Annotated in this window: 92 protein-coding genes, 2 tRNA genes and 1 pseudogene (1 of these 95 running past the window's edge); 49 read left to right on the plus strand and 46 right to left on the minus strand. The window is 37.1% G+C overall.

The genetic code is table 11. The annotated features are described in order from the left end of the window. Positions 1 to 212 (plus strand): transposase (locus BM084_RS08790; RefSeq protein WP_143083636.1); only part of this gene is annotated, 212 nt, incomplete at its 5' end. A gap of 175 nt (positions 213 to 387) precedes the next feature. On the opposite strand, the gene BM084_RS08795 is transcribed toward BM084_RS08790, so the two are convergent. From BM084_RS08795 to BM084_RS08810, 4 genes are all read right to left on the minus strand, one after another. Then, complete coding sequence (locus BM084_RS08795) at positions 388 to 918, minus strand: ferritin (protein ID WP_075327864.1); 531 nt, start codon at positions 916 to 918, stop codon at positions 388 to 390. A gap of 165 nt (positions 919 to 1,083) precedes the next feature. Then, the gene (locus BM084_RS08800) at positions 1,084 to 1,398 is read right to left on the minus strand and encodes a hypothetical protein (RefSeq protein ID WP_075325113.1); all 315 of its coding nucleotides are present in this window, start codon (positions 1,396 to 1,398) and stop codon (positions 1,084 to 1,086) included. Positions 1,399 to 1,443: 45 nt separating this feature from the next. Next, positions 1,444 to 1,914 (minus strand): Lrp/AsnC ligand binding domain-containing protein, encoded by a 471-nt coding sequence (locus BM084_RS08805; protein WP_075325112.1) that lies wholly within the window; start codon positions 1,912 to 1,914, stop codon positions 1,444 to 1,446. A 51-nt stretch (positions 1,915 to 1,965) separates the two neighbouring features. After that, a complete protein-coding gene (locus BM084_RS08810) occupies positions 1,966 to 3,339 on the minus strand; it encodes a saccharopine dehydrogenase family protein (RefSeq protein WP_093304359.1) in 1,374 nt (457 codons plus the stop codon). Positions 3,340 to 3,407: 68 nt separating this feature from the next. Here BM084_RS08810 and BM084_RS08815 point away from each other — a divergent pair, with 68 nt between their 5' ends. Further along, complete coding sequence (locus tag BM084_RS08815) at positions 3,408 to 3,797, plus strand: DUF423 domain-containing protein (RefSeq protein WP_075325110.1); 390 nt, start codon at positions 3,408 to 3,410, stop codon at positions 3,795 to 3,797. A gap of 75 nt (positions 3,798 to 3,872) precedes the next feature. Then, complete coding sequence (gene pckA, locus BM084_RS08820) at positions 3,873 to 5,474, plus strand: phosphoenolpyruvate carboxykinase (ATP) (RefSeq protein WP_093304362.1); 1,602 nt, start codon at positions 3,873 to 3,875, stop codon at positions 5,472 to 5,474. Between the two features lie 128 nt (positions 5,475 to 5,602). Here pckA and BM084_RS08825 read toward each other — a convergent pair whose 3' ends face one another. Both BM084_RS08825 and BM084_RS08830 read right to left on the minus strand, forming a co-directional pair. Then, complete coding sequence (locus BM084_RS08825; protein WP_075325108.1) at positions 5,603 to 6,349, minus strand: uroporphyrinogen-III synthase; 747 nt, start codon at positions 6,347 to 6,349, stop codon at positions 5,603 to 5,605. A 28-nt stretch (positions 6,350 to 6,377) separates the two neighbouring features. After that, positions 6,378 to 7,037, minus strand: coding sequence for a DUF4271 domain-containing protein (locus BM084_RS08830; protein ID WP_317040658.1), 660 nt, complete (start codon positions 7,035 to 7,037; stop codon positions 6,378 to 6,380). Between the two features lie 104 nt (positions 7,038 to 7,141). On the opposite strand from BM084_RS08830, the gene BM084_RS08835 reads away from it, so the two are divergent. The 3 genes from BM084_RS08835 to BM084_RS08845 are packed head-to-tail and all read left to right on the plus strand — an operon-like array spanning position 7,142 to position 9,745. Then, positions 7,142 to 7,876, plus strand: a complete 735-nt coding sequence (locus BM084_RS08835; RefSeq protein WP_075325106.1) for a polyprenol monophosphomannose synthase — start codon at positions 7,142 to 7,144, stop codon at positions 7,874 to 7,876. Then, entirely contained in the window at positions 7,873 to 9,216 is a 1,344-nt protein-coding gene (locus BM084_RS08840; protein WP_075325105.1) for a dihydroorotase, read from the plus strand. The genes BM084_RS08835 and BM084_RS08840 overlap by 4 nt, the downstream gene beginning before the upstream one ends. Position 9,217: 1 nt before the next feature. Next, positions 9,218 to 9,745 (plus strand): DUF4296 domain-containing protein, encoded by a 528-nt coding sequence (locus BM084_RS08845; RefSeq protein ID WP_075325104.1) that lies wholly within the window; start codon positions 9,218 to 9,220, stop codon positions 9,743 to 9,745. On the opposite strand, the gene BM084_RS08850 is transcribed toward BM084_RS08845, so the two are convergent. Further along, entirely contained in the window at positions 9,742 to 10,755 is a 1,014-nt protein-coding gene (locus tag BM084_RS08850) for an NAD-dependent epimerase/dehydratase family protein (RefSeq protein ID WP_075325103.1), read from the minus strand. The two genes, BM084_RS08845 and BM084_RS08850, sit on opposite strands and share 4 nt — an antisense overlap. 175 nt (positions 10,756 to 10,930) lie before the next feature. Here BM084_RS08850 and tyrS point away from each other — a divergent pair, with 175 nt between their 5' ends. Continuing rightward, complete coding sequence (gene tyrS, locus BM084_RS08855; RefSeq protein ID WP_075325102.1) at positions 10,931 to 12,226, plus strand: tyrosine--tRNA ligase; 1,296 nt, start codon at positions 10,931 to 10,933, stop codon at positions 12,224 to 12,226. 239 nt (positions 12,227 to 12,465) lie between these two features. Here tyrS and BM084_RS08860 read toward each other — a convergent pair whose 3' ends face one another. From BM084_RS08860 to BM084_RS08875, 4 genes are all read right to left on the minus strand, one after another. After that, on the minus strand, positions 12,466 to 13,443 hold the full coding sequence (locus BM084_RS08860; protein ID WP_075325101.1) for a LuxE/PaaK family acyltransferase: 978 nt from the start codon (positions 13,441 to 13,443) through the stop codon (positions 12,466 to 12,468). 60 nt (positions 13,444 to 13,503) lie between these two features. Then, positions 13,504 to 13,848, minus strand: a complete 345-nt coding sequence (locus tag BM084_RS08865; RefSeq protein WP_075325100.1) for a T9SS type A sorting domain-containing protein — start codon at positions 13,846 to 13,848, stop codon at positions 13,504 to 13,506. A gap of 155 nt (positions 13,849 to 14,003) precedes the next feature. Then, a complete protein-coding gene (locus BM084_RS08870; RefSeq protein ID WP_093304367.1) occupies positions 14,004 to 15,974 on the minus strand; it encodes a hypothetical protein in 1,971 nt (656 codons plus the stop codon). A 41-nt stretch (positions 15,975 to 16,015) separates the two neighbouring features. Continuing rightward, the gene (locus tag BM084_RS08875; RefSeq protein WP_093304372.1) at positions 16,016 to 18,814 is read right to left on the minus strand and encodes a TonB-dependent receptor; all 2,799 of its coding nucleotides are present in this window, start codon (positions 18,812 to 18,814) and stop codon (positions 16,016 to 16,018) included. Between the two features lie 176 nt (positions 18,815 to 18,990). On the opposite strand from BM084_RS08875, the gene BM084_RS08880 reads away from it, so the two are divergent. Beyond that, positions 18,991 to 19,674 carry a response regulator transcription factor gene (locus tag BM084_RS08880; protein WP_075325097.1) on the plus strand — a complete coding sequence of 228 codons (684 nt, stop codon included), beginning with the start codon at positions 18,991 to 18,993 and terminating at the stop codon, positions 19,672 to 19,674. After that, a complete protein-coding gene (locus tag BM084_RS08885; RefSeq protein WP_075325096.1) occupies positions 19,674 to 20,744 on the plus strand; it encodes a sensor histidine kinase in 1,071 nt (356 codons plus the stop codon). The genes BM084_RS08880 and BM084_RS08885 overlap by 1 nt, the downstream gene beginning before the upstream one ends. Here BM084_RS08885 and BM084_RS08890 read toward each other — a convergent pair. Then, complete coding sequence (locus tag BM084_RS08890; RefSeq protein WP_093304376.1) at positions 20,691 to 21,749, minus strand: glycosyltransferase; 1,059 nt, start codon at positions 21,747 to 21,749, stop codon at positions 20,691 to 20,693. The two genes, BM084_RS08885 and BM084_RS08890, sit on opposite strands and share 54 nt — an antisense overlap. A gap of 68 nt (positions 21,750 to 21,817) precedes the next feature. Here BM084_RS08890 and trmB point away from each other — a divergent pair, with 68 nt between their 5' ends. From trmB to BM084_RS08925, 7 genes are all read left to right on the plus strand, one after another. Next, positions 21,818 to 22,492, plus strand: a complete 675-nt coding sequence (gene trmB / locus BM084_RS08895) for a tRNA (guanosine(46)-N7)-methyltransferase TrmB (RefSeq protein WP_075325094.1) — start codon at positions 21,818 to 21,820, stop codon at positions 22,490 to 22,492. Between the two features lie 6 nt (positions 22,493 to 22,498). After that, entirely contained in the window at positions 22,499 to 23,122 is a 624-nt protein-coding gene (locus BM084_RS08900) for a LysE family translocator (protein ID WP_079735149.1), read from the plus strand. A 2-nt stretch (positions 23,123 to 23,124) separates the two neighbouring features. After that, positions 23,125 to 23,454, plus strand: a complete 330-nt coding sequence (locus tag BM084_RS08905) for an MGMT family protein (RefSeq protein ID WP_093304378.1) — start codon at positions 23,125 to 23,127, stop codon at positions 23,452 to 23,454. Positions 23,455 to 23,652: 198 nt separating this feature from the next. After that, complete coding sequence (locus BM084_RS08910) at positions 23,653 to 24,786, plus strand: Mrp/NBP35 family ATP-binding protein (protein ID WP_075325091.1); 1,134 nt, start codon at positions 23,653 to 23,655, stop codon at positions 24,784 to 24,786. Further along, positions 24,787 to 25,029 (plus strand): NifU family protein, encoded by a 243-nt coding sequence (locus tag BM084_RS08915; protein WP_075325090.1) that lies wholly within the window; start codon positions 24,787 to 24,789, stop codon positions 25,027 to 25,029. Positions 25,030 to 25,061: 32 nt separating this feature from the next. Beyond that, positions 25,062 to 26,123, plus strand: coding sequence for an NAD(P)/FAD-dependent oxidoreductase (locus BM084_RS08920; protein ID WP_075325089.1), 1,062 nt, complete (start codon positions 25,062 to 25,064; stop codon positions 26,121 to 26,123). Between the two features lie 129 nt (positions 26,124 to 26,252). Then, positions 26,253 to 26,588 carry a 2Fe-2S iron-sulfur cluster-binding protein gene (locus BM084_RS08925; RefSeq protein WP_075325088.1) on the plus strand — a complete coding sequence of 112 codons (336 nt, stop codon included), beginning with the start codon at positions 26,253 to 26,255 and terminating at the stop codon, positions 26,586 to 26,588. A gap of 161 nt (positions 26,589 to 26,749) precedes the next feature. On the opposite strand, the gene BM084_RS08930 is transcribed toward BM084_RS08925, so the two are convergent. Next, a complete protein-coding gene (locus BM084_RS08930) occupies positions 26,750 to 27,559 on the minus strand; it encodes a DUF3050 domain-containing protein (protein WP_093304381.1) in 810 nt (269 codons plus the stop codon). A gap of 99 nt (positions 27,560 to 27,658) precedes the next feature. Here BM084_RS08930 and BM084_RS08935 point away from each other — a divergent pair, with 99 nt between their 5' ends. Then, positions 27,659 to 27,838, plus strand: coding sequence for a hypothetical protein (locus BM084_RS08935; RefSeq protein WP_075325086.1), 180 nt, complete (start codon positions 27,659 to 27,661; stop codon positions 27,836 to 27,838). Positions 27,839 to 27,972: 134 nt separating this feature from the next. Here the strand turns inward: BM084_RS08935 and BM084_RS08940 are convergent, their stop codons facing one another. The 6 genes from BM084_RS08940 to rplM form a co-directional block, all read right to left on the minus strand. Continuing rightward, positions 27,973 to 29,151, minus strand: a complete 1,179-nt coding sequence (locus BM084_RS08940; protein ID WP_075325085.1) for an acyl-CoA dehydrogenase family protein — start codon at positions 29,149 to 29,151, stop codon at positions 27,973 to 27,975. Positions 29,152 to 29,207: 56 nt separating this feature from the next. Then, on the minus strand, positions 29,208 to 29,930 hold the full coding sequence (locus tag BM084_RS08945; protein WP_093304384.1) for a tRNA1(Val) (adenine(37)-N6)-methyltransferase: 723 nt from the start codon (positions 29,928 to 29,930) through the stop codon (positions 29,208 to 29,210). An 88-nt stretch (positions 29,931 to 30,018) separates the two neighbouring features. Beyond that, entirely contained in the window at positions 30,019 to 30,846 is an 828-nt protein-coding gene (gene tsf, locus BM084_RS08950) for a translation elongation factor Ts (protein ID WP_075325083.1), read from the minus strand. Positions 30,847 to 30,935: 89 nt separating this feature from the next. Beyond that, the gene (rpsB, locus tag BM084_RS08955) at positions 30,936 to 31,829 is read right to left on the minus strand and encodes a 30S ribosomal protein S2 (RefSeq protein ID WP_093304386.1); all 894 of its coding nucleotides are present in this window, start codon (positions 31,827 to 31,829) and stop codon (positions 30,936 to 30,938) included. 168 nt (positions 31,830 to 31,997) lie between these two features. Beyond that, positions 31,998 to 32,384 carry a 30S ribosomal protein S9 gene (gene rpsI, locus BM084_RS08960; protein ID WP_075325081.1) on the minus strand — a complete coding sequence of 129 codons (387 nt, stop codon included), beginning with the start codon at positions 32,382 to 32,384 and terminating at the stop codon, positions 31,998 to 32,000. Further along, positions 32,384 to 32,839: a 50S ribosomal protein L13 gene (gene rplM / locus BM084_RS08965; protein ID WP_093304389.1), complete on the minus strand. Its 456-nt coding sequence runs from the start codon at positions 32,837 to 32,839 to the stop codon at positions 32,384 to 32,386. Before rplM ends, rpsI begins: the two co-directional genes overlap by 1 nt. Before the next feature lie 340 nt (positions 32,840 to 33,179). On the opposite strand from rplM, the gene BM084_RS08970 reads away from it, so the two are divergent. After that, positions 33,180 to 33,773: a DUF5004 domain-containing protein gene (locus tag BM084_RS08970; protein WP_143083637.1), complete on the plus strand. Its 594-nt coding sequence runs from the start codon at positions 33,180 to 33,182 to the stop codon at positions 33,771 to 33,773. Between the two features lie 117 nt (positions 33,774 to 33,890). Here BM084_RS08970 and polA read toward each other — a convergent pair whose 3' ends face one another. Beyond that, positions 33,891 to 36,722, minus strand: coding sequence for a DNA polymerase I (gene polA, locus BM084_RS08975; protein ID WP_093304391.1), 2,832 nt, complete (start codon positions 36,720 to 36,722; stop codon positions 33,891 to 33,893). Between the two features lie 269 nt (positions 36,723 to 36,991). Here polA and BM084_RS08980 point away from each other — a divergent pair, with 269 nt between their 5' ends. Next, complete coding sequence (locus BM084_RS08980; RefSeq protein ID WP_075325077.1) at positions 36,992 to 38,218, plus strand: metallophosphoesterase; 1,227 nt, start codon at positions 36,992 to 36,994, stop codon at positions 38,216 to 38,218. Between the two features lie 107 nt (positions 38,219 to 38,325). After that, positions 38,326 to 38,622 carry a thioredoxin family protein gene (locus BM084_RS08985; RefSeq protein WP_075325076.1) on the plus strand — a complete coding sequence of 99 codons (297 nt, stop codon included), beginning with the start codon at positions 38,326 to 38,328 and terminating at the stop codon, positions 38,620 to 38,622. Here BM084_RS08985 and BM084_RS08990 read toward each other — a convergent pair. Both BM084_RS08990 and BM084_RS08995 read right to left on the minus strand, forming a co-directional pair. Beyond that, positions 38,619 to 39,332 (minus strand): polysaccharide deacetylase family protein, encoded by a 714-nt coding sequence (locus tag BM084_RS08990; RefSeq protein WP_075325075.1) that lies wholly within the window; start codon positions 39,330 to 39,332, stop codon positions 38,619 to 38,621. The genes BM084_RS08985 and BM084_RS08990 overlap by 4 nt on opposite strands. A gap of 126 nt (positions 39,333 to 39,458) precedes the next feature. Continuing rightward, positions 39,459 to 42,761 carry a DUF2723 domain-containing protein gene (locus BM084_RS08995; RefSeq protein ID WP_093304394.1) on the minus strand — a complete coding sequence of 1,101 codons (3,303 nt, stop codon included), beginning with the start codon at positions 42,759 to 42,761 and terminating at the stop codon, positions 39,459 to 39,461. A 326-nt stretch (positions 42,762 to 43,087) separates the two neighbouring features. On the opposite strand from BM084_RS08995, the gene BM084_RS09000 reads away from it, so the two are divergent. Further along, positions 43,088 to 43,160, plus strand: a tRNA-Gln gene (locus tag BM084_RS09000). A gap of 115 nt (positions 43,161 to 43,275) precedes the next feature. On the opposite strand, the gene BM084_RS09005 is transcribed toward BM084_RS09000, so the two are convergent. After that, complete coding sequence (locus BM084_RS09005; RefSeq protein ID WP_075325073.1) at positions 43,276 to 44,034, minus strand: DUF481 domain-containing protein; 759 nt, start codon at positions 44,032 to 44,034, stop codon at positions 43,276 to 43,278. 156 nt (positions 44,035 to 44,190) lie between these two features. Here BM084_RS09005 and BM084_RS09010 point away from each other — a divergent pair, with 156 nt between their 5' ends. The 4 genes from BM084_RS09010 (at position 44,191) to BM084_RS09025 (ending at position 48,147) form a co-directional block, all read left to right on the plus strand. Then, a complete protein-coding gene (locus tag BM084_RS09010) occupies positions 44,191 to 45,423 on the plus strand; it encodes a PAS domain-containing sensor histidine kinase (RefSeq protein ID WP_093304396.1) in 1,233 nt (410 codons plus the stop codon). A 40-nt stretch (positions 45,424 to 45,463) separates the two neighbouring features. Further along, positions 45,464 to 46,495, plus strand: coding sequence for a response regulator (locus tag BM084_RS09015; protein WP_075325071.1), 1,032 nt, complete (start codon positions 45,464 to 45,466; stop codon positions 46,493 to 46,495). An 84-nt stretch (positions 46,496 to 46,579) separates the two neighbouring features. Continuing rightward, positions 46,580 to 47,326 (plus strand): universal stress protein, encoded by a 747-nt coding sequence (locus BM084_RS09020; RefSeq protein ID WP_093304398.1) that lies wholly within the window; start codon positions 46,580 to 46,582, stop codon positions 47,324 to 47,326. A gap of 191 nt (positions 47,327 to 47,517) precedes the next feature. Continuing rightward, on the plus strand, positions 47,518 to 48,147 hold the full coding sequence (locus tag BM084_RS09025) for a carbonic anhydrase (protein WP_093304400.1): 630 nt from the start codon (positions 47,518 to 47,520) through the stop codon (positions 48,145 to 48,147). 241 nt (positions 48,148 to 48,388) lie between these two features. Here BM084_RS09025 and BM084_RS09030 read toward each other — a convergent pair whose 3' ends face one another. The 7 genes from BM084_RS09030 to BM084_RS09060 form a co-directional block, all read right to left on the minus strand. Further along, positions 48,389 to 48,781 carry a group III truncated hemoglobin gene (locus BM084_RS09030; protein WP_075325068.1) on the minus strand — a complete coding sequence of 131 codons (393 nt, stop codon included), beginning with the start codon at positions 48,779 to 48,781 and terminating at the stop codon, positions 48,389 to 48,391. 9 nt (positions 48,782 to 48,790) lie between these two features. Beyond that, positions 48,791 to 49,072 (minus strand): hypothetical protein, encoded by a 282-nt coding sequence (locus BM084_RS09035; protein ID WP_075325067.1) that lies wholly within the window; start codon positions 49,070 to 49,072, stop codon positions 48,791 to 48,793. Between the two features lie 131 nt (positions 49,073 to 49,203). Next, positions 49,204 to 50,481 carry an acetyl-CoA hydrolase/transferase family protein gene (locus BM084_RS09040; RefSeq protein ID WP_093304404.1) on the minus strand — a complete coding sequence of 426 codons (1,278 nt, stop codon included), beginning with the start codon at positions 50,479 to 50,481 and terminating at the stop codon, positions 49,204 to 49,206. A gap of 1 nt (position 50,482) precedes the next feature. Further along, positions 50,483 to 51,061: a YceI family protein gene (locus tag BM084_RS09045; protein WP_093304407.1), complete on the minus strand. Its 579-nt coding sequence runs from the start codon at positions 51,059 to 51,061 to the stop codon at positions 50,483 to 50,485. A 128-nt stretch (positions 51,062 to 51,189) separates the two neighbouring features. Continuing rightward, a complete protein-coding gene (locus BM084_RS09050; RefSeq protein WP_075325064.1) occupies positions 51,190 to 52,449 on the minus strand; it encodes a hypothetical protein in 1,260 nt (419 codons plus the stop codon). A gap of 25 nt (positions 52,450 to 52,474) precedes the next feature. Further along, on the minus strand, positions 52,475 to 53,062 hold the full coding sequence (locus tag BM084_RS09055) for a YceI family protein (RefSeq protein ID WP_075325063.1): 588 nt from the start codon (positions 53,060 to 53,062) through the stop codon (positions 52,475 to 52,477). 256 nt (positions 53,063 to 53,318) lie between these two features. Next, the gene (locus BM084_RS09060; RefSeq protein ID WP_075325062.1) at positions 53,319 to 54,197 is read right to left on the minus strand and encodes a cell division protein FtsX; all 879 of its coding nucleotides are present in this window, start codon (positions 54,195 to 54,197) and stop codon (positions 53,319 to 53,321) included. Between the two features lie 347 nt (positions 54,198 to 54,544). Between BM084_RS09060 and BM084_RS09065 the strand changes: the two genes are divergently transcribed. Beyond that, entirely contained in the window at positions 54,545 to 55,489 is a 945-nt protein-coding gene (locus BM084_RS09065; protein ID WP_317040657.1) for a ketopantoate reductase family protein, read from the plus strand. Here the strand turns inward: BM084_RS09065 and BM084_RS09070 are convergent. From BM084_RS09070 to BM084_RS09085, 4 genes are all read right to left on the minus strand, one after another. Continuing rightward, positions 55,486 to 57,900, minus strand: coding sequence for a glycoside hydrolase family 31 protein (locus BM084_RS09070; protein ID WP_093304414.1), 2,415 nt, complete (start codon positions 57,898 to 57,900; stop codon positions 55,486 to 55,488). The genes BM084_RS09065 and BM084_RS09070 overlap by 4 nt on opposite strands. A gap of 112 nt (positions 57,901 to 58,012) precedes the next feature. Next, complete coding sequence (gene glgB / locus BM084_RS09075) at positions 58,013 to 59,923, minus strand: 1,4-alpha-glucan branching protein GlgB (RefSeq protein ID WP_093304416.1); 1,911 nt, start codon at positions 59,921 to 59,923, stop codon at positions 58,013 to 58,015. Position 59,924: 1 nt separating this feature from the next. After that, on the minus strand, positions 59,925 to 61,193 hold the full coding sequence (locus tag BM084_RS09080) for a glucose-1-phosphate adenylyltransferase (protein ID WP_075325058.1): 1,269 nt from the start codon (positions 61,191 to 61,193) through the stop codon (positions 59,925 to 59,927). Between the two features lie 2 nt (positions 61,194 to 61,195). Beyond that, positions 61,196 to 62,605, minus strand: coding sequence for a glycogen synthase (locus BM084_RS09085; protein WP_075325057.1), 1,410 nt, complete (start codon positions 62,603 to 62,605; stop codon positions 61,196 to 61,198). 312 nt (positions 62,606 to 62,917) lie between these two features. Between BM084_RS09085 and leuS the strand changes: the two genes are divergently transcribed. Next, a complete protein-coding gene (gene leuS, locus BM084_RS09090; RefSeq protein ID WP_075325056.1) occupies positions 62,918 to 65,776 on the plus strand; it encodes a leucine--tRNA ligase in 2,859 nt (952 codons plus the stop codon). A gap of 211 nt (positions 65,777 to 65,987) precedes the next feature. Here the strand turns inward: leuS and rimM are convergent, their stop codons facing one another. Together rimM and BM084_RS09100 are read right to left on the minus strand one after the other, a co-directional pair. Continuing rightward, positions 65,988 to 66,515 (minus strand): ribosome maturation factor RimM, encoded by a 528-nt coding sequence (rimM, locus tag BM084_RS09095; protein WP_075325055.1) that lies wholly within the window; start codon positions 66,513 to 66,515, stop codon positions 65,988 to 65,990. A gap of 14 nt (positions 66,516 to 66,529) precedes the next feature. Next, positions 66,530 to 67,108, minus strand: coding sequence for a 30S ribosomal protein S16 (locus tag BM084_RS09100; RefSeq protein WP_075325054.1), 579 nt, complete (start codon positions 67,106 to 67,108; stop codon positions 66,530 to 66,532). 264 nt (positions 67,109 to 67,372) lie between these two features. Here BM084_RS09100 and BM084_RS09105 point away from each other — a divergent pair, with 264 nt between their 5' ends. The 7 genes from BM084_RS09105 to BM084_RS09135 all read left to right on the plus strand — a co-directional run bounded on the left by BM084_RS09105 (position 67,373) and on the right by BM084_RS09135 (position 76,247). Further along, positions 67,373 to 67,819: a ferritin-like domain-containing protein gene (locus tag BM084_RS09105; protein ID WP_075325053.1), complete on the plus strand. Its 447-nt coding sequence runs from the start codon at positions 67,373 to 67,375 to the stop codon at positions 67,817 to 67,819. 24 nt (positions 67,820 to 67,843) lie between these two features. Further along, on the plus strand, positions 67,844 to 68,293 hold the full coding sequence (locus BM084_RS09110) for a ferritin-like domain-containing protein (protein WP_075325052.1): 450 nt from the start codon (positions 67,844 to 67,846) through the stop codon (positions 68,291 to 68,293). Positions 68,294 to 68,528: 235 nt separating this feature from the next. Next, a complete protein-coding gene (gene dnaE, locus BM084_RS09115; protein WP_093304419.1) occupies positions 68,529 to 72,920 on the plus strand; it encodes a DNA polymerase III subunit alpha in 4,392 nt (1,463 codons plus the stop codon). A 316-nt stretch (positions 72,921 to 73,236) separates the two neighbouring features. After that, complete coding sequence (trxA, locus tag BM084_RS09120; RefSeq protein WP_075325050.1) at positions 73,237 to 73,554, plus strand: thioredoxin; 318 nt, start codon at positions 73,237 to 73,239, stop codon at positions 73,552 to 73,554. Positions 73,555 to 73,656: 102 nt separating this feature from the next. Beyond that, a complete protein-coding gene (locus BM084_RS09125; RefSeq protein ID WP_093304422.1) occupies positions 73,657 to 74,589 on the plus strand; it encodes a DUF58 domain-containing protein in 933 nt (310 codons plus the stop codon). 86 nt (positions 74,590 to 74,675) lie between these two features. Then, positions 74,676 to 74,749: transfer RNA gene (locus tag BM084_RS09130), tRNA-Asp, on the plus strand. A gap of 454 nt (positions 74,750 to 75,203) precedes the next feature. After that, a complete protein-coding gene (locus tag BM084_RS09135) occupies positions 75,204 to 76,247 on the plus strand; it encodes a site-specific integrase (protein ID WP_245764362.1) in 1,044 nt (347 codons plus the stop codon). Positions 76,248 to 76,336: 89 nt separating this feature from the next. Here BM084_RS09135 and BM084_RS09140 read toward each other — a convergent pair whose 3' ends face one another. After that, a complete protein-coding gene (locus tag BM084_RS09140) occupies positions 76,337 to 77,098 on the minus strand; it encodes a VIT1/CCC1 transporter family protein (RefSeq protein WP_093304424.1) in 762 nt (253 codons plus the stop codon). A 227-nt stretch (positions 77,099 to 77,325) separates the two neighbouring features. Here BM084_RS09140 and BM084_RS09145 point away from each other — a divergent pair, with 227 nt between their 5' ends. From BM084_RS09145 to BM084_RS09155, 3 genes are all read left to right on the plus strand, one after another. Further along, the gene (locus BM084_RS09145) at positions 77,326 to 77,727 is read left to right on the plus strand and encodes a hypothetical protein (protein WP_093304427.1); all 402 of its coding nucleotides are present in this window, start codon (positions 77,326 to 77,328) and stop codon (positions 77,725 to 77,727) included. A gap of 68 nt (positions 77,728 to 77,795) precedes the next feature. Next, the gene (locus BM084_RS09150; protein ID WP_093304430.1) at positions 77,796 to 82,130 is read left to right on the plus strand and encodes a CusA/CzcA family heavy metal efflux RND transporter; all 4,335 of its coding nucleotides are present in this window, start codon (positions 77,796 to 77,798) and stop codon (positions 82,128 to 82,130) included. Continuing rightward, complete coding sequence (locus BM084_RS09155) at positions 82,127 to 83,257, plus strand: efflux RND transporter periplasmic adaptor subunit (RefSeq protein WP_093304432.1); 1,131 nt, start codon at positions 82,127 to 82,129, stop codon at positions 83,255 to 83,257. The genes BM084_RS09150 and BM084_RS09155 overlap by 4 nt, the downstream gene beginning before the upstream one ends. A gap of 378 nt (positions 83,258 to 83,635) precedes the next feature. Here the strand turns inward: BM084_RS09155 and BM084_RS09160 are convergent. Beyond that, a pseudogene (locus BM084_RS09160) lies at positions 83,636 to 84,125 on the minus strand (BfmA/BtgA family mobilization protein). 753 nt (positions 84,126 to 84,878) lie between these two features. Between BM084_RS09160 and BM084_RS09165 the strand changes: the two are divergent. Next, a complete protein-coding gene (locus BM084_RS09165; protein WP_093304436.1) occupies positions 84,879 to 85,640 on the plus strand; it encodes a DeoR/GlpR family DNA-binding transcription regulator in 762 nt (253 codons plus the stop codon). A 107-nt stretch (positions 85,641 to 85,747) separates the two neighbouring features. On the opposite strand, the gene BM084_RS09170 is transcribed toward BM084_RS09165, so the two are convergent. Further along, positions 85,748 to 86,950 carry a porin gene (locus BM084_RS09170; RefSeq protein ID WP_093304439.1) on the minus strand — a complete coding sequence of 401 codons (1,203 nt, stop codon included), beginning with the start codon at positions 86,948 to 86,950 and terminating at the stop codon, positions 85,748 to 85,750. Positions 86,951 to 87,492: 542 nt separating this feature from the next. On the opposite strand from BM084_RS09170, the gene BM084_RS09175 reads away from it, so the two are divergent. The 4 genes from BM084_RS09175 to BM084_RS09190 all read left to right on the plus strand — a co-directional run bounded on the left by BM084_RS09175 (position 87,493) and on the right by BM084_RS09190 (position 95,161). Next, a complete protein-coding gene (locus BM084_RS09175) occupies positions 87,493 to 90,765 on the plus strand; it encodes a SusC/RagA family TonB-linked outer membrane protein (RefSeq protein ID WP_177195683.1) in 3,273 nt (1,090 codons plus the stop codon). Between the two features lie 53 nt (positions 90,766 to 90,818). After that, a complete protein-coding gene (locus BM084_RS09180; RefSeq protein ID WP_177195684.1) occupies positions 90,819 to 92,576 on the plus strand; it encodes a RagB/SusD family nutrient uptake outer membrane protein in 1,758 nt (585 codons plus the stop codon). A 121-nt stretch (positions 92,577 to 92,697) separates the two neighbouring features. After that, on the plus strand, positions 92,698 to 94,095 hold the full coding sequence (locus tag BM084_RS09185) for a sulfatase family protein (RefSeq protein WP_198036132.1): 1,398 nt from the start codon (positions 92,698 to 92,700) through the stop codon (positions 94,093 to 94,095). 136 nt (positions 94,096 to 94,231) lie between these two features. After that, a complete protein-coding gene (locus tag BM084_RS09190) occupies positions 94,232 to 95,161 on the plus strand; it encodes a glycerophosphodiester phosphodiesterase family protein (protein ID WP_075325039.1) in 930 nt (309 codons plus the stop codon). 115 nt (positions 95,162 to 95,276) lie between these two features. Here the strand turns inward: BM084_RS09190 and BM084_RS09195 are convergent, their stop codons facing one another. The 5 genes from BM084_RS09195 to BM084_RS09215 form a co-directional block, all read right to left on the minus strand. Then, the gene (locus tag BM084_RS09195) at positions 95,277 to 95,951 is read right to left on the minus strand and encodes a GDSL-type esterase/lipase family protein (protein WP_075325038.1); all 675 of its coding nucleotides are present in this window, start codon (positions 95,949 to 95,951) and stop codon (positions 95,277 to 95,279) included. Between the two features lie 119 nt (positions 95,952 to 96,070). Then, entirely contained in the window at positions 96,071 to 97,708 is a 1,638-nt protein-coding gene (gene pafA / locus BM084_RS09200; RefSeq protein ID WP_093304443.1) for an alkaline phosphatase PafA, read from the minus strand. Positions 97,709 to 97,742: 34 nt separating this feature from the next. Beyond that, a complete protein-coding gene (locus BM084_RS09205) occupies positions 97,743 to 98,477 on the minus strand; it encodes an MIP/aquaporin family protein (RefSeq protein ID WP_075325036.1) in 735 nt (244 codons plus the stop codon). Positions 98,478 to 98,483: 6 nt separating this feature from the next. Then, on the minus strand, positions 98,484 to 99,974 hold the full coding sequence (gene glpK, locus BM084_RS09210) for a glycerol kinase GlpK (RefSeq protein ID WP_093304445.1): 1,491 nt from the start codon (positions 99,972 to 99,974) through the stop codon (positions 98,484 to 98,486). Positions 99,975 to 99,976: 2 nt separating this feature from the next. Next, the gene (locus tag BM084_RS09215; protein ID WP_075325034.1) at positions 99,977 to 101,620 is read right to left on the minus strand and encodes a glycerol-3-phosphate dehydrogenase/oxidase; all 1,644 of its coding nucleotides are present in this window, start codon (positions 101,618 to 101,620) and stop codon (positions 99,977 to 99,979) included. A gap of 364 nt (positions 101,621 to 101,984) precedes the next feature. On the opposite strand from BM084_RS09215, the gene BM084_RS09220 reads away from it, so the two are divergent. The 7 genes from BM084_RS09220 (at position 101,985) to BM084_RS09250 (ending at position 114,089) form a co-directional block, all read left to right on the plus strand. Further along, a complete protein-coding gene (locus BM084_RS09220) occupies positions 101,985 to 103,562 on the plus strand; it encodes a calcineurin-like phosphoesterase C-terminal domain-containing protein (RefSeq protein WP_093304447.1) in 1,578 nt (525 codons plus the stop codon). A gap of 230 nt (positions 103,563 to 103,792) precedes the next feature. Further along, on the plus strand, positions 103,793 to 106,036 hold the full coding sequence (locus BM084_RS09225; protein WP_093304449.1) for a LamG domain-containing protein: 2,244 nt from the start codon (positions 103,793 to 103,795) through the stop codon (positions 106,034 to 106,036). Between the two features lie 100 nt (positions 106,037 to 106,136). Then, complete coding sequence (locus BM084_RS09230; protein ID WP_093304451.1) at positions 106,137 to 107,483, plus strand: Gfo/Idh/MocA family protein; 1,347 nt, start codon at positions 106,137 to 106,139, stop codon at positions 107,481 to 107,483. A gap of 17 nt (positions 107,484 to 107,500) precedes the next feature. Then, entirely contained in the window at positions 107,501 to 108,262 is a 762-nt protein-coding gene (locus BM084_RS09235) for a 3-keto-disaccharide hydrolase (protein ID WP_093304453.1), read from the plus strand. A 272-nt stretch (positions 108,263 to 108,534) separates the two neighbouring features. Beyond that, positions 108,535 to 111,573, plus strand: coding sequence for a SusC/RagA family TonB-linked outer membrane protein (locus BM084_RS09240; protein WP_075325029.1), 3,039 nt, complete (start codon positions 108,535 to 108,537; stop codon positions 111,571 to 111,573). A gap of 6 nt (positions 111,574 to 111,579) precedes the next feature. Next, on the plus strand, positions 111,580 to 113,229 hold the full coding sequence (locus tag BM084_RS09245; protein ID WP_093304455.1) for a RagB/SusD family nutrient uptake outer membrane protein: 1,650 nt from the start codon (positions 111,580 to 111,582) through the stop codon (positions 113,227 to 113,229). Positions 113,230 to 113,240: 11 nt separating this feature from the next. Further along, positions 113,241 to 114,089, plus strand: coding sequence for an endonuclease/exonuclease/phosphatase family protein (locus BM084_RS09250; protein WP_177195685.1), 849 nt, complete (start codon positions 113,241 to 113,243; stop codon positions 114,087 to 114,089). 500 nt (positions 114,090 to 114,589) lie between these two features. Here the strand turns inward: BM084_RS09250 and BM084_RS09255 are convergent, their stop codons facing one another. Both BM084_RS09255 and BM084_RS09260 read right to left on the minus strand, forming a co-directional pair. Continuing rightward, entirely contained in the window at positions 114,590 to 115,291 is a 702-nt protein-coding gene (locus BM084_RS09255) for a response regulator transcription factor (RefSeq protein ID WP_075325027.1), read from the minus strand. Continuing rightward, positions 115,281 to 115,343, minus strand: the end of a protein-coding gene (locus BM084_RS09260) for a sensor histidine kinase (protein WP_093304459.1). 1,206 nt of this gene lie beyond the right edge of the window; 63 of the gene's 1,269 nt are visible here — the last part of the coding sequence; its start codon lies off the right edge, out of view; the stop codon is at positions 115,281 to 115,283. Before BM084_RS09260 ends, BM084_RS09255 begins: the two co-directional genes overlap by 11 nt.

Raw genomic sequence — 115,343 nt, forward strand, 5'->3', positions numbered from 1 at the left:
TCCGTCTCAAGGAAAAAGCCAGGAACCTACTATTAAGTGAAGCGGGAATAGCACATCGTAAACGTCGGTGCTGGGATGTGGAAGCCGTCTTTGGGAATATCAAGCAAAATATGGGCTTCAAGCGATTTATGCTTCGGGGAATGGAGAAAGTAACTACTGAAATAGGGTTAATTGCTATGGCGCACAACTTAAGAAAATTCAGTATAGCATAGCAAGGGGGCGCTGCTTTGCCTTTTTTTATCATTAAGAATATCTACAAAAGAAGAAGCACTTCTCTCACAAAAACTTTTATCAATAAAAAAGGCCATCTAAATACTTTTTAGACGGCCTCTTTTAATTTAATGATCTGAAATAAATTCAGAATGATGCATATTTTCTTATAAAAATCTATTCTGCACGTTTGTCTCTAATTTGCGGGATGCGCTCATCTAATAATTTAAGACCCAGGCCTTCGGTGCCCATAAGATCAAATAACTCTAGCGCACGGCGCATTGTTTGCTCTTCTTCCATTTGCTCTGCTATAAACCACTGTAGAAAATACTCGGTAGTATAATCGTTTAATTTTCGGCATTTACCTACAATATTGTGAATTGCTTTGGTAATAGCAATTTCCTGGTCTAAAGCAGTTTCAAAGATTTCTTCCAAAGATTTAAAATCGTGATTTACACCACTAACTTCTGGAGAATACGCGGTACCACCATTATCGTTAATAAATCTAAAGATCTTCATCATATGCTCTCTTTCTTCTGCAGCTTGCTCGTAAAAGAAATCGGCACTATAAGAAAGGGCATTGTGATCGCACCAGGAAGCCATAGCTAAATAAGCTGATGATGAATGTGCTTCTTTTTCAATTTGTTTATTTAAAAGATCCATGACATCTACATGGATACTTAAATTTTGTCTTACTAAATCTTTCATTTTCTTTGTATTTTTAATGCTATTTACTTCACCAGATTTGTGCTTAACCATTTTTTTGCGACCAGCATTGTGCCGGTTTATTAGTCATTTTCTATAAAATTAGCCAAATAGGCGGTAAGAACCTAATTAGGAATAGAATTTAGAAATAGTCTAAAGTGAAATAGATTAAACTGAATTGGTAAGCAGGGAATTAAGTTCAAGCATAGCAAAAGAACCGGTAATAAATTCTTTAAGATCTATACATTCTAAAGTATTAAAAACAAAGAAGTGTTGCCTATTGCATAGCATAAGCATTTCCAAACCGTGCGGGTTTTGCCCATTAAAATGAGAATCCAGGTCAATTTCTTTAACTTGCTGTCTAAACGCTAAAAACTGGCAAAAACCAAGCTGAATGGTTTTATGCGGAAATTCAATAAAAAAGCATCGCTGCTTATCACATTGATAAGAAGTAAAGAATTGAGACTGGTGTAATACTTTCATACTGCAGCCAAAATTAATTCTTATTTAGAATAAATCCAAAGAATATTAAATTTTGATTTGCCTTTTTATTTGTTGATTTAACGAAATAAAGGTTTCGGTTCTTGAAACCCCTTCTATAGCCTGAATATCTTTGTTGAGTACATTCATTAAATGCTCGTTATCTCTACATAATATTTTGATGAAAATAGACCAATTCCCGGTGGTGTAATGGCATTCAATTACTTCAGGAATTCGGCTTAGCTGTTTTACAGCCTGCGGGTTACTAACTGCTTTATCTAAGTAAACCCCTACAAAGGCCATAGTTTTATAGCCCAACTTGCGGGGGTTTATCATAAGTTTAGAGCCTTCAATTAAACCTGCTTTTTCCAATTTGCGTAAACGCTGGTGAACTGCTGCACCGGTAATCCCGATATTCCTGGCGATTTCTAAAATAGATTTTTTGGCATCTTCCATTAAGAAATTCAGGATGGTTTTATCTATACCATCTATAACAACAGTCTCGTTTACAACTTTCATTTGGGAGGTTTATTGGTTAAAGAGCTAAAGTAGCAAATTGAATTCAAAAATTTAATTTCCTACTTCTCCAAAAGGGTTATAACCCAAATATTCGGTCTCTTTTTCTTTAAAAACAATATCGTGTTTCTCTAATTCTTTTAGAATGGGTTCATAAACTTCTTTTTTAATAGGAAGCTGAACGCCGGGTGTGGTTATTTCGCCCTTTAAGATTTTTAAAGTAGCTATGGCTACAGGAAGCCCCACGGTTTTTGCCATTGCAGTTTCAGTTTGGTCTTTCCCAATGTGCACCATAGTTGAATCTATCTGTTTTTTCTTGCCTTTTAATTCGTAACCAAATTTATGGTACATTACAATCATATCCTTATCGTCTGGGGCCAGGCTCCATTTATCCATTAAGATTTTCTGTAGGGCTTGGGCAGGCGTAGCTTCTTTAATTCCAATTTTTTTGTCTTTATTGAATAAATCCAGGTCCAACAGTTTTTCCCACATAAGATCGTCCTGATCTATTTTTAAATTATGCCGAAGTTTAAGTTCTACAGTATCTGTAGGGGAATAAGGGAGAAAGGAATTCACAAAATCACGATAGCTCATATTTTCTGAATCTTTCATTTTAAAACTATCATCGGTCATTCCAAGTTGCACAAACATATTCCACGCACGGCTGAAGCCAACCCGCCTAATGGTACCGCGGTAAAGTGTAAGTACATCTTCCAGGCCATAAATGCTCATATAGTCTAGCGAATTTCTATTGGCATAACCTTCAAATTTGCCGTAACCTTCAATGTGGAGGAACTCGGTTCTTCTAAATAAACGGTGATAAGGAATGTATTTATATTTTCCTTCCTGTATAAACTCGGCCACGCCGCCCTGCCCGGCAACCACTACATTTCTTGGGTTCCAGGTAAATTTATAATTCCAGAGATTGGTGTCGCTTTCAGGAGCTACAAGGCCGCCTGTAAAAGATTCAAATAAAAGTATTTTTCCGCCTTTATCACCAATACGATCTATAACCTGCATTGCACTCATATGATCAATACCGGGATCTACCCCAATTTCATTCATAAATATGAGTCCGTTTTCCTTTACTTCTTCATCTAAAGCTTTCATTTCTTTGCTTATGTAAGAGGCGGTCACCATATTCTTTTTGAACTTTACGCAAGCTTTGGCAACTTCTATATGAAATCTCGCCGGCAGCATGGAAATCACGATATCGGCACTTTTAACTGCATTCTCCCTGCTTTCAGCATTAAAAACATCTAAATGAAAAGCTTCGCAATGCTTTTTATTCTTGCAGGCTTTTTTAGCATTCTCAAGATCAATATCTCCAATTCTTAAAAAGAGATCTTCGGTCCCGGCTTTGGACAAAAGATGGTCGATTAGGACAGAAGTAGATTTTCCTGCCCCGATTATTAAAATGTTGTTCATAAAATAAATTAGTTTTGTGTAGTGGTTTACGAATGTATTAAATCTTTAACTCATAAAAAATAACCTAAATGAATAGGAAATTTTTAATAACCGGGGCGATTTTTGGACTTTTAGCAGTAATAATTGGTGCTTTTGGTGCACATGGTTTAAAACCATTATTAGATATCGCCGCAAGGGAATCTTTTGAAACCGGGGTTAAATATCAAATGTATCATGGTTTGTTACTTCTTTTTATTGGAGGTTTTAAAATGCCCTCATTTCGTTTTCAAAAACCAATCTTTTATCTGCTCCTATTTGGCGTAATTTGCTTTTCTGGATCTATATATTTACTCGCCACCAATAATTTAACAACTATAGATTTTACGGCAATTGCATTAGTGACCCCGCTGGGAGGTACGCTATTAATAGCCGCGTGGATTTTTTTACTGGTGGAATTCATAAAATTTAAGTCTAAATAATTTAAGAAAGTTTAGCAGTTTATGTGTATAAGATTTATAATTTTGTACCCATAACAAACCACACACTTTAAATTTATGCTTGCACACACCCAAACTACGAAAACGATTTCGTTAGAAAACTACGGGATCAGAAATGCAACGGTACACTACCAGTTATCTCCTGAAGAACTTCATTACGATACTTTAGAACATGGTCTTGGTACCGAAACAAATTCGGGCGCCCTGGCTATTAACACGGGAGCTTATACCGGGAGATCGCCAAAAGATCGTTTTATTGTAAAAGATGAAATTACCCGCGACAAAGTTTGGTGGGGAGATATCAATATTCCTTTTGATGCTGCCAAATTCGACAAACTTTATGATAAGGTTGCCAATTACCTTTCTGATAAGGAAATTTACGCTCGCGATGCCTATGCCTGCGCCGAAGAAAAATACCGCTTAAATATTAGGGTGGTAAATGAGTATCCCTGGTCTAATATGTTTGCCTATAATATGTTTTTAAGGCCGGAAGAAAAGGAACTCGAAAGCTTTAAGGAAGAATGGCTAATTCTTAACGCTCCCGGTTTTAAGGCAAATCCTGAAGTAGATGGAACGCGCCAGGAGAATTTTGCTATTCTTAATTTCAGAAAAAAAATTGCTTTAATTGGTGGAACCGGCTACACAGGGGAGATTAAAAAAGGAATATTTTCAGCCTTAAATTTTATACTTCCGGTAGATAAAAATACGCTTCCAATGCATTGCTCTGCTAATGTTGGTGAAGATGGTGATACCGCCATATTTTTTGGACTTTCGGGAACGGGAAAAACCACTTTATCTGCAGATCCTGACAGAAAACTAATTGGTGATGATGAACACGGTTGGACCAAAGAAAATACAATTTTTAATTTTGAAGGGGGCTGCTACGCTAAGGTGATAAACCTTACCGAAGAAAATGAACCAGATATTTACCGAGCCATCAAGCCGGGAGCTATTTTGGAAAATGTAATCTTGGACGAGGACGGGAATGTAGATTTTTCTGATACCAGCATAACTCAAAATACAAGAGTTAGTTATCCTATTCATCATATAGATAATATTCAGGTGCCATCGGTAGGTGAAAATCCCAAGAATATATTCTTTTTAACCGCCGATGCTTTTGGGGTTTTGCCCCCAATAAGTAAACTTACGCCTGGCCAGGCGGCTTATCATTTTATAAGCGGTTATACGGCAAAAGTTGCGGGTACCGAAGCTGGAATAGATGAACCTGTACCAAGTTTTTCAGCCTGTTTTGGTGCGCCTTTTATGCCTTTGCACCCTACAAAATATGCCGAAATGTTAAGCGCTAAAATGAAAGAAGCCGGAGTAAATGTTTGGTTAATTAATACTGGATGGACCGGTGGGCCATATGGTACCGGAAACCGAATGAAATTAAAATATACCCGGGCTATGATTAGCGCTGCGCTAAATGGCGAATTAAAAGATGCGGAATTTAGTACGCATAATATGTTCGGGCTACAGATGCCATTAAATTGTCCTAACGTGCCTGCAGAAGTTTTAAATCCCAGAAATACCTGGAAAGATACTGCAGCTTATGATAAAAAAGCAGGAGAACTGGCAAATTCCTTTAAAAAGAACTTTGAAAAGTTTGAAGCATATGCTAATGATGAAATTATGGCCGGCGGGCCAACTTCATCCTAGCATTGTTTTTAATTAGTTAATTGATTCAAAAAAATCCGGTGTAAAGTGCACCGGATTTTTTATTTAAAAAAATATAAATGGAAGGTAATCTTAACTCACTAGAGTGAGGTTTAAAATTCTTCTATATGTTATTTCTTATTTGCTTCTGCAATATATTTTTGCAACGCCATGGTCATAGATGGGGTATCTGGAGTTGGCGCTTTTATATTAACGGTTAGCCCGTGTTCTTTTGCGGCCTTTATGGTTGTATTTCCAAATACTGCAATTTTTGTTTCTTTCTGCTCAAAGTCTGGGAAATTTTCAAATAAAGATTTGATTCCGCTTGGGCTAAAAAATACCAGGATATCATAGGTTACATCGCGTAGGTTAGAAAGGTCACTTACCACGGTTTTGTAAAATGTAGCTTGTTTCCATTCTACGCCCAGTTTGTTTAGCGTTTTTGGAACATCTGGCTTCAGCATATCTGAAGATGGAAGTAAAAACTTCTCGTTCTTATATTTCTTAATAAGCGGAGAAAGATCGGCAAAAGTTCTTTTCCCAACATAAATTTTCCGCTTGCGGTAAACCACATATTTTTGTAAATAATAAGCTACAGCTTCACTCAAACAAAAGTATTTTAGGGTGTCTGGCACCTTAAAACGCAATTCTTCGGCAATTCTAAAAAAATGATCAACAGCATTACGGCTGGTAAGAATAATTGCAGAATATTTGGTAAGATCTACTTTTTGCTGGCGTACTTCTTTAGAAGAGACACCTTCTACGTGAATAAAAGGGATGAAATCAATTTTTACTTTTTGTTTTTCCTCAAGCTCAAAATAAGGAGAGTTCTCTACTTTAGGTTCGGGCTGGGAAACTAAAATTGTTTTCACTTTCATATATCAATACTTTTATTTGGTCCTTTGTTTAAATTGTAATTAGCTTGTACAAAATAATATAGGGGGCAATTTCGAGAGCGCAAAGGTACAAAATAAAATAAAACCAATTGCCAGTAATCAGGTTTTGATTTTCCCGGTAAATCAATAACAGGCTAAAAAAATTGCTTAGGACTAAAATACCCAATAAAGTATATAGGGCAAAAGCGGTAGGAGTAAAGGTATAGACGAATATTAAGCTAGGAATTAATAATATAAGTCCTATAAAATTGCGGTAGCTTATTTTTTGATAGAGATAAGAGTCTATTTGCGGGTCTAAATTAAAAACGTTGCCCACTATTTTTTCCAGCCCAAATTTTAATAGAACAAAACTACCATAAGCAGTAGCAATACGTATAAAAACAAAAGCCGGGTTTAAAGTTGTATCCTTCCAAAAGAAACTGAAAAACAGATAGAAAAGCAGGGAAAAAGAGATGAGGTGAACAAAGAAAAGCAAAATGTTAAAAGGATGAAAAGCTTTGTTCTTCTTTCCTCTAAACATCATAAATTTGTTAGAGGAAAGCAGTGAAAGAAAATCCTCAAAACGTTGTGGATATGCTGTTCTTACAATAGCCAGTAATAGAAACGCACCCATTAGCGTGAGGGTGATCCAGTCTAGTGAAACAATATGTCTTTCTATGGCTTCCAGGATTAAAACTTTTTTTGCAAATGTATAATTATTTTGAGGTTAAAACTTGAAGGTGATGCCGGGAAACGAAGATTTAAAATGCATACATTTGTGCAAAAATTGATAAGATGGTAAAGGGGATAGTCATTATACCCACCTTTAATGAAATTGAAAACATTGAGCGACTGGTTAGAAACGTGTTTTCTCAACCTACACAATTTCATATTTTGGTGGTAGATGATAATTCTCCCGATGGCACTGCAACCCTGGTAAGAACCCTGCAAGCCGAATTTCATGATAGTCTTTTTCTTGAAGAAAGAGTAGGGAAATTAGGTTTGGGAACGGCTTACATTCACGGTTTTAAATGGGCGCTGCAAAGGGATTACGAGTATGTTTTTGAGATGGATGCCGATTTTTCTCATAATCCTAACGATCTTATAAGATTATACAATACCTGCAAAAGGAATAATGCCGATGTTGCCATAGGTTCCCGATATAAAACCGGGGTAAATGTAATTAACTGGCCTATGAGCAGGGTTTTATTATCCTGGCTGGCATCTAAATATGTAAGATTTATTACCGGAATGGATATTCACGATACCACCGCCGGTTTTGTTTGTTATAAAAGAAAAGTGCTGGAGACAATAGATTTGGATAGCATACAATTTGTTGGCTATGCCTTCCAGATAGAAATGAAGTTTAAAGCATATTTGCTGAACTATAATTTAGAAGAAGTTCCCGTAATCTTTACAGATAGAACACGAGGAACTTCAAAAATGAGTGGCTCCATAATTTCTGAAGCCATTTTTGGGGTAATAATAATGAAGATTAAAAGTCTTTTTAAGCAGATTAAATTGAAATGAAGAAAGTCTTAATCAAGAACGCGAAGATTGTAAACGAGGGTAAAATTAAAGAAGCCGATGTTTTTATTGAAGGTGGAATAATTGTGGAAATTGCCGAAAGCATTAGCGCCAAATCCCCAGATGTACAAATCTTTGATGCCGAAGGAACCCATTTGTTGCCTGGTGTAATAGACGATCAGGTGCATTTTAGGGAGCCGGGGCTTACCCATAAAGAAAACATAGAAATGGGATCTCGCGCGGCTGTGGCTGGCGGAATTACTTCATTTATAGAAATGCCCAACACGCTTCCGCAAACTACCACCATAGAAGAATTAGAAAAGAAGTTTGAATTGGCTGCAGCAAAATCTTATGCCAATTATTCTTTTATGTTTGGCGGTACTAACGATAACCTGGAAGAAATTCTAAAAGTAGATCCTAAAACCACAGCAGCTTTAAAACTGTTTTTAGGTTCTTCTACCGGAAATATGCTGGTAGACGACGAAAAAACATTAGAGCAAATTTTCTCAAAATCTCCATTGTTAATCGCTGTGCATTGTGAAGACGAAGAAACCATTAAAAAGAATCTTGAGGAATGTATAGATCGCTATGGCGATGATATTCCAATTGAATTGCATCCACAAATTAGGAGCGAAGAGGCTTGCTATAAGTCTTCATCCAAAGCGGTAGCTTTGGCCAAAAAAACCGGGGCGAGATTACACGTTTTTCACGTTTCTACAGCAAAGGAGCTAAGTTTATTCAGCAATAAAAAGAAACTTAAAGACAAAAAAATTACGGCCGAGGTTTGTATACATCACCTGTGGTTCAATGATTCTGATTATAAGAAAAAAGGAACTTTGATTAAATGGAATCCTGCGGTTAAAACTAAAAAGGATCAGGAGGCTTTAATGAAAGCTTTAAACGATGATCTTTTGGATGTGGTAGCTACAGACCATGCTCCGCATACTAAAGAAGAAAAGAAAAATGTATATACCAAGGCACCCAGTGGTGGCCCGTTGGTACAACATTCGCTTGCTGCAATGTTACAGTTCTACCATCAGGAGAAAATTTCTTTAGAAAAGATTGTAGAAAAAATGTGTCATAATCCGGCTATTTTGTTTGAGATAAAAGATCGCGGATTTATTAGAGAGGGTTACAAAGCCGATTTGGTGCTGGTAGATCTAAATGCGCCGTGGGCTGTACAGCCAGATAATATTCAGTATAAATGTGGCTGGTCTCCTTTTGAGGGGGTAACTTTTAAATCTAGGGTTACACATACTTTTGTGAACGGTAATTTGGTGTATAAGAATTTTAAACATCAGCCTTTTGCGAATGTGGCAGAGCGTTTGCAGTTTGACAGATAATATGTGTAAAAAATTCTTCTTCCTGTTTTTTATAGGTGCGGCATTTGCTGCCTGCCAGAATATTGATGAATCTGAAAGGCCAGAAAATCTTATTCCTGAAGATAAAATGATAGATATAATTGCCGAAGTTTCCATAATGCAATCGGCCAGGAATTTTAATAAGCGTATGTTCGAAAATACCGGGATTAGAGGCCAGGAATATATCTTCGAGAAATACGATATAGATAGCGTTCAGTTTAAGCGTAGCAACGATTATTATGCCGATAACTTTGAAATTTATCAGCGCATCTACGATAGTGTAAAGAATCGTTTTGAAAAATTAAAAATTGAGCTAGATACACTGCAAAAGCAAGAACAACGAATTAAAGATTCTATTGCAAAAATAAGACGTGATTCACTGGGAGTGGAAAAAGATTCTTTAAACCCTGATAAGGAAATTGAAGAAATTTCTGATTCCTTAGTTAAAAAAAAAGATTCGCTTAGCATGAGCGTTATAGACAGTTTGCCTCCACCAAGATCGCGAGACTAAGATTTGTCCTGTTTGTAGAATTTAGCTGTTTCTGCAATTACATTTTTTATTGGGGTGAATTCAAAACCCAGGCTTTCTTTAATTTTTTTGGTTGAATATTTTGAATGTTGGAAAAGGGTTCTTACCGTATTTTTGGTAATTTGTCTTTTTGCGCCAAAAAATCCCCCAATTTTCTGAAAAAACCAACCTACCCAAAGCATCCATTTTTTGAGCGCTTTTTTAGGTGCAGTTCTATTCAATTCAATTGCAGTTTGCTCAAAAACAGATTTAAAACTTATATTTTTAGAAACCAGGATATAAGCTTCATTTTTTATTTCAGCTTCCATTAGCTGTTGCATTACATTTACTACATCTTTTACCCCCACAAAACCGGCTATTTTGGGAAAATGATAGTTCATTCCTTTATCAATTTTAGAAAAAATTTGACCCGTGCCTTCTTTCCAAAAGCCTGGTCCTATAATAATTCCGGGTTTTACTATTACCGTTGGTACGCCTTCTTGCGAGCCTCTCCAGGTTTCGATTTCGGCACCGTATTTAGAAATTGCATAATCGCTATGGTCTTCTTCGGGGTTCCACATAGCGCGCTCGTTAATCTCTTTGTTGTTTAAACTTCTGCCAAGTGCAGCAACACTGCTAACATAGCACAGTTTTTCAATTTTAAAAGCAACACAAAGGTTTACGATGTTTGCAGTGCCTTCAATATTTATTTTTCGCAGCTTTTTATCATCTGCGGGATCAAAGGAAACAAGCGCAGCACAGTGGTAAACGTATTTTATATTTTCAAACGCTTTATTTAGTTGAGGTACGTTGGTGATATCTGCTTCAAACCATTCAATTTGTTGGAATAAGCTTTTGGCTTCTTCAGTAGAAGTATAATAGTTGAAAACGTGCTCAACCGCTGCGAGGTCGCTATTTTTTCGGTGAAGAGCCCTAACTTTTTTTCCGGCTTTTAATAAATTCAGCAATAAATGTGAACCTACAAGTCCGGTGCCGCCTGTAACTAAAATCATGTGGTAAATATACCAAAACCACTTAGGAAAAATAAGAGTTTATGGTATCTTTACTCGATAGTTGAGATTTAATCTCCAAAATTTTCCAAAAAATCTAAATATTATTTCGTAAAACGGGTTCGGTGACTTGCTCCGAGCTTATTTACTATTATTTTTGAGCAAAATTATTTGAATTATGAATAAGAACTTTGTAGAAGAACTTACCTGGAGAGGTATGGTGCATGATGTCATGCCTGGAACCGAAGACCATTTAAAAGAAGGAATGCGTGCTGCTTATGTGGGCATAGACCCAACGGCCGATTCCCTGCATATAGGCCATCTTGTGAGCGTGATGATGCTTAGACATTTTCAGCTTTGCGGGCATAAACCTTTTGCTTTAGTGGGTGGTGCTACAGGAATGATTGGTGATCCATCAGGGAAATCTGCAGAACGAAATTTGCTTGACGAAAAAACCTTACGGCACAACCAGCAGGCTATAAAAAACCAGCTTTCTAAATTTCTTGAATTTGGAAAAGAAGAGGAAAATGCTGCCGAAATGGTAAATAATTACGACTGGATGAAAAATTTCAGTTTTCTGGAATTTATTCGTGATGTGGGGAAGCATATTACGGTAAATTATATGATGGCCAAAGATTCGGTTAAAAAGCGCTTATCTTCTGATGCTGCCGAGGGAATGTCTTTTACCGAATTTACTTACCAGTTGGTTCAGGGTTACGATTTTCTGCATTTATTCAGGGAAAAAGATTGTACGCTGCAAATGGGCGGTAGCGACCAGTGGGGAAATATCACGACCGGTACCGAGATGATTCGCCGTATTGGAAATGGAAAAGGCTACGCTTTAACCTGCCCGCTAATTACAAAGGCTGATGGGACTAAATTTGGGAAAACCGAAGGCGGAAATGTTTGGTTAGATCCAAACCGTACTTCTCCTTATAAATTCTACCAATATTGGTTAAACACCAGTGATGTTGATGCTGAAAAATATATCAAGATCTTTACATTGTTAAGTAAAGCCGAAATAGATAAAATTGTTGACGAGCATAAAGAAGCGCCTCATAAACGTGTGCTTCAGAAAACTTTAGCCGAAGAAATTACGGTAATGGTTCATTCTCGAGAAGATTTTGAGAACGCGGTAAAAGCTTCTGAAGTCCTTTTTGGAAAAAGTACCGCAGCCGATTTAAAATCTTTAAATGAAGCTACATTTTTAGATGTATTTGAAGGCGTACCACAAGCTGAAGTAGCTAAAGCCGAAATAGAAGAAGGCCTGGATATGATCGCGGCTTTATCGGCAAAAACTAATTTTCTGCAATCAAATGGTGAAGCCAGAAGGGCTCTTAAAGAAAATTCAGTTTCTGTAAATAAGGAGAAAGTAAAGGAAGATTATACCATCACTCCGCAAGACCTTATTAATGATAAATATGTAATTATTAATAAAGGAAAGAAGAATACCTATATTATAAGGGCAATTTAAGCTGCTGGTTGGTTTAATAAAATACAAAGCCCCACAAACAGGACGTTTATGGGGCTTGCAACTAACTAACCAATCTAATATGAAAAAATTTCACTTAGCCTGTAAGACTTATTTTAATCATAATTCATCTTACATTTAATAAGACGAGAAAACTGCTTAAAATTTACATGCTTTAATAAACTTTAACTATAAAGCACTGATCTTTAAGTTTTTATTGGCGAATGTTGATAGCAGAAAGCTTATAGAATTAGAAGGTTGCATCCCCGAATATCACTATTATCAAATCTTCCAAGAATTTCAGTTTGATCTTTCTGGATTTTTCTGCCTAAATCCTGGGTAGCAATAAATGAACAAGAGTTAAAATTAGCCAGGTCTATTACATTGATTCCGCCTGTTTTATGCGCTGGGAGATAGCTTAGCGCATCTTCGGCATCACGAATAAGAATCTTCATCCAGGGTGGAGTATCAAAAATTCCGTCTCCCTTTGAATAGGCTTGCGAAAGTAACTCGGTCATTCCGTATTCACTATGAATCTTTTCTACTCCAAAACCTTGAGAAAGAATTTGATGCAGTTCTGCTCTAATCATTTCTTTACGCCGGCCTTTCATCCCACCGGTTTCCATAATAGTAGTGTTCTTTAAGTTGAAATCGTAATTTTCAACTAAATCGAGTAGGGCGAAAGATACGCCTAGAAGAAGAATATTTTTTCCGCTTTTGTCTAGTGCTGAAAGTTTCTTTTGAAGGTTCTCAAGTTCGTCCAGGTAAAATCCGCTTTCAGGATATTTGCTTCGTTCTATAAGGCTATCGGCCATATAGATTAGCGAAGAGCCCCGGCGTTCTAAATAAGAAGGTAAAAGCGCTAAAACTACCATTTCTTCGGGTTTCCCGTAGAAAAGTTCAAAAGCTTTTAAAAAACTTTGCTCGTAAACCTTTAAATTGGTTACGTAATGTTTACTGGTGGTTAAACCGGTAGTGCCGCTACTGGTGAAAATTATTTCTTCTAAGGCTAAACCAGAAATTACCTTTTTCTTTTTGAAAAATTCTATAGGTAGAAATGGAATCTGTTCAAGAGCTTGAACATTTTTGGGATTCCGATTTAATAACTCGCAAAACTCCCGGTAAACCTTAGTATGCTGATATTGATAAGAAAATACTTCAAGAGTAATTTCATTAAAATCTTTCTGATTAGAAATATTAAAAATTCTTTCAGATAACATTCTCGTGGTTAAATTTAGAGAGGCGAAGTTAAGAATTCTAGGAAATGCGTGAAGTTTGCATTATCGCACCACTAATTTTCTGGTGGCAGAGGCTTCTTCTTCCTTGATTTTTAGAATATAAATTCCTGCACTAAGTGAAGAAACGTCAAGTTCTTTTCCTCTTAATTTGGTGCGTTGTACAGGTTTACCCAAAACATTGTAAATCTGGATTTCCTTTTCTTTATTTTGGGAAGTACTAATATAAACTTTCCCGTTAGTAACCGGGTTAGGGTATATAGATAGGCCCTCTATGGGAATTTCGGTTTTATTCCCCGAGCTGGTAGTATCCTGCGCATTCACTGCATTTGGCGCAGAGAATGTGAGGAAAATAGCTAATATGAAAGTATAGAAGTAGTATTGCTTCATTCTTTAATATCGAGGTTTATACAAAACTACAATAAAATTTCAAAAACGATGCCAGAATTATTGTGTATTTAATCATAATGTTATATTAAAAAAGGCTGCCCTTATCGGCAGCCTTTTCTTTGGCTAATACATAATTATTTAATAATGAGAATGCACTATTCTACCCAGCTAAACATTGCTACATCTACCGTAGCATCGGTTTCGTAAGTATCTTCCAGGGTAGCAGTTTCTCCTTCAGTCTGAATTCCAGAAAGATCTGTTCTGGTTTCTTCAGCAATATCAATAGCAGTTTCGTACCCAGAAAGTGAAAGTCCTGTGATTGTAGCGCCAGATTGTGCCTTAAATTGTAAAGCTACTCCACCGGTTTCTGAAACCGCAGTGAAGTTTTCAACTGTAGGGTTTCCATTTACACCGTCAGCTTCAATCGCAGTAGAAAAGTTTTCTATGGTATGGTAAACATAAGTGTTTGTTACGGCACCATTCCAACCTTCTGTCCAGTCTACAGCATCATCTTCGTTATTTTCCAAATAAAGGTTAGTTGCAGAAACCGATCCTCCAAAGAATTCAACTCCGTCGTCAGAACCATTTAAGATAGCAATGTTTTCGATATTGGTTTCAGAACCAACTGCGTAAAGGGAAAGCCCGTTGTATTGGGATTCTGAATTTATTTGCGCTCCCGCATCTGCAAGTATAAGATACTCGATAGAACCTGAATTGTCTTCAGGATCGTCACCACCGTAGATAATACCGCCAACTTCTGCAGTTGCATCAATACCGGCTGTAGTTTCTGCATTACCTGCAATTACAAGTCCGCCCCAGCTTCCAGGTGCCCCAGAAGTAGAAGACATAACTACAGGTTTTTCTTCAGTTCCCTGGATGTCTATCATTGCTCCCTTTTGAACAACTAGATAAATGCTAGTTCCATCGTCATTATCATCACTTCTTGCAGTAATTTTAGTTCCTGCAGGAATAGTTAAGGTCGCACCTTCCTCTACTGAAACCACACCGTTAATGATGTATTCTGAATTTCCATCTAATGAGAAATCTTCATCTATAGTTCCGGGTAGAACAGAAACTCTACCACGGTTGTCTACCCAATCAAACATCGCGGGGTCTACGGTTTGAGCTTCAGAATAATCCAAATCCAATTCTGCGGTAGCACCGTTTAACTGTATTCCGGAAAGGTCGGTTCTTGTTTCTTCAGCGATATCTAAAGCGGTATCGTATCCAGAAAGTGATAGACCAGTAATAGTTGCCCCCGATTGTGCTTTAAATTGTAAGGCAACACCACCGGTAGAAGAAACTGCGGTGAAGTTCTCGATAGTAGGATTTCCATCTACACCATCTGCCTCAATTGCAGTAGAGAAGTTTTCAATACTGTGTAGTACGTAAGTATTTGTAATGGTACCGTTCCATCCCTCTGTCCAGTCTACAGCATCATCTTCGTTATTTTCTAAATAAAGATTAGTAGCAGTAACTGAACCTCCAAAGAATTCAATTCCATCATCAGAACCATTTAAGATCGCAATATTTTCTATAGTTGTTTCAGATCCTACTGCGTAAAGAGAGATCCCGTTGTATTGTGATTCTGAATTAATTTGCGCACCGGCATCAGAAAGTACAAGGTATTCTATTGAACCCGAATTGTCTTCAGAATTGCTTCCACCATAGATAATACCCCCAACTTCTGCAGTAGCATCAACACCAGCAGTGCTTTCAGCATCACCGGCAATTACGAGTCCGCCCCAGCTTCCTCGTTCACCGTTAGAAGACCTCATAACTACCGGAGCCGAAGATGTACCCTGAATGTCTATCATCCCTCCTTTTTGTACTACGATATACACTCCTGTCGCGTCTTCATCTGTATCAGCAACAATCTCGGTTCCAGCGGGAATTGTTAATGTCGCTCCCGATTCTACTGAGTAAACACCGGTAAGATTGTAAATTTCACTCGCGTCTAACACGCGGTCATCTTCAAGGTTGCCGTTAAGTTCTGTGCCTTCAGGGGTTGGGGTTGGATCGTCGCCATCCAGTCTTTCAAAATCATCGTCAGAGCTACACCCTGAAATTGCCAGCCCTAGAGCAAGGGCCAAGGTTGGTAAAAACCGGTTTTTAAAATTTTTCATAATTTAAGTTTTAATAAAAATAGAATGGTTAATATTTATGGTTAAAATGAATAGTTGATTCCTAAGCTCAAAATTGCCCCTCTTGTATAGGACCTTACGGTTTGGGTGGTTTCTATACCCGTAGAGCTGGGTCTAATATCCTGCACTCTTTCTATTTCAGGATTTAGAAGGTTTTGCCCACGTAACTGGAAATCCCAGTGATCACCAAGACTTTTACTTACTATAAGGTCTAATGTTACAAAGCCTTTTTCTATAATCTCGTCGTTATAAAATACATCTCCTTCGTTTTGGGCTTCTGGTGCTCCAAGCGCATAAATTTTATCTGAAGCATAATTTCCGACTATAGAAGCTCTAAATGGATCGTCTGATTCTGTAGAGAAATTAAGTGAGCCATTAAAGATCCAGTCTGAGGCGCCCTGCAAACCTATTTCACTTTTATTATTGTATCTGAAAGTTCTAATGAAGCTTTCACCATCAAAAACCTCTCTAAGGTCTTGTTGGTGCCACATTCTTGAAGCATTGAACGCGATTTCTAGGTCTAAACCTTCGGGACTTTCGTTATCGATTAGCTCCAGCCTCGTTTCAAGTTCCAAACCGTAAATGTTTGCTTCTTCCCCAGCATTGAAATAAGAGAATACACCCGCTGCACCTCTATCCTGTACTTTGTTGATAGGATCTTCAATATTTTTATAGAATCCGGTTAAAGAAATTAACTGACCTGATGTTGGGAAAAATTCATATTTTAGGTCGAAGTTCAGGTTATTGGAGGCTGCCAAATCTGGATTACCACGGGTAACTTGCCCGGTTTGAGAAACATATTCAAAAGGTGCAATTTCTTTAAATTCCGGAAGGGTAATGGTTTTGCTGGCTGATAACCTAATGTTGGAATTCTCGGTTGGTGAATATTTAAAATTCAAACTAGGATAAACATTGTTGTAAGATTGATTGGAAAACTGTGGCCGGTTTGCGGGATAGTTATTTACCCTGAAATCTACATTAAGTTCGTCTTTTTGGAATCTGGCACCAAGGTTAAGGTTCCAGTTGTTTTTACCATAGTTAAAGCTTACAAATCCACCATAAGACTGTAATTCGGCCTGGTAAAAATCGGGCGTAAGCTCGTTAATTTTAAGGTTTCCACTTCTAAAATTATCTATGGTAAAAACGCTGGAAAGATTATCTAATGAGGTTGGGTTATAGGTATTGGTAGGCCGCTCTATAACTCCGTAAAATCGCGAAACAAAATCTCTTTGTTTGTTACGGTAATTTCCGCCAAAGTCTACGAATATGCTTTTGGTTTCTGCATCATCTTCCGGTTTGCTAAAAGTAATTTTATCTTCTACAAAAGCATTAATTTCATTATCCTCAATCTTTTGGGACGACTTTCTTTGCTGATAACCACCCATTCTTCCCAACTGAATAAAATTTTCGCCGTCGTAATTTACTTCGTTTCTAATACGGTTTGGTTCATCGGCATTAACAAGATTATATCCTACGCCCCAATTCAATTCATTTTTTTCTGAAAAATTATGGATTCCGTGGAATTGATTTATCCATAACCTTGTTTGTTTGATATTCTGATCGCGTACAAACTGGTTCAATCCCTCCGCAGGGCCGGTTTCTTCAAACACAACTCCTTCACCATTTCTGCCGCTTTCGTAAACTTCATCGGTAAGTTTATTTATAAAGAGGCTGGTTGCTTTTATTTCGTGATTATCAGAAACTTCATAGATAGCATTCAGCATCCCGGTAGTATTATCGGTTTGAGTGAAATTCTCTACATCGGTAAAATAATCGTAACGGTTGTTGTTTCTGTATTCGGTAAACTCCCCTTCACGATATTCAAATTTACTGGATTGAGACGCTGTTAAAAGTACTTTTAGATCTTCGCCAAATTTCTTTCCGGCGGTTAAAGCATACCTTCTGTTTACAGGGGCATTTGCAGTTTGAGGGTCCCAGGGCTGGTTGTATAAAGTATATTGAATGGGAATATTTTGCTGATGAAATCCGAAATAAGCGTTGTCCTGATTCGGACTAACCTTAAAGTCTGAAAATTGTCCTACTGCATTGGTATTTACCCCAACTCTAATTCCAAAATCAAGTTCCTTGCTTCCTGCAAGTTCGCGTGATTCTATATTTATATTCCCGGAAGCCTGGTCGGCCGAGTAAGAAGGTGAATACGTCTTGCTTATTCCCACACTCTTAATAACACGGGTTGGAAAAAGACCCAGATCTATGTTTTTACGCTCCACATCGTCTGATGGAATAGGCAAACCGTTTAGTGTAGAATATAGATAACGATCTCCCAATCCCCTCACAAAAATATCTCCCGAAGCTTCACTACTGGTAACCCCAGATATCTTTGTGGTGGCAGTGCCGGCATCAGTAACCCCAATTTTGGCTAATTCCTGGGCACCAATACTTTCCTTAATTTGAATTGCACTTTTTTGTTCTAAAAGTAAAGCAACTTCAGAATCCTGTCTTGAAACCGTAGAAATAACAACTTCGTCTAAAGCTGCTGCACTGGCTCCAAGACCGGTGTTTACTTCGGTAACTTTTCCTGCTACTACTTCAACATTTGGAATTTGCAATGTTTCGTAGCCTATAAAGCTAAATTCTACTGTATAGGTTCCGGGTTCAATATTTTTTAGGGAGTATAGCCCGTCAAAATTTGAAGTGGTTCCTTTGTTTGTTTCTTTAATGATTACATTCGCAAAAGGAAGAGGTTGTCCCTCCACTTCATTGTCAGATAATTTTCCGGCAATACTACCGGTTGTATCATTTTGCGCTTGCATAGCTACACTTAAAATAAGTAAGCTCAGGATAGATAAATACTTCTTCATTACTATGTTTAGTTCTCTGGCGCAAATTAACGGCAGCATTGTAAAGCCTCTGTTAAGCTGAAATTATGTGTTTATGATTATAATGTTAGCTTAAGGTTACCAAAGGAGTAGAGCTTACGTAAGTTCAAATTTATGGTTACTTTTACCTCACATTATACCAAATCAACTAAACCAAAATGAAAAAAAAGGACATTAAAATCTTACTGGTAGACGATGAACCGGATATCCTGGAAATAGTGGGATATAACCTTTCAGCCGAAGGATACCAGGTAATTACTACAGATAATGGCGCTGATGCTGTAAAACTTGCCAAAAAGAAGAAACCGCAGCTTATTATCCTTGATGTAATGATGCCTGAAATGGATGGGATTGAAGCTTGTGCACAAATTAGAAAGCTGCCAGAGCTGGAAGAAACCATTATTACTTTTCTTACCGCACGGGGCGAAGATTATTCTCAAATGGCCGGTTTTGATGCGGGAGCCGATGATTATATTACTAAACCAATTAAACCTAAAGTGCTGGTGAGTAAAGTGAAAGCTTTGCTTAGAAGATTTAAAGATGATACCGCATCTTCTAATGTGGTGAAAATTAAAGATCTTATTATTAATCGCGATGAGTATAAAGTGATTAAAAGCGGCGAAGAAATTATTTTACCAAGAAAAGAATTCGAATTACTTTCTTTATTAGCATCAAAACCGGGGAAAGTTTTTAAAAGGGAAGATATTTTAGATAAGGTTTGGGGTGCCGAAGTTATTGTTGGCGGGCGAACCATAGATGTTCATATTAGAAAACTTAGGGAGAAAATTGGAGACGAATGTTTTAAAACCGTAAAAGGTGTAGGCTACAAGTTTGTTGTTTAATGGCAAAAAAGTTTAAACGCTCATATAAATTCGCAATAAAGACTTCACTTTATATCACACTTGTTTTGAGTGTGGTGTTGGCAGGTTTTGCATATTTTACCAGCGGATTTATTCCCGGGCCCTTTTTTGCTTTTATTTTTATAACCTATTTGGTATGCTTTTTTATAATTCAGTATAGAGTAGAACATTTTATATATAAAAGAATTAAAAAGATCTACGATAATGTTTCCCTTTTAGATTCTACCACTCTAAAACCCAGCCAGGTTACTACAGATATGGCTACGCTTACCCGCGAAGTTGAAAAATTTACCAAAGATAAAAAGCTGGAGATAGATACTCTTAAAGTTCGTGAAGCCTATAGGAAAGAATTTATGGGAAATGTTTCGCATGAGCTTAAAACACCACTTTTTACCGTTCAGGGATATATTCTTACGCTGCTTGATGGCGCAATGAAAGATAAAGCGGTGCGAAAAAAATACCTGCAACGTGCCAGCAAAGGTGTTGAACGCCTTATTTATATAGTGCGCGATTTAGATATGATCACCAAACTGGAGGCCGGGGACCTACATTTAGAAGAGGAAGATTTTAATATTGTGGAACTTGTGCAGGGCTCATTTGATCTTTTGGAAATGAAAGCAGCCAAAAAGAACATCACCCTAACTTTTGATATTGATTACGACGAACCTATTTGGGTAAATGCCGATAGGGATAGAATTCAGCAGGTCCTTACCAATTTAATCGTGAATTCTATTAAATACGGAAAGGAAGATGGTACTACTGAAGTTAGCATAGAAAACCTTATCAAGAATAAAGTGATTGTTCGTGTAACCGATAATGGTGAAGGAATAGAAAAAGAAAATCTACCGCGTGTTTTTGAACGTTTTTATCGTGTAGATAAAAGCGGCTCCAGGAAGGAAGGTGGCTCTGGCTTAGGACTTTCTATCGTAAAGCATATTATTGAAGCGCACGATGAAAAAATTTATGTAGAGAGTGTTTTTGGGGTAGGTAGTGAATTTTCATTCACGCTGGAAAAGAGCAAAAATATCCCCGAAATTACTTCTGAAATTTAGGTTGCTAAAGCCTGAAAAATCTCTTAAATCCTCAAGTTTTGAAATTTCAAATTTCTCTTGTTTGCAAAAAGGAGCTATTCCTAACTTCATAAAACGTTCAGCTAAATATTCCTGTTCGTACTGGCCGGGAGTGGGAATAAAGAATGCTTTTTTCTCCAGTTTAGCCAAATCCATTATACTGGTATAACCAGGCCTGCATATAATAATTTCACTACTTAGAATTACTTCTTCCAGTTCTTTAAAAGTTAGATAGTTTATAATTTCCAGGCTTTTGTTTAAAGAAGTAATACTTTCCCCGCCTATTATCCCTCTTATAAAAACAATTTTTTTATCTGAATTTTGGAAGGTCACAAGTAATTTTTCTTCCAACATTGTTCGCTGAGGTTCTGGACCAGATAAAACTACTGCGAAGTCATATCTTTTTTGTCCTCGGAATTTATTAAATCGGCTCAGTGGACCAATGTATTTTACGTTTTCGGGCATTTCTTTTAAATGCCCCATTATTCCGCTTAAATTTTTACTGCCGGGAGTATCGGGAATCCAGCATTCATCAAATTTTGAAATATATTTTTGATGTAATTTACTGCTTAAATAAGTAGTATTTCCACTTAGCACATTTAACTGGTGTGTGATAAAAACCGAAGTGATTTTTTTATGCCGGCATCCAAATCGGTTATCAGAGATTATTCCGTTTAAATTATATTCATCAACAAATTCTTTTATCGCTTTTTTTTCAAGTCTTATAGCACGTAGAATACCTGGAGTTTCAGTAAATAATTTCCATTTAAAAGAACTCGCAGATTTGCTATAGGAAATATTATAGGAGGGAAGTTCCAGGCATTTAATATCTGGGAATTCTTTCTGTAATAACTGTAACGCCACTCCATCTGAAGCGATAAAAACTTCAAAATTATGATTCAGTAATTCATTGATAATAGAAATAGAACGTGTAGCATGACCAAGCCCCCAGTTTAAAACAGCCACTAAAATTCTTTTCTTCTGCATATATCAAATATAATATTAAGTGCCTGTGCGCTATTTTCTTTAATTTTACCAAAATATTAAATTAAGGCGTGGGAAGTAAGAATAAATTAAGACGATTCAGGGAGAATGAAACATTTGAAAATGTGATACAACCCTCTCGGGAAGAGCTGGAGAAAGATCAATTCAGTTTAAAAGGAAAATGGAATAAAGATTTTTTTAAAAATGATAACCCTATAGTACTGGAATTAGGCTGCGGAAAAGGAGAATATACCATTGGCCTTTCTAAGCAGGATGCTACAAAGAATTTTATAGGAATAGATATAAAAGGCGCCAGGTTTTGGAGAGGTGCAAAAACTGCTATAGAAGAAAATCTGGAAAACGTAGCTTTTTTAAGAGCTCAAATTGAATTAATAGATCGCGTTTTTGCCGAAAATGAAGTAGATGAGATCTGGATCACTTTTCCCGATCCTCAAATTAAATACAAGCGTACCAAGCATCGCTTAACAAATGCTGAATTCCTTCAGAAGTATAATCATATTTTAAAACCTGAAGGTCTGGTGAATCTTAAAACCGACAGCGAATTTATGCACGGTTACACGCTTGGCTTGCTTCACGGTGAAGGTCACGAAATTCTATATGCGCATCACGATATTTATGAAAATGAATATTCGCCCAAAGCGGTTAGGGAAATTCAAACTTTCTACGAAAAACAGTATCTTGACCAGGGAAAACCTATAACTTACATTCAGTTTAGGATAAAATAAGTCTCTTTGGAGGAAACAAAACTTTTTCTAATTACTTATTTCGCGGCCTTGCTTGGGGTGATTCCTCCCGGTTTGGTGAATATGACCGTGGCTAAAACCTGTGTTGAAAAAGGAAAGAAAAATGGGCTTTATGTTGCGTTGGGTGCCACAATTGTAGTAATTATTCAGGCAACAGTGGCCGTGTTACTCGCTAAATATATATTCGGAAATGAATTTGTTCAGAATATTTTATTACGTGCCGGCCTGGTAATATTTATTCTCCTTGCTGTTTACTTTTTTATTCAGGCAAAGAAACGGGGCGGCATAGAACATAAATCCCGCAAAGCAAATTCCAACAGTATTTTTAAAGGAATGCTCGTGGCGGCCCTAAATATTTTTCCCGTTCCGTATTTTGTGGCTATTGCAGGAGCCCTTCATATTGGCGTTGGGGCCACTTACGATTGGTCCCGAATTATAGCCTTTATTCTGGCTGCATCCATGGGAAGTTTTACAACACTATATGTTTACGTACTTTCCTTTATTAGAATTGAAAAACAGGCTGAAGCATTTTCAAAATACTCCAATTATTTTATGACCGCCCTAATGCTTATTTTGGTAATTGTAACACTTTTAAGAATTTATTACTCTTAGGTTTGGAAGAAAAGAACTTTTTTGAAAGGGTTTATGAAGTAGTGAGACAAATTCCAAAAGGGAAAGTGACTTCTTACGGCGCTATAGCAAAAAGCGTAGGTGCCGCAAAAAGTGCAAGAATGGTTGGGTATGCAATGAATTCGGCTAAAGATCTGGACGATGTGCCGGCGCACCGGGTGGTAAATAGAAACGGACTCCTTACCGGCAAAAGTCATTTTGGAGATCATAGCGCGATGCAGCAAATGCTAACTTCTGAAGGGGTTACGGTAAAAGATAATAAAGTTCAGGATTTTAAAAAGCACTTTTGGGATCCTCAGGAAGATTTGAGATAAATTTTTCTTCTGAAGTTTTACTATAATGGGGCTTTATTATTCCATAGATCAATTATGGGTAAATACTTCGTTTTCTTAGCTTTTCCCCCTATATTTGCGTTTAGAATGAATCTATATAAGCTGATGAGATTTTAGATAAAACTCGCTATTTCAGCTTAAAATTGTCCTGATATTTTTGGGATTATAAATATCTTTTAAATGAAGTTAGACAGAAAAGAAATATTAAAATCGCTGGAAACTATTTCTGTAGCCGGAGAAGGCAAAAATATGGTAGAAAGCGGGGCTGTTCAAAATGTAATGACTTTCGGTGATGAGGTGGTTGTAGACCTGGTTTTACAAACTCCTGCCTTGCATATTAAAAAGCGGGCAGAAGTGGATGTGATGAAAGCAATTCACGAACATGTAGAACAAAAAGCCAAAGTTAAAGTAAATATTAAAATAGAGTCTACCTCTAAAAAACCAGAAATAAAAGGGAAAGCAATTCCCGGGATTTCTAATATTATAGCCGTGGCTTCAGGAAAAGGAGGCGTAGGTAAATCTACAGTAACCGCTAACCTTGCGGTAACTTTATCAAAGATGGGCTTTAAAGTAGGAATTTTAGATGCCGATATTTATGGGCCGTCTATCCCTATGATGTTTGATGTAGAAGCTTCAAGACCACTTTCAGTAAATGTAGATGGGAAATCTAAAATGAAACCTGTAGAAAACTACGGGGTGAAAATTCTTTCTATCGGGTTCTTTACCCAACCAAATCAGGCAGTTATTTGGCGTGGACCAATGGCTTCTAAAGCTTTAAATCAAATGATTTTTGATGCGGCCTGGGGCGAGTTAGATTTTCTTTTAGTAGATCTACCACCGGGAACGGGAGATATTCATCTTTCAATTATGCAGTCTCTTCCTGTAACAGGATCTGTGATTGTAAGTACTCCACAAAACGTGGCTTTAGCCGATGCTAAAAAAGGAGTAGCGATGTTCCGTCAGGAAAGTATAAATGTGCCGGTACTGGGAATAATAGAGAATATGGCGTATTTTACTCCAGAAGAACTTCCTGAAAATAAATATTATATCTTCGGAAGAGAAGGTGCTAAAAACCTCGCAAAAGATATTGAAGCGCCATTTTTAGGCGAAATTCCGCTGGTACAAAGCTTAAGAGAATCTGGTGATATTGGCCGTCCTGCTGCTATGCAGGAGTCAACACCCCTGGAAGAAGCTTTTGAAGAAATTACCCGTGGGATGGTTCAGGAAACAGTGAATAGAAACCAAAGTCTGCCTCCAACTGAAGCGATTAAGATCACTACAATGGCAGGATGCAGTGCAGTTAATAAAAAATAGATGACGAGCGAAGAAGTTAAATTAAATGTAGAAAAGGCCCTGGCTGAAATCAGACCTTTTTTGGAGAGTGACGGGGGCAATATTTCCCTTATCGCTATTGAGAACGATCGCCTGGTTAAGGTTCGTCTGGAAGGCGCATGTGTAGATTGCACAGTAAACCAGATGACGCTAAAATCTGGGGTAGAAATGACTATTAAAAAATATGTTCCACAAATAGAAAGTGTGATCAATATTCAAAGGTAAGCACCTGGCTTACTATCAAATTTACCAGTAGAATGATTAAAACCGATATACTTATAATTGGCGCAGGGCCAACGGGCCTTTTTGCGGTTTTTGAAGCAGGATTATTAAAACTAAAATGTCATTTAATAGATGCACTGCCGCAACCTGGCGGGCAATGTTCCGAAATTTATCCTAAAAAACCTATCTATGATATCCCGGGCTTCCCCGAAGTATTGGCAGGAGACCTGGTAACTAATCTAATGGAGCAAATAAAGCCTTTTGAACCGGGTTTTACTCTGGGAGAAAGAGCTCAAACCATAGATAAACAGGAAGATGGTAGCTTTATAGTTACCACTAATAAAGGAACAAAACACCACGCCCCGGTGGTAGTAATTGCCGGTGGTCTTGGAAGTTTTGAACCAAGAAAACCACCTATTGCCAATATCACCGATTTTGAAGATAAAGGCGTAGCTTATATAATTCGGGAACCAGAAGATTATCGCGATAAAAAAGTAGTAATTGCCGGTGGGGGTGATTCAGCATTAGATTGGGCTATTTATTTAGCCGATGTTGCTTCAGAAGTTTCACTGGTACACCGAAGAAATGATTTTCGTGGAGCGTTAGATTCAGTAGAAAAAGTAGAAGAGCTTTCAAAAATTGGAAAGATAAATCTTATTACCAATGCTGAGGTTACCGATCTTAAAGGAGAGGAAGAACTGGATAGTGTAGTGATTACTCACAAGGATTCCGCAAGAGAAAAAGAAATTAAAGAAACCGATTATTTTATACCATTATTTGGGCTTTCGCCTAAATTAGGGCCTATTGCAGATTGGGGTCTGGAGATAGAGAAAAATGCGATTAAAGTTGATAATGCTTACGATTATCAAACAAATATTCCCGGGGTTTATGCCATTGGAGATGTGAATACATATCCAGGCAAATTAAAGCTGATTCTTTGTGGTTTCCACGAAGCAGCGATTATGTGTCAGAGCGCTTATCAACGCATTTTCCCAGACAAGAAATATGTGATGAAATATACTACCGTAAGTGGCGTAAGCGGATTTGACGGCAGTAAGAAAGAAGCAAAAAAAGAAGTTGTAAAAAGTATAAATTAAAACAGAAAAATTCAGTTGTAGTGTCGTCAACCTGTCCCGAAGTGGCGGGATGGTTTCAGGTTCTAAGAGCTTAGATTCTGAAACGAGTTCAGAATGACGTCCATCTTGAATATTCTTTTATTAGAAGATATGTCTGATATTAAAATAACCATTATAGACAGGGAAGGCGAAGCCCACGTGGTAGACGCTCCAACAGATATGAATATGAACCTTATGGAAGTGGTTCGCTCTTACGAACTTGCTGCCGAAGGAACCATTGGTATTTGTGGCGGTATGGCAATGTGTGCTTCCTGCCAGTGTTATATTCTCAATTTTGAGCATATGCTGCCCGAACAAAGTATTGAAGAGGAAGACATGCTGGATCAGGCATTTTTTGTGGAAGACAATAGTCGTTTAAGCTGCCAAATTCCCATTACTGAAGAATTAGATGGGCTGGAAGTAAAGCTTGCTCCTGAAGCACCTTAATTCTTCTATCGAGTAGATAGTGATCACCATTCTGAATTCATTTCAGGATCTAGGTGGTGAAATCTTTTGAGCTTCTAGCTCAGGATAGGGGATTAGAAATATTAAATAAACCTCAAAGGTTATCAAAACCTTTGAGGTTTATTTTTACAGAAAAAATCTCTTTAAATCGTTTGCAGGTTTTTAGAATCTATATTTTCTGAAATCTCTTCTTCAATGCCTTTCCAAAGCTCTAACCGGGCATCAAGCGCTTCTTCAGCGGTAATTTTTACTTCTTCCCATTTCTCCTCATCATTTCCACAGAGTTCTGCTACCATTTTAAAGGCCATAGGCCCGTGCTCATCCCCGTCTAATTCTATATGACGATCAAAATAATACTTAAATAGACTTAAATCTTCTTTTGGGAAATTCTGTTGCACATTTTCTATAATAGAAGTGAACATGCCGGGAATAAGTCCTTCGCGTCCAAAGGTGAAGGCTGCAGCTATTTTATGCGGTTTTTCTTCTGAAATTACTTCAAAGGTATTTTTTAGAAATATCTTAATATTAAGCGGGAGTTTTGTGGCTGCAATAAGTAAAAAAATATCGGTGCCGTGGGTCACCTGGAGCAAAAAATCTTTTATCCTGCCAGTATCGGCGCCACTTTTTTCCATCGCGTCAAGATACATCTCAAAATGGCTTTGATGATCGCCAAAATAATTGACATCGGTTTCTTCAGCAAGTACTATTGCATTGATTAAATAACGAGTTTCAGGATTGCCTACAGGCACCCAGGGATTGGTGGTTTTGGTAAGTTTTTCCTGTAAAGCGGTTAGCAAAGACATAAAATCCCAAACAGCAAAAACGTGATGCTCCATAAAGATTTGAAGATGCTCTGGAGTGGTTATTTTTCGATATAAGGAATGATCTAAAAGTTGATTTATTTTAGGCTCTAGCGCTTTATTTATCTCTTTTATCCTATTTTTTTCTCCCATTTTGCAAAAATAAGATTCTCTTTAGGATTTATAAAATTTAAACATTCATTTAAAACTGAATTAACGCTCAATTTCAGCTTTTTAAAGTATATTCAAAATATGGCGAAACAGTTTTTAAATTCATATAATGTCATCGTTTTTTATTCAAAAAAATCAAAAGATTATTTGAAAATAGACGGTGTGGTGGCTAAAAATCCCAAACCACTTAAAAAAGAATGCTGTGAAAAATATAAAAAGGGCAAACGTTGTAAACGCTGCCCTTGTTTTGATTTGTTGTAGTTGAAGTGAAACGTCCCTCTGAACTTTTTTCAGTACGTCATCCTGAACTTGTTTCAGGATATAAAATGTTTAGAATTTTAATAGGCCCTCTTGCTGAAATGAATTCAGCTTGAAGATTTTATGTATTTGTCTATTTACTGAAAAGCCGGAATCCCGGTAATATCCATTCCCGTAATTAATAGGTGAATATCGTGTGTGCCTTCATAAGTAATTACACTTTCCAGATTCATCATATGGCGCATAATACTATACTCGCCGGTAATTCCCATTCCGCCTAAAACCTGCCTTGCTTCCCGGGCTATTTTTATGGCCATTTCTACATTATTTCTTTTCGCCATAGAGATCTGAGCCGAAGTTGCTTTTCCTTCGTTTTTAAGAACACCCAGTCTCCACGCCATAAGCTGCGCTTTGGTGATCTCGGTGATCATTTCTGCTAATTTTTTCTGCTGAAGTTGAGTGCCGGCAATTGGTTTATCAAACTGCACGCGCTCTTTTGCATAACGCAAAGCGGTATCATAGCAATCCATTGCTGCACCAATGGCGCCCCAGGCAATTCCGTAGCGGGCAGAATCAAGGCAACCTAAAGGAGCGCCAAGTCCGCTTTTATTAGGCATTAGGTTTTCTTTTGGAACTTTTACATTGTCAAAAATAAGTTCGCCGGTGGCGCTGGCGCGAAGTGACCATTTGTTATGTGTTTCTGGAGTAGAAAAACCTTCCATTCCGCGCTCCACGATAAGTCCGTGGATTCGTCCATTTTCATCTTTTGCCCAAACAATGGCTACATCGGCAAAAGGTGCATTAGAGATCCACATTTTAGCGCCATTCAATAAATAATGATCGCCTTTATCTTTAAAGTTGGTAGTCATCCCACCGGGATTAGAACCGTGGTCTGGCTCGGTAAGCCCAAAACATCCCATAAATTCTCCCGAGGCTAATTTTGGTAAATATTTTTTGCGTTGTTCTTCGGTGCCGTACTTATAAATAGGGAACATTACCAGGGAACTTTGAACAGATGCGGTAGAACGCACGCCACTGTCGCCTCGCTCAATCTCCTGCATAATGAGTCCGTAGGAGATTTGATCCAGACCAGCGCCACCGTATTCTTCCGGAATATATGGGCCAAAAGCTCCAATTTCAGCTAAGCCGCTAATTATAGATTTAGGGAATTCTGCTTTTTGAGCAGCGTCTTCAATTATTGGGGAGACCTCGCGTTTCACCCATTCTCTGGCGGCATCGCGAACTATTTTATGTTCATCGGTAAGCAGCTCGTCAATATTGTAATAATCTGGAGCCTGGAAGTTATCTGTTTTCATTTGTGTGGTGTTTTACACAAATGTAACCAAGCTTTTGAAAGCAAACAATTTTAAGATTATAATTTAAGATAGAAGTCTTTTACAAGATTTTTGTAAGCTTCTGTATAATTATGTCGTGAAATTTCAATGATAAGTTCATTCTCTTGCAGGTCAATTTCTTTAAAGCTAAAACTCAATAAACTTCTTTTTATTGCTGATGTTTCATTGCCGCGTACCCTGGTGATTTTCTTCGGAAAAAGACCAAATTCACTGGCCAGGGCTAAAAAATATTTTTCTTCTTTATGTGGAATAATTGTATTGAACTCCCCTTCTGGATGAAGCAATTTTGACACGCCTTCTACTAATTCTGAAAAAGGCAGGGCTTCAGCAAAACGTGCCTTATTTCTACTTGCGTTTTCTGAAGTATAATCTTCCGCATAAAATGGCGGATTGGAAATTATGAGTTCATATTTCTCTTCATCCTGCATTTCTTCTACAAATTCATCAAAAGCCGCGTGATAACAAAATAGCCTGTCTCCCCAATTGCTTTGTTCAAAATTGTCTACAGCTTGTTCGTAAGCATCTTCGTCAATTTCTAAAGCATCAATAAGAAGGGCAGGGGAGCGCTGTGCGAGCATTAATGCAATTAAACCTGTTCCTGTGCCAATATCCAGAATGCTGTCTGGTTGGTGTTCCAGGGAAGCCCAGGCGCCGAGTAAAACGCCGTCGGTGCCAATTTTCATGGCGCAGCGATCTTGTTCTATCTTGAATTCTTTAAACTGAAATGCTTTTTCTGACATTTGGTAAAATTAAAAAAACCGCTTCAGATTAGTGAAGCGGTTTTTGATTTATTAGGATTTCCGCCTGCGCGGAAATGATAAATTTTAATTACTCTCCTAAAGCAACTCTTTCGAAACCTACAACAGTAAGATCTGAATCTACAGATTTTACGTAGTCTGCAACGCTTTGTTTTCCGTCTTTAATAAAAGCCTGGTTAACCAAAGTGTTGTCTTTAAAGTAACGCTGAATTTTTCCTTTTGCTATTTTATCTAGCATATCTTCAGGTTTTCCTTCCTGGCGAAGTGTATCTTTAGCGATCTCTACTTCTTTGTCTATGGTTTCCTGGTCTACACCTTCTTCGTTAAGTGCGATTGGGTTCATAGCGGCAGCTTGCATAGAAACGTTTTTTGCAGCTTCCTCAGCTCCTTCAGTTTGTTTTGAAAGACCAGTAATTACTGCAATTTTGTTCCCTGCGTGAATATAAGAACCTACGAAAGGAGCTTCTAAAGTTTTAAAAGCACCAATTTCTATTTTTTCACCAATTACACCTGTTTGCTCAGTTAATTTATCTTCAACTGAAATCCCGTTGTAATCTGCTTTTAGTAATTCTTCTTTAGAAGAAACTGTTAAGGCGATATCTGCGAAGCTGTTGGCCATTTTTACGAAATCATCGTTTTTAGCAACAAAGTCGGTCTCACAGTTAAGAGAGATAATAACACCTTTAGTGTTATCGTTGTTTACTTTAGCGATTGCAGCTCCTTCAGCTGATTCTCTATCGGCTCTTTTAGCAGCAACTTTCTGACCTTTTTTACGAAGTACTTCAATAGCTTTATCAAAATCACCATCTGCTTCAACAAGTGCCTTTTTGCAATCCATCATACCGGCACCGGTAGATTTTCTTAATTTGTTTACTTCTGCGGCGGTTATCTTAGCCATAGTATTGTGTTTTATTTAAAAAAGTCGCTTAGAGACCAACTGTTAGGAAAGAAACTAAACGACTTTTTTGGATGTTATAAAATGTTGTTTTATTCTTCTTCGTTAGATGAAGCTTTGTCTAAGGTTTCTTTCTTAGACTCAAGTTTTACATCTTTCTTGGCTTCTTGCATTGCCTTTTTATCTTCGGCATCTTTAGAAGGAGCTTCAGCTTCTGGTTGCTTTACAGTAGCCTTTGGTGCTTTTGGCTCTTTTTCTTCATTTTCTGCTTTCTCTTTTTTAGAATCTTTAGAAGCTTTTCTTTCAGAAAGGCCTTCTACAATAGAATCTGCAACATAAGAAACCACTTTGTTGATAGACTTTGAAGCATCGTCATTAGATGGGATTACGTACTCAACCTCACGAGGATCTGAGTTTGTATCTACCATAGCGAAAATTGGAATGTTTAATTTTTGAGCTTCTTTAATAGCAATGTGTTCACGAGTAATATCAACTACAAAAAGCGCTCCTGGAAGTCTGCTCATATCAGAAATAGAACCAAGGTTCTTTTCTAATTTAGCTCTTAAACGATCTACCTGAAGACGTTCTTTTTTAGAAAGTGTATTAAAGGTACCATCTTTCTTCATTCTATCAATAGATGCCATTTTCTTAACAGCTCTACGAATAGTTACAAAGTTGGTAAGCATACCACCGGGCCAACGCTCGGTAATGTATGGCATGTTTGCTTTTTCAGCTTGTTCGGCTACTATTTCTTTAGCCTGTTTCTTGGTAGCTACGAAAAGTATTTTTCTACCGCTGGCTGCAATTTTTGCAAGGGCATCACCTGCCTCCTGCATTTTAGCAGCACTCTTATATAAGTTGATGATGTGAATCCCATTACGCTCCATATAGATATATGGGGCCATATTTGGGTTCCATCTTCTTGTAAGGTGTCCAAAATGTACACCTGCATCAAGTAATTCTTTTACTTCTACTTTGTTTGCCATTTTTGTAATAGTTTACTTTCTGTTGAAGATAGCAACACGTAAGTGGCTGTTTATTATAAACACGGCCTTACCTGTTTAGATGCTAAACTAACTCCCAATAGCATTTGGGATAACAACAAAATTCTTTTTAATATTAAATGAACTTTGGAATATAGATTCCAATAAAAATTAACGTTTAGAGAACTGAAATTTCTTACGAGCTTTCTTCTGTCCAAACTTCTTACGCTCTACCATTCTTGGGTCTCTGGTCATTAAACCTTCTGGTTTTAACACCGCTCTGTTCTCTGCATCCAGTTCTACCATTGCTCTTGCAAGTGCAAGACGAATAGCTTCTGCCTGTCCTGTAATTCCACCACCGTAAACATTAGCAATAATGTCGAAGTTATCGTCATTACCGGTAAGGTTAAGGGCCTGGTTTACTTTGTAAAGTAAAGGACCTGTGGTAAAGTAGTCTTTAAGGTCTTTTTTGTTTACGCTAAATTTTCCGCTTCCTTCAGAAACGTAAACACGCGCAACCGCCGTTTTTCTACGGCCAATTTTGTGAATAACCTCCATTACTTAAGATCGTTTAAGTTAATAGTTTTAGGTTTTTGTGCAGTATGATCGTGATCTGTTCCTGCGTAAACCTTTAAATTTCTAAATAGGTTTGCTCCAAGTTTGTTCTTTGGTAACATTCCTTTTACTGATTTTTCGATAATTCTCTCTGGATTTTTCTCGAATAATTCAGCGGCTGTTAGACTTTTTTGTCCACCCGGGTAGCCGGTGTGACGAATGTATTCTTTCGAATCCCATTTCTTACCGGTTAAGTTGATCTTTTCTGCGTTGGTAACAATTACGTTATCACCACAATCAACGTGCGGGGTGAAGTTAGGTTTGTGCTTACCTCTTAGTAGCTTGGCTACTTTAGATGATAGGCGGCCCAACGTCTGTCCTTCAGCATCCACGTGTACCCATTCTTTGGTCACGGTAGCCTTGTTGGCTGATACTGTTTTGTAGCTTAATGTGTCCACACTAATTAAATTTACTTATTATTAAACATTCCATTCCCATTCCCAGCATGATTCATGTCGGGAAATCGGGGTGCAAATGTACAATTATAAATTCATATAGCAAATCCGAAATTAATTAATTTATTTTGAGGAAGATAGCTGTACCTCAGAATTTTAAGATTGCGCTTTTTTATAAAGTTTTTGTAGCTATATGAGGCTATTACAGCATTACTCCTACATTTTTCATCTAATCTGAATCGTTAAAAAGCACATAATGAACGTTAAACGGTAATATTTATGTTAATAAAGTCATAAATATCTCCTAATGCACCTTATATTTGTAGCCCCAAATTTATTTGCTATGAAAAACCTATTTATGTTTAGAAACCTTTACGCAGTGTTCGGGTTGGTGCTTGTTTTAGCTTCTTGTGAGCCAAACCAGGATCACGTAGCCGAAACTGAAATTACCGCAACTAATGCAATGGCAACTATTACTCCTGAAGATCTTGAAGGAGAATGGAAACTTTCTGCAATGAATACCGATACCGCTGTAGATCTTAACAACGATCAAGTATTTAATTCTAATATTTTGTTGGAAACCGATTGTTTCCAGGATATGGGGGTTATATTTTATGCCGGTGGTGATATGACCACTACTAACTCCAGGCTTGATTTTAGAGCCGGGGTAAATAATAATGATTTTGAATGTCTTTCTGGCAGAACAGATACCGGGCTCTGGGATGTTGAAAATGAAAACGACCAGGAAAGGTTAGTGATTACTATGACTATTAATGGAGAAACCTATACTCATAAACGTATATTAGAAAGAACCACAAATACCTTTGCATTTGAAGTAAACAAATTAGAATCTCAACAATATTTAAACGGTAGCCCAGATGGGACCGATGCCGAGAATGTAGATGTATTATCTTTAGAATACACTAGAGTGAATTAGGAACCTAACCTATAAATTTTAGTGTTAGATAGAAAAACCTCGCAGCTTTGGTTGCGAGGTTTTTTGTTTTACTAAAGATTGCTTCAGTCGTGCCTCCATCGCAATGACGGAGAAATTCTAATGTGCTTCCAGCCAGTTATTGCCTTCTCCTAATTCTACGTCTAAAGGAACATCCAGTTTGTAGGCGTTTTCCATTTCAAACTGAATCATTTTCTTTACTTCTTCAATTTCATCTTTATGAGCATCAAAAACCAATTCATCATGTACCTGGAGTAACATTTTGGTTTTAAATTTTCCTTCTGTGAGTTTTCGGTAAATATTAATCATTGCCAGTTTTATAATATCTGCTGCGCTACCTTGTATTGGTGCATTTACCGCATTTCGTTCTGCAGCGCCACGCACTACCGCATTTTGTGAATTGATATCTTTTAAATAACGCCTTCTACCTAAAATGGTTTGAACATAACCGTTCTCCCTGGCAAAAGCTATCTGGTCTGCAATGTATCCGGTTAATTTGGGATAGGTTTTGTAATAGGTGTCAATAAGTTCTTTTGCTTCGGCACGAGATAAATTGGTCTGATTGCTTAAGCCGAAGGCTGAAACGCCATAAATAATTCCAAAATTTACAGTTTTAGCGTTGCTTCTTTGCTCACGGGTTACTTCATCTATATTTACGTTAAAAACCTGGGCGGCGGTAGAAGCGTGAATATCTTTACCTTCCTTGAAAGCTTTGATCATATTATCTTCTTCGCTAAGCGCCGCAATAATTCGCAATTCAATTTGAGAATAATCGGCAGCCAGCAGAATATGATTTTCGTCTCGCGGAACAAAAGCTTTTCTCACCTGGCGACCACGCTCGGTCCTTATCGGTATATTTTGAAGGTTAGGATTGTTGGAGCTCAATCTTCCCGTAGCTGCAATAGTTTGCACATAATCGGTATGAATTCTGCCGGTAGCTTTTTGTACCTGGTTTGGTAATGAATCTACATAGGTATTTTGGAGTTTTACCAGCGCACGATACATTAAAACATCCTCTACGATCTTATGTTCTTTAACTAAAACCGAGAGCACATCTTCGCTGGTTGAATATTGGCCTGTTTTGGTCTTTTTGGGTTTTTTAACCAACTCCATTTTTTCAAAAAGAATAAGCCCTAATTGTTTTGGAGAGCTTATTTTAAATTCTTCCCCGGCTTCTTTATAAATGCTTTGCTCCAAATCTTTAATGTCGCTATCCAGTGCGTCAGAAAGGGATTTTAGGAAATTCTCGTCTAATTTTATGCCTTCCAATTCCATTGCGGCAAGCACTCTAACTAGCGGAATTTCAATTTCATCAAAAAGCTTTCGGGTTTCTGCTTCTTTTAATTCCTGTTCAAAGAATTTTTTAAGCTGAAGGGTAACATCGGCATCTTCTACACCATATTCGGTTTGTTCTTCAACCGGAACATCCCGCATCGACTTCTGATTCTTTCCTTTTTTTCCTATTAATTCTGAAATAGGTTGCGGGGTATAATTAAGGTAAGTTTCGGCAAGTACATCCATATTATGACGCATATCTGGATTGATCAAATAATGCGCGATCATAGTATCGAAAAGTTTTCCTTTTATTTCAATATTATATTTTGCTAAAACCTTGATGTCATATTTTAGGTTTTGACCAATTTTTTCAATTTTTTCGTCTTCAAAGAATGGTCTTAATTCTTCAATAAGTTCCTGGGCTTTTTCTCGTTCTTCGGGAAAAGGCAGGTAAAAACCTTTACCGGGTTCCCAGGAAAACGCAATACCTACCAGCTCTGCTTCCAGCGCATTTAAACTTGTGGTTTCAGTATCTAAGCAAACGCTTGTTTGCTTCATTAAATTTTGAAGGAATAATTTTCTGGACAATTCAGTCTTTAAACTTTGGTAGACGTGAGCCGTATCTTTTAAAGATTTTCTTCCGCCAGAACTGGCTTCAATTTTTTCTGAATTATCACCTCCAAACAAAGAAAACTGGCCTTCGCCTGCAGTTTTGGAAACTTTTTTAGCTGAAGGAGAATTTGTGACCTGGGTTTGTGGTTGATCTTCTTCGCCACTAAATAATTTTATAAATTGATCTCTTAACCTTCTGAATTCAAGTTCTTCAAAGATCTCCTGCACTTTTTCGGCATCAGGTTGCGAAAGTTCGTAATCTTCAGCGTGAAATTTAACATCACAATCGGTAAGAATAGCTGCAAGTTTTTTAGAAAGAATTCCCTGCTCGGCATGACTTTCTACTTTCTCCTTCATCTTACCTTTCAACTGGTCAGTATTAGCCAGTAATTCTTCCATACTTCCAAATTGCTTCAGGAACTTTTTAGCGGTTTTTTCACCAACTCCGGGAAGTCCGGGTATATTATCTACCGCGTCGCCCATCATTCCAAGAAAATCTATCACTTGCTCCGGCCGTTCAACCCCAAATTTCTTCTGTACTTCGGGAATGCCCCAAATTTCTATTCCGTTACCCATTCTTGCCGGGCGGTACATAAAAATATTTTCGCTCACCAATTGAGCAAAATCCTTATCTGGAGTTACCATAAAAACCTGGTAGTTTTCTTTCTCGGCTTGTAGGGCGAGGGTGCCAATAATATCATCGGCCTCACAACCGGGAAGCACTACCACCGGGATGTGCATCGCATTTAAAATATCCTGGATAATTGGAATAGCTTCTTTTATTGGTTCTGGCGTAGCATCGCGGTTTGCTTTATATTCAGCAAACATTTCGGTTCTAACCTGGCTGCCTTCTTTGTCAAAACAAACGGCTAGATGATCTGGCTTTTCCCGTCTAATAACATCAAAAAGGGAATTCATAAAACCCATAATTGCTGATGTATCAAAGCCTTTAGAATTAATCCTGGGGTTTTTTATAAAAGCGTAGTAACCACGGAAAATAAGCGCGTAAGCGTCCAGTAAGAATAAGCGTTTTTGAGCAGACATATATTTTGGAATATTGTTTTTCTAAATATCCCAAAACTACAAAGATATTATCATACTGGCTTTAGTGGGTCTTAAAAACTTGAGGTAACCTGCTAACTATTATTTTGCAATTAGTGGTATAGTCAAATTTTATGCTATATGACATTTACGGCACTATTTAGGATAAAAATTTGTCGGGTTATTATAACTAAAACAGGCGTTAAAATAAACCCAAACGAAATTTATAAAGTAATGATTAAAAGTATATTCGCAAAAATTTAAGAGTACTCATGCGCTGGATTATATTAATAGTTTTTTTCCTTTTAATAGAGATTTATGCCTACCAGGTTTTAAAAACACTTACCCGTAATTACTGGGTGATAATTTTATATTTTGTTATTACCGCTGCGGTTTTGGGTAATTTCCTATACCAATGGCTTACGCCAGTAGAAGGTAGTGTCCTCACCGGGGCACGGGGTTATGCCTTTGGGTTTCTACTTTCAGTATTGCTTTTTAAACTTATTCTCACCCTCATTATGTTTGGGGAAGATATTTACAGAATGGGTATCGCAGGATATGAAAAATTATCTTCTTCTAAAGGAAATTTTGCTCTCCCTTCACGTAGAAAATTTTTGAGCCAGTTAGCTATGGGACTTGCTGCCATTCCTTTGGCCTCGGTTTTATATGGAATGTACCAGGGGAAATATAATTTTAGAGTTTTGCGTTATACATTATACTTTGAAGATCTACCCGATGCTTTTGATGGTTACCGATTAAGCCAAATTAGCGATGTTCACAGTGGTAGTTTTGATAACAAAAACAAGATTAAATACGGGGTAGACCTTCTAAACGAGCAAGAAAGTGATATGGTTGTTTTTACCGGGGATCTTGTTAATAACGAAGCTTCAGAAATGGAGCCCTGGAAAGAAATGTTCAGTCAAATAAAAGCGAAAGATGGGGTGTATTCTATCCTGGGAAATCACGATTATGGAGATTATAAAAACTGGAATTCTTCTGAAGAAAAGAAACAAAACCTAGATACTTTGAAGGAAACCCATGCTGAAATGGGTTGGCAACTTTTACTGAATGAGCATAAAATAATTGAGAGAAACGGTGAAAAAATCGCTTTAATAGGTGTAGAAAACTGGGGCGCCGGCGGATTTAAAAAAGAAGGAGATCTAGATAGGGCTGGGGAAGGACTAAGCGAGAAAGATTTCAAAGTTTTATTGAGTCACGATCCTTCTTACTGGCAGGAAAAGATAAAGAAAGATCCTAAACATTATCATTTGACGCTTAGTGGTCACACCCACGGAATGCAGTTTGGTATTGAAATTCCAGGATGGTTTAGATGGAGCCCGGTGCAATATCGTTATCAAAACTGGGCTGGAATATATGAAGAATTTGGCCGTTATATTAACGTAAACCGCGGATTTGGCTATTTGGCTTTTCCCGGGCGCGTGGGAATTTGGCCAGAAATAAGTGTAATTGAACTCAAAAAAGGCTCAAAACCTGCATAATCTGGAGAATTTGCTATATTTGAATTAGTATTTGCTCCGAAAAAAAGTATGAAGTGCGTTTCCCATTTTGAATCTCACTTGGTGAGTCTAATTAAAAGAAAAACTACATGTCAAAATTTGGAGAATTAATAGATCTCAATATTCCGGTCTTGTTAGACTTCTACACCGAGTGGAATGAAGATTCAAAGGCTATGAGTCCTGTTTTACGCGAAGTTGCCGCTTCTATGGGCAATAAGGCAAAAGTGATAAAAATCGATGTAGATAAAAATGCTCAACTTGCCGAAGCGCTTAGGGTGAAAGCTTTGCCAACCTTAATGATTTATAAATCTGGTGAGATGAAATGGCGCCAAACCGGGGAACAGGACGCTGCAACGCTGGTAGGTATTCTTAAGGAATATATTTAAAGCGCTTTAAAACTGATGCCTTTTTCAGCGTAATACTCCAAAACTTTAGGTAGTGTATATTTCAAATTTTTAAAGGCTTTTTGGCTGTCGTGAAAAACAATAGTGCTTCCACCTGAAGCATTATTTATCACATTTTTAAAGCATTTTTCTTTAGAAATCCTGTTTTCAAAATCTCCACTTAAAACATCCCACATCACTATTTTATAATTCAGTTTTACAAGTGCTGAGGCCTGTGAATTGTTGATTTTCCCGTAAGGAGGGCGAAAGAGTTTTTGCGTTGAAGTTTCGGGTTGCGAGTTGCAGGTCACGGGTTTCGCGTTTTCCTGGTTCTGGGTTCTGTTATCTCTTCTCTCTTCTCTTTTTTTTCTCTTTTCTTGAAGTATTTCCTCCGTCTTTTGTACATTTTCAACATAGACTTCGGTTTTAGTTTTCCACCCATTTAAATGGTTAAACGTATGGTTCCCAATACGGTGATTTTCTTTTGACAATTGCTGAAAGATTTCTGGATTTTTCCTGATGTTGTCACCAATACAAAAGAATGTCGCTTTTGCTTTATACTTTTTTAATTGCTCTAAAACCCAGGGCGTGATTTCGGGAATAGGACCATCATCAAACGTGAGATAAATACTTTTTTTATCCTGAATTTGGGTAATTCGGTTGGGATAGAGTTTCCTTAAAATTGAAGGATATTTTATAAAAAACGGGTTCATATTAGAAAAGTGGTTCAGAGAAAAGCTGAATCGGGTTGCGACCTGAAATCCAAATGCTGCCACTCCGTATTTTGAAAAAATATTCCTGCCAGTTTTATAAACCTTGCAGGAATATTTTTAATTTTTTTATTCTTCTACCGCAGAATCTATTCTAAGCGAATTATTTCCCCGGTTCAATTCAGGATTCAAACCCTCCTGAATAGCACTTTCCTGTGAATCTTGCGGATCTATTTCTTCTTCTTCACCATAAAAATGACGGAACATTTCCAGGTGTTCATTAAATTCGTCGGCTTTTTCTTCGAGAATTTCTTCATCCTGGTGAACTACGAGTAAATCTACCAGCGCGCGGTAACGCTCAATATCAGATACAATTTCATTGAAATTTCGATACTGCCTGTCTATATCCCAGCTGCTGTAATATTCAAGGTTTTCCTGGTAGTTTTTAGCAATTTTCTCCCAAATTTCCCTTGCCTTTTCGGGTTCGCCAACTTCATAATAGCCACTAACATAAGGTTCTAAAAGCGCATAATATTGAAAATGTTCTACCGGCATATGTTCCATTGCAAGGTCAAGCACTTTTTTAGCACGGGTAGTGTCCTGTTCGTTTAACAGGTTTTCTACCAACCTGGCAAGGTTACTTCTGTAGGTAATGGAATTTCGGCGCGTTTCAGTATCGTGATAAATATCGTCTGATCCCATATTACCCCAATCCCAATTCATCACAATATCGTACATCTTATCGGTGTTGATGCGCCCCATATCGTATGGGTTTCTTTGGTCTATTGGTGTTTTAATAGGAACAAGTTTATATGCTACACCTTCAAGCTGCAGGTATTCTTTCATCCAAAGATAATCTTCGTCGCTAAAGCTTCCGCCAGAGAAATAAATTGGTCTTTCCCAATTATTGTTGGCAATAATATCCAGCATTAATAATGTATTCTTATAAATAGCCTGCGACTCTATATTAATTACAATTTCATCTACAATTTGATCTACAAAGCGTTCTTCTACGATTCCATTTTCTAAAACAGCTTGTTTATCTACAGGAACACTTATATTTCGGGTAGGGAAGGTGTTTATTGTTTGCCCACTTTGTAATTCGGCTTTTGTTCTTGGGTCATCATTTTGAATATAATTCAGCCAGGTTTTAATGGGAATGGTATCGCGGGTAACTTCTTTAGCAAAAACCACATCGTTAACTCCATTGTAATCCTCATTTTCAAATTGTGATGGAATAGGATCACTTTCAAAAGCCTTACGCTTCATTTGGTCTATATACCAGTCGGTGGCAAAAAGGCTTGTGTTTACCACTCTAACATCGGTACGGTAACGTTCAATTTGCTGCACATACCAGAGCGCAAAAGTATCGTTATCTCCAATGGTGAAAATAATACCATTTTCATCTACAGAATCCAGGTACATTTTGGCCATGGTAAGTGTAGAATCCCTACCGCTGCGATCGTGATCGTCCCAGTTTTCTGAAGCTAAAAGTACAGGAACCGCTAAAATTGATGCTGCAATTACAATTGGTGCAGCCAATTTTGGTTTCAGGAATTTTTTAGCCCAGTCAAAGAGGGCGTAGGCTCCAAAACCAATCCAAATGGCAAAAACGTAAAACGAACCAACTAAAGCATAATCGCGTTCCCGGGGTTCAAAAGGTCTTTCATTTAAGTAAATTTTTAGTGCAATACCCGTAAAAAGGAAAAACACCAGTAAGACCCAGAAATTATTTTTATCTCGTTTAAATTGAAAAACAAGACCTATTAATCCTAAAATCAGTGGAAGAAAATAATAGGTATTTCTGGCTTTGTTATTTTTTACATCGCTGGGAAGATTGTCTTGTGGGCCAACGTGCATCTCGTCTATAAAATCTATCCCACTAATCCAGTTACCGTGAACATCGGTATATTTTCCCTGTATATCGTCCTGTCTTCCAACAAAATTCCACATAAAATATCGCCAGTACATATAACCAATCTGGTACTCTAATAAATAGCCAATATTTGAAGCGAAAGAAGGTTTCTCGATATTTAAGTAATCACCAAACTGTCTCAAGAAGTTGTGATAATCGTTATTATCCAGTTCGCCCTGGGAAAAACGATTCTGGAATTCGTTTACCGCACTTACCAATCTCTCTTCACTCTGGTATTCTGGTTTTATGGTAAAATCTAAGGGGCCGGTAAAATCCATGTAATTAGCAGCGTGCTGCGTACTCCACATCCTAGGCAGGATTGCTTTATGCGAATCGTCCAGGTTTTGTTTTGCATTTTTATAATCGTTTACAATAATATACTCCCCGGCTTCTTCGTCTTTTTCATACTTTGGTTTAGCATCGGTATATGGATTATCTTCATCTAAACCGGCGTACATTTCAGAAAACTGCGGGCCGTAGAATAAGTGAGTTTCGCCGTATTGTTCCCGGTTGTAATAAGCGAGCAACTCCCGCGCATTATCGGGACTGTTTTCATTAATAACCGTAGGAGCATTAGATCTTATAGGAAGCATTACCCAGCTGGAAAATCCAATTAGGATAAAAAGAATACAAAGGAATAATGTATTAAGCTGAAAATAATTTTTCTTTCGGGTATAATTGATTCCGAAGTAAAAAGCAGCAACAATTACCAGGAGTGCAATTACGGTTCCTGTATTGAACGGAAGCCCCAGCGAGTTGGTAAAGAATAATTCTGAAGCAGCAAAGAAAGTAAGCGTGTAGGGCAGAAGCAGTTTAAAAATAAACATCAATACAGCTACCACCACAATATTGGCGATTATAAAATTCTTTACGGTAACCTTTTTATAATTTTTAAAGAAATATAGAAATCCTATGGCAGGAATGGTAAGTAATCCCATAAAGTGAACGCCAAAAGATAAACCCACAACCAGGGAAATAAGAATTAGCCATCTATTTCCGCGGGGTTTAAACATATCACGTTCCCATAACAAACCTAAATAGAACATAAGCGCCATTAGGCAGGCGGCCATGGCATAAACTTCGGCTTCTACCGCACTAAACCAAAAACTATCGGTAAAAGTAAAAGCTAAAGAGCCAACTAGCGCACTACCTAAAACAGCCATTTTATTGGCAGGTTTTAATTTTTCTATAGGGCCGGCTACTTTTAAAACCAATAAACTAATAGACCAGAACATAAATAAAATAGCAAATGCACTTGCTGCGGCCGACATAAAATTCACCATAAGCGCCACCTGGGAATTATCTGGTGCAAATGTTGAAAAGAATGCTCCCAGCATCTGGTAGAAAGGCGCTCCCGGTGGGTGGCCTACTTCAAGATTTGCCGAGGTTGCAATGTATTCACCTGCATCCCAAAAACTTGCGGTGGGTTCTAAGGTGAGGGTATAAGTAGTGAGCGCAATTACAAATACCAGCCATCCTAGTATTTTATTCCACTTCCTGAAGCTAAAATCTGTCATTATTGAGTAAAGTTGAGTAGTATGTGGCGAATTTAATAATAAAATTATGAATGCTCTATAATAGATAATTAAATGCTATTAGGCTTACTTAGAAGCCAGGATGTATTTTTCCATTAAGCCAGCTGTAGGCTTTGTTCTGAGATAGCTTACTAACGGAAGTTAAAGCGAAATATTTTCTGAAATGACTGAAAATAAAGCTGTTTTGGGATTTTTATATTTGTAGATATTTCCGTTTAAATTGAACTCGAAAAAAATAGGTTTATTTTTTGCAGAAAAAGTTTGCGCAATAGAAAGTTTGTTTTAAATTTGCATCCGCATTACAGCAATGGCCTATGGTGTAACTGGCAACACGTCTGGTTTTGGTCCAGAAGAGTCTAGGTTCGAGCCCTAGTAGGCCAACAAAATTAACCGAATTCTGAAAAGAGTTCGGTTTTTTTGTTTTTAAAGTCCTGTAAAAATTTTAGCTTCAGCTTTTTGCCCAAAGACATCTCCACAATAGAAACTTTTTTTATCCCTAAAAACTAAACCCAACACCAATTTGTAATTGCGAGGTGTATTCCCGGGTATTTAAAGGAGTTTTACTGTCAAAGTAATAATCGTAAATAGTAAAAACTTTAAACCATTCTGCCAGCGGGATGTCCAGTCTAAATTGTTCTAAGAGCCTGTAATCTTTAAGGTTTTTATAAAGCGGCTGGTAGTAAACCGTATTGGTGACCGAGAAATTTTTTGATTTCGATAAATAGGAAACAGAAAGATAAGTGCTGTTTCTATGCTTGTATTCTGTTGTCCCGGCCCTGTCGCTATATTCAACTTCATACATATAGCTATTGCCAAGATAACCTGAGAAATTCTCGCGGTTCATCCATTTTAGTCTTAAACCTGCACCTACAAGATTTCTTTGTTCAACCACCAGCAGTTGATTGTATTGGCCTTGCAGAAAAGCTTCAAACCTTAAGAGTTGATTAAATTTATAGTTAAAACGGGTATGTAGAAACCAGGAATTTTGCAAATTTCCTTCATCAGCATCTATTAAACGGTAATTTCCTAAAAAGAGATAGGTTTTTTTTAAATCTTTTGATTTTAACTGGGTAGTTAGCGTTCCGTTTATCTGGTTTACCGATACCCCGTCGTTGTTGGAATGGTTAAAAGCAAAATCGGCATTTAATACAAATCGGGTAGAATCGGTTTGAAGGCGTTTGGTTTCAATATTAACCAGTTGCGCCTGCCCCAAAAAGGGTAGAAGTAGAAATAATAATAGGAATCTCCAGTGCATTAAAAGTTTTTGGCAAAACAAAGATAAAAAGTATTGATAACCTTATTCAAAAACCGATTTTATTCTTTCTGGTATTCTAAAATAAAAACTCTGTTTGCTTAATAAATCATTAAACACTTTGTAATTTAGTTTCCTTAAATACCTAACCTATAAATTGTGGCTTTAGAATTTTTTAGAGAAAACGAACAAATATTCAATACATTATTCGAGGCGGCTTCAGAAGGCGTTATCGTGGTAAACAGCCAGCAAACAATAGTTACCGCCAATCAAGCGGCCTTAATTATGTTTGGTTACAACAAGGAGGAGCTTTTAGGTGAACATCTCAATATTTTAATTCCTGTACGCTATAAATCTAATCACCATCAGCATTTTGACAGGTTTATGAAAGATAGTGAGAAAAGACAAATGGGTCATGGCAGGGATTTGTTCGGGGTAAAAAAAGATGGGACACAATTTCCGGTAGAAGCAGGATTAAATCCGTTTCAGGTAGATGGGGAGCGTTTTGTAATGTCTTTAATTGTAGATATTACCATTAGAAAAGAAAATCAGCAGCGCATTAGAGAACTCAATGCCGAGCTGGAAGACAAAATTAAAATTCGTACCCAGGAACTTAGAAATACGGTGGATGACCTTGAAAAGGAAATCACCAAGCGAAAAGAAGCCGAAAAACGTATTAAACTTGCACTAAAACAGGAAAAAGAGCTCAATGAGCTAAAGACAAAATTTCTTTCCCTGGTGAGTCACGAATTTAAAACTCCGTTAAGCGGAATTCTTACTTCGGCTACTTTGGCCGAAAAATATACACAAACCGAACAGCAGGAAAAAAGAACAAAACACCTTACTACCATAAAAAACAAGGTGCATTATTTAAATAATATTTTAAATGATTTCCTTTCGTTAGAACGCCTGGAATCTGGGAACGTGAACTATAAATACACAGCTTTTAGCCTAAACAAACTTATTAACGAGGTAATTTACAATGCCAATGTGACTTTAAAATATGGGCAGGAGATAGAATATGATAGTGAAATGGGAGATGTAACCCTATATCAGGATGAAAAAATTCTGGAGCTTATTCTTTCAAATTTAATTGGAAATTCTATTAAATACTCTCCAGAAGATTCCACTATCTATTTTAGAATATTTCCTACTGAAGAAAAAATTATCTTTGAGGTGGAAGATGAAGGAATGGGAATTCCGGAGAAAGACCAAAAGCATATTTTTACACGTTATTTTAGGGCCGAAAATGCTTTGCTTAACCAGGGCACCGGCATAGGGCTTAATATTGTTAAAGTTCATCTTGAAAATATGGGAGGCAATATTAAATTTGAAAGTATAGAAAATAAAGGCACTAAATTTACTGTAACATTACCTAGCCAAAATAGATAACCGCTTATGTTACTTGAGCGGACATTGAAAATAATTTAAGATGAAAAAAATACTTTTAATTGAAGACGATGTAACCGTTAGGGAGAATACTGCAGAATTGCTGGAGCTCTCAAATTATGAAGTAGTAACCGCACCAGACGGGAAGAAGGGTGTAGATAAAGCAAAAGAAGAAATTCCTGATATAATAGTGTGTGATATCATGATGCCAGAACTGGATGGCTACGATGTACTTACGCGCCTTTCAGAAGATTCAGAAACCAAAGGCATTCCTTTTATTTTCCTTTCGGCGAAAACCGAACATAAAGATGTAAGAAGAGGAATGGACCTTGGCGCAGACGATTATCTAACCAAGCCTTTTGAAGAAGAAGACCTTTTGAGCGCTATAGAAAGCAGGCTGGCAAAAGTAGAGATTTTGCAAGCCCAGAAAAAGGATAATAATGGAGAAACCGTTCAAAATCTTTCGGCTTTTCGCGAAATGATGAGAAACCGCGAGCAGATTAGTTTTAAGGCTGGTGAAAATATTTATGAAGAAGGAAAATCTTCCCTGCATTTTTATATGGTAGAACGCGGGGTTGTAAAAGCCCACAAATATGATAGCCGCGGTAAAGAAATGATTACCGAACTTTACAAAGAAGGAGATTTCTTCGGAAATTTAAGCTTTAATAAGAATTCGGCTTATGGCGAATATGCCACGGCTTTAGAAGACAGTGTGCTTTACGTGGTTTCTAAAGACGAATTAAGGGAAATCCTTAAGAGCAATAGTAATATTAGTATGGAATTGCTCCAGGAAATGGGCGATCATCTTATGGGGGTAAAAGAGCAATTAATGGAAATTGCCTATGCTTCAGTAAGAAGAAAAACAGCCAGAACTATTTTACTTTTCGCTCATAAAATTAAGAAAAACCCATTACACAGTATTAGAATTTCGCGGGCAGACCTGGCAGGAGTCGCTGGTATAGCTTCAGAAACGCTAATAAGAACCCTTTCCGATTTTAAAAAAGAAGGACTTATTGAAATTGAAGGCAGAAATGTGAAGCTTTTAGATGCAGAAAAGCTGGAGGCAATTAGTTAATTTTTACAGAACTGACCGGAATCATATTTAGGATTGATCTTTCACGCTACTTTTGGCCAAAATTAGTGCTGAAAGGTCAAGCCTATGAATATTTTAATACTTACAGATTTTTCTCCCCAGGCTTATAATGCTGCACGCTATGCCTTGAATTCAAATTCAGGCTCATCAAAATTTTATGTGCTTCATGCCTCTTCTACCGGCGTGGCATCAAAAATAGATGAGGCGCTTGTAGACTTTGTTGCCAGGCTTAAAAAAGAACCTGCTGCAACTGGCCATTCATTTTATACTCTTCCTTTTGCCGATAACCTTATAAATGCAACCCGAAAGGCAGTAACCGAAAAAAGGATAGACCTAATTGTGATGGGTGCATCTGGAAAAAATACTTCTAATTTCCAGGGTTTAGGTGGGAATACGTGTAATGTAGTAAAAAAGGTAAAATGCCCTGTATTGGTAGTGCCTAATTGTGAATTTAAACAATGGGAAAGACTTTATCTTCCTATAGATTTACGATTTCCTGTTCATACTGAAGCTTTACAATTATTGCAAAAGTTGCCCGTTGCTCCTAATGTAAGCCTGGATGTATGGGAATTTAATTTGAATAATTCTGAAGGACAAATAGAAGATTTTAAACTGCCCAATTATAAACTTAACCGAAAAACGCTCAAAGAAGAATCAGATTTCTTTGGGAAGTTCTGGCCAGAAGCAAATGTAAAGGCCAATATTATAGTGTTTTTTGCCCGCCAGCTTCATATTACTGAAAAGCTTTTAAACAGGCTTTCGGCTACCGAAACCCGGAAACAAAACCTTCCGGTGCTTATTCTTCACGGCTAAATTTCTAAAATTTGGTTAAAGTTTTCTGTTTAGCTATTAAAGTTAGCTCTTTAGCTGCGTGCTACTTTGCTAATTATAGTAGAAAACCTTATGTTTATGCACGTTCCCAAAATGCAGCTCCTGCTTTTATTTAGAAGGAATGCATAAAATTAAACTTGGGAAGAAGATGATAACTTTATATAACGAAAGAAATGGAGATTAAAGAAATTTTTGAAAACAATAAGAACTGGATTCAGGAAAAATTACAAAAAGACGCAAATTACTTTAGCGATCTGTCTAAAGGCCAAGACCCGGATATTCTTTACATAGGTTGCTCAGATAGTAGGGTTACAGCTGAAGAACTAATGGGAGTAGCGCCAGGTGATGTTTTTGTACATAGAAATATTGCTAATATGGTGCCCAATACTGATCTAAGCGCCATGTCTGTAATAGATTATGCGGTTGCCCATCTTGGGGTTAGACACGTAGTTGTATGTGGCCATTATTATTGCGGGGGTGTTAAAGCCGCTATGCAATCTCAGGATTTGGGTATTCTAAATCCCTGGTTAAGAAATATTAGGGATGTATACCGTATTCACCAAAATGAACTGGATGATATTAAAGACGAAGAAGCACGTTATAAAAGACTTGTTGAATTAAACGTGCAAGAACAGTGTATTAATGTAATAAAAACTGCAGAAGTACAGAGAGCATTTTTAGATAGAGGGATAACCGTGCACGGTTGGGTTTTCGATATTCATTCTGGTAAGTTAATTGACCTTAAGATCGATTTTTCAGAAATCCTGAAAGATGTGATGAAAATCTATCATTTAGATAGTTAATAAATACAAACCTTAGATGTAACTCAAGTTACAGGCTAAAATAATAGTTACAGCTCTTTCCTTAGGAAAGTTGTTCTGGGTAATTATTTATCGATAAAATAAATTTTAAGAGGCTGTCTAGATTGATCTAATTTAGATCTTTTCCGAAGTTTTAAGATTGTTTTATTTATTTAGGATTAATTTTTAAATAATTCTGAAATCAATTTAAAATAATGATTTAAAATCTTTCTAGACAACCTTTTTATGCTTTGTTTTCTCTAGCCTGAAACATCTTTAAATATAAATGTGAAGACATCTTCCTGGCGTTATTTTTTGCCCGGTTGGCGAGTTCACCTTCGTACAATTCGTCTATAGTTTCAAACCATAAGTTTAGCCAAATCCCAAAATGGTAATTGGAAATCTCCTGGTTGTTTTCCTGGTCTACTTTTACGTGAACCTTTTGAGGATTGCCCTTGTAGGTTGCTTTAAAAAAGAGATTGCTTTCCCAGAAATCGGTTAATTTCTCGAAATGGGCATCCCAGTCTTTTATTACCTCATTGAAAAAATGACCAATTTCAGGATTTTGCCTTACTTTTTTATAAAATCCGGAAACCAGTAAAAAAACATCTTCCCGGGTTTTAATATCATTTTTCATACAGTGGTGCTAGAATATATTTATAAGGATAAAGATAGAGGATATTGCAAGGCTAAGCAAAAGTGCATTAAATACTATTTTAGATTTAAACTGCGCTAAAATCACGGTATTGAAGCCCATACAAACTATAACTACAATAAAAAGCTGAAGCATATCTATAAATGTATGTCCGTTCATTAAAATTAGCATTGCAGCCACAGATCCTAAACAGCTGGATGCGATAATACCAATTGCTGAATATCCCATACTCATTTCTTCAAAATCGGCCAGCAAAGTTTTGTAAAGTTTCATAGTTTTTAATTTTAAATGTGAGGTAAAATTAAGGTTGAAGCTGCTGGAATCTTATGAGCATAATCATAATTGAATTAAAAAAGCCTGGAAAAATTGAATTTCTCCAGGCTTTAAAAATATTTTAAGTGCTTCTATCTAAATTGATTATGTGATTCTTTCTCTAATTGCTCCCTATGGTCTGGATGCGCTATAGAAATAAGTTCTTTAGCTCTTTGTTTCAGGTTTTTTCCATAGAGATTTACAACGCCATATTCTGTAGCAATATAATGCACGTGTGCCCGGGTTGTGGTTACGCCGGCGCCTTCTTTTAGAAAAGGTACAATCTTGGAAATACCGTTTTTGGTGATAGATGGCATTGCAATAATAGGTTTTCCACCTTCAGAAAGTGCTGCTCCTCTTATAAAATCCATTTGCCCGCCAACGCCAGAGAATTGATATTTCCCAATAGTATCGGCACAAACCTGGCCGGTAAGATCTATTTCTATAGCCGAATTTATAGCGGTTACTTTAGGGTTTTGTCTAATTATAGCCGTATCGTTGGTATAAGCCGCTTCTTTAAAATGCACAATAGGATTATCATCAATAAAATCGTATAAATCAGGTGAACCTATGGCAAAACAGGTCACCAGTTTTCCGGTTTTTATTTCCTTACTTGCCCCGGTAATTACTCCCGATTTTACCAATGGCAAAATTCCGTCAGAAAACATTTCAGTATGGATTCCCAGGTTTTTGTGGTTTTGAAGATTATTTAAAACTACATTGGGAATACCCCCAATTCCCATTTGGAGGGTAGCGCCATCATCAATTAGTTCGGCTACATGTTTACCAATTTGTTTTTCAATTCCGGTAGGAGCAGTAACACTGGTAGCAAAAATAGGCTGATTCACTTCTATGGCAGCCTCAATCTGGCTGCTGTGAATAATTCCGTCCCCGTGGGTTCTTGGAACATTTGGGTTTATTTGCGCAATTACTTTTTTAGCCTTTTGAATAGCGGGTAACGTGATATCTACTGAAACTCCCAGCGAACAATATCCGTGTTTATCGGGTGGGGAAACCTGGATAAAAGCAACATCTAAAGGCAAGATATCCCTGCGGAAAAGGTTATGAATCTCACTTAGAAATATGGGAATATAGGTTCCTTTATTAGAATTGACCGCATTTCTAACGTTGCCGGCAACAAAACACGTGTTGATGCTAAAAGAACCGGCGTAAGGTTCTTCGGTGTATTTTGCTTTTCCCTCGGTATGAATTTGTATAATTTCAACATCGGTCAATTCATTATAACGATCGCATAATGCATCAATTAGGGTTACCGGCGTCATTGCGGCACCCTGAATAAAAATGCGGTCACCAGATTTTACTTTGGCAACCGCATCCTGAGCTGATAATATTTTTAGATGATTCAGCATTTTAGGTTTTAACGTTTAAATTGAAATTAATTTCTATTACTTCATCCAGGACGATGAGCCCAAAGATTTTACTGGGTGCTTCCAGGTTAAAATCTTTAATATTAAGCTTCAATTTCCCATCAAAACATAGTTGTTTATCTCTTGTAATCTCTACCGGAAACTTATAATCTTTATTAACCCCTGCAATGGTGAAGCCTATGGTTACTATAGAATTTCCTTCCTCGCTCATATCTATTTTCTTTAGTTTCAAGAGGATTTCAGGATGTTCTTTAGATTTTAGAAGTTCGTGAAAGTCTTTATTTATTTTTCGGTTGCCACAATCAAAATTCACATTTTCCAGGGGTAAAACACTATTCTTAAAATGAAGAATTTCACCATTCTCTGTATAATGCACTTTAAAAGTTTCATTTTTAAACCTAAGGGTATTAAAATCACATTCAAAATCGTTGATATTGGTTGTGCCTTTAATGCTTAAGTGACTATCTGGAAGAATATCAATTTTTCTGGTTTCCAAACCGGTTTGCGCTACTCCCGTAATAGTAAAAAATAATATAAAAAGTAAAGGAATATAAGTTTTCATCCTGGTTTAATTTAGGGCATTTCTATAAAGATAAGTAATTGAATTCTGGTTAAGAAATGGTTGGCAACAGGAGATAAAAAGCCCCGGTGAATCTCTTGTGAGATAGCAACCGGGGCTCAACATTCAACTTAAAAACTAATCGCTGCTTCTAGCATAAGTCCGTTGAAATTACCTTCGTGCAGAATAGTTCCAGGGTTAAATCCATTGTAGTCCTGAGTTACATATTCTACTTTCGCAAGGATGTTCTTGGTCATAAACCAACCTGCACCTAATTGGTATCTGGTAATATCTATGTCGTTACCGCCCATTTCAGTTCCTTCTACAGTATTGTATCGTCCACCTATATAGAAGTTTTCATTTTGACCGAATCTGTAGATCAATTCAGCTGCAATTTGGTCAAAATCTCTGTCGCTTGTTTCAGCATCTGCTTTTCCGCTCGCTCTTTCATATGTTCCGAAGAATTCTAATCCTTTGTATTTTACAAAAGGGTTGAACATAAAGGCAGTTAGCTCATTTCTAAGACCAGGGTTATAACGTCCAGATCTAAAGTTTCCTGCAGAAGAAGCATCTGGGTTCTCCATTACAAGGTAGTATCTAGAACCTGCACGGTCTGCACTGTATAAATATGCGTTAGAACTTTTACCGGTGTGATAAACAGATCCTGTTAATCTTACTCTTAGATCTTCAGCTACATAATCGTCGTATCCTAATTTTGCAAGGAAAGAAGCTCCAGTTGTTCCGGGGTTATTTACGGCCTGGTTTAATTTACCGTTTGTAAGTCCTACCATTCCAATAAAACCGTTGTCTCTGTAGTATACTTCAGCACCAACTTCGGTAGTGAAGCCATCCATTATATAGTTTCCAACAAATGGGTTGTGGATTGCCTGTGCGTTATCGGTTCTTCTAAAGTGAGCATCACCATAGTTGTTTTCCATATGACCAATTTTCACAGTTACCTTGTCCATTAAGTCTTCCATAAAACCTTCTCTTACAAAGTTTAATTTATCAATCTGGATGTAACCACCTTTTACATAAGGTTCTGGGTGGTGCCGAGAAGATAGGTATGTTCTAAGGTGCATTCTAACTCCATCGTATAGAGCAACATCCAGGTCAAGGTTGGCAGTAGCCAGGTTAAAGTTGTCTCCAATTTCAATTAGTGGTTCACCAGAGTTTTCGTGATCTATAGCCTGGAATTGAATAGTAGAAGCACCACCAACTCTTACTTTTACACCGTCAAAATCTGTAATGGTATCCTTAGGAGCCTCAAAAACGTTGATTCCTCTTTTATCTGGAGCTCTATAGTTATCCAGGTCTCTGTCCTGTGCCTGCATTTGCAAGCCAAAAAGAACGAATGCAATTAAGCCGAAGTATTTGATTGAATTTTTCATTGTAATAATTTTTAAAATTGAATAGTTATTTAGAAAATGTAGATTTGAATTTAATAGTTACTTCCTCGCCGGTGGTAATTGTTCCAAACATAGCAGTAGGAGGGTCAATCTTGTAATTGGTCATATTAAGGCTTTCTTCACCATTTATTTCCAATTTGTTTCCGTTAAGCTTAGCAGTGAATTCTACCGGTACTTGTTTAGAAACTCCCGAAATTTTTAAAGTCGCAAGGCCATTTACTTTGTAAGAGTTGCTGCCGTTGGCTTCAATCTTCTTAACCTCGTCTAACTTAAATTCGATGTTTTTATATTTATCGGTATTAAGTGCTTTGTAAGCATTTTTGTCCATTCCGCCTTTTCCACTTTCCAGGCTTTCAGCTGGAATACTTACCTGAAGTTTTGAGATTCCTGTTAATTTCCCGTCTTCAGTGGTAATGGTTGCACCTCCTTGCTTTGAGGTTGCCTTCATTTCCCAATCGTGGATGTTAGAGGTTCCTTCAACAATAATTTCAGAAGAATTATCCATTTTGAAATTTTGCCCGAACATGTTGCCTGCGGTTAGCAACATAAAAAATACACCTGTAAGAATTACTTGATATGATTTTAAAACTTTCATGATATTAGGTTTTTAAGTTTGGTACAAAGTTGGGGCAGAAATGCAGCAGAATCTATGACGAGAGTCAGTTTTGAGAATGTTTATTTAAATGATTTTTAGGAGACACGATAAGGAACTTTATAGTGTTTACAAGGGGTTTCGCTTACTAAAACGTTTGCGATTATCAAATATACCAAGATATTTTAGCCGAAAAAAATTAGAAAATTATTCTGAATTATTCCTGTTTCTGAGAAAAAAGAAGGCTAAAGCAAGCTTATTAGTAATAAAGCTCGTCGGTTTTTAGGTTTAAAAACCGGGAGGTAGCAAAAAATGTACTTAGCCAGGTAATAAGGATTCCCATAACGAAAACGCCTATAAACAAAGCGGCGAGTAATTTTACATCTGAAGTTAATGAGAGTTGTGGGAAGCTATTGTTAAGATAATAGAGTGCCCCGGCCATACCAATAAGTGCGATTATGGCGCCAATTATTCCCAGTTTTACACTTTGCCAAATAAATGGCCTGCGAATAAAGCCTTTTGTAGCGCCTACCATTTGCATGGTCTTAATAATAAATCGTTTAGAATATACCGAAAGTCTAATAGAACTGTTTATAAGCAATACCGCGATAAAGGTGAAAACCCCGCTGGCAATAAGCACCCAGAAACTAATTTTCTTTACATTTTCGTTTAAAAGTGCAATAAGAGGTTTATCATAAATTACTTCATCTACAAAATTTTTAGAAGTAAGATCGGCTGCTATTTCATCTACCTGTTCGCCAGAGACATAATCGGCGTTCATATAAACATCTATAGAATTCTGCAGAGGATTATAGCCTAAAAACTCCATAAAATCCTCACCTATTTCCTTGCTGTGGGCTTCGGCGGCCTCTTCTTTAGAAACATAGGTGGTAGATTTTGTATAATCTGCCATTGCCAGGCTTTTCTTGAGTTGTTCTATCTCAACTTCTTTGGCGGTATCTTTTAAATATACGGTGAGCGCAATTTGCTCTTTAAAATGATCGGCTACTTTTTTGGTGTTTAAAACCAGTAAACCTAACATTCCCAATAAAAAAAGTACTAAAGCAATACTAATCACTACCGAAAAATAAGACGAAATTAATCGACGTCTTTGGTACTTTTCAAAAGATGTGCTCATAGGTAACTTTAGATTTTTTGTAAAAATAAAAAAGATAAGCTTGCAATATCTTTAAAACGTTTAAAGTTTAAAAAAATTAGCAAGTACAAAAAATATTTTAGTCAGGAATCTCAGAAATATCTATAAGTTGTCTCAAAAAAATCTAATTTCGTCAAGCTGAACTTGTTTCAGCTTCTAACATGTTTAATAACTTAGAGGTTATAATAAGTTTAAAATCCTAGCTTATTGTAAGAGACCAAATTTTACATCCTGCAAGGTTTTTTTATACCTTGTAGGTTTGGGAACTTTTGCAAACCTACGAGGTATAAAAAAACCTCGCAGGAAAGGTAGGTTAATTCTATTTTGCAATGAAAAGCACAAATAATATGAAAATTTTAATCTTCGGAATTGGTGGTGTTGGTGGTTATTTTGGTGCGAAACTCGCCCAGGCGGGTTATGATGTAACGATGATTGCCCGCGGAAAACATTTGGAAGCAATTAAGAAAAACGGGCTCGTAGTTGAAAGTATCAACGGGAATTTTAAAGTGAAACCTGATTTGGTTACCGATAATTTAGCCGAAGTTCCTACTCCAGATTTGGTGATTTTAGGAGTTAAATCCTGGCAAATCCAGGAAGTAGCAAATAAATTGAAGCCACTAATTTCGCCCGAAACAATTGTTTTGCCTTTACAAAACGGTGCAAATAATGTTGAAAAATTACAGGAAATTCTTCCGAAGAAAAATATACTCGCTGGCCTCTGCCATATTGTGAGTTTTGTAGAAAAACCCGGAAAAATAAAACACATTTCTTTTGAACCCCGAATCACTTTTGGTGAGATTGATAATTCAAATTCAGAAAGAATTCAGCAATTAAAAAAGGTATTGGATAAGGCTGAAATCACCAATTTTATTCCTGAAAATATTCAGCTGGAAATTTGGAAGAAATTCCTCTTCATAACTACCATAAGTGGTCTTGGCGGATTAACACGGGTTTCCATAGATAAAATAAGGGAAAGCGAATATTTATATGAACTTTTACAAAAAACCGCTCAGGAAATTAAATTAGTGGCTAATGCTAAAGGAATACCGTTAGCAGACGAACACCTGGAAAAAGCTTTTGAAATTATTCAAAATCAGCCCACGGGAACCACAGCTTCCACACAACGTGATATTATGGCGGGACAACCTTCAGAATTAGAAAATTTCAACGGATTTATAGTAAAAGAAGCCGAAAAATTAGGCCTTGTAACACCCGTAAATAAAATGATCTACGAGTGTTTACTGCCTATGGAAAGTGAAGCGAGGGATAATTAGTTCTCCCCGTTTTCCCCATTGAAATCCAGTTCTGAAAAGTTCTCATCTATAATCATAGTGAGGCACCCGTTAACCTGTAAATGCTCCAAAGATTTAGTTTCATTATCCAGCTGAATCGTTTTTATTTCAAACGGTAACCCGTGGATTTTTAATTTGAAATTTTTGCAATCGCTTTCAAAAGAGCCTTCTTTATGCTGCTGAATAATTAACTGGTTTTTCCTTCCGGTAAGTTTAAAACTTCTTAAGCAGAAACGCCCTTTAGTATAATCGTATCCATCGTGCGCATCTTCAAAGAATTGAGAATCTTCCTTGCCTTTTTTGTAGTAAACTTCAAGAGTTATTTCTTCTATTTTTTTCTCCGAGACGTACTGTTGAACAGGATATTTGGGAATAATAGTACCTTCCTTAATAAAAACTGGCATACTGTCTATATCGGCATCTACCCACATTTCCTTGCCGCCTTTTACCAATTCGTCGGTCCAGTAGTTATACCAATTTCCACGTGGTACATACATACGTCTACCTTTGGCATTTGGCTCTATTACGGGGCAGGCAAGAATACTATCTCCAAAAATAAATTCATCTATTCTATAGTGCGTGTTCACATCTTCCTGGTCAAACATTACCAAAGATTTTATCAGCGGAACGCCTTTTTCAGTATAATCCCAAAATGCGGTGTAGAGATAAGGAAGTAATTGGTAACGCAATTCAATAAATTTTCGAACAATATCGGTAATATCTTCATCAAAAGTCCAGGGTTCCTGGTCGCCGTGATCTCCGGAAGAATGCACCCTGAAAAATGGGTGAAAAGTTGCTAATTGAATCCATCTTGTGAAAAGTTCACCGTGAGGTTGTTCAGCGAAACCGCCAATATCACTTCCGGCAAAAGAAAATCCGGACATTGCCAGGCGCTGTACCTGCACGTTCGCGATCCATAAATGTTCCCAGTTGGCGATATTATCGCCAGTCCAGGTTGAGGTGTAACGCTGAGTACCGGAATATGCTGCTCTGGTAATCACAAAAGGCCTTTTTGGGTGGGAGAATTTCTTTACGCCGTGGTAGGTTGCCCGGGCCATTTGCATTCCGTAAATATTATGCGCTTTTCTGTGGCTGCAGGGATTTGCATCATAATCGTGCCTTACATCGTGCGGAAAAGTCTTATTTGGCACTTCCATCACCGCGGGCTCGTTCATATCGTTCCAGATACCTTTAACCCCAATATCTTCAATTAATTCTTTAAAAAGTCCGGACCACCATTCCCGAACTTTCGGATTGGTGAAATCGGGGAAATAGCATTCTCCCGGCCAAACTTTTCCTTTAATATAAGGGCCATCGGCGCGTTTACAGAAATAATCGTTTTCCAGTCCTTCTTTATAAACCCAGTAATTTTTATCAATTTTAATCCCGGGATCTATAATCGCAACGGTTTTAAAACCATCGGCTTCAAGTTCCTTTACCATTCGTTTTGGATCTGGAAAATATTCTTTGTTCCAGGTAAAGCAGCGGAAACCTTCCATATAATCAATATCCAGGTAAATAGCATCACAGGGAATTTGCAATTCCCTGAATTTAGAAGTGATTTCTTTTACTTTACTTTCAGGGTAATAGCTCCATTTGCATTGATGAAAACCAAGTGCCCACAAGGGTGGTAAATCTGGTTTTCCGGTTAAATCGGTATAGTATTCTACAACATCGGTCATTTTTGGGCCGTAAATGAAGTAGTAATTCATCTCGCCTCCCTGTGCCCAAAAACTGGTTACAAAACGCCGTTCCTGCGCAAAATCAAAATAAGACCTAAAGGTGTTGTCAAAGAAAATTCCGTAGGCTTTTTTATTATGAAGCCCGGTGTAAAACGGAATGGTTTTATAAATAGGATCGGTATCTTTTCCGTAGGCATAAGAATCGGTTACCCAATTTTCAAAGCGTTTTCCTTTTAAATTAAGGTGTCCCGGTTTATCCCCAAGTCCAAAATAGCTTTCTCCATCGTGAGAAACTTTACTCATTTTTACGATGTCACCCCCAAATTCGTAGCTTTCTTCCCAATGGAAGCCCAGCTCATCTTCATTGATTAATGTACCGTCTGCCCGATCATAAATCTTAACTCTTAAACCCTTTTTTGAAACTTCGCAAATAATTTTGGTAGTGGTAATGCTATAATTGTCCTCCTTTTCTTCAATATCTAATTGATTATAGCCTATGCTTGCGTGTTTGGTAATTGCATAAGAAAAATCTTTAGCAAACATCCCGGTGGTAGAATATCTAAAGCGAAGCAAGCCATCTCGTAGGATAGTAATTTGCAATGCAACATCATTTTCTGTGGTAAAATAGAGTGTGTCCACATCTTTACGGAAGGAAACTACATTAGATGGAAAAGCATTTCCTTTTTGTTCTAACTCGGTATTGGTGATCATATTTTATAATGGATTACTGGGCAATAAAAGAACTGAATTGTTTTGATATATAAGTTAGTATTCACAAAATATTTATGAGCGTTTATTAACTATATCGTTGTTTTTCATTTAACTAAGCCAAATACTTAAAAGCAAGCATCGCCAGTGGTGGAAGTTTGATAGTGGCAGAATGTTTTTTACCCTGCCATTCTTTTGAGGTTGCGGGTTTCCTTGGATTTTTATATTTCCCTGTACCGTGATATTCTTTTTTATCGCTGTTGAAGATTTCCTCAAGTTCACCTGCTTCAGGTAAGCCAATTTGATAATTCTCCCGCGGAATAGGGGTTAGATTACAAACAATAATTAAATTATCTTTCGGCGTATTTCCTTTTCTAATAAAACTAATTACCGAATTCTCGGCATCGCTATAATCTATCCACTCAAAACCATCTTGCACAAATTGCTTTTCATATAAAGCAGGTTGGGATTTATAAAATTGATTTAAAGCTTTTATTATTTCCTGTATTCCTTTGTACGAATCATATTCCAGTAAATGCCAGTCTAAACTCTTTTGAAAATTCCATTCTTCACTTTGTGCAAATTCACAACCCTGAAACAGTAATTTTGTTCCCGGATGCATAAACATATACGCATATAGCAAGCGTAAATTGGCAAAACGTTGCCATTCGTCTCCCGGCATTCTTCCTAAAATTGAATGTTTGCCATACACCACTTCATCGTGAGATAGTGGAAGCATAAAATTTTCGGTAAATGCATAGGTGAGGGAAAAAGTAATGTTGTTTTGGTGATGTTTTCTGTAAATGGGTTCTTTCGCAAAATACTGAAGCGTATCGTGCATCCAGCCCATCATCCATTTCATCCCAAAACCGAGTCCGCCGAGAAATACCGGTTTTGAAACCCCGCTATAAGCAGTAGATTCTTCGGCAATGGTTTGTACATCTGGATAAGAGGCGTAAACTTCTTTGTTTAATTCTTCTAAAAACGATATCGCCTCCAGGTTTTGATTTCCCCCATATTGATTGGGTTCCCATTCGCCTTCTTCCCGGGAATAATCCAGGTACAAGATAGAAGCCACGGCATCTACCCGAATCCCGTCAATATGAAATTGTTCTAACCAGTATAAAGCGTTACTAATTAAAAATGCTCTTACTTCGTTTCGGTTATAATTAAAGATTAAACTTTTCCAGTCGGGATGATAGCCTCTTTTTGGATCGGGGTGTTCATAAAGGTGTGTTCCGTCAAAATAACCGAGTCCGTGGCTGTCTTCCGGAAAATGAGAAGGTACCCAATCCAGGATTACTCCAATATCATTTTCGTGAAGTTTGTCTACTAAATATTTAAATTCATCGGGATAGCCAAATCGCGAGGTTGGCGCGAAATATCCGGTAATTTGATATCCCCAGCTTGGGTCGTATGGATATTCCATAATAGGCATAAACTCTACGTGAGTAAACTCCATTTCTTTTACATAGGAAACCAGCTCTGTAGCGAGTTCCCAGTAAGAAAGTGACCTGTTTTCTTCAGTTTTTTTCTTCCAGGAAGATAAATGCACTTCATAAACCGAAAAAGGAGCGTTTAATGAATTATGTTTTTTTCGTTTTTCAAGCCATGATTTATCTTTCCACTCATAACTGTCTTCCCAAACTACAGAAGCAGTATTTGGCGGGTGTTCGCAGCGCCTGGCATAAGGATCGGCCTTTTCGGTAATAATGCTATTATGGTGACTATGGATTTTATATTTATACAAATTTCCTTTTTCAACATTGGGAATAAAACCTTCCCAAATACCGCTACCGTCCCAACGCACGTTTAGTAGATGTTCGTCATCTTTCCAGGAATTAAAATCGCCAATTATCGAAACCTGTTTGGCGCCGGGTGCCCAAACTGAAAAATAAGTTCCTTTAAGCTTATTAAGCGTAATGGGATGTGATCCAAATTTCTCGTAAAGGCGAAAATGCTTACCCGATTTAAACAGGTTAATATCAAATTCTGAAAATAAACTGTGCGTTATAACTTTTGTCATACTATCCTATGGTTGTTCCAGGGGGAAGTACTGCTTCTTTTTTAAGCACTACAATTCCTTCTTTAATTACGTAAGCATCGGTTTCATCATCTTCTAAATGTGGGCCACCGTTTATGGTAGTATTGTCTCCAACTCTACAATTTTTGTCGATTATTGCATTTTGAATGTTGCAATTTTCCCCTATCCCGGCCAGGATTTCAATATTATTTCCTTCAATTTCTTCTAAAGATTCATAAAAATCGGTTCCCATCATATAACAGTTTTTTATAACTGAACCTTTTCCAATCCTCGATCTCACACCAATTACCGAAGATTCAATTTCTTTGGCGTGAATAATACAGCCTTCAGCAATAACCGATTTTTTCAAATTAGTACCAGAAATTTTTGAAGTGGGAAGAATCCGTGCTCGCGTATAAACCCTGTTTTCCATATCATATAGATTGAATTTAGGGATATCGTCTGTCAGGCCAATATTTGCTTCAAAAAAAGATTCTATGTTTCCAATATCGGTCCAGTAACCTTCAAATTGATAACCGCAAACCTTTTTATTTCCTATAGCCTGCGGAATTATCTCTTTACCAAAATCTACCGTACTCTCATCGTCCATTAATTTTACCAACAATTCCCGGTTAAACACGTAAATTCCCATAGAGCCGAGATAATTTCTGCCTTCAGCTTCCATTTCGGGGCCTACCGGGGAAGTCCAGTCGGGTAAAAGATCAGATTTCGGTTTTTCTATAAATGAAGTGATATTGTTATCCTGGTCGGTTTTCATAATCCCAAAGCTCGGGGCTTCTTTTGCATTTACGGGTACAGTACCAATAGTAATATCGGCGCCAGTATCTATATGCTGCTGAACCATTAAATTATAATCCATATGATATAATTGATCGCCGGAAAGGATTAGGAAATAATCGAATTTATGCTTTTTAAAATGATGCATTCCCTGTCTAACCGCATCTGCCGTGCCCTGGTACCAGGTTTTGTTGTGTGGTGTTTGCTCTGCCGCTAAAACATCTACAAAAGCCGAACTAAAAAAGCTGAAGTGAAACGTGTTTTTAATATGCTTATTTAACGACGCCGAATTAAACTGAGTTAACACATACATTCTTTTAATGTTGGAGTTAATACAGTTGGAAATTGGAATATCTACCAGGCGGTATTTACCCGCAATTGGCACGGCGGGTTTAGATCTACTTTCTGTTAATGGGTGAAGCCTGGTGCCCTGGCCGCCTCCAAGAATAACCGATAATACTTTGTCGTTTAACATAATTAGCCGCTTTTTAAGGAGTTATACAAATCAATATATTGTTTAGCCGAAACATTCCAGGAATGGTCAATGCTCATTATGTATTTCCTGGTTTTCTTAAAGGTACGCTCTTCCTTGTAGAATTGTACGGCCCTATTTATGGTTTTAGAAATATCTATTTCTGAAGCTTCAGCGTGAGAAAATCCAAATCCGCCATCTTCAATATCTATTACAGTGTCTTTTAAGCCACCAATACTTCGCACTAAGGGAATGGTTCCGTAGCGCAGGGAGTATAATTGGTTGAGTCCGCAGGGTTCTACGCGGGAAGGCATTAATAAGAAATCTGCCCCGGCGTAGATGAGGTGCGAAAGCTTTTCATCGTAACCAATAAAAACATTATAAACCCCTTTATATTTTTTCTTCAAATTCTCTAATGCGTTTTCTACTTCAGAATTTCCAGAACCTAAAATGAGAATATTGCATTCTTTTTTTAAAAGAATTTCTTCTAAAACTGTGGGTAGTAAATCGGCTCCTTTTTCGTAAACCAGTCTTCCAATAAAAGCGAATAAAGGCTTTGAAGCCGAAAAACCAAATTGTTTACACAGCCATTTTTTATTAGCTGTTTTTCCGGTTTGAATATTTTTAGCTGAATAATTTTTTTCGATAAATTCATCGGTTTCAGGATTCCAAACTTCAGTATCAATTCCGTTTAGAATTCCAACACATTTTTTATTTTCGTGACTCAATAAACTTTCCAATCCATTCGCAGCCTGTTGCAATTCTTCCATATAACTCGGGGAAACCGTAGTTACCCGCCAGGCGCATTTTATGCCTGCAGCTAAAGGGTTTATCACGCCATCCCAATCTAGTAAACCGTTATTAGAAATATCAAAAGCCGGGAGGTAATACACTTTATCGTGCGAAAACCAACCCTGATATTGGGCATTATGAATTGTGAGAATAACCGGAATTTGATTCAGGGATTCATATTTAAAACATTCCTGCGCCATAAATGGAATTAATCCCGTATGATGGTCGTGACAGTGAATTATAGAGGGTTTTTCTTTTAAAGTAAGTAACCAATCCATTACCGCAATTTGGAAAGCCGTAAAACGCGCGGTGTCATCATCGGAATACACGAAATTTTTAAATAAGAGTTTTGGTATATCTACAAACAGCACGTCAATATCTAAAACCTCTTCTTTTAATTTCAAGAATTTATAAGGATAAATCTCTTCGCCCAAAACCAATTCTGATTCGTAAATACTTTTAAAACTGTGAGCTGCACTAAATTTATTATCATAAAATGGCATAATTACCTTAGCACCAACACCAGCTTCAGACTGGTATTTTGGTAAAGAACCAACTACATCTCCCAAACCACCAACCTTTGCAATTGGGTAGCATTCAGCGCTTACGTGTATTACGTTCATATAAAAATCTTTGAAAGATTATTGATTTAACCAGGTGTTTTTTAGTGAATTTTAGGATGATTTTTTTATGAAAATTTAAAATCATAGCCATTGAAATCACCATTTCCCTATAAATCTACTGAAATAATAGGATAAGCTGCATTAAGGAAGTCTTAAAACTGTTTCTATTTGGTATTAAGATTTGTTTCAGATAGAAACTTATCTTCTAATCCATTACACCTAAATTCCCATAAGTGGTTTAAAATTGTAAATTTGCAGGCATTAATAAAAAGTCGCGTTGCGCGTAATTTAGCAGGTAAGAAAAATATAACAATGAGTTACAACTTTAACGAAATTGAAGCCAAATGGCAAAACTACTGGGCCGAAAACCAAACTTTTCGTGCCAGCAATTCATCAGATAAACCAAAATATTACGTGCTGGATATGTTTCCTTATCCATCTGGTGCCGGACTTCACGTAGGACACCCGCTGGGTTATATTGCCAGTGATATCTATGCTCGCTACAAACGTCACAAAGGTTTTAATGTTTTGCATCCACAGGGTTACGATAGTTTTGGCTTGCCTGCCGAGCAATATGCAATTCAAACCGGGCAACATCCTGCGCTTACCACGGCGAAGAATATTAAAAGATACCGCGAGCAACTCGATAAAATAGGTTTTTCTTTTGATTGGAGCAGGGAAGTGCGCACCAGTGACCCCGAATATTATAAATGGACACAGTGGATATTTATTGAGCTTTTTGAAAGTTGGTATGATATGGAAGCTGAAAAGTCCAGGGCAATTTCAGAATTAGAAGAAATTTTTGCTGCTGAAGGGAATTCCCGGGTAAATGCTGCCTGCGATGATGATGTGGAAGATTTTTCTGCAGATAGCTGGAATAATTTTTCTTCTGAAGAAAAGCAAAGAATATTATTAAAATATAGACTAACCTATTTAGCTGAAACCGAAGTAAACTGGTGCCCACAACTGGGAACCGTTTTAGCTAACGACGAGATTGTAAACGGCGTTTCAGAGCGTGGAGGCTATCCCGTGGTGCGAAAAAAAATGACGCAATGGATTATGCGAATTTCAGCATTTTCAGAGCGTTTATTACAAGGTTTAGATCAACTGGACTGGACCGAAAGCTTGAAAGAAAGTCAGCGTAACTGGATCGGGAAATCGGTTGGGGCAATGGTTCATTTCAATTTATACGGTGAGACTCTGAAAAAAGTAAAAGATGATGGAAGCCTCGCTGAACATCAAAAAAGGATTTCAGTTTTTACTACCCGACCTGATACTATTTTTGGCGTGAGTTTTATGACTTTAGCGCCGGAACATGATTTGGTTAAAAAGATTACAACCCCGCAACAAAAAGAAGAAGTTGAAGCCTATATCGCTGCCAGTGCAAAAAGAAGTGAGCGTGAACGTATGGCCGATGTAAAAAGTATAACCGGTGTATTTACCGGGGCTTATGCCGAGCATCCTTTCACCAAAGAACCGGTACCAATCTGGATTGGGGATTACGTGCTTGCCGGTTATGGAACCGGTGCCGTAATGGCGGTTCCTTGTGGTGACCAGCGGGATTATGATTTTGCAAAACATTTGGAAATTCCTATTCCTAATATTTTTGAAAACACCGATATTTCTGAGGCTGCTTTCTCCGGAAAAGAAGGTACGGTAATCGCGAACTCCGATTTCCTTAGCGGCCTGGAATATAAAGAAGCGCTGCAAAAAGTGATTCTGGAATTAGAAAAAACCGGTCACGGTTACGGAAAAACAAATTATAGATTGCGCGATGCGGTATTTAGCCGCCAGCGTTATTGGGGAGAGCCATTTCCTGTTTATTACGTAAACGGAATGCCGCAAATGATAGATGCCCAGCATTTACCTTTGCGACTTCCCGAAGTTGAAAAATATCTACCTACCGAAACCGGCGAACCGCCATTAGGAAATGCGACTACCTGGGCCTGGGACACAAAATCCCACGAGGTGGTAAGCAATAAGGAGATAGATGATAAAACGGTATTTCCACTGGAATTAAATACTATGCCGGGTTGGGCCGGGAGTTCCTGGTACCTTTTCCGCTATATGGATGCCGGAAACGATAATGAATTTGTTTCTAAAGAAGCTCAAAAATACTGGGAGAACGTCGATTTATATATAGGCGGAAGTGAACACGCCACCGGCCATTTATTGTATTCCCGTTTCTGGACAAAGTTTTTGCATGACCGTGGACAACTTTCGGTAGAAGAACCTTTTAAAAAGTTGATTAACCAGGGGATGATCCTGGGGCAGAGTGCTTTTGTTTATAGACTGGAAGGAGAGAACGTGCTGGTTTCTAAAAGTCTGGTTGGAAAGAATCAGGTTCAGCCTATTCACGTTGATGTTTCTTTAGTTAATCATTCTGATGAATTGGATATTAAAGGTTTTAAAGAATGGCGTCCCGAATTTAAGGATGCTAAATTTTTAAACGAAAAGGATGGTTCTTATATAGTAGGTCGCGAAGTCGAAAAAATGTCTAAATCCAAGTACAACGTGGTAAACCCCGATGATATTTGTGAAGATTACGGAGCTGATACTTTAAGAATGTACGAGATGTTTCTTGGTCCGTTGGAACAGGCAAAACCCTGGAATACCGCTGGAATCACCGGGGTGCATAATTTCCTGAAAAAGCTTTGGAAATTGTATCATAGTGGGGAAAAATTTGAAGTTTCGGAAGAAAAAGCTTCAGCCGATTCTTTGAAAAGTCTGCATAAAACCATTAAAAAGGTTACTGAAGATATCGAGGAATTCAGTTTCAATACTTCGGTTTCTACTTTTATGATTTGTGTAAATGAACTTTCAGCACAAAAATGCAATAGCAGGGAAATCCTGGAGCCGCTAGTGATTTTACTTGCGCCATATGCGCCTCATATTTCAGAAGAACTTTGGAGTAAATTAGGGCATTCAGAATCTGTAGTAACGGCTGAATATCCGGTTTTTGAAGAAAAATATTTGGTAGAAAGCACTAAAAACTATCCGGTTTCTTTCAATGGGAAAATGCGATTTACAATGGTATTGCCACTGGATATGCCAAAAGATGAAATCGAAAAAACCGTGATGGCAGATGAAAGAACTCAGAAACAATTAGACGGAAGAACACCTAAAAAAGTGATTGTAGTTCCAGGTAAAATTGTAAATATTGTAGGTTAAAAGTTTAAAGATTATATAATTTGAAAAATCCGTTTCCTGGTATTGGGGAACGGATTTTTTATTTTGGAACGATTTGTCACTTATCGTCACCCTGAATTTATTTCAGGGTCTAAGTTGTTAGAGGCTGAAACAAGTTCAGTATGACGAGTTATCATGAATGTATTTCTGCGTCAGGTGAAAACCATCACTGCAAACTGCCTACTAAAAACTGCTAACTGAGATACAACTCCACCAAACCTTCTGGAGTAGTTAGATAAATGGTGTTGTTTTCCTTATCTATTTTATCTATAAACTCATCGTTCATAGGGATAAGGATTTGCTTTTCGCCTTTTTGAATTTCAAAGAGAGCCTGTGCAGTACTATCGTTTATAGAAGTGATTTTGCCAATATTACCGTGGGTGGCATCTATTACGTCAAAACCTATAATTTCGTGAAAGTAGAACTGGTCGTCTTCCAGCTCTGGAAGCATAGTAAGTGGAAGATAAGTAAGAGCGCCTACAAGGTCTTCGGCATCCTGCTCGGTTTCAATATCTTCAAATTTAACGCGAAGTAAGGTGCTTTTTTGCAGCGAACTTCTTTCAATAAAAAATGGAACCAGGTTCTCATTATATTCAATGAGCACTGATTCCATTTCTAAATACATTTCGGGAACATCGGTGTCTAATTTAATAAGCACCTCGCCCTTAAAGCTAAATTTACCAACGATTTTACCTAAAAAGAAACATTCGTCTTTAGTCATCGCCAGTTAAGGTTTTAGCCTTTTTTTTCTTCGGTTTTTGCTTCTTCGGCAGTCTCTTGATCAACTTCCTTTTCCACATTAGCCTCAGGTTCACCCTCCTCGGTTACCGCAGCACCTTCGGCTTCAGCAGCAGCGGCCGCTTCGGCTTCTTTTGCTTCAGCTTCACGCTTAGCGTTCACCTCTTTTTCAGCATCAAGAGCTTTCTTTCTAGCTTCTTGTTGTTCTTTGGTTAGGTTATCTTTCTTAGCAGCAATTTTAGCTTCTTTTTCTTCCAACCAGGCTTCGAATTTCTTCTCAGCTTCTTCTTCAGTTAAAGCGCCTTTTTTAACGCCACCTGCAAGGTGTTTTTTAAGTAAAACTCCTTTGTAAGAAAGAATAGCACGAGCAGTGTCTGTTGGCTGCGCACCGTTTTCTAACCATTTTACCGCTCCGTCTACATCTAACTCGATTGTAGCAGGGTTGGTGTTTGGATTGTAGATTCCTAATTTGTCTAAGAATTTACCATCTCTTTTTGAGCGCGCATCTGCGGCTACGATCCAGAAAAAAGGTTTTCCTTTTTTACCGTGTCTTTGTAATCTTAATTTTACTGGCATAAAAATTAATTTGTGGGGTTCCCGACCCCGATTATTAATAAGGCTGCAAAGATACTACATTTTTCTAATTCACAAGGAGTTGGACTTAAAATAAATTTTAGATGCCGGCAGGCTATAAATCACCGAATTTGGGAAGTTTTTAGGTTAAAATAAGACGCTGTTGTTAAAAGCAGTTAATTAGTGCTAAACCCTGTTAAACAGGTTGTTGCTGTAGATTGGGCGCTTTATCTTTATAACTGAATTTATTAAAAAAGCGAAGTGAAGATGAGATATCCTGAAAAAGTTTCAAAAAAATTGAACGCCTTACTTGAAAAGAATTATGATGCCGAGAAAGGCTATAAATATGCTTCTGAAAACTCTCAAAACCCACAGCTTAAAGCTTTTTTTTCTGAAAGGGCTCAGGAACGATACGATTTTGGCCACGAGCTTAAAACTGAAATCCGTGATTTTGGGGAAAATCCCGAAAAAGGTTCCAGTTTAGCCGGTGACGCCCATCGTACGTGGATGAACCTAAAAACAAATTTTTCAGGAAATAAAGATGAAGCTTCGCTGGAAGAAGCAATAAGGGGCGAGAAGGTAGCTGTAGATGAGTATGAAGAGGTTTTAAAAGATCCCGAAATACCGCCAACAACGGCAAATCTATTATTAAAACAAAAGAATGGGATAGTAGCCTCACTCAATAAATTAAAGAGTCTGGAATTAGAAGCCTAATTGTCAATAAAAAATTAATCAACTATGAGAACCAAAGAAGAAATGGGCAATAAGCTCAACGAATTACTTGAAAAGAGTTATGATGCACGAGAAGGCTTTAACGCTGCATCTAAAAATGCAAAAAACAGGAAGCTTCAGGAGTTTTTTAAACAAAAGTCACAGGAGCGGGAAATCTTTATTAAAGAATTAAGGGAAGAGATTACAGGCTATGGCCAGATACCCAAAGAAGATGGTAGTGCAAAAGGAGATATCCACCGCACCTGGATGAAGTTAAAATCTTCTGTAGAGAGTGACAATGATGAAGCTATGCTGGAAGAAAGCTTGCGTGGGGAAAAGGCCGCTTTAGAAGATTATAAAGAAATAACTAAAGAAAAAGATTTACCGCCAAGTTTAAGTTCTAAACTTAACAGGCAGCAACAAAATATACAAAGCAGCATTAATAACGTAAAAGTGTACGAACAGATGTTTGATTGAAGTAGTAGTTTTTAGTGTTCGTATAGACCTCACAACTTACCGGAAACGGTGTTTGTGAGGTTTTTTTATTTATGCAAAATAGGAACTTCTTTTAAGTGAAAAAGTATCGTTAATAAATCCTGAAAAATTAACTTGAGGCTGCGCTAAATTATATGTAATTTTAGCCTCGAAGCAGGTGTTTTTTCTTCTGAAATAAACATCTCATATTCAGCTTAATTCCTAATTTTCGCCGCACATGTACCTTATTTTTGATACCGAAACTACCGGTCTTCCCAAACGCTGGGATGCTCCTTTAACCGATTCTGATAACTGGCCAAGATGTATACAAATTGCCTGGCAGTTACATGATGAAATGGGGCGGCTTGTTGAAAGTCAGGATTATCTGGTAAAGCCCGAAGGTTTCAATATTCCATACGATGCTGAAAAAGTCCACGGAATTTCTACCGAGCTTGCTGCTGAAGAAGGAATCTCTTTAACTGAAATGCTAGAGAAATTCCAGGAAGCGCTGAATAAAACCAAATTTGTAGTAGGGCAAAATGTAGGTTTTGACCTGAATATTATGGGGGCCGAATTCCATAGGGAAGCGATGGAAAATAACCTCCAGGAGTTACCGGTTTTGGATACCTGTACCGAAGTAACCGCACAAATGTGTAAAATCCCCGGTGGGCGTGGCGGGAAATTTAAATTACCCACCTTAACCGAATTACACGAATTTTTATTCGATGAACCTTTTGGCGAAGCCCATAATGCCACTGCCGATGTGGAGGCAACTACCAGGTGTTTTTTAGAATTAGTGCGTCAAAGAGCTTTTACAAAGGAGCAGCTTGATGTACCTGCAGATTATTTTGAGAATTTTTCAGAAGCTAATCCGCAGCCTATAGAGCTTATTGGATTAAAACACATTAACCTTAAAAAGGCCTCCGAAGAAATAAGAAAAAGGCTTCAAAAGCAACAACCTACTTCAGAAATCACTACTGAAGAAATTGAGGAAAACCTTGAAAAGCTTGATGAGGTTCCTTTTTCGCATTTACATAACCATTCACAGTTTTCGGTTTTACAGTCTACAATTAGTATAAAAGATCTTGTAAATGTTGCTGTAGAAAATAATATGCCTGCTGTAGCGCTTACAGATCATGCAAATATGATGGGCGCTTTTCATTTTGTAAAAGAAATTGGCGATTATAATAAAGCAATTAGAGCAAAAAATGAAGAGGCAGTTGCCAATAACGAACCGGCAGAAGCCAGGGAATTAAAAGCTATTGTAGGCTGTGAATTTTTTGTTTGTGAAAATCACGCTGATAAATCCCGAAAGGATAATGGCTACCAGGTAGTAATGTTGGCCAAGAACAAAAGAGGCTATCACAACCTGGCCAAAATGTCTTCTAAAGCTTATACCGATGGGTTTTATTATGTGCCGCGAATTGATAAGGAGATTATAAAGGAGTACAAAGAAGATATTATTGTACTTACCGGTAACCTTTACGGGGAAGTGCCGAGTAAGGTTTTAAATGTTGGAGAAAACCAGGCTGAAGAAGCTTTGCTTTGGTGGAAAGAAGAATTTGGCGAAGATCTTTACATAGAGATCATGCGTCACGACCAGGAAGATGAAAATCGTGTAAATACAGTGCTGGTAGATTTTGCTAAAAAGCATAATGTAAAACTGGTGGCTAGTAATAACACCTATTATTGTGCGAAAGAAGATGCCAACGCCCACGATATTTTATTGTGTATAAAAGACGGCGAGAAGCAGGCGACTCCAATAGGTCGTGGTCGTGGTTACCGTTATGGTTTGCCAAACCAGGAATATTATTTTAAGAGTGGCGAAGAGATGAAAAATCTCTTTAAAGACCTACCTCAGGCCATTAGTAATGTGCAGGAGGTTGTAGATAAGATTGAGCCTTTTGAGCTGGCTCGTGATGTACTTTTACCTGCATTTACCATTCCTGAAGAATTTTTAGTTGAGGAAGATAAAAACGATGGTGGTAAACGAGGGGAGAATGCATACCTGAAACATATCACTTTTGTTGGTGCTAAAGAGCGCTACGGGGAACTCACTCCCGATATTGAAGACCGACTTAATTTTGAGCTTTCGGTTATTGAAAATACCGGTTATCCAGGCTATTTTCTTATTGTAGAAGATTTTATTCGCGAGGCCCGGAATCTGGATGTTTCGGTTGGGCCCGGCCGTGGTTCAGCGGCTGGAAGTGCCGTTGCCTATTGTTTAGGAATTACCAATATAGACCCCATTAAATACGATCTGCTTTTTGAGCGTTTCCTAAATCCCGATCGTGTAAGTATGCCCGATATTGATATTGACTTTGATGATGAAGGTCGAAGCCGGGTTATGGATTATGTAATTCAAAAATATGGTGCTAACCAGGTGGCACAGATCATCACCTACGGAACCATGGCTGCTAAATCTTCCATTCGAGATACCGCCAGGGTGCTGGATCTTCCTTTAGGAGATGCCGATAGGATCTCGAAATTGATCCCTACCATGTCAAAGCTCGGGAAGATCTTTGGAATGGATGAGAAGGAACTCAAAAAGAAATTCAGGAGTGAAGATCTGGAAAAAGTAAACGAACTTTTAAATATAGCTGAAGGGGATGACCTGGAAGCACAAACAGTAAACCAGGCGAGAATTCTTGAAGGCTCGGTTAGGAATACCGGGATTCACGCTTGTGGGGTGATTATTACTCCGGGAGATATTACTAATTATGTGCCGGTTTCGGTAGCAAAGGATTCCGATCTTTATGTTACACAGTTTGATAACTCGGTTGTAGAAAGCGCCGGACTACTAAAAATGGACTTTTTGGGGTTAAAGACGTTAACCTTGATTAAAGATACGGTTCAAATTGTAAAAGGCAGGCATAATATAGATTTGGTGCCCGATGAATTTCCGTTAGATGATGAAGAGACTTACAAGCTTTTCCAACGTGGGGAAACGGTAGGGATTTTTCAATATGAATCGCCGGGAATGCAGAAGCATATGAAAGATCTTAAGCCAACGGTTTTTGATGATCTTATTGCTATGAATGCATTGTACCGTCCCGGGCCAATGGAATATATCCCGAGTTTTATTGCCCGAAAGCACGGCCACGAGGAAATTGCCTACGATTTACCTGAAATGGAAGAATACCTCCAGGAAACCTACGGAATTACGGTTTACCAGGAGCAGGTGATGTTACTTTCGCAAAAGCTGGCCGGCTTTAGTAAAGGTGAAGCCGATGTTTTACGTAAAGCGATGGGTAAAAAGATCTTCGCTTTGCTGGAGCAATTAAAGCCAAAATTTTTGGATGGTGGTGAAGCAAAAGGTCATCCAAGAGATGTTTTAGAGAAGATTTGGAAAGACTGGGAAGCTTTTGCAGCTTATGCTTTTAATAAATCTCACTCTACCTGTTATGCCTGGATTGCTTACCAAACCGCCTATTTAAAAGCGCATTATCCTGCGGAATATATGGCAGCGGTGCTTTCTAATAATATGAACGACATTAAGCAGGTTACTTTCTTTATGGAAGAATGTAAGCGAATGAAGCTTGACGTGTTGGGGCCAGATGTGAATGAATCTTTTTATAAGTTTTCGGTAAATAAAGATTATGCCGTTCGTTTTGGAATGGGCGCTATAAAAGGTGTGGGTTCCGGTGCTGTTGCTACTATTGTAGAAAACCGAAGAACAGAAGCTGGACCATATAAATCTATTTTTGATATGGCGAAACGTATCGATTTGCGTTCGGCTAATAAAAAAGCTTTTGAAAATCTTGCTTTAGCGGGCGGTTTCGACGGATTTGGAGATACACACCGTGCGCAATATTTTCACGATGATGGCGACGGAATTACCTTCTTGGAGAAAGTGATAAAATATGCTGCAAAATTCCAGGAAAATGAAAACTCTTCCCAGGTCAGTTTATTTGGGGAAGCCAGTGAGGTCCAAATTCCCGAACCTGTTGTGCCGCCTTGTGAAGAGTGGGGCACTATGGAAAAACTGAGAAGAGAACGGGAAGTGGTAGGAATCTACATTTCGGGTCACCCGCTGGACGATTTTAGGTATGAGATGGATTATTTCTGTAACTCCAAATTGGGAGAATTTAATGATTTGGAAAGATGCGTAAACCGTGACCTAACTTTTGGGGGTGTGATTAGTGATGTGCAGCACAGGGTTTCAAAAATGGGTAAAGGCTGGGCGATGTTTTCGGTTGAAGATTATACCGATACCTATGAGTTTAGGATGTTTGGAGAGGAATATTTAAAATTCAGACATTTTTTGGTGCCGAATTCTTTTGTGCATATCAAGATCTTTGTAAAAGAAGGCTGGACCAATAAAGAAACCGGTAAAAAGGGAGAGCCAAGAATTCAGTTCAATAACATTTATTTGCTGCACGATGTGATGGATCAATTTGCGAAAAAGCTAACGATTCAACTGGATATTGCTGATCTGCACGAGGAGAAAATCAATTGGTTTAAAGATGTTTTTAGAACCCACAGAGGTGACCATAAACTGAATTTTGTGGTTTATGAAATGAAAGAACAGGTGAAATTACATATGCCGAGCAAGAAACAAAAAGTAAAAATATCACAAGAGCTTTTACATACTTTGGAAGATGAACAGGTAATGTATAAGTTGAATTGATTTCAGTTGGCAGTTTTTCAGTAGCAGTATGCAGTAATATGTTTTTTAAGGCCACGAATGCACGAATATTTATTTTTCACTGCTCACTGCTCACTGCTCACTGCCAACTAGAAACTGATTTTTCCGGTTAGGTATTGAAGCAAGCTACCGTGTAGCGCTGAAAGCCCGACCCCGCGCTACGAGCGTGGGGAAACCGCCAAATAAACGAGTTGAATAAGCGTATAATTAAATACAATATCGCTTGTGTAAGGAAAGCAAAAATATTTGACTAATTTTACACTTTAATGATAATAACAGAAATTAAAAATAGATAATTATGGCTATTGAAATAACTGATGCGAATTTTGAAGAGCAGGTACTAAAAAGTGACAAACCTGTAATGGTAGACTTTTGGGCTGCATGGTGTGGACCTTGTAGAATGGTAGGACCAATTATTGAGGAAATTAGTACTGAATATGACGGGAAAGCCGTTGTAGGAAAACTAGATGTTGATGCTAACCAGGAGTTTGCTGCGAAATACGGAGTGAGAAATATCCCAACCGTGCTTATTTTTCAAAATGGAGAAGTAGTAGGCCGCCAGGTAGGTGTTGCACCAAAAAATACTTATGCTGAGGCTTTAGACGAATTGCTATAAATTTTAGCATTTTATATAATTTGAAAACCCGGTCTTGTACCGGGTTTTTTATTGCCGGTTTTTTAGTTTTAAAACAGCGGCTTTTATTTATCTTAGTACAGGATGGATTTAAAGGAAGAAATATATAGTTCGGCGGCGGGGTTTACCCAGTTAGAACTTTTGGCGAAACAGGTGGTAGAAGGTCATATTTCGGGAATTCACAAGAGTCCGTTTCACGGGTTTTCTGCGGAATTTGCCGAACATAAGATTTATAATAACGGCGAAAGCACCAAACATATAGACTGGAAGCTTTTTGCCAAAACCGATAAACTCTACACAAAACGCTACGAAGAAGAAACCAATTTGCGTTGCCATTTTATAATGGATAATTCGGCTTCGATGCATTATCCTGAGGTGAAGAAATTTTCGGCAGACTCACTTAATAAAGTCGGTTTTTCGGTATTATCTATCGCCAGTATTATGCAGATTTTAAAACGCCAGCGAGATGCTGTGGGTCTTAGCATATATAGTGATGAATTTGAGTTTTACGCGCCTGAAAAAGGCAGCGATCGCCATCAGCATATGTTACTGGATGCGCTTAATAAAAGTCTTGAAAAGAAAACAACTCATAAAGCAACTAAAACTTACACTTTTCTACATCAAATTGCCGAAAAGTTAAAACGCCGTTCCCTGGTGTTTTTGTTTACCGATATGTTCCAGGCCGATACCGAAGAAGCAGCACTTTTTGAAGCTTTGCGGCATTTAAAATACAATAGGCACGAAGTTGTTTTGTTTCACGTAATGGATAAAAAGCGGGAATTAGAATTTGACTTTGAAAATATCCCGAAACGATTTACCGACGTGGAAACCGGGGCCGAAATAGATCTTTATTCTGAAAATATTCGAGAAAGTTATCAAAAGGCGGTACAAAAATATGTTGCTGACCTGAAATTAGAATGCGCTAAATACAAGATTAATTATGTAGAAGCGGAAATTAATAAAAACTTCGATAAAATTTTGACAACCTATTTTGTTGAAAGACAAAAGTTTGCCTAATGGTATAAAAATAATGCTGAAAAAATTTAAAAAAAGGTTTGTGTAATAATAAAACAGATGTATATTTGCACTCGCAATAAAGCAACGGTCTGGTAGTTCAGTTGGTTAGAATACCTGCCTGTCACGCAGGGGGTCGCGAGTTCGAGTCTCGTCCAGACCGCTTTTAAAGTACCAAAATATCCTAAAAAGCCTCAAAATCAATGATTTAGAGGCTTTTTTTATTCCCAAACCTTTCAAAATATCACAAAAAATGCTAAGTGATTGGTGCTGAATTCGGTGCATATTTTTTTATGAAAATATATGCACCTTGAAACTCCTAATGACCTGTTAATAAAATAGTTGCGACGTTTTTTTAACACTTAAATTTTATACCTTGAGGTGCATATTTAAAACAAGCACCGATGATCAACTCACTATTTATTACTTTTTATCCGAAAAAAACGACTTCCAATCAAAACACGAAAGCCGTTATTTACGCACGTCTTACATATAACAGTAAGCGCACAGATTTTACAACATCATGAAAAATTGATGCAGGTAAATGGAATAGCCATACGAATAGCACCCGTGGGAATTCGACGGAGGCAAAAGCATTAAAAAGATACCTTGACGATATGCGAGCTTCCTTATATGATATTCACGATCGCCTTTTAAGAGAGGGGAAAAGAGTTTCTGCGAAGATTATAAAGGATATCTATATGGGCAAGGAGGAGAAGCAGTATATGCTGGTTGAAATTTTTCAGGATCATAATGATGATATGGAAAAACTAATCGGAAAAGGATATACCAAAGGAACTTTGCAAAGATATAATGCCTGTAAAAAGCATATTGAAGATTACATTAAGTATCGTTATAAAGTAAAAGACATACCCGTAGAAGATGTGGACCACCAATTTATTGTTGGGTTTAATCATTATTTAAAATCGGAAAAAGACTGTGCTCACAATACGGCCCAAAAGTATATCGTTAATTTTAAAAAGATCATCCGTATCGCTTATGCGAATCAATGGATAGAAAAAGATCCCTTTTTCCATTGGAAAGGGAGTTGGAAACCTTCCGAACGAAAATTTCTTACGGATATTGAAGTTCAGAATTTGGTGGAACAGTATTTTGAAATTCCGCGCCTGGATCGAATGAGGGATATTTTCGTCTTTTGCTGCTATACCGGTCTATCATTCTCTGATGTAGAAAAATTGAGCGCAAATGATATCGTTTTGGATTCAAAAGGTAAGCAATGGATAAAAACCAAAAGACAAAAAACCAAATCACTAAGCAGTGTACCTTTGCTTGATATTCCAAAAGCAATACTTGAGAAATATGCAGACCATCCCAAGGTAAAAATGGGGAAAGTAGTTTTGCCGGTTTATTCCAATCAAAAATATAATGCTTATTTGAAGGAAATAGCCAGCGTTTGCGGTATTAAAAAGAACCTTACCACACATTTAGCCCGTCATACATTTGCCACGACCGTAACACTATCTAAAGGTGTTCCTATAGAGTCTGTAAGCAAGATGTTAGGACATAGGTCTCTTAAGACCACACAGATTTATGCCAAAGTTTTAGATGAGAAGGTAGAAAAAGATATGGAAAAGTTGCAGGAGCAACTTAGAAAGGAGCAAGAAAAGAAGAAAAATAAAGAGAAGCCAGGTGAGGAATGAATTTTAATACAATGATCGAGCAATCTTTAATTTTTTGAAATAAGCAATATAGGGATAATATTTTATTCTAACCGGATTAAATAGAGCTCCTATAAAAACATCTTTTCCAGTACATCTCCTACGTAATAGGCAAGAAAAGCTGCAATTCCGCCTAATAATAAGGTTTCGAGAATTCCTATAATTACATTTTTTTCGGTTACCAAACTTTTTAGTGCTCCTACAATTGAAAGTGCAACTGCGGTAAGAATACATGAATAAATAAAAAGTTGAGAATTTATGTTGGAGGTATCATCACTCATAAATACATAAGAAAGTAGAGGAACGGCTCCCACTACTATAAAACTTATAAAGGTGACTCCAGCTGTTTTATACGGAGTTTTTTCACCTCTTACCATATCAAGCTCCTCTTTCATCATAGTATCTACCCACACATCCTTGTCAGCTGTTATTACTTCTACAACCTGCTCCAGTAACTCACCACTAAAGCCTTTCGCGCTATAGATCTCCCTTATTTCCTGAACTTCCTTTTCTCTTAAATTTTCAATCTCCCAATATTCTAACTGCCTGTGTTTATCAAAGTTATCTTTCTCGGCCTTGGTAGAGAAAAAATTACCTACAGACATAGAAAAGCCATCAGCAATTAAATTAGCTAACCCCAGGATGATCACTACTGAAATCCCAAGGCTAGCACCTTCGGCTCCGGCTACGACAGCGAAGGTTGTAATTGCTCCATCTATACCTCCATAGACAAATTCACCTATATATTCCTTATTGAAAAATAATTTTTTCCCACCTGAATGAAGAACCGCTTCATTTTTTGGAGATTGATTTGGTGGTTTGTTATCTAACATACGACTTCATGTGAATATTAAAGTTAATAGAAAAAGATTAGAATAATCAAGCTAATTGAAGATTAAAAGATTTAGACTATAAATGTATTAAGGGATATTTTTTAAAAACAAAATTTACTGTTTATAATTGGTTTAAATTCTTCTTACAACTAAGTTTAAATTAATAACTTTCATATATTTGAAATTAATTCTGGCGCTTCGTTCAGTAACGGTTTTATCTTTATAAAATGAATGCTATCCTTTCCATTGGTCTGTCTATGCTGTTTTTATTCCAGGGATTTACTCTAAACCTTAAGGATTTAGCACAAATCGGGGATTTAGTAGAACACGTGAATTTTCATGCTAATACCTACGGAGATAGTTTTGAAACTTTTCTTTCTAAACATTATGGCGAATTAAAAGAGAAGCACGCGAAAGATAATCAGGAGGAAGAAGATGAGCATGAAAAACTTCCATTTAGCCACCAAACTAATATTCAGAATTTTATAGTTTTTGTTCACTTACCTAATGATAATTTTTGTTCTAAGGTCATTTTAGGTTCAACTACTCCATCAATCTTTTTTTATTCAGAATCTTACTCTTCTATTAGAGAATCTAAGATTTTTCAGCCTCCTCGGTTAGCAGCATAAAATTTTAGTTTTTAAAATTCTTATCTGCAAGATGTTTCTTGTGGTTCATTTGTTTTATACACAATTTTATGCTTTCAAAAATTATAAAGTTCAGTTTGGAGAATAAACTTATTGTTCTTCTGTTTACCCTGTTTATTGCGGGCTATGGTGTTTATACGCTCACTCAAATTCCTATTGGAGCTGTTCCTGATATCACCAATAACCAGGTACAGGTAATAACGACTTCCCAGAATCTTTCTACACAGGATATGGAGCAATTCATCACCTATCCTGTAGAGCTTGAAATGGCAAATTTACCTGGAGTAAAAGAAATACGTTCGGTTTCAAAATTTGGGCTTTCGGTAGTTACCATTGTTTTTGAAGATAATATGGGAACTTATTTACCACGGCAATTAATTGCCGAGAAAATTAAATCAGCTTCCCAGAATATTCCAGAAGGTTTTGGAACTCCTGAAATGGGACCTATAACCACAGGGTTGGGAGAGATATATCAATACATTCTTGATACAAAACCTGGTTACGAAAACCGGTATTCTGCTATGGAGCTTCGTACCATGCAGGACTGGATTGTAAGACGCCAACTTTCCGGCATCCCCGGCGTGGTAGAGGTGAATAGCTGGGGAGGAAAACTTAAACAATATGAGGTAGCCATAAATACAGAAAAGCTTATGGCTATAAACATAAGTACAACCGATGTTTTCACGGCTCTTGAAAAGAATAATAGCGTAGCAGGTGGTGGATATATCGAAAAGGTTAACCAAGCTTATTTTATTCGGGGAGAAGGACTTGTTACATCGCTGGAAGACATTGAGAACATCGTAGTTACAAGAATAGGAAGTAATCCTGTTTATATAAAAGATATTGCCAAGGTAGGTTTTGGTAATGCCATCCGCTATGGTGCCATTACCGCAAATGGGGAGGGTGAAAAGGTACTGGGCCAGGTAATGATGCTTAAAGACGCAAACTCGAATAAAGTAATTGAAGCAGTGAAGGAGCGGGTAGATATCATTTCGGAAAATTTACCGGAAGGTGTTTATATTAATGGTTTCCTTGACAGGAGTGTGCTTATTGGTAAAACCACTTTTACTATTGCGGAGAACCTAATACTCGGTTGTCTTATTGTAATATTTGTGGTGGTTCTTTTACTGGGTAATTTCAGATCGGGACTGGTTGTGGCATCAGTCATTCCGCTCTGTCTTTTATTTGCTCTTGCCCTTATGTACATTTTTGGGGTAGATGCCAATTTGATGAGTTTGGGAGCTATAGATTTTGGAATAATAATAGATGGGGCCGTAATAATTGTAGAATTTATAGCATTTAAAATCACTGCCAAAAAAGGTGAACTTCAAAATCTTCAGAAACAAGAAAGAAGGCTTGTAAAAGATAAGATAACTTTTTCGGGAGCTTCAAAGATGATGAATTCAGCGGTTTTCGGTCAACTAATAATACTAATAGTTTTTATACCTATTCTTTCCCTTAGCGGGGTAGAAGGTAAGATGTTTAAACCTATGGCTCTTACTTTTAGTTTTGCCCTTATAGGGGCTATGATCCTTTGCTTTACGTACGTGCCGGTTATGTCTTCTTTTTTTTTAAAACCATCTAATTTATCAGATAAAAATCTTTCTGTCCGCTTAATGCGTTTCTTAACCCGGGTATATGATCCTGCTATCCGTTTTGCTCTTAATGCCAAAAAACTGGTACTGGTTCTTGCTTTACTAATACTGGCAATTTCCATATATATTTTCAATAGTATGGGAGGAGAATTTGTACCTACATTAGATGAGGGGGATTTTGTAATTCAACCTGTTCTAAAGACGGGAACATCGCTTAGTGAAACTATTAAATTGACTACTCAAATTGAGAATATACTTCTGGATAATTTCCCAGAAGTAGATCAGGTGGTTACCCGAATAGGTGCCGCAGAAGTGCCAACAGATCCTATGTCTATGGAAGAAAGTGATGTGATCATTACTTTAAAGCCAAAAGGAGAATGGGTAAGTGCAGAAAGTAAAGATGAACTGGCAGGTAAATTTAAAGAAGCTCTTTCCGTAATCCCGGGTATGGGGGTGGAATTTACACAGCCCATTGAAATGCGGTTTAATGAGTTGATAACTGGAGTTCGTGCCGATATTGCAATTAAAATCTTTGGAGAAGATCTTAGTGTTTTAGGTACTAAAGCTAACGAGATAGAAAAGCTAATAAGCAATGTAGAAGGAGCAGCAGATATAACCGTAGAAAAAATTGAAGGCCTTCCCCAAATGAATGTCAAATATAACCGGTCTAAAATTGCTAGATACGGGCTGAATATAGCAGATCTTAATGATCTGGTAAGTATGGGATTTTCTGGTAAAACTGTGGGTAATGTTTTTGAAGGTGAAAAAAGATTTGACCTGGTAGTAAGACTGGAGCAAGGCAAAAGAAAGGATCTTGAAAGCCTGCAAAACTTATATGTTGATTCTCCTTCAGGAGATAAAATACCCTTACGGGAATTGGCCGATATCTCATACCAAACCGGTGCTGCTAAAATTTCCAGAGATGATACCCGTCGCAGGATTGTTGTAGGGGTAAACGTTCGTAATCGTGATTTGCAATCGGTGGTAGATGATATACAACTACTTATCAATAATAATATTGAGTTACCCGTAGGTTATAACATCGCTTATGGTGGCCAATTTGAAAATCTTGAAAGTGCCAGGAAAAGACTACTTATAGCCGTTCCTATCGCACTTATTTTAATTTTTATTCTGCTTTATTTCGCCTTTAAATCGGTTAAGGAAGCACTTATAATTTATTCAGCAATACCATTGGCTTCAGTTGGCGGAATTCTACTTTTATGGAGTCGGGATATGCCTTTTAGTATTTCCGCAGGGGTAGGTTTTATAGCCTTGTTTGGAATTGCAGTGTTAAATGGAATTGTTCTTATAGAACATTTTAAAGAATTAAAAAAAGAAGGTATGCCACATAATAATGATCTTATAATCTCAGGAGCAAAAGACAGGTTGCGTGCGGTACTTTTAACAGCCTCGGCCGCTGCCCTGGGTTTTCTTCCTATGGCGGTTTCTTCAAATGTTGGAGCTGAAGTGCAAAGACCATTAGCAACCGTAGTGATAGGAGGTTTGGTGTCAGCTACTTTACTTACTCTCATAGTACTGCCGGTTTTATATTCCATTTTTGGAAATAATATCCGTATAAAACCCGGTAAAAATAAACCTATAGGAGGAACAATGCTGATATTACTATTAATTAGTATACCCGGTTTCACCCAGGAAAAAGACCTGAATTTTGAACAAATAAAACAACTTGCCAGGGAGAATAACGCAGGTTTAAAAGCATCTAAGCTTAGTACAAAAGAAGCTGAAGCCATGATAAACACGGCCTTCGATTTTAGTAATACTGAAGTTTATTATCATTACGATCAAAATAATCTGGCTGTAAACAATGAACCTCTAGAGGTATGGGGTGTACAACAGGATTTCTCTTTTCCTACAGTGTATACTTCAGCCCGGAGACGTAATAAAGCAGAGTATAATCTCCAAAACCTGAGTTACGAACTTACCGAAATGGAGTTTGAAGGTGCGTTGGCTTCAGCATATTACCGCTTACAGTATGAGATGGAGCGGCAACAGGTATATGCTTATTTAGATAGTATTTATAAACATTTTTCCCATTCAGCTACAAGGCGCTTTGAACTGGGAGAAACAAATTATTTAGAGAAGATTACGGCTCAGGCAAAACAACGGGAATTACACACAAGGTATGAACAGGCGGGAGAAGTTGTTATTATTGCCAGGCAGCACCTTCAAAGATTGGTACAGGCAAATGAATCATTAGATGTAGCCAAAATTGAACTGCCAAAATTGGAAATTAAAAATATAGGAGTTGAGGAGCACCTGGTTTTAGATTACCATAAGGCAAGAATTTCGCTCTTTGAAGCTGATGCTAGTTATCGGAAACAGCAATTATTACCCGATATAAGTCTTAACTATTTCACTGGCACTAATTCCAGACTAAATAATTATTTATTTGGATACCAGGTAGGACTTAAAATACCAATTTTATTTACAGGTAAAGCCGCGCGTATAAAATCTAGCGACATTGCAGAGGAGCGAGCTTTACAAGAAGCTGAAGATGCTAAGGTTTTCCTGAAATCAAAATACCTAACCTTAAGTGCCGATCTTAGGAAATACAGTCACGCGTTATCTTATTATGAAAATGAAGGGAATGATCTTTCAGCAGAGATTCTTAAAACTGCTAATTCCAGTTATCAAAACGGAGAAATCGATTTCCTTGAATACATTCAAAGCCTTGAAAGTGCCAATCAAATTCTCTTATCCTATTTAGAGAATCTCAATGCCTATAATCAAACTGTAATTGCTATTAATTATTTAATACCCCAGGAATGAAAAATCTCAATTTTCCATTATTTATCCTTTTTTCCATTTTAATCCTTAGCTGTAAGAATGCTGAAGAGAATAAAGATCAGGCTAAAAAGCTTGGTTCCAATGAAGTCATTGTTACGCCAAGTCAATTCAGCAGTAACCAAATGCAACTGGGTAATCTCGTGGAAAAAAGCTTCCCTGAAGTGGTGAAAACTACTGGAGAAATAGATGTGCCACCAGAAAGCCGGGTGGCAATAAATGCTTTTATAGGAGGATATGTAAAACGTATCCCGCTATTGATTGGAGATGAAGTTAAAATTGGTCAGGCATTGGTTACATTAGAGAATCCTGAGTATATAGAAATCCAGCAAGAGTACCTGGAAGTAGCAGAACAACTAAATTATCTTAAAGCAGATTTTGAAAGACAGGAAACCTTACTAGAGGAAAAAATAACTTCAGAAAAAAAATTCCTGCAGGCAGAAAGCGATTTTAGAAAAAACCTTGCCAGATATAATGGTTTAAAGCAGAAATTAAAAATGCTTAATATTAATCCTACCAGGGTGGAGGAGGGCAATATAACTTCAGAAGTTACAATCTATTCCACAATTAACGGAAGGGTCACCAATTTAGATATAAGTAGGGGTATGTTTGTTTCTCCGACAGATCGTATAATGGAGGTCATTGATAAAAAGCATATGCACCTTGAGCTAATTGCTTTTGAAAAAGATATTTTAAAAATTAAAGAAGGTCAGGATATAACTTTCAGGATTCCTGAGTCGTCTTCTGAATCTTTTAATGCTAAAATCTATCTGGTAGGAACAACAATTGAGAGGGATAGCAGGACTTTAAAAATACATGGCCATTTGCCAGATAGTTTAGTTGATCAATTTTCTGTGGGAATGTTTGTAGAAGCAGATATATTAACCAATAAATCTACTCAGTTTGCATTACCAGAAGAGGCTGTCATAACCCAGGACGAAATTTCGTATGTACTTAGATTGGAAGAAGAAAATGAAGATGGGTATACTTTTAGAAAACAATCCGTAAATGTTATAAATACGTTTGAAGGATTTATTGGAATCGCTAATGAACCCGGGTTCACAAAAAAGGACCGCTTTTTAGTAAAGGGAGGTTTTAGACTTATTGATTAACTGGATTTTTAGCGCTTTGTGAACCAGTTAGTAATTGATCATCAAGAATTTTTCTAAATCCATGAATCCCAAGCTAAAGGACTTATGTGTGATTTTTTTGATGACATTAAATTTGATGCTAGTTGTAATATTTTGATAATATAAAACTTAAAAATCAGCCTTCAGGATCACAGAATCGATCAAAAGAAACTAAATAAAATGATAGCTTTTTTATCATTTACTTTTTTCATCTGGAGCATTTTCCTTTTGGACGTCAAAAAAGAACGGAAAAGTAGAAAAGAATGATAATTTCCGTTCTTTAACTTCATTTACTTCTTTCAGCGCCTTCGCATTACCTTTTGATGCACAGTATTTTCACGTTTTGAAATTATAGAGGAGCTATAAATAGCCCTGCGGTTTATGCGCTCCGGGTAATTTCAAAGCTTGTTCCTTAAGCAGCAAAAGGGAAGGCGATATCCAAGAGGTTTTAAAAGAAATAGAGCTAAAATTTTGATTGGTAAAGTAATTGTAGAAATCGGGATGAGTATTGTCTTCCTCATAGTCCCTTATTCGATTTTCGTAGTTATTTTTGGGATCTGCAGCTTCCATTAGAGATTCCAAAATGCCTAAAGTGGGGTTTACTTTATTCTTCTCTATATCTTTCAAAATTGCGATAACTGCATTTATTCTTTTTTTGACTAGGTTTTCCAGAGTCTGCATTTTTGGACCCATGAGTTCATTGGGAGAAATACTATTCAAAAAATTCGACCATCGATAATAGTGTCATTGATTGAGATTTAGATAAAGCCCGGCTGACCCTTCTAAACTTTTTGGCTACGGAAGTCTTGATCTTAAGAGTCTCGAACTTCTCTTTTTTTATATTCTTCATCCATTTTTTAGTAAAATTTCTACCATTTTTCAATGGGTTTCAAGGGTTTTTAGTAATAAAACAGCTTATTTTTAATTATGACCCTTGAATGAAATTACTTAAATAACTGATAAGCAGTTGTTTGTATTTTGAAAGGTAATTCTTAACGTGGCTCTGCCCGTTACCCTCTTGCTCTACCTTTTCGTCCCACAGGGACAAAAGCTTCGACTATTAAATTGAATTTAATACCACTTTAAATATTTAAAAACTACATCCTGTTTTTTATGATTTGAAAAGAAAAACTTTGAAGTTAATTATATCGATAGGAAAGAATTATTGAGAAGAAACTTCAATATATTTTTAATGCTGTTTTAATTTACTTTCAAAATAAATATTTCCTTTTACTGAAGAAATACGATTTCCCAGGGTGTCGTTTCCTGATTTAGGACTTGTTATTTGAACCAGCTCGTTATCGGATTATTGAAATAATGGTTTTTTTGTTTTTATTGAGATAATATCCGGTACTCCTAAAGATAGTTTTGAAGATTTAGGCTACCTAAAAGTTATTATATAGGGAGTTAAAGGAAATGAATGCACAAAATGTACAACTTTGTTAGAATTACCGAAATCGGTGAGGACGAAATACAGTGTGTCTAAATCATTCGCAGTATAATTCTTAACCTACATAGATAAAATATAAGATATATTCAATTTTGAGAGTCTAATGAAAATATCGTATTTTGCTATTATTAACTTTAGTATACGAGCAGCTCAATGGGAACAGTAGATAGGCATCAAATAATTATTGAAAAAATTAATAAAGATGGACAAGTAAAGGTTCAGGACTTATGTGATGAATTTGATGTATCTTCTGTAACAGTGCGGAAAGATTTAAAATTTCTCGAAGAAAAAGGGTTGCTTTACAGAATGCATGGGGGAGCGACACATACTAACCCTTATACTACCGATAGACATGTGAATGAAAAGGAGAAAATTCATCTTTCAGAAAAAATGGGAATTGGTGAAATTGCAGCGAAAATGGTTACTGCGAATGATTCTATCTTAATCGCTTCCGGTACTACAGTTCTGTCTTTAGCTAAGAACATAAAGCCTCTTGAAAATCTAACCGTTATAACCCCCGCTTTAAATGTAGCCCTGGAATTAAATCAACATAAAGAAATTGAAGTAATTCAACTGGGAGGTATACTTCGTAAACGCTCTTCTTCGGTGACAGGTTTATATGCTGAAAATAACCTCTCTGATTTTTCCTGTTCTAAGTTATTCCTGGGAGTTGATGGAATTGATCTGGAATTTGGACTTACTACTGCGAATATGATGGAAGCGAGACTTAATAGAGAAATGATAAAAGTATCTCAAAAAACAGTTGTGCTTGCTGATTCCACGAAGTTTGGTAAACGAGGCTTTGGTAGAATCTGTGGTTTTGATAGTATTGATGAAATTATTACTGATACCGGGATTTCTAAGTTTACAAGAGAGGCCCTGGAGGAACATGGAATTAAAATCACGATTGTTTAATATCTCATCAGTTTTCAGAATAATTTTATCTACCGCGTTTTATTGCGCGTAGCTATCACTTATTTCTCTTTTTTTTATAGAAGATGACTTTTTGTATGCTTATTACCCTAGAAATGGAAATCAATTTGAAGTCTATATAACGTTCGGTTGGTAATGCTGTGGTCCATATCGTTCAAACTAATATCAGTTTGAATTTTGAGTTTATGGTTTATGATGTATTTGGATAACCCTATGGTGTATTGATTTTCAATGTTATTTGGAAGCTGGAATTTTCGATCAATATGGGTAACTCGTCCTACCAATTCATAATTATTGTCAAGTAAATACCCAATTTGAAAGTTTATTCCGGTACCCTCGTTAACCTTATCTCCAGTTGGAGTTCCATTGGAGTTTAGCGCTATTGGACTTTCTGCATTCCTTTTAGCATACTCGCCCATAATTGATAAGCCTCTATATTTAAACATTGCATCAATAAAATAGGTGTTTATATCTGTCTCGTGGAATCCATAATCTGTACGCATATAGTTGCCCATATTAGAGCGATTTCTTACTGCATTATTGTTGTGGTCAAATGTAAATCCTACTGCAAGTTTTGGGGATTTATATCGATCTAAATCTGCCTGTTCATACGCATTAAAATTCCCGAAGGGAAATAATTCCAATCTTCCGGTGTATTGAAAACCTCCCAGATTTCCCGAAATAATATTTCGTCCTTCACCCTGAGAAAAACTTATAGCTTTTTTTATTAGAATATTTTCTCCTAGTTGATGAGAATGATGTAATTGCACACCTATATCCCGATCTATGTTGTATCGGCTATTTAAAAGAGAGCGATCTACTAATTGCAAATCTCCTGATGAAATAACCCTTTCCCTGTTACCAGGCAGTTTAGTCTGGCCAGCCCACAATACGAAATTTTTATAGAAGTTCCACTTTAGCACGGCATCCAGAATATATCGAGGAGCATTGCCTGTAAATTCATTACCTTCAGAAATATCTCTATTTGAAAGCCCTAGTTCGATTTTATATTCAAGCTTGGGAGAATATGCAAAACCTTCAAATTTTAATCTTGCTCTTCTAATTAGCATATTCGTTTCTCCAGAAGTGGAGGTGTCATCCTCCGTGAAGGTCCACCGAGAAGAAAATAGCGTCTGGAACCTAGTAGCAAATTTTAGGCTATATGAACTATCTTTCGCAACTACATTAATAAGGCCATTGCCAAAAGTGGATTCTGTAATTTCTTGCGATTTTGCAGATAATCCAAGAAAACATAATAAAACAATTGTACAACATCTTAGTTTTGGTTTCATTCTGGTTTTTTTTTATAGAATTTTAAAACTGTACTTTTTTCTTTTCAGAACTTGAATTATTTGCGGATTTTTTTTCAATTAAAGACTTGTATTCTTCCTTTTGTTTTTATTAGAGTGATTATACGTGCTACCAACTGAATAGGCCTGTTCAAATATTGCAAACCTTTTTAGAATCTTTAAGTTTTGTTAAAGAATTATCTATTTCTAAGCTATTTGGAAAGGTTTCTATATTCATTCATTAATATTTTAAATGATAAAATGGTATCAAAAATAACAAATGAAAATAAAAAATGAACTTTTTTTGGTTTTAATTTGTTTTCTTTTGTTTTTATTTTTTACATTTGATTATGTTAACCTAATGTGAATAAATGATTTAGTGGGAACATTTTCCGGTTTACGATATCGTTTTCGCCTTACGTAGTGAGGCGTAGACAAGAGTTAGCTAACATAAAATTAATAAAAGGGCAACTTTTAATTAAGGGAAGAAGTGAAAACTAAACCAAATATTTGCAAACCTAACTATGAAATATAATCCAAAAATTATGAAACAAATTTTAAAACGATTAATGTTACTAACCTTCGTTCTTGGCGGGTGGGTTATACATGCCCAGGAAAGACAGGTTTCCGGGGTGGTGTCTGATGAAATAGGGATGCCTATACCTGGTGTTACTGTTCAGGAAAAAGGAACCTCTAATGGAACCGTTACAGATTTTGATGGAGAATTTTCTCTATCAGTTTCTGATAGCAATAATACTATTTTGGTTTTTTCCTTTTTAGGTTATGAATCTAAAGAAGTTAATATTGGATCTCAAGCTACATTTAATATTACATTAGAAGAAGATTCAGAAAGTTTAGATGAGGTAGTAGTTGTGGGTTATGGAACACAAAGGGAGGAGAACCTAGTAGGTTCAGTTAGCACTGCAGATTTGGGTAATATCGAAACTCGACCATCAGCCGATATTGCAAGTTCTTTGCAAGGAGCAGTGCCGGGATTAAATATTCGTTCGGCATCCGGTGGTGATCCCTCAACAACTCCAGAGATTAATATTCGGGGTTTTAATTCTATAAATGGTGGGTCTCCGCTTGTTATAATTGACGGGATTGAAGGTGATCTCGCAAATATAAACCCTAACGACATAGAAAGCGTAACGGTATTAAAGGATGCTGGTGCAGCGGCTATTTATGGAGCAAGAGGTTCATTTGGTGTAGTCTTAATAACTACAAAATCCGGAAAAGAAGGTGAGTTTAACGTGGAATACTCTAATAATATTGGTTTTACAACAAATACTACCCGAACCGATTTCGTTACTAACCCATATACATATGCTAAATGGGTTGACGATGCTATAGGTTCTTATCATAGTGGCTGTTACGTTTGTTATGAAGACGAAGATTGGGAGATTGCTCAACAAGTGGGGAATGGTGAGCGTGAACCTTTTTATGAACAACAACCTGACGGGACCTATAAATTCTTTGGAAACACAGATTTTTACGATGTCTTATTTAAAGATCGTAGATCCCACCAGATAAATAACATTTCTGTTTCGGGTGGTTCTGAAAAATTACGAGGAGTGATTTCTGGAAGAACCTATGAAAGAGAAAAAATTCAAAATATCCAGGATGCGGAAATGAAACGGTACAATCTCCAGCTTAAATTGACTGCTAAGCCTTATAAGTGGTTAGAATTAAATGCTTTGAGTAGGTTTAGTAGCAGGTATGATGAACAATATGCCGGAACGAAAAATGGTTGGGGCGATGAATTTGGGGTTAGTAAATGGAGAGATCTTTTCCCTAACCATCCTGCTTTTGTTGATGGGTATGGTGTTAGTGTAGGTCGTACCGGAAATGGTTATGTTGGTCGGCTGGGTGCTTTAAAAGAAGGAGCGGCTCATCGTCAATGGACGTATGAAAATCAAACGAATACTCTGGGGGCTGAAATAAAGCCACTCAAAGGCTTAGTGCTTAATATGAATTATAACTATAGCATTGATAGAACAGATAGAACATTTAATTATAAACCGTTTAGTTATCTCTCTGGAAATAAACTCGAGCTATTAGAAAACGAAGGTTTAAATCGACATAATGAATATCGTTGGAAAGATTATTATACGGCGATCAATATTTACGGAACCTATACCACTGAAATCGCTGATAAACATAATTTTAAGGTAATGCTTGGTTTTAACCAGGAAGAGTTTGACCGCGATAGAGTGGGAATGAGGATAGAGGATTTGCTAACAAGGGATAAAGCTAATATATCTTTTGGAACCGAAATGTTGGATATGGAAGGTTCTACCCTGGAATGGGCTATTCAAGGTTACTTTGGACGTTTTAATTATGATTATGACGGTAAATACCTTTTGGAAGTTAATGCGCGTTATGATGGTTCATCCCGTTTTCCTGAAGAGAATAGATGGGGGTTATTTCCATCTATAGCTGGTGGGTGGATTATTGATAAAGAAGACTTTTGGACGCCTTCCCTGGAAAATGTCATCTCTTCTTTAAAGCTAAAAGCCTCTTATGGTAAGCTGGGAAATCAAAGCGTAGGGGTAAATACCTTTAGACAATTAATTGGAATGGGGAGAACAACCTGGTTGTTCAATGGTGAACAGAGTAATTATGCCAGAGTACCTTCACCACTGCCGGCTAATATTGGATGGGAAAAAATAACCTCTACAAATGTTGGATTAAATATGGGATTCTTCGAGGATAAATTAACGACCTCTCTTGAAGTTTACGAACGTAATACCCGAGATATGTATTTACCTGGTCAACCGCTTCCAGCCGTTTTTGGAGCATCGGAACCTAGACGAAATTATGCTGCCATGCGGAATAGAGGTTTTGAAGTAACCCTGGGATATAATGATGAGTTTATGGTTTTAGGTTCTGAGTTATCTCTAAGTGCTCAAGCAAATGTGTCTAATAATACAGCAGAAATAACAAAATTTGATAATCCAAATGGTTTATTAAGTACTTTTTATGAAGGACAGCGAATAGGCGAAATATGGGGTTACCGTATAGATGGTCAGTTCCAGTCAGATGAGGAGGCTGCTGCCTTTCAAAGTGAATACGGAAGAGATAACCTGTTTAGAGTTTATAGAGGAATATTGGATTACGGATCAAATAGTGACTGGAACCTATTGCGCGGAGGAGATCTTAGGTATGTAGATGTTGATGGTGATGGAAGTATAGACAATGGTAATAATACCCTGGAAGATCATGGGGACCTGGTTCCGATTGGAAATGCTTTACCTCAATTTCCTTTTGGTTTTAATATAAGTGCGACATGGAAGAATATTGACCTAACGGTTATAGGACAGGGAGTTGCAAAACAAGATTGGTATCCTAACGGGCCTTTATATTGGGCAACTTTCCATAGGCCTTATACATCTTTTATCAGAAAAGATTTATTAAACCAGGTATGGGATCCAGCACATCCTAACGATCCAAACAGAATATTTCCACAAAGACAAAGAGCATATAATGCTTTAAGTAATGGTCGTATGTCTTATAATTATAATGACCACTTTTTAACCAATATTGGTTATTTAAGAATTAAAAACCTAACCCTGGGATACACCATTCCGCCAACTTTTACTAAAAAGATTAATGTAAAGAGACTAAGAGTTTTTCTTAGTGGAGAAAATATATTTACATGGAGTTTTGGAGGTTTGACGAAATATCTGGATCCGGAAGAGGTGGGAGCTCACGTAAGTTATTCCAATCCAAATAGCGTGAGTGGAAGATCAGCAACGGATACCCAATTGTATCCTATGGGTAAAACCTTTTCGGCAGGCCTACAAATCAACCTATAATTTTCCCTTTGGGATAGAAGGTTAATAAAATATATAAATCAACAATGTTCAAAATGAAAAAAATAGATATACAGAAAAAGATAGTTCGTGTATCGTCGCTAGTAGCTTTATCGCTTTTTTTGATAAGCTGTGACGCTGATATACTAGACCAACCACCAGGGGATGCAGTAACTTCAGACGAGTTTTTCAATACAGGTGCTGACCTGGAAGCATATACCAATGACTTATATGATGTATTGCCGAGTACATCCGTGTACATGGACGATTCGGATTCAGATAATATTTTAGGTGTAAGTGCAGGAGATAGGCTTAGAGGGACTCGAAGAGTTCCAACTGACCGTGGGAGCGGAGGATGGTCCTGGGGTTATTTGCGTAGGATTAACTATTTTCTAGAAAATTACGATAGGGTAGATGATGCCGAAGCTACGGCGAAATATTCCGGAATTGCAAAATTTTTCAGAGCTTACTTTTATTTCGAAAAAGTGCAACGATTTGGTGATGTGCCCTGGTATAGTGAAGTAATTAACCAGGATGACGAGGAACTATTATTAAAAGCAAGAGATTCCAGAGAATTAGTAATGGATTCCATTATGGCTGATATTGATTATGCCATTGAAAATATACCTGCTGAGAAAGAATTAAATCGAATAACAAAATATACAGCATTAATTTTAAAAGCTCGTATCGCCCTATTCGAAGGAACATATAGAAAATATCATGGAATGGATGATTATGAAAGGTTTCTGTCGGAAGCAGCTTCCGCGGCAAAGCAGTTGATGGATTCGGGTGCATATGAACTTTATACAAGTGGGGGGGAGGACCAGGCATACCTGGATTTATTCGCAATGGAAGACCAAAACATGACGGAAACTATTTTAGCAGTAGATTATGAATTTGGATTAAGAACTCATGATCTTGCTTATCGCATGACTGCTCCTACCCAGGGAAGATGGGGGTTATCCAAAGATTTGGTGAATAGCTATTTAATGGCTGATGGCACTCCATTTACTGATCAACCCGGGTTTAACACTATGGAGTTTTATGAGGAGATGCAAAACCGAGACCCTAGATTAACCCAAACTACAGCAGGACCTGACTTTTCTACCTATGGCTCAGAGGAACGTGAGCCAGTTAATTTAGATATAACAAGGACGGGTTATAGAGTAATAAAAGCCCTTCCACCAAAAGGACCACAGTGGGGATCGGGAGGATCATTTAATGACCTTATACTTTTCCGATATGCGGAAGCCTTGTTGATTTATGCTGAAGCAAAAGCAGAGCTGGGTACATTAACTCAGGGTGATCTTGATATTTCAATAAATAAATTAAGAGATCGTGTAGGTTTACCACATTTAAATATGGCCGAAGCTAATGCTAACCCCGATCCTTATCAGGATAGTCTTTATGAGAATGTAGAAGGACCAAATAAAGGGGTGATCCTGGAGATTCGTCGTGAACGAAGAGTGGAGATGGTTAATGAAGGTTTACGATGGGATGATCTTATGAGATGGAAAGAAGGACAAAAAATTGAGGATCCTATTGAAGGAATATACTTTTCGGAATTAGGAGCTCACGATTTTAATAATGATGGTAATTATGATGTATATGTTCACGATGGGGATGCCTCTGGTGCACCAGACGAAGTAACCACAACGATAAATATAAATGAAAGACAACTTACAGAAGGTACCTCTGGAAATTTACTGCTATTCGAAGGTGGGAATTTTGACGAAACCAGGGATTATCTTTACCCCTTACCGCTGGAAGATTTAGAACTGAATGAAAATTTAGAGCAAAACCCTGGCTGGTAAGTGCAGTTGCAATATTCAAAATAATAAAAGTTTATCATTTGAACTGATTAATTATTATAGGAATTGATTAGCCAAAACCTGCCGTTTCTTTCTCGGCAGGTTTAATTTTAATTAGAGAAATTTGGTAAAAATAGGACAAATAATTAAAATCATTAACCGAACTGTAACTTCAAAAAAAATCCTTTTTCTATTTTTTCTTGTGGGAATTCAGGGCTTATTATTAGGACAGGAAAAACCTCCCAATGTAATTGTGATATTTGTAGATGACCTGGGATATGGCGATCTCAGTTCATTTGGTCATCCCACCATTAGAACGCCACATATAGATCAAATGGCGCAGGAAGGGGTGAAGCTCACTCAGTTTTATGTAGGGGCTAGCATATGTACCCCAAGTAGAGCTGCTTTATTAACCGGCAGGCTACCTATACGTAGTGGTATGGCTGGCTCCAAAAATAGTGGAAACGTTCTCTATCCAAGATCTACAGGAGGGTTGCCACAATCGGAAAAAACAATAGCAGAAGCAGTTAAAGAGAAAAATTATACTACCGGAATTATTGGTAAGTGGCATTTAGGACATTTACCTGAGTATTTACCATTAAATCACGGATTTGATTATTATTTTGGAATCCCTTACTCTAATGATATGCTCCCTCCACGTTATAAAAAAGCTCCTAAATTACCACTTTATGAGAATGAAGAGATTATAGAACACGATCCTAACCAGAAGCTATTAACCAAAAGGTATACTGAAAAAGCTATTGATTTTATAGAAGCTAACAGGGATAATCCATTCTTTTTATACTATCCAAATAATTTTCCTCATACTCCATTACATGTTTCGGATGATTTTGAAAATAGAAGTAAAAGGGGATTATATGGAGATGTAGTAGAGGAAATCGACTGGAGTGTGGGAGAAATACTAAAAACTCTGAAGGACTTAAATATTGACGAAAACACTTTTGTGGTTTTTACTAGTGATAACGGTCCCTGGCTTAAAAGAGGGAAAAAAGGAGGTTCTGCCGGACTACTTTATGAAGGTAAAGCTTCTACTTATGAAGGAGGGTTTCGAGTCCCTGCTGTGGTTAGATGGCCAGGAAAGATTCCTGCAAATCAAACCTTTGATGCAATTACCACTGCGATGGACCTGTATCCAACGATTTTAAATCTTATGGGCTCGCCATTGCCTGATGATCTTACTTTAGATGGTGTAGACCTTATGCCATTGTTAAGCGGAGAAAAAAAGAAGGTCAATGACGTTGTTTATTATTATTTAAGAGATGAGTTGTATGCAATAAGAAAGGGTAGCTGGAAAGCTCATTTTATAACTAAGCCTTCCTATTCCAAGGAGAAACCAAAAATTCACAAAACTCCTAAATTGTTTAATATTGATGTCGATCCTTCGGAAAAATATGAAATTGGAGAACATCACCCTGAAATCATTGAAGAAATAAAAGATATCTATAAAGAACATCAAAAGACTATAAAACCAGTTAAATCCCAATTAGATTTAGGGTATTAAAAGTGAAGAATTAATCTTTATAGCTATTTACAAAATAACCATCAATATTCCGATTCAGTAAAATTCTTTTAATTAGCCTTAACCTGTTAGAATGTGAAATTTGACAAAATTATATTAACCAAAATTTATATGAAAAATGAAAGGAATTAGATTACTAGTATGTTTATCTCTTATCGCTTCACTTAGTTGTAAGAATAACCGTGAAAATAACCAGGATGATAACTCAAGAAAGGATAATCCAGGGTCTAAAAAAGTGCAAGTGCAAGGTCATAGAGGGGATAGGGGTAATTTACCTGAGAACTCTATTCCTGCTTTTTTAAGTGCAGTAGAGAAAGGTGCTGACGTTCTGGAACTGGATGTTGTCGTCTCTCAGGATAAAAAAATAGTTGTTTCGCATGAACCCGTTATGTTAGCCTTGTATATGCTAACCCCAGATGGAGATAGTATAGCTAAAGAAAATGAGAAAAATTATAACCTTTATAAGATGGATTATGATAGTATTCGAAAGTTCGACAGTGGATCGAAAAAAAACCGTTTATTTCCTAATCAACAACCTCAAAAAACCTATAAACCTTTATTGAGTGAGGTTATTGATACTGTAGAGAATTATATTCAGGTTAATGATTTAGATGAGGTTAAATATAATATCGAAATCAAATCCTCTGAAAAGAATTATGGAATTTTTCAGCCGGAACCAGCTGATTTTGTCGATCTGGTGATGAATATAATTGAAGAAAAAGGCATTAAAAATAAGGTGAACCTACAATCATTCGATGTCAATATTTTACAAATTTTAAATGAGAAATATCCGGATATTGAAGTTGCGTATTTAGTATCCAAAGAAAGTATAAATAAGAATTTAGAGAAACTTGGATTCATACCAGATATTTACAGCCCTAATTACAAGCTCTTAAAGAATAAAGAAGTAGTAGATTCTATTAAAGAAAGAAATATGGATTTAATTCCCTGGACGGTAAATGAAGAGGAAGCTATAAATAAGATGTTGGAACTCAAAGTTGATGGTATTATTACTGATTATCCGGAAAGAGTGTTAAATAAAATATAGGTGTTATATTATTAAAATTGTTGATCTCTATTACAAAAAGAGAGGGTTTTGGCCCTCTCTTTTTTTATATTCCTGAATAAGTTTTATGCTCTATAAATTACCTTTATTAAGTAGTTTAATTTAAATAGGGTTTAAGGATCTTAGCCCAGTTTTTATAGGCATGTGCGTTTAAATGCAGGCCTTCCTCCGTAAACTTTCTACTTAACCGATTTTCTTTGTCTAGGAAATGTGGATGAATATCAATAAAGTTAACATCATAGGTTTTCGATAAGTTTTTCAATTCTTTATTTATGGCCAGTATATGTTCATCTTTATTATAATGGTTTTTATATCGTGTAAAGGTATTGTTGACTGGCAGAATACTCTGAATAAATACTTCAGTATTAGGACTTCCTTCTTTAATCCTACTGATTATTTTTTCATAGTTAGAAATGATCAATTCATCAGGATAATTTCTCGCAATATCATTTATACCTATAAGAATAAAAACCTTTGAAGGTTCGCCTTCAATAACTTCATCCAGTCTTTCCAATATACCGAAGGTGGTGTCCCCGGAAATACCACGATTTCTCGCATTCGGTAAACCGAGTAATTCATTCCAATTAGTCCCTGCTGTAATACTATTGCCAAGGAATATTATATCCTCATTAGAATCAGGATAGCCTTGAAATTGATTTACCTGGATGTGGTAATTTCGCGGTCTATGCAAACTGTCTACCTCAATAGTTTGGGAAACCAGCGAGGTGGTAGTAACTAGTAGAATTACAAGTAAAAAGTTAGTAAGTTTCATTATTCAAATTTTAAAAGTAAATTTTATTTGGATTTTTTCCCTCTTTCCTGAACTCCTCCCTCGGGGAGATTCCGTGTTAAATATTTTAGAGAGTGTTATTCCAATCGATATATTTAAGCTTACTGATCTAACATCATGTACAGAGGTGCTCCACTAGCTCCACTAGGGAAAGCAATGCCCAATAGGCTGGCTACAGTTGGTGCAATATCAGGGATTTCAGAGCGCTCTGTAGTACTTCCTGGCTTTACTCCTGCGCCGAAAAAGATGAGTGGAGCATGGGTGTCATATGTAAGACCGCTGCCATGAGTAGATCCGGTTTTAGAATATACAATAGTAGCAGGATTCAAGACAAAAACCACATCCCCGCTGCGTTTTTGATTAAACCCATTTTGAAGTAATTCCCTAATACCACTGCTAAAGTTAGCGCCAGTAAGTTGACTACGTGTAACTACCTTATCAATCTGAGTCTGTTGAATACAATAGAAAGCCACAGAGTTCTCCAGCTCTTCAACACCGATATTTGCGTCTTTGAGCTTTTCATAATTAAAAAATATCTGTCCATTGGAAATATTCTGAATTAAATCTTCTTCATTGAATTCATTAAACACGTATTCTTCCAGGTCCTTTGTAAATTGGATATCATCAAAATATCCACCTGGAATCTTTACCGATTGTAAATAAGATGGAACATCTACAGCTCCATGGTCTGCAGTAAGAAATATCGTGTACTCTCCTTTACCAACATAGTTATCGAGGAATTCTAACAGTTTTGCTATATTTTTATCCAAACGTAAATAGGTGTCTTCTACTTCTTTAGAGTTTACACCAAAATTATGGCCAACATAGTCTGTGCTGGAAAAGCTCAATGTTAAAAAATCTGTGATGTTATCCTGGCCAAGATTTTCTCCTTTTAAGGCTGCCAGAGCAAAATCAGTAGTTAAATCATTGCCAAAAGGTGTAGAACTAATGATACCAAAATCACCATTTTTTCCGCTTAACGATTTTAAATCGTAGGGAAAAGTGGCTGTTTCCTTTCCTGTAAATCCGCGTTCAAAATCGTTCTCGTCTATTCCACTTGCCGTATAAGTTTCAATATCGTAAAGTGTCTTCCATTCTTTTAGGTAGGATTCAACCTTTCCTGAGTTGTTGAAATCCTGGACCCATTTTGGTAAATCAACCCTGTAGAATGAACTTGTGATAAACTTTCCTTCATTTCCTCCGTAAAACCAATAAGCTGCATTAGCGGTATGCCCGGCTGGCAAAATTGAGCCTCGATCTTTTAACGCCACACCTATAGTTTTACCCTTCATTTGGGTATGTAATCTGTTTTGATCGCTTACAGTGGTGGTTTTGAGTAATACCGGTGACATTTTTCCGGCCTTTGAATTGGTTCCTACCGGGGATACGGAATCATCATCAGTACAATACACAGATTCTCCCTTTACTTTATCAAACCAATTATTGCCAATAATACCATGATTCATAGGGGTTGTACCTGTCCATACTGAAGCATGGCCCGGCCCAGTATAGGTTGGCACATAATTAAAATGATGATTTTTAAAATTATATCCTTCTGTGACAAGACGTTTAAATCCGTCGTCTTCAAAACGGTCCCAAAAGCGGGTAAGATAGTCGTATCGCATTTGATCCACCACAATACCTACTACGAGTTTTGGTTTTTGTGGTTCTTCTTGCTTTTGAGCGTAGTTTTTTGAAATAAATAAGAGACAAATTATTAAAAGATATTTAGCTTTCATGGATAGGGCTTTAATAAAAAATTGATAGATGAATTTAAATATTTAAAAGAAGATATATGGCCGCTGCTATAGTGGCACCAATTAAAGGACCTATAATTGGTATCCAGGAGTAATTCCAATCGCTTTCGCATTTATTTTTTATAGGAACCAGAGAATGAATAATTCTGGGACCTAGATCCCTGGCAGGATTGATAGCATAACCGGTAGTTCCTCCTAAAGAAAGACCGATAGCCCATACTAAAAAAGCAACTGGTATGGCACCCAGAGAACCCATACCTATAGGAGTTTCACTTTCATTTCCCATTACAGGATTTGTTACATAGAAAATAACGAATATTAAGGTAAAGGTTCCAATAATTTCACTTAGTAAATTTGAAAATTTATTTCTAATAGCAGGGGCTGTACTGAACGCAGCTAAATGTAATGCAGAATTACTGGTGCAATTAAAATGTTCGCGATAAATGGCCCAAACTAGAAAACTTCCAGCCATTGCACCTAACATTTGTGCACCTATAAATATAGGTACTTTAGTCCAGGGGAATTCTCCAGCTATGGATAATCCTAAAGTTACTGCAGGATTAATATGTGCGCCACTATAAGGTGCGGCGATCACTACACCTGTAAAAACCGCCAACGCCCAGCCGGTGGTAATTACTATCCAACCCCCATTATTTCCTTTCGTTCCTTTTAAAACCACGTTGGCAACCACACCATTCCCCATTAATATTAAAAACATGGTACCGATAAATTCAGCGGTAAATTCATTCATGATATTTTAGTTTTTAGACCAACAATTAGTGGTGTTTATAGCACGTTGCCAACCCTCTAGCATTTCTTTCAAGGGGATTTTATCATTAGGGTTAAAACTTTCCATAACTTTCCATTTTGCTTTTATTTCTTCTATATCTTTCCATATTCCTGCACCTAATCCGGCTAAATAAGCTGCTCCCAAAGCGGTAGTTTCCGTGATTTCAGGCCGTAAGATACGAGTATTCAGAATGTCCGCCTGGATTTGCATCAAAAGGGAATTCACCGTAGCCCCGCCATCTACCCTTAATTCTTTAATACTTATTTTGCTATCAGCTTCCATAGCTTTTACTACATCATAGGTTTGGTATGCTATGCTTTCCAAGGCAGCCCTGGCAATGTGACTTTGGTTGCTTCCCCTGGTAATTCCTACAATAGTACCCCTAGCGTGCTGATTCCAGTGAGGAGCGCCTAAACCTGCAAAGGCGGGTACAAGATAAAGTCCATCAGTAGTTTCTACTTTTGCAGCTAATGCTTCTATTTCTGAAGCAGATGAAATTAATCCCATTCCATCCCGTAACCATTGTACTACAGCCCCAGCAATGAAGATGCTTCCTTCAAAAGCATAATTTATTTTATCCCCTATTTTCCAGGCAATAGTTGTAACCAATTTGTTTTTTGAAATTATGGGTTTATCACCAATATTCATTAAAAGAAAACATCCAGTACCATAGGTGTTTTTTGCCATTCCTTTTTCGGTACACATTTGTCCAAATAGAGCGGCGTGCTGATCACCTGCAATTCCGGTTATGGGAATTTTTTTCGAAAAAATCTCTCCTGAAGTCATAGATAGATCTCCACTGGAATCACAAACTCTGGGAAGCATGCTTTTTGGAATTTTAAACAAAGCTAATAGTTCCTCGTCCCATTCTAAGGTATGAATATTATAGAGTAAGGTTCGAGAAGCGTTTGTTACATCCGTTATATGGTCTTTACCATTACTTAAATTCCAAACCAGCCAGGAATCAATAGTTCCTAAGGCCAGTTTTCCTGCTTTGGCTTTTTCTTTAGCCCCTACAACGTTTTCGAGTATCCACCTGACTTTGGTAGCGAGAAAATAAGCATCTAAAACTAAACCGGTTTTTTCTCTTACCATCTCTTCGTGTCCCTCTTTTTTCAAAAAATCGCAATAGTCAGAGGTCCTACGATCTTGCCAAACTATGGCGTTATATACTGGTTCTCCTGTTTCACGATCCCATACCACCGTGGTTTCTCTTTGGTTGGTGATTCCTATTGCCTGAATATCATCTGACTTAAGTTTAGCTTTGGAAACTACTTCCGCAGCGACACTGATCTGGGAAGACCAAATTTCTCCTGGATCATGTTCAACCCAGCCAGGTTTTGGAAATATTTGCTCAAATTCTTTCTGCGCAACAGAAACCGGGCTTCCATTTTTATTGAATATAATAGCCCTGGAGCTCGTGGTTCCCTGGTCAAATGATAGTATATACTTTTCCATAATTATTTGGTTTCTATTTCTTGGGATTTTCTATTTACTGGGTTATAAGGTTCGGGTAAGTAATTTTGTGCCATTTTAATGAAATTTTTTATCTGGTGATTTTGCCAGGAAGAATCTTTTCCTAAAACATCAGCCATGATTATTGCCGTTTCTTCAGCTGCATCAATAGCTGCTCTTGCATCCAAAAATAACAAACGCGTTCTTCTGGCTAAAAAATCTTCTATTGTTCTGGCCATCTCATACTTTGCCGCCCATACCACTTCAGCTTTCAGAACTGGAAATTCTGGGTTAAGTCGTTCCTGTAGTTTTGGATTCTCCTCGGCTAATTTCATAATTAAGTCTGCATCACTACCGTAAATATCTAGATGATTCCCCGTTACTTTCTGGGTAGCACCGTGTATTTTTAAATGATCAGTTTTACTGGGTGATTTTTTCAAATTCCCCGTTTCAATAGCGAAATCAACGGTGTCTTCAGCCATTTTACGATAGGTAGTCCATTTTCCCCCGGTAATCGTTATAAGGTTAGATCTGGAAACCGTTAGTTTATGATCTCTGGAAATTTCTTTAGTTCCTTTGTCTTTATTAGGCTGCACTAATGGTCTCAAACCCGCAAACACACTTAAAATATCTTTCTTAGATGGTTTCCTGGTTAGGTATTCTTCAAGATTGTTTAATATAAAGTCTATTTCACTATCAAGGGCACTTGGTTCCAAAAGGTGCTGTTCTACAGGGGTGTCGGTAGTTCCTACAAGAAGATGGTCGTGCCACGGTAGTGCAAACAATACTCTTCCATCTGAAGTTGAAGGAATCATTAGCGCGTGATCACTTTTCATAAAAGATTTATCTAACACTAAATGAATTCCCTGGCTTGCCTTAACTAACGGGATTTTCGAAGAATCATTCATCTTAAGAATGTTATCTACAAAAACCCCCGTGGCATTGATGACAACTTTCGATTTAAAATTATACACGTTGCCGCTTTCGATATCTTTTGCTTTTACACCCGTTATTTTTTTGTTTTCATCCTTGCTAAGTTCGGTTACTTCAAAGTAATTAAGAAGATTGGCCCCCTGCTCAGCTGCACTTTGGGCTAAATTTATTGCAAGACGTGTATCGTCAAACTGCCCATCGAAATAAAGAACTCCTCCATTAAGGTTTTTTTTATTTATGTTTGGTAAATGGCTTAAAGTTTCCTCTCTGTTCAAGAATTTAGTTTTTTGAAATCTTAAACTTTTTGCCATCCAATCATAAATCTTTAAGCCAATTCCATAATAATACTTGTCCCAGGCTTTATAGCTTGGAATTATAAAAGGTAGCATTTTTACAAGATGAGGTGCATTTTTAATCATTAGCCCTCTCTCTTTCAGGGCATCCATAACTAAGCCTAAGTTTCCCTGCGCTAGATATCTTACTCCTCCATGTACAAGCTTTGTGCTTCTACTCGACGTCCCATTTGCGAAGTCTGCCTGCTCTAAAAGTAATGTTTTAAGGCCTCTTGAGCTGGCATCCAGAGCTGTCCCCAGTCCTGTTGCCCCTCCGCCAATAATTATTACATCCCAAATTTTAGAAAGGTCTAATTTAGAAAGTATGTGATCTCTTTTAAAAGAATCATTATCCGAATTCTCACGAGTATTTGTTTTTTTCATTCTATTTTGACTAATATTCTGTTTCAAATATATTATCAAAATGAAACTAAAACAAACAAAAAGTAATTTTTTATACTTATTTTTGATTTTAAATTATTTTGTTTGTTTATTTGATGTAGTAAGAATTTGACAAATAGACCCAAAAACAATGATATGATAAGAATTAATTCGTTTTATATGCTGGATAAATCCTGACCTCCAAATGAAACTACTGAAACCTCCTAAGCTGAAATCTAAGAGAGAAAATATCTGGAGACATCTTAGGTATGACATACATTCATTAGAAGATATAACCTTTTGATTACGTTTTATAAATAATAGCTTTCAATTTAAAACTGAAATTTACACCTCAAAATAGATTAGCATGAAGATTTTTAAACTTATTACTTATTTATTAATTACAATCCCTGGGTTGGTAATAGCGCAAAACGCAACAGGCACTATCTTCGAAGATAAAAACGGTAACGGAAAGCTGGATTCCAATGAAGCAGGAATACCAAATGTTGCCGTAACCAATGGCGAAAATGTAGTGCTTACAGACAAAAAGGGAAAATATAAATTACAGGCCTCCAACGATTTTATCATTTCCGTAATCAAACCTTCTGGATATGATTATCCAGTAAACGAAAATAATTTACCTCTATTTTATTATAACCATAAACCCAAGGGCTCACCAGATCTAAAATATGAAGGGGTTGAAGCTACGAGTGATTTACCGAGGAAATTGGATTTCCCTTTAATTAAAAACGACGATGAAAAAGAAAATTTTTCAGCTTTGATATTTGGGGACCCCCAGGTGTATAATGAAGATCAAGTGAGTTATTTTGAAAAAGGTCTGGTTTCCCAGGTAAATAAAAATGAAAATATATTATTTGGAATTTCGCTGGGAGACCTTGTAGGAAATAATTTAGATTTATTTAATCCATATATCCAGGTAATAAAAAAAATAGAACTACCGTGGTATAATGTTTTGGGTAATCACGATCTCAATTTTGATGTGGATAGGGATGAGCATAGTGATGAAACTTTTGAAAAGTTTTTCGGTCCTTCTAATTATGCTTTTAATTATGGTAAGGTACATTTTATTGTCCTGGATGATATATTATACCCGGATCCGCGGGATAATAAAGGATATTGGGGAGGTTTTAGGGAAGACCAACTTAACTTTATTGAAAACGACTTAAAACATGTTCCCAAAGATCATTTAATTGTTCTGTCTTTCCATATTCCATTAAGCGAACCTAATGGAGACGCTTTTAGGAATGAGGATAGGCAACGACTGTTTGAAATATTAAAAGATTTCCCAAATACTCTTTCTCTCTCGGCACATACCCATATTCAGAAACAGGATTTCTTTAATAAAGATGACGGCTGGCACGGAGAAAACCCCCATCACCATTTTAACGTGGGAACAACTAGTGGGGATTGGTATTCCGGTAAACTCAATGATAATGGTATTCCAGTATCAACTATGCGTGACGGGACACCTAAGGGGTATGCAGTTATAAATTTTAAGGATAATAAATACACCATAGATTACCAGGTTGCAGGTGAGTCCAAAGATTATAAAATGCAGATATTTTCGCCTAGAGTAGTGGCTAAGGACCAAAATACCAAGGCAGGTATTTATGTTAATTATTTTATGGGAAGCGAAAATGATAAAGTTGAATACCGAATTGATGACGGATCGTGGTCAGTTATGAAATATGTAGAAGATTATGATCCATCTTACGTAGCTATGGTTTATGAATGGGATTTAACCGAAGAATTGTTTTCCGGTAGACGACCATCTAATCCTATTAAAAGTAAACACCTATGGCGTGCAAAGATTCCAACGAAATTAGCTGAAGGAGTTCATACTATTGAAGTAAAAGTTGAAGATATGTTTGGAAGAATATTTACGCAGACCCACGAGTACAGGATTGTTCCACAAGATAAATAGTAGATTAATTTATCCATTAAAATTTATAGTTGAGAATGCCCATCCTCATACGATGAGCATTTTCTTTTTGATATGGATTCCTAAAAATTTACTTCAGAAATTAAATTTTGTTTCTTAAATGTTAGAGACGATGAGCTTATAAATAAAATGGGATGTGCATTAGGTTGTCGAACCAAAACTCTGAGTTTTTTTACTAACTTTCTCCCACTTTAACCTCTGTTTAAAAACCTATGATGAGATTCTTCATTTTAGTTGCTATTTTATGGAGTGTTTGCAGCTGGGGGCAAAACAAACACCCTGATTCCTTGTGGCTTTCAAAACCAGAAAGTTCTGATTTTCCAGGTGATCTACAAAAAGGATATAATGCTTTTTTTATTGAAACCCTACCTGAATTTCAAAGCAATTTTAATGGTCTGAAGCCATTATTTACTTCCGAAAAGCAGATTCTTTTTATACATGATTTTAAGCCGAAAGAATTACAGAATATTTCCCCGGACACATTAAAAATATCCAGTAATCTTTTTGAATCCTCAGAAGAAATAAAGCTGTTTATTGTAGAAAATAAACGATTTAATAATATCCTTTATCAGCCTGATTCCCTTACTGATTTAGGACTTTGTAAAGAATTTAACCGCGTTAATACAGACAGTTTAAAAAGTAAAAAAGAGATCGATTTTTTTCTGCAAGATTTATTACATACGAAGGGAGTGGTACCGGATCTTATTGTATCTCCTTATATAGCGGATATAGGATATTTAAAAGAGAAGTACTATAAAGAGCCAGTATATAGAGCGAAGGTTACATATAATAATGAAGAATTAAATAATGTAAGTTGGAAAGAATTCCCCCATTTAGAAACCTGTGGTGTCTTTAGAACCAGTGATTCGACCTTATCACCGCAAAAAAGGGGATTTATGTTTTCTCCTGACATCTACAATTTTACCGATAAGAATACAAGAATCTCCGGCCCTAAAACATTTCGCGCCATAAAATATGAATTAGGGGAAAGGTTAAGATACTCCTTACCTCTGGAGGATGAAATTAATAATCTGGCAAATCGGACTGACAAAAGTACTCCAACAGATATAGATTTTGTAGAAGATATAAATAGAGAAAAAAGCGTCAGTATTTTTAATGGTGCCTCGAGTTACATAGATATTAGGAATAAACCGGAGGAGTGGCTAGAAGAAATAAGTATTAGCGCCTGGATAAAACCTGATGAGGTAGATGGAAGTTTTAGTTTAATTGGTAAAGGGGAAGCCTTCTCAGCTAAAATTTATTTTGGTAGATTACAATTTACTACTACCGGAATTAAAGATCATACTACATCAAAGCGTGTAATAAAAAAGGGGGAGTGGACTCATGTGGCTTTTGTATATGTGCCAAAACAAAAGCTTTATTTGTATGTAAACGGGAGTTTGGTAGAGGAGATAGCTGCTTCGGATATTCGACAGACCGATCATGCTTTACTCATAGGAACAAATCTCTGGGGTCAATACTATTCCGGGCTAATGAGTGATTTAAAAATATGGGATAGAGCATTAAGTGATGATGAAATCAAAAGTGTTTATTTGGAGAAAACGGATGATAATCATCATTCTTTCCTTGCCGATAATTGGTTGTATTTATCCGGTCTTTTTTTGATTCTAATAATCCCTGCATTCTTTATTTTCCGAAAAAAGCCCACAGCAAAACAAGAAACCCCGACCCTGGAGGACAAAGCCCTGGCTCCAATTCATCAAAATATCAAACTAAACAGCATTAACTTATTAAATGGGTTTAAGGTGTGGAACTTGAATGGAGAAGATATTACTTCTAAGTTTTCTCCAAAGCGCCGAGAACTATTAATCCTGATCTTATTATTTACATTGAAGGATAGCGGAATTACTTCCAAAAAACTCAGTGATATCCTTTGGCCTGGATTTCCTGCTCAAAACAAAAAAAATAACAGAAGTACTCAAATAAAGGAATTAAGAAAAATTTTAGAGAAACAGCTTGAATCTGAAATCTTGTTTGACGAAAAGAAATGGCAACTTGAAATTGCAGAAAATGGTAAAATAGATGTCTTCACTCTAAATAAAATACTACCTGATTTTTGGTCATCAGAAAAGGAAATTCATTCTGAGGTTCAGGCTATTGAATTTGCCAGAATTGTTTCGAAAGGACCTTTATTACCCCAGGTAGAGGTAGAGTGGCTGGATGCTATTAAAGCCGAATATAATTCCAGGGTATTGGACTTATTAAGTCCATTTCTTGAAAATGAAGTTTTAAATAGCGCTGAAAAAATTGAAGTTATTGAAGCAATTTTGGTGGTAGATCCTTTATTTGAACCTGCAGTTAGGAAAAAAGTTTCTTGTTTATTACAACAGGAAAAATATGGTTCCGCAAAAAAAACCGTTGAAAACTATAAAAAACTTTACGAAAGCTATTACAACGAGACTATTGAGCCGGAATTTATGAAAATAGTTAAATAAATCAGAAATTTCTTCATTTTTTACCCCATTTATTACCCCTAACATTACTTCTTCCTTAGTTAGATTTACGCAGTTAAAAAATTAAATCTATCTAATAACTATGGAGAATAATAGACGTTCTTTTATAAAAAAACTGGGGGTAGCAGGAGCCACTGCGGCCATTATCCCTTCAGTTTTTGCCTCAGAAGGAAAACCCTTAAATTTTCTTAATAGAATCGAAACTAAAAGAAACACCAAGCCAATAGCTATAGCGTTAATTGGAGCTGGAGGGATGGGGGTTGCAGATACCAATACCGCTCTAAAGCATGACAATATTAATTTACTTGCCGTTTGTGATTTATATGAGGGTAGATTGGAAGAATCCAAAGAACGATGGGGTAGTGACCTGTTCCTTACCAAAAAGTACGAAGATATCCTTAGGCGTGACGATATTGATGCGGTGATAATTGGTACGCCAGATCATTGGCATAAAAAAATCAGTATTGATGCTTTAAAGGCAGGTAAACATGTGTACTGTGAAAAACCGTTGGTCCATTCTATAGAGGAGGGGCATGAGGTAATTAAAGCGTGGGAAAAATCGGGAAGAATTTTTATGGTTGGGAGCCAGGGTCTTTCTTCTCTTGGTAATGAAAAAGCCAAGCAATTACTGGAAGCAGGTGCAATTGGAGAAATTAATTATGCGGAAGGATTTTGGGCCAGAAACTCTCCTTTAGGGGCGTGGCAATATCCTATTCCTAATGATGCCTCCCAGGAAACAGTAGATTGGAAGAAATTTATTGAGCCTACTACCAAAAGACCATTTGATGAAGATCGTTTTTTTAGATGGAGAAACTATACCGATTATGGTACCGGGATGTCCGGTGATTTATTCGTACATCTTTTTTCAAGCCTTCATTTTATAACGGGTTCTTATGGCCCAAACAAAGTAGCAGCTACGGGTGGATTAAGATATTGGAAGGACGGCAGAGAAGTTCCGGATGTATTAATGGGAATGTTTGATTATCCAGATACCGATAACCACCCGGCATTCAATCTTTCTTTACGCTGTAATTTCGTAGATGGCACCAGTGGAAGTACTTATTTAAAAATTGTGGGTAGTAAAGGATCCATGGATGTTACCTGGGACGATGTTATGCTTAAACAAAACACGGCTTCGAATGATAATGATCCATTTACGGCAGAGAAGGCATCTGAAGAAAGTATGACCCGTAGCTATCGAAAAAAGATCTTACCCCCTTCCAATACCTTTTACGAAGCTGAACGCGGTTATAAGGGCGCTCATTACGATCACTTCGCTAATTTTTTCCATGCTATTAGAACAGGCGGAACCGTAGTAGAAGATCCTGTATTCGGATTTAGAGCTGCTGCACCTGCATTGTTATGCAATGACAGTTATCGACAAAATAAATTTATTCAGTGGGATCCAGAACAAATGAAAATAGTATAACCTTTTAAAATATAAAAATGAAAAAAATAATACTAAGCATATTTACTCTTGCGTGCCTGGTGGCTTGTAAAAATGAAGGTAAAGATTCAGATAAAACAGAAATAAAAGAAAAGGATAATGTAGAAACTATAGCGGCCAATGAAAGAGATGAGCAGTGGCAATATCTTTTTGATGGGGAAAATGCTGAAGGCTGGCGGGGGTTTAATGAGAAAAATGCAGATGGTCTTCCAGAGGGTTGGGTCGTAGAAAATGGAACTTTAAAATCCCTGGGAAAAGGTGGTGATATAGGTGGTGATATCGTGTACGGAGAAGAGAAGTTTGAAAACTTTGAACTGTATTTGGAATGGAAGATATCGCAGGAAGGTAATAGTGGGGTGTTTTATCACGTAGTTGAAGACGAAGCCTATGACTCCCCGTATTATGCAGCTCCCGAATATCAGATTATTGATCAGAAAGGTTTTCCTCAGGAATTAAAACCCTGGCAATCTATTGGGGCAGATTATGGGATGTATGACCCTGAGTATGATGAAGATAATCTTAAAGAAGTGGGAGAATGGAATACCACAAGAATTAGGTTTACTCAGGATAAAGTTACTTACTGGCTAAACGGTCAAAAGACGGTGGAATTTGAGCCTTGGTCAGAAGAATGGGAACAAAGAAAAAAAGAAGGGAAATGGAAAGATTTTCCTGATTACGGTACGGCAAAATCCGGTCTAATTGGCTTACAGGATCACGGCAGCTATACCTGGTTCAGGAATATAAAAATTAAAAAGCTTTAGAATGTATAGTAGTTCTCTATCAGCGGACAGAAAATTTTTCATTTTCAAATGAAAAAATAAAACAGGTTAACGGAAAAGTTGCGCTTAAGATTCACGAGGGGTAAAGGCCCTGGGGTGAAATATTAACCTAAGACATCTTTAGTTAACTGATTTGAAATGATTTTTTCATAATTATTTAAAATCAACTTTTTAGGATGAGATTCAATTAAGCCGACATTTGAAGCCTTCTAAAAATTAACCAATATGAATAACTAAAAACTAAAAATTAAATTATGACGAAAAACATTAAAAAGGTACTTATAGTACTTTGTACCCTTTTCAGCTGGGTGGGCTTTGCTCAGGAGAGAGAAGTATCCGGAAGGGTATTAGATGACGAGGGATTACCTATTCCAGGGGTAACCGTTGCAGAAGATGGTACTTCTAATGGTACCGTTACCGACATGGAAGGTGAGTTTGAATTTAGTGTTACAGATGATGAAAATACTACTTTGATTTTCTCCTTTTTGGGTTTTCAAACTCAGGAGATTATGCTAAATGGGCAAACTGAATTTGAAATAGTTTTAGAAGAGAGTTCTGAAGGTCTAAACGAAGTAGTAGTAGTAGGATACGGTACACAAAAGAAGGCTAATTTAACCGGAGCGGTAAGTCAGGTCGATTCAGAAACTCTGGAAGATCGCCCTATTACTAATGTGAGTTCTGGTCTTCAGGGCTCAATGGCAGGAGTTACTGTTACAGGAGCTTCCGGAGCTCCTGGTAATAATTCCGGCGATATCAGGATTCGTGGAATTGGAACCTGGGGTAATGCTTCTCCCTTAATAGTTATAGACGGGGTGCCGGGTGGAAATTTAGATATATTAAACCCAAGTGATATAGAAAGTATATCTGTATTAAAAGATGCCGCTTCTTCCTCTATTTATGGTGTAAGGGGTGCGAACGGAGTTATTGTTGTGACTACAAAATCTGGTAAAGGGGGAGAACCTACCCTTTCCTATAATACCTATTACGGTATGCAGCGTCCCACAGCTATTCCCGAAAAACTTGGTTCTCCCGAATATATGGAGTTGTTAAATGAGTCACAAATCAATGTGGGTAGAAACCCTACTTATTCTGAAGAAGAGATTCAAATCGCTCGAGATGGTTCAGATCCCAATTATTACGCGAATACTAACTGGGTAAATGAAGTGTACAAAGACTATGCTCCGCAAGAAAGTCATAATCTGAGTGTAAATGGAGGGGAAGAAAATCTTAATTACTATCTCTCTTATGGGTTACTTAAAGAAGGTGGTTTAGTAGTAGGTGATAAGTTTGAAGCCAAACGACACAATATTAGAGCTAAGGTAAGTACTACTTTATTAGATAGGATTGAATTAAATACCAACCTCGGGTATATTGACAGAAATTATATCGGATCTTCTCAGGGATTCGCCCCACTTTACCAGGCTCTTACTGTCAGACCATTGGTTCCTGTTAGAAATACAAATGGAGGTTGGGGATATATAGGAGGTTCAAGTAATCCTGTAGCTACGGCGTATGAAGCGGGAACTAATGATTTTACTTCTGAGGAATTCACAGCCAATGTTGACGCAGCAATAAGAATTTTCGATGGATTTAAAATTCGCGGAAGGTATGGTTTGGTGAAATACAACTCAAGAAGAAATGTATTTGATAGAACTGTAAATTATTATGATGCCGATACTGGTAATCTAGTTTGGCAGATTAATAACCCGAGTCAGATTACAACAAGTAGTTATAAAGGTACCTACCAGACCTTTGTTGGTACGGCCGAATTTGATAGAACCTTTGCTGAAGATCATAGTGTTCAGGCCCTATTAGGGGTTTCCCAGGAGGAAACCATAAACGATGATTTATCGGCATCAAGAACTGATGTAGCGTCTACTTCTGTGGGCCATATTAATCTAGGAACCGATAATCAAAGAAATAGTGGGGGTAATGCACAAAATGCCTTACAATCTGTATTTGGAAGATTAAATTATGCATTTAAAGACAAGTATTTAGCCGAAGCAAATTTTAGATATGATGGGTCTTCTCGTTTTGCTAAAGATGTTCGTTGGAATTTGTTCTCTTCCGCCTCTTTAGGTTGGGTTTTTACTGAAGAAGAATTTTTAGAAAATGATATCTTGGATTTTGGGAAAATTCGTGCTTCTTACGGAACCCAGGGAAATGACAGGATTGCCGACTGGGCATTTATGGATGTTCTTGGACCGGTAAGTACAATGCCAATAGGAAATGCTGTAACCATTGGTTATAGACAAACGGCTGTTGGGAATGAACTCTTAACCTGGGAATCTGCTGAAAAATTAAATGTTGGTTTAGATCTTAGCTTTTTAGATAATCGATTAAACATCACGGCAGATTATTTTGAGAATAATACCAACAATATTTTATTGAGATTACCTATTCCAGACGTTTTTGGAGGTCCTGCTTACCCATATCAAAATGCCGGTTCTGTAGAAAATACAGGTTGGGAACTGGAACTGGGATGGAGAGATCAAATAAAAGAATTTAATTATGATTTGAATTTCAACATCTCCGATGTTCGTAACGAGGTTACTGATCTTGGAGGGACTGAACCTACAATTGGAGACCGAATTCGAAGGGTAGGGGATCCACTAGATGCATTTTATGGTTTAGTAGCCGATAGGATAGCACAAGAATCTGATTTCACTTATGATGCAGGTTCGGATACTTATATTCCAAACTTCCCTTATATCCAGGGGGACCCGGTACAGCCCGGAGATTTAATTTATAAAGATTTAAATGGAGATGGAGAAGTAGACTTGGTTAATGATAGGAAAGTTATTGGAAGTCATATTCCAAGATATACCTATGGTTTCCGTGGAGATTTTGACTACAAAAATTTTGATCTAAGTGTATTTATTCAAGGTGTAGGAAAAGTGAACGGGTTACTGACGGGAACGGCGCGTCATGCGTTAATTTCTGAAAGTGCTATTCCACAAGCTGTTCATTTGGATAGATGGACGCCTGAAAACACAAATGCCTCCTATCCCCGATTGACCTATCAACAATCTTATAATCAAAGATTATCTACTTATTGGTTAGAAGACGCGTCTTATATAAGATTGAAAAATGTTCAGGTTGGATATACACTACCGGAGAATTTTACAAGCAGATTTAGAGTAGATCGTTTAAGAGCGTATGTGTCGGGCGAAAATTTACTGACGTTTACTGATTATTTTGACGGTTACGATCCTGAATCTCCCGTAAGTAGTGGAAGTTTTTATCCACAGATAAGGACATTTACTATCGGTCTAAACATTAACTTAAAGTAAAAAAAGATGAAGAAAATAGTTGTATTTAGTGTGATACTGAGCATGTTTTGCTTAGTAGGGTGTGAAAAAGATTTTCTGGATCGAGCACCAAATGATGAACTAACTGATGAAACCTTTTGGGAGAACGAAGAACACCTTAGGTTGGCTGCGAATGCATTATATGCCAATGTGAAAGCTAAGAATACTGTTGACCAGGAAAATATGGGGGACAATACCTTGTGGCCTTCCACAACCCAGTATCAACGTATAGGAAGTGGAAATTACAATTCAGATTTAAATACCCTGAATACAGAATGGACCACACAATATCGCGGGATTCGCCAGGCTAATTCCTTTTTGGCTAACTATCAAAAAGCAGAAGTTGATGATCCTTTGGTTGCTGAGAGATATGCTGCCGAAGTACGGGTGATAAGAGCATTAATGTACCTTTATATAACAGAGTTCTGGGGCGATATGCCTTTAGTAACAGAGCCACTTAATATTGATGAGCTTATGATACCTCGAGATCCTAAAGAGGAAGTAGTGGATTTTGTACTCAATGATTTAGAAGATGCTGCTCAGTACCTACCTGAAGAGATACCTTCAGGAGAAAATCTGGGTAGAATGAATAAAGGTGCAGCCCTTGCATTAAAAGCCAGGATGGCATTGTATAATGAAAGATACGATGTTGCTGAAGATGCTGCTAAAAGAGTAATGGATATGGGGGTTTATGAATTGTATTCTACCGGAAATCCAGAAAGTGATTACTATGATTTATTTACTTATGAAGGAAAACTTGCCAATGGTAATAACAAAGAAACTATTATTGCCAGGCTATCTTTAGAGGATGAAGCTATGCATAATCTTAGCCGGGAAATACACGTTCCCGATCAGGTTATTCGATGGAACCCAACCAAATCCTTGGTAGATTCTTATTTAATGGCTGATGGATTACCAATTGATAAGTCGCCTTTATATAGTGTTGAAACTTATGAAGACGTTTTTGAAAATAGAGATCCAAGAATGACACAAACTATTTTAGAACCAGGTTCTGAATGGGGTGGTCGTTATGATGGCCGGGAAAATAATGAAAATCCAGAAATTTTTGAAGTCCCGAAATTTCAATCTGATGGACGTGGTGCTGTAACCCTGACCGGGTATTATTTTACGAAATATGCAGAACCTTCTGCAGTACCAACTTATAATCGTGATTTTAATGATATTCATTTACTGCGTTATGCGGAGGTTTTATTAACGTATGCTGAAGCCAGATTTGAACAGGGAGTTTTATCTCAGGAAGACCTGGATATATCCATCAACCTATTAAGAGAAAGAGTAGCAATGCAACCTATGGTTTTGGCTGATTTGGAATCTAATGGATTAGATCTAAGAGAGGAAATCAGAAGGGAAAGAAGAGTTGAATTAGCACTGGAAGGTCAGCGATACTTTGATATTAAACGCTGGAAACAGGGAGAATTATTAGCATCGGACGTCAAAGGAACCAATGTGAAGTGGTTACCAAATCCTGCAATGGCTGATAATTTAAGGACAGATGAGAATGGATTTATTATTGCGTTAACTGACAGGGTTTTTGACCCTGAAAGACACTATCTCTGGCCAGTACCCCTTCCTCAATTAGAAAGAAACCCCGATTTAGTACAAAATCCAGGATGGTAAATCTTATTCAAATGATCGGAATCAAATACCTAATAGGAGCCGTTTTAATGGCGGCTTCTTTTATCTCGTGTGAGGAAAGTGGTAATAAAACTGCCACGGCTAACGAAAATGAAGCGGAAAATGAAGTGGTGGTAGAGCGCACGCTAAGAGTAATGTCTTATAATATTCATCACGCTAACCCTCCCTCTATAGAAGATAAGATTGATATAGAAGCTATCGTTAAGGTAATTAAAGCAGAAAATCCTGATTTAGTTGCTCTCCAGGAAGTAGATTTTAATACTGAAAGGTCGGGAGAGGGGAACCAGGCAGAATTGATTGCTGAAGCCCTGGATATGGAATATTATTTTGCCAAAGCTATTGATTATGATAATGGTGAATATGGGAATGCAATTTTATCAAAATTCCCAATAAAGAATAGCGAAATTTTAGCTCTTCCTAGCCACCCGGAAGACAATACTGAAAATAGAGTGGTAGCTTTAGGCTTAATTGAAATTAATGCAAATCAGAATATTTTGTTCGGGAGTACCCACTTAGATTATAAAACGGATTCAAAGAGCAGAATATTACAGGTGAAGAAGTTAATTGAGATGGCAAGCGAATGGAACGAGCCTTTAATATTGGGAGGAGACTTTAACGATGGTCCGAACTCAGAAACCATCCAGTTGTTAGATTCTGAACTCAAAAGGACCTGCAAAACCTGTCCACCGACTATTCCGGTGGAGAACCCTAAACGAGCAATTGATTTTATTTACTATAAACATCCTCAAGCTAAATTTCAAGTAAAATCTCATAAAGTAATGCCAGAAGAATACGCTTCAGACCATAGACCGGTTTTTGCGGAAATTGATATTGTTAAGTAGATTTTTTTATCCATTAAGTGTGTTAGTTAGTGGGAAGACCGTCTTCGATCATCGGGGGCGGTTTTCTTTTGAAAATTTTTGATTAAGTCCAATCATATTCTCTCAGAAACTGTTCGCAAGGAATGTTTGGAAGTTATTATTATCCATACTATGGTTATTATCTTTATTTATGTATTTAAAACTATAAACTAAGGGTCCCTCTTAAAAATTGAGAAGTAAGGCTCTTCATAATTACAAAATGTTAAACTTTGTTAAAGGTGCCGAATTCGGTGAGTCCTAAAATAGGCGCTTTCGAAAGCCTTGTAAAATAAGGGTGTTTGGAAATAGTTCGAGTCTCGTCCAGACCGCATTCCGAAGCATCGGAAGCAAAAGCCTTTCAGAAATGAGAGGCTTTTTGTGTGGAGTAAATTCTTGGATTGCTATAATTCCTATGCTGACTAATAATTATATCTGAAACCTTTTTTATTTTAACCGGTCTCGTATGTTGGAAAAGGATTATCTCAATTAATTTTTAAAACAAATCCTTTTTTATGCAGGTTTTCAATTTTAATATTTGGATCCCGACTTAAATACTTTCGAAGATGAGAAATGAAAACGTTTAAACTTTTTCGGTTAAAATAATCGTTTTTACCCCACAGAAGAACTAAAATGTCTTTATGGCTGCAGAGTCCATTTTTATTTTGCACCAGGTAACCTAATAATTCATTTTCTCTTCCTGTTAAATGAATCACTTCATCTTCAAAAATTAATTCCTGACTTTTAAAATTAAAAGTATATTTTCCAATAGAATGTAAGTCTCCCTGGGTTTCAGGTTCTGTTTGAGTTGGTTGAAGTCGTGATAAAAGCACCTGGATTCTGGCTACCAGTTCTTCTTCATCAATTGGTTTTTTTAAATAATCTACGGCACCAACAGAAAAACCTTTTAAAACATCTATTTTTAATGATCTGGCGGTAAGAAAAATAAAAGGCAAGTCTGGATAATTTGTCGTTATTTTTTGCGCAAGTGTAAATCCATCAATGTCAGGCAGCATAACATCCAGGATAACCAATTCGTAAGAGTGAGCTTCAACAAGATCTAAAGCTTTCTTTCCTGTTGGCGCCCAACGAACATCAAAATCCTTAATTTTTAAATATTCAGAAAGTAGATATCCTAAGGACTCATCGTCTTCTACCAATAATATTTTGTTCTTTTTAATTAACATTGATTAAGGGTATGATTATTATGATTTGTGTTCCAACTTGTAGTTTGCTTTC

This window comes from Salegentibacter agarivorans (assembly GCF_900113135.1).
Classification (GTDB): domain Bacteria; phylum Bacteroidota; class Bacteroidia; order Flavobacteriales; family Flavobacteriaceae; genus Salegentibacter; species Salegentibacter agarivorans.

Bases quoted from the DNA above. Each gene is read 5' to 3' on its own strand.
- BM084_RS09250 (WP_177195685.1), top strand. From the start codon at position 113,241: ATGATCGGAATCAAATACCTAATAGGAGCCGTTTTAATGGCGGCTTCT.
- BM084_RS08875 (WP_093304372.1), bottom strand. From the start codon at position 18,814: ATGAAGAAGTATTTATCTATCCTGAGCTTACTTATTTTAAGTGTAGCT.
- BM084_RS08885 (WP_075325096.1), top strand. From the start codon at position 19,674: ATGGCAAAAAAGTTTAAACGCTCATATAAATTCGCAATAAAGACTTCA.
- BM084_RS09190 (WP_075325039.1), top strand. From the start codon at position 94,232: ATGAAAGGAATTAGATTACTAGTATGTTTATCTCTTATCGCTTCACTT.
- BM084_RS09030 (WP_075325068.1), bottom strand. From the start codon at position 48,781: ATGAAAAATGATATTAAAACCCGGGAAGATGTTTTTTTACTGGTTTCC.
- BM084_RS09225 (WP_093304449.1), top strand. From the start codon at position 103,793: ATGATGAGATTCTTCATTTTAGTTGCTATTTTATGGAGTGTTTGCAGC.
- BM084_RS08935 (WP_075325086.1), top strand. From the start codon at position 27,659: ATGGCGAAACAGTTTTTAAATTCATATAATGTCATCGTTTTTTATTCA.
- BM084_RS08925 (WP_075325088.1), top strand. From the start codon at position 26,253: ATGTCTGATATTAAAATAACCATTATAGACAGGGAAGGCGAAGCCCAC.
- BM084_RS08810 (WP_093304359.1), bottom strand. From the start codon at position 3,339: ATGAACAACATTTTAATAATCGGGGCAGGAAAATCTACTTCTGTCCTA.
- BM084_RS09215 (WP_075325034.1), bottom strand. From the start codon at position 101,620: ATGAAAAAAACAAATACTCGTGAGAATTCGGATAATGATTCTTTTAAA.
- BM084_RS09170 (WP_093304439.1), bottom strand. From the start codon at position 86,950: ATGAAACCAAAACTAAGATGTTGTACAATTGTTTTATTATGTTTTCTT.
- BM084_RS09165 (WP_093304436.1), top strand. From the start codon at position 84,879: ATGGGAACAGTAGATAGGCATCAAATAATTATTGAAAAAATTAATAAA.
- BM084_RS09240 (WP_075325029.1), top strand. From the start codon at position 108,535: ATGACGAAAAACATTAAAAAGGTACTTATAGTACTTTGTACCCTTTTC.
- BM084_RS09150 (WP_093304430.1), top strand. From the start codon at position 77,796: ATGCTTTCAAAAATTATAAAGTTCAGTTTGGAGAATAAACTTATTGTT.
- BM084_RS08850 (WP_075325103.1), bottom strand. From the start codon at position 10,755: ATGATTTTAGTTACAGGCGGCACCGGACTTGTAGGTTCACATTTATTG.
- BM084_RS09050 (WP_075325064.1), bottom strand. From the start codon at position 52,449: ATGAAAAATTCAATCAAATACTTCGGCTTAATTGCATTCGTTCTTTTT.
- BM084_RS08865 (WP_075325100.1), bottom strand. From the start codon at position 13,848: ATGAAGCAATACTACTTCTATACTTTCATATTAGCTATTTTCCTCACA.
- BM084_RS09035 (WP_075325067.1), bottom strand. From the start codon at position 49,072: ATGAAACTTTACAAAACTTTGCTGGCCGATTTTGAAGAAATGAGTATG.
- trxA (WP_075325050.1), top strand. From the start codon at position 73,237: ATGGCTATTGAAATAACTGATGCGAATTTTGAAGAGCAGGTACTAAAA.
- BM084_RS09145 (WP_093304427.1), top strand. From the start codon at position 77,326: ATGAATGCTATCCTTTCCATTGGTCTGTCTATGCTGTTTTTATTCCAG.
- BM084_RS08845 (WP_075325104.1), top strand. From the start codon at position 9,218: ATGTGTAAAAAATTCTTCTTCCTGTTTTTTATAGGTGCGGCATTTGCT.
- BM084_RS09070 (WP_093304414.1), bottom strand. From the start codon at position 57,900: ATGATCACCAATACCGAGTTAGAACAAAAAGGAAATGCTTTTCCATCT.
- BM084_RS08890 (WP_093304376.1), bottom strand. From the start codon at position 21,749: ATGCAGAAGAAAAGAATTTTAGTGGCTGTTTTAAACTGGGGGCTTGGT.
- BM084_RS09100 (WP_075325054.1), bottom strand. From the start codon at position 67,108: ATGCCAGTAAAATTAAGATTACAAAGACACGGTAAAAAAGGAAAACCT.
- glpK (WP_093304445.1), bottom strand. From the start codon at position 99,974: ATGGAAAAGTATATACTATCATTTGACCAGGGAACCACGAGCTCCAGG.
- BM084_RS09140 (WP_093304424.1), bottom strand. From the start codon at position 77,098: ATGTTAGATAACAAACCACCAAATCAATCTCCAAAAAATGAAGCGGTT.
- BM084_RS09045 (WP_093304407.1), bottom strand. From the start codon at position 51,061: ATGAAAACTTATATTCCTTTACTTTTTATATTATTTTTTACTATTACG.
- BM084_RS08995 (WP_093304394.1), bottom strand. From the start codon at position 42,761: ATGACAGATTTTAGCTTCAGGAAGTGGAATAAAATACTAGGATGGCTG.
- BM084_RS09085 (WP_075325057.1), bottom strand. From the start codon at position 62,605: ATGAACGTAATACACGTAAGCGCTGAATGCTACCCAATTGCAAAGGTT.
- BM084_RS08795 (WP_075327864.1), bottom strand. From the start codon at position 918: ATGAAAGATTTAGTAAGACAAAATTTAAGTATCCATGTAGATGTCATG.
- BM084_RS08980 (WP_075325077.1), top strand. From the start codon at position 36,992: ATGCGCTGGATTATATTAATAGTTTTTTTCCTTTTAATAGAGATTTAT.
- BM084_RS08805 (WP_075325112.1), bottom strand. From the start codon at position 1,914: ATGAAAGTTGTAAACGAGACTGTTGTTATAGATGGTATAGATAAAACC.
- leuS (WP_075325056.1), top strand. From the start codon at position 62,918: ATGAGTTACAACTTTAACGAAATTGAAGCCAAATGGCAAAACTACTGG.
- BM084_RS08800 (WP_075325113.1), bottom strand. From the start codon at position 1,398: ATGAAAGTATTACACCAGTCTCAATTCTTTACTTCTTATCAATGTGAT.
- BM084_RS09040 (WP_093304404.1), bottom strand. From the start codon at position 50,481: ATGCTGAATCATCTAAAAATATTATCAGCTCAGGATGCGGTTGCCAAA.
- BM084_RS08835 (WP_075325106.1), top strand. From the start codon at position 7,142: ATGGTAAAGGGGATAGTCATTATACCCACCTTTAATGAAATTGAAAAC.
- BM084_RS09230 (WP_093304451.1), top strand. From the start codon at position 106,137: ATGGAGAATAATAGACGTTCTTTTATAAAAAAACTGGGGGTAGCAGGA.
- tyrS (WP_075325102.1), top strand. From the start codon at position 10,931: ATGAATAAGAACTTTGTAGAAGAACTTACCTGGAGAGGTATGGTGCAT.
- BM084_RS08920 (WP_075325089.1), top strand. From the start codon at position 25,062: ATGATTAAAACCGATATACTTATAATTGGCGCAGGGCCAACGGGCCTT.
- BM084_RS09220 (WP_093304447.1), top strand. From the start codon at position 101,985: ATGAAGATTTTTAAACTTATTACTTATTTATTAATTACAATCCCTGGG.
- BM084_RS08910 (WP_075325091.1), top strand. From the start codon at position 23,653: ATGAAGTTAGACAGAAAAGAAATATTAAAATCGCTGGAAACTATTTCT.
- BM084_RS09060 (WP_075325062.1), bottom strand. From the start codon at position 54,197: ATGAGCACATCTTTTGAAAAGTACCAAAGACGTCGATTAATTTCGTCT.
- BM084_RS09110 (WP_075325052.1), top strand. From the start codon at position 67,844: ATGAGAACCAAAGAAGAAATGGGCAATAAGCTCAACGAATTACTTGAA.
- BM084_RS08840 (WP_075325105.1), top strand. From the start codon at position 7,873: ATGAAGAAAGTCTTAATCAAGAACGCGAAGATTGTAAACGAGGGTAAA.
- BM084_RS08880 (WP_075325097.1), top strand. From the start codon at position 18,991: ATGAAAAAAAAGGACATTAAAATCTTACTGGTAGACGATGAACCGGAT.
- BM084_RS09255 (WP_075325027.1), bottom strand. From the start codon at position 115,291: ATGTTAATTAAAAAGAACAAAATATTATTGGTAGAAGACGATGAGTCC.
- glgB (WP_093304416.1), bottom strand. From the start codon at position 59,923: ATGACAAAAGTTATAACGCACAGTTTATTTTCAGAATTTGATATTAAC.
- BM084_RS09020 (WP_093304398.1), top strand. From the start codon at position 46,580: ATGAATATTTTAATACTTACAGATTTTTCTCCCCAGGCTTATAATGCT.
- BM084_RS09235 (WP_093304453.1), top strand. From the start codon at position 107,501: ATGAAAAAAATAATACTAAGCATATTTACTCTTGCGTGCCTGGTGGCT.
- BM084_RS08985 (WP_075325076.1), top strand. From the start codon at position 38,326: ATGTCAAAATTTGGAGAATTAATAGATCTCAATATTCCGGTCTTGTTA.
- rpsB (WP_093304386.1), bottom strand. From the start codon at position 31,829: ATGGCAAACAAAGTAGAAGTAAAAGAATTACTTGATGCAGGTGTACAT.
- BM084_RS09080 (WP_075325058.1), bottom strand. From the start codon at position 61,193: ATGTTAAACGACAAAGTATTATCGGTTATTCTTGGAGGCGGCCAGGGC.
- polA (WP_093304391.1), bottom strand. From the start codon at position 36,722: ATGTCTGCTCAAAAACGCTTATTCTTACTGGACGCTTACGCGCTTATT.
- BM084_RS08990 (WP_075325075.1), bottom strand. From the start codon at position 39,332: ATGAACCCGTTTTTTATAAAATATCCTTCAATTTTAAGGAAACTCTAT.
- rimM (WP_075325055.1), bottom strand. From the start codon at position 66,515: ATGACTAAAGACGAATGTTTCTTTTTAGGTAAAATCGTTGGTAAATTT.
- BM084_RS08870 (WP_093304367.1), bottom strand. From the start codon at position 15,974: ATGAAAAATTTTAAAAACCGGTTTTTACCAACCTTGGCCCTTGCTCTA.
- BM084_RS08825 (WP_075325108.1), bottom strand. From the start codon at position 6,349: ATGAAAGTGAAAACAATTTTAGTTTCCCAGCCCGAACCTAAAGTAGAG.
- dnaE (WP_093304419.1), top strand. From the start codon at position 68,529: ATGTACCTTATTTTTGATACCGAAACTACCGGTCTTCCCAAACGCTGG.
- rpsI (WP_075325081.1), bottom strand. From the start codon at position 32,384: ATGGAGGTTATTCACAAAATTGGCCGTAGAAAAACGGCGGTTGCGCGT.
- BM084_RS08945 (WP_093304384.1), bottom strand. From the start codon at position 29,930: ATGTCAGAAAAAGCATTTCAGTTTAAAGAATTCAAGATAGAACAAGAT.
- BM084_RS09065 (WP_317040657.1), top strand. From the start codon at position 54,545: ATGAAAAGCACAAATAATATGAAAATTTTAATCTTCGGAATTGGTGGT.
- BM084_RS09135 (WP_245764362.1), top strand. From the start codon at position 75,204: ATGCGAGCTTCCTTATATGATATTCACGATCGCCTTTTAAGAGAGGGG.
- BM084_RS09175 (WP_177195683.1), top strand. From the start codon at position 87,493: ATGAAACAAATTTTAAAACGATTAATGTTACTAACCTTCGTTCTTGGC.
- BM084_RS08940 (WP_075325085.1), bottom strand. From the start codon at position 29,151: ATGAAAACAGATAACTTCCAGGCTCCAGATTATTACAATATTGACGAG.
- BM084_RS09005 (WP_075325073.1), bottom strand. From the start codon at position 44,034: ATGCACTGGAGATTCCTATTATTATTTCTACTTCTACCCTTTTTGGGG.
- BM084_RS08970 (WP_143083637.1), top strand. From the start codon at position 33,180: ATGAAAAACCTATTTATGTTTAGAAACCTTTACGCAGTGTTCGGGTTG.
- BM084_RS09195 (WP_075325038.1), bottom strand. From the start codon at position 95,951: ATGAAACTTACTAACTTTTTACTTGTAATTCTACTAGTTACTACCACC.
- pckA (WP_093304362.1), top strand. From the start codon at position 3,873: ATGCTTGCACACACCCAAACTACGAAAACGATTTCGTTAGAAAACTAC.
- BM084_RS09180 (WP_177195684.1), top strand. From the start codon at position 90,819: ATGAAAAAAATAGATATACAGAAAAAGATAGTTCGTGTATCGTCGCTA.
- BM084_RS09015 (WP_075325071.1), top strand. From the start codon at position 45,464: ATGAAAAAAATACTTTTAATTGAAGACGATGTAACCGTTAGGGAGAAT.
- BM084_RS09205 (WP_075325036.1), bottom strand. From the start codon at position 98,477: ATGAATGAATTTACCGCTGAATTTATCGGTACCATGTTTTTAATATTA.
- BM084_RS09025 (WP_093304400.1), top strand. From the start codon at position 47,518: ATGGAGATTAAAGAAATTTTTGAAAACAATAAGAACTGGATTCAGGAA.
- BM084_RS09245 (WP_093304455.1), top strand. From the start codon at position 111,580: ATGAAGAAAATAGTTGTATTTAGTGTGATACTGAGCATGTTTTGCTTA.
- BM084_RS08915 (WP_075325090.1), top strand. From the start codon at position 24,787: ATGACGAGCGAAGAAGTTAAATTAAATGTAGAAAAGGCCCTGGCTGAA.
- BM084_RS09155 (WP_093304432.1), top strand. From the start codon at position 82,127: ATGAAAAATCTCAATTTTCCATTATTTATCCTTTTTTCCATTTTAATC.
- BM084_RS09125 (WP_093304422.1), top strand. From the start codon at position 73,657: ATGGATTTAAAGGAAGAAATATATAGTTCGGCGGCGGGGTTTACCCAG.
- tsf (WP_075325083.1), bottom strand. From the start codon at position 30,846: ATGGCTAAGATAACCGCCGCAGAAGTAAACAAATTAAGAAAATCTACC.
- BM084_RS08815 (WP_075325110.1), top strand. From the start codon at position 3,408: ATGAATAGGAAATTTTTAATAACCGGGGCGATTTTTGGACTTTTAGCA.
- BM084_RS09055 (WP_075325063.1), bottom strand. From the start codon at position 53,062: ATGAAAGTTTTAAAATCATATCAAGTAATTCTTACAGGTGTATTTTTT.
- BM084_RS08930 (WP_093304381.1), bottom strand. From the start codon at position 27,559: ATGGGAGAAAAAAATAGGATAAAAGAGATAAATAAAGCGCTAGAGCCT.
- BM084_RS09105 (WP_075325053.1), top strand. From the start codon at position 67,373: ATGAGATATCCTGAAAAAGTTTCAAAAAAATTGAACGCCTTACTTGAA.
- pafA (WP_093304443.1), bottom strand. From the start codon at position 97,708: ATGAAAGCTAAATATCTTTTAATAATTTGTCTCTTATTTATTTCAAAA.
- BM084_RS08860 (WP_075325101.1), bottom strand. From the start codon at position 13,443: ATGTTATCTGAAAGAATTTTTAATATTTCTAATCAGAAAGATTTTAAT.